The organism is Paenarthrobacter sp. Y-19 (genome assembly GCF_029223985.1).
Classification (GTDB): Bacteria; Actinomycetota; Actinomycetes; order Actinomycetales; family Micrococcaceae; genus Arthrobacter; species Arthrobacter nicotinovorans.
The window spans coordinates 2335983-2451325 of record NZ_CP119414.1; the positions used below are offsets into that span (position 1 = coordinate 2335983).

The window sequence follows — 115343 nt, forward strand, 5'->3', positions numbered from 1 at the left end:
AACGAGCCTGTTACGCAGTCCCTGAGGTCCCATTCGCTGGCATGGCTTGAAGACCATGACGCCGGAATCCGCGTCCCCGTGACGGAAATCGCGCTGGAGCCCTCCCCCAATGGCCAAGCCAACGCACCACTGCAGGTGTACCGGACGGCAGGCCCGGGCAGCGATCCCGTCGTGGGCCTGGAACCGTTCCGGGCCGCATGGATCGAGTCCCGCGGCGACACTGAGGCCTATTCCGGCCGCGAACGGAACCTGCTCGACGACGGCAAGTCGGCTGTTCGCCGCGGGGCCGCCTCAGCCGAGTGGAAGGGCGCGCAACCGGTGCCACGCCGCGCCGCCGAGGGTAAGACCGTCACCCAGATGCACTACGCACGGCAAGGCCTGGTGACGCCTGAGATGCGCTTCGTGGCGCTGCGCGAGAATTGCGATGTCGAACTGGTCCGCAGCGAGGTCGCCGCCGGCCGCGCGATCATTCCCAACAACATCAACCACCCCGAATCCGAGCCCATGATTATCGGCAAGGCCTTCCTGGTGAAGATCAACGCCAACATCGGCAATTCGGCCGTCACCAGTTCAATTGCCGAAGAAGTGGACAAGCTTCAGTGGGCTACGCAGTGGGGCGCGGACACCGTCATGGACTTGTCAACCGGCGACGACATCCACACCACCCGCGAGTGGCTGATCCGCAACTCCCCTGTTCCGATCGGCACCGTTCCCATCTACCAGGCGCTGGAAAAGGTCAATGGAGAAGCCAACAAGCTCACGTGGGAAATCTTCCGTGACACAGTGATCGAACAGTGCGAGCAAGGCGTGGACTACATGACGATCCATGCCGGTGTACTGCTCAGGTACGTACCGCTGACCGCCAACCGCGTGACAGGCATAGTTTCCCGTGGCGGGTCCATCATGGCGGGGTGGTGCCTGGCCCACCACCAGGAGAACTTCCTGTACACGCACTTCGACGAGTTGTGCGAAATTTTTGCCAAGTACGACGTCGCGTTTTCCCTCGGCGACGGCCTGCGTCCCGGCGCTACCGCTGACGCCAACGACGCCGCACAATTCGCGGAACTGGACACCCTGGCCGAACTCACACAGCGCGCCTGGGAATTCGACGTGCAGGTGATGGTGGAAGGTCCCGGGCATATCCCGTTCCACCTGGTCCGCGAAAATGTGGAACGGCAGCAGGAACTCTGCAAAGGGGCACCGTTCTACACCCTGGGTCCGCTGGTAACCGACGTCGCCCCCGGCTACGACCACATCACCTCAGCCATCGGTGCCACGGAGATCGCCCGCTACGGTACGGCCATGCTCTGCTACGTCACGCCTAAGGAACACCTGGGCCTACCCAACAAAGACGATGTCAAAACAGGGGTGATCACGTATAAGATCGCGGCGCATGCGGCGGACCTTGCCAAGGAGCACCCCGGCGCACATGAGCGCGACGACGCACTTTCCAAGGCGCGCTTCGAGTTCCGGTGGAGGGACCAGTTTGCCCTGTCCCTCGATCCTGTGACGGCCGAGTCGTTCCACGATGAAACGCTGCCGGCCGAACCCGCCAAAACGGCGCACTTCTGCTCAATGTGCGGACCCAAGTTCTGTTCCATGCGCATCAGCCAGGACATCCGCGACGAATACGGTTCAGCAGAATCCCAAGCGGCGATCGCAGGAATGTACAGCGGGATGCGGGAAAAAAGTGCGGAGTTCCTCGCCTCCGGTGGAAAGGTCTACCTGCCGGAGCTCCAGGTGGCCTCCGCACGGACGCCGGAGCCGATCGATGGGACCACGCAGTCAGGAAGCCTGAACTGACCTGGCCCGTCCCACCTCTGCGACGAACGAGCGGATGATGTGATCGCCGTCGGGTGAGTCCTGGGGCCGGTGCCCGCCTGCTGCCACACGGCGGAGGGCACCGGTCTCCTGGAGGTACGCGGCGATTTCCTCGTACAGCGGCTCCCAACCACCCGTAAGAACCAGGGTGGGAACACCAGGAACAATGTGCAGTGGAGCTTCCCACGGCGGAGCTTGGAGCCGGAGCCTGCGGGCAGAACGCCGGGCCTCGGGAGAGTCGAGCCCTCCCGTTTCGGCGGAAAACGCGCGGAGGAAATACTCACGCTGGTAATCGGCGTCGTTGAGCTGGCCCCGCACCTCAAACAGCGGTTCCATCAGCGCCCGATATGAAGCGGTAGCGGCAAGCTCAGCAGTCAGGGACAAACAGGCGGGCTCCACCAAGGAAAGCGAATGCACAAGATCAGGGCGCTCAACGGCCGCCAACATGGCGGAGATCGCGCCTTGCTCGTGCGCTACGACGTGGCCGCCCCCTGAATCAGCCAAGGCACCAATCACGATGGCGACGTCGGCAGCGACGTTGGATTCCGCCGGGTCCGCGACCGGATCAAAACCGTGCCTCCGGAGAAAAAGTGCATCATAGCCAAGCGCCATGCCGTGCTGCTTCGGCCAGGCCGCAGCACCAAAACTGCCCAGGCCGTGAAGGAAGACTACGCGCTGCTTATGCATTGGTTCAGCCTATTCGACGGCTCTGACATCCCGGCTCCGACGCGGGGCCGGGATGTCGGCACGGTTATTTACCGAGGAACTTGTCGAAACCCTTGGGAAGGTTGAGCGAGGACGGGTCGAAGTCCGCTGCGCCCTGGCCGAAGGCCGCGCCTGTGGGAGCCGCCGAGGCCGCATTGGCCCGCTTGGCTTCTGCGTCACGCAGTTCCTGGGCAGCCTTGGCCGGGTTGCCCGACCGCGCCTTCTTCTTGGGCGCGTTCTTCCCGTTCTTGCGTCCTCCACCGGGACCACCGAGGCCGGGCATTCCGGGCATGCCCGGCATGCCGCCGCCCTGGGCCAGCTTCTTCATCATCTTCTGGGCCTGGGCGAAACGCTCCAGCAGGCCGTTGACCTCGGAAACATGGACACCTGAACCCTTGGCGATACGGGCGCGGCGTGAGCCGTTGATGATCTTGGGAGCCACACGCTCGTGCGGGGTCATGGAACGGACGATCGCTTCGACGCGGTCGATCTCTTTTTCGTCGAAGTTCTCAAGCTGCTGGCGGATGTTCTGCGCACCCGGCATCATCATGAGCATCTTCTTCATGGAGCCCATGTTGCGGATCTGCTGCATCTGGGCCAGGAAGTCGTCAAGGGTGAAGTCTTCCTGGTCGGCGAATTTCTTCGCCATCCGGGCTGCTTCGTCCTTGTCCCACGCCTTCTCAGCCTGTTCGATCAGGGTAAGTACGTCACCCATGTCCAGGATGCGGGAAGCCATCCGGTCCGGGTGGAAGAGTTCGAAATCGTCAAGGCCTTCGCCCGTTGACGCGAACATGACTGGCTTACCGGTGACCGACGCAACGGAAAGTGCGGCACCACCGCGGGCGTCGCCGTCGAGCTTCGAAAGCACGATGCCGGTGAAGTTGACGCCTTCATCGAACGCCATCGCCGTGTTGACGGCGTCCTGGCCGATCATGGAGTCGATGACAAAAAGGACTTCGTTGGGAATGATCGCCTGGCGGATGCGACGGGCCTGGTCCATCATCTCGGCGTCCACGCCGAGGCGGCCGGCGGTGTCCACGATCACGACGTCGTGAAGCTTCTGGCGGGCTTCCTCGACGCCGGCCTTGGCTACGGCAACCGGGTCACCGGCGGGGTGCTCAAGTTCGGAGGTGGCACCCGGGTGCGGGGCGAACACCGGGACACCGGCGCGCTGGCCAACTACCTGGAGCTGGGTCACTGCATTAGGGCGCTGAAGGTCGCACGCCACCAGCATGGGGCTGTGGCCCTGGGCCTTGAGCCACTTGGAAAGCTTGCCTGCGAGGGTGGTCTTACCGGCACCCTGAAGGCCGGCCAGCATGATGATGGTGGGGCCGGTTTTGGCCAGACGGATGCGGCGCGTCTCGCCGCCGAGGATCTCTTTGAGTTCCTCATTGACGATCTTGACGATCTGCTGGCTCGGGTTCAGCGCTCCCGAAACCTCGGCACCCAGGGCGCGTTCACGGATGCGGCCTGTGAACTCGCGGACCACGGACACGGCGACGTCCGCGTCCAGGAGGGCACGGCGGATCTCCCGGACGGTGGCATCGACGTCAGCCTCGGTGAGGCGGCCCTTGCCACGGAGGTTCTTGAAGGTTGCTGTCAACCGGTCAGAGAGTGAATTGAACACGCGCCGCGCACTTCTTTCGATGGTCTACGAATGGTGGCCGGTCCGGCGTTAACCACGGGACTCGACTATCTAGGGTACCAAGTCACGCTGGCAAGGTGGCATGCTGGCACAGTGACCAGTAAAACAACTGTAAAAACGTTGCTCATCCTCGGCGCGTCCGGGGACCTGACAGGCAGGCTGCTCCTGCCCGGACTAGCCGGACTCCTGGCTGCCGGCCGTGCCCCCGGACTGAGGCTGGTGGGCGCCGGTTCGGACCCGTGGTCACCGGATCAATGGCAGGAACGGGTCAAGGGCGCCTTCGAGGCGGCGTCGGAGTCCGCCGATACTGCCGGACGCGCGGCTTTGGCCGCAGTTGCCGAAAGTACCGAATACCACCAGGTGGATGTGACAGCGGATGGCCCCTTGGCCGAACTGCTGGCGCAGCTGGAGGGGCCGGTCGCCGTGTACTTTGCACTGCCTCCGCACGTCAGCCAGAAGGCCTGCGAAATACTGCGGCGTGAGCAGGTGCCGGACGGCACGCGCCTGGTGATGGAGAAGCCCTTCGGCTCGGGCACTGAATCAGCGCGTGAATTGAACAAGACCCTGGCGGCCCTGGTGCCCGAGGACCACATCCACCGCGTGGACCACTTCCTGGGCAAGGCGACAGTCCTGAATATCCTGGGCCTACGCTTCGCCAACAGATTCCTGGAACCCGTCTGGAACCGTGAGCACGTCGAAAAGGTGGAAATCGTCTTCGACGAAGACCTGGCCCTCGAAGAACGGGCGCGTTACTACGACGCTGCCGGCGCCCTGCGTGACATGATCCAAAGCCATCTCCTGCACATCATGGCTTTCCTGGCCATCGATGCCCCGGCCACCATCGAAGAACGCGATCTCCGTGACGCTGTGGCAACCGTGCTGCGCGCCAGCAGCATCAAAGCCCCCTTCGAGGCCTCCACACGGCGGGCCAGGTACACCGCCGGAACCCTCGGCGAACGTACAGTCCCCGACTACGCCGCTGAACAAGGCGTGGATCCCGGCCGAAACACCGAAACCCTGGCCGAAGTCCAGGTGGACATTGATAACTGGCGGTGGAAGGGCGTCCCGTTCATCCTCCGGTCCGGAAAAGCCATGGGAGAACGCCGGAAGGAAGCTGTCATCACCTTCCGGCCGGTTCCCCAGCTGCCGGTGGGCTTTACGGGGGTGGACTCCCCCAACCAACTACGGATTGGTTTCGGGCCGGACACCTTGGAGCTCCATGTCGATGTCAACGGGCCCGGAAACATCTTCACGCTGGACCGCGCGACCCTCATGGCAGAACTGAGCGCAGCGGGAATGCTGCCCTACGGTGAAGTCCTGGAAGGAATCCTCACCGGCGATCCCCTGCTGTCCGTCCGCGGCGACACCGCCGAAGACTGCTGGCGGATCATCGAGCCGGTCCTGCAGGCCTGGGCGGACGGCGAGGTGCCGCTGGAAGAATACGACGCCGGGAGCACCGGCCCCGCAGCGTGGCCCACCGCCGTCGAGGACTAAAGCCAGCTGCAACGCACAGCGGGCCGGGTACCTTGACTGGTACCCGGCCCGCTTGTTGCATGTCCTGGACTGTATTCCGTCCGGGCTTTGCAGCTGTGTCCTAGATTGCGGCCGCGCCCCGTTCGCCGGTGCGAACCCGGACGGCTTCGTAAACGTCCACCGTCCACACCTTGCCGTCACCGGCACGACCGGTGTTCGAGCTTGCGATGAGGACATCGAGGATGTCGTCCGCCTGTTCGTCGGTCGCGAGAACCTCGATCCGGATCTTGGGCAGCAGGTCCACGTTGTACTCAGCTCCGCGGTATACCTCGGTATAGCCGCGCTGCCGGCCATAACCACTGGCCGCGCTGACCGTCAGGCCCTGGACTCCGTAGGCTTCGAGGCCTTCACGGACCGCTTCAAGCTTTTCGGGACGAACGATCGCTGTGATGAGCTTCATGCCTGGACACTCTCCTTGCCCTCTGCGGGTGCCTTGGTTGCGGTGCTTTCCGACTTGCCGGTCATGGCCTCGTGCAGCGGCTGGAAGCTGCCACCGTGGCCGTTGACGCCGAACTCGTAGGCCGTCTCAGCGTGAAGGCTGAGATCGACGCCGACGCTCTCCTGTTCGGTGGAGACCCGGAAGCCCATGGTCTTGTGGATGGCGAAGGCGATGATGGCGGTCATGATGGCCGAGAAGACAATGGCTACACCGGCTGCTGCGAGCTGTGCCCACAGTTGGGTGAAACCGCCACCGTAGAACAGGCCGCCGGCCGTGACGCCTTCGCTCGGAGTCGCGATGAAGCCGATTGCCACGGTACCGATGATGCCGGACACCAAGTGCACGCCGACCACATCAAGGGAGTCATCGAAGCCCCAGCGGAACTTCAGGCCTACGGCAAGGGCGGAGGCAACACCGGCAACCACACCGAGGCCGAGGGCACCTACGGGGCTCACGTTTGCACATGCCGGAGTGATGGCAACCAGGCCGGCAACCACACCGGATGCTGCGCCGAGCGAGGTCGGGTGGCCATCGCGGATCCGTTCGGTGACGAGCCAACCAATCATGGCAGCGGCAGGAGCGGCGAGGGTGTTGATCCAGATCAGGCCGGCCTGCTCAGCCGAGGCTGCTGCACCGCCGTTGAAGCCGAACCAGCCGAACCACAGGATTGCCGCACCCAGCATGACGAACGGGATGTTGTGCGGGCGGTGGTTCGGATCCTTGCCGAAGCCCCGACGGTTGCCAATGATGAGGACGAGAACAAGCGCAGCAACACCGGCATTGATGTGCACCACTGTGCCGCCGGCGAAGTCGATGGCCGGGCCAAGAGCCTTTCCGATCTCGCCTTCAGGACCAAACAGTCCTCCACCCCACACCATGTAGGCCAAGGGGGCGTAGACGAGCGTGACCCAGACGGGCACGAAGAGGCTCCAGGCGCCAAACTTGGCGCGGTCCGCAATCGCACCACTGATGAGGGCCACCGTGATGATGGCGAAGGTTGCAGCGTAGCCGACCTTGATCAGACCGTCGGGTGTACTGATACCTTCGAGGCCGAAGGTGGCGAACGGGTTTCCGACGATTTCCAGGAATCCTTCGCCGGAGCTCATTGACGAGCCCCACAGCACCCATACAACACCGACGATACCGATGGAGATGAAGCTCATCATCATCATGTTCAGGGCTGCTTTGGCGCGTGTCATGCCGCCGTAGAAAAATGCCAGACCAGGTGTCATGAACAGCACAAGCGCCGCCGCCACCATGACCCATACGTGACCTGCGGTAAGTTCCATGGTGCACGTTCCTCTCTTGCTAGATCTGCGGTTCAACCGCTGTCCTGACGCCTTTTGCGTCCTGCTTAAGAGTTTTGTGCCGCCGTGTTTCACCTGCGCTGGATTTATATTGCGGGCCGGTTACAACAACCTCCCCAACGTAAATGGTGCATATCTCCGATGTTACGGATATGTTTCAGGCGTCAGACTTCACAGGAATTGCCCAGCTCAACCCCGTCGCAGCGCAGAAGTGCCAAAAACCCACCAGAAGGACCAGCCCCGAATGACCCAGTCGTCCCGATCCACCAAAGTTCCAAGGATCCGGCAGGAAAAGGCGCCCTTGCCTCGGGACATCAAGGTGATGTTGGCTGCCGCCTTCCTGATCGCCTTGGGATTCGGGCTGGTCGCTCCCGTTCTGCCGCAATTCGCCACGACCTTCGACGTTGGTGCCACCGCGGCTGCCGTGATCGTGAGCATCTTCGCTTTCATGCGGCTGGTCTTCGCACCGGCGGGCGGGGCCTTAATCGGACGGTTCGGGGAACGGAACGTGTACGTCTCCGGCCTTTTGATCGTTGCCGTTTCCACTGCGGCCTGCGCGTTTGCCCAGGACTACTGGCAGCTGCTGATCTTCCGCGGACTCGGCGGGGCCGGCTCGGTGATGTTTACCGTTGCGGCCATGGGTCTGCTCATCCGGCTCGCACCGCCGGAACGGCGTGGCAGGGTATCCGGCGCCTATGCTTCGGCGTTCCTGATTGGCAGCGTCCTAGGGCCGGTGGTGGGTGGCTTGCTGGCAGGTTTCGGGCTGAGGGTTCCCTTCCTGGCCTATGCCGGAGCGCTCCTTGTTGCTGCCCTGGTGGTCCGGACAATGCTCCGAGGTGACGGCAATGCCGCCCAGGAGGCGGGACCGGCACCCGCAATGGCTTTGAAAGAGGCGCTGTCCGACTCCGCCTACCGCGCCGCGGTTTTTTCCACCTTCGGCAACGGCTGGGTGACGTTCGGCGTCCGCATGGCTACCATTCCGCTCTTTGCTGTGGCCGTCCTGGATTCACGTCCGGAAACCGCTGCGTGGGCACTGGCCGTGTTCGCCGTCGGAAATGCCCTTGCCCTGACGTTCTCCGGCCGCCTGGCAGATGCCTGGGGACGAAAACGCCTGCTGATCCCGGGCCTGGTCATCACTGGACTGGCCACAGGGCTCATCGGCCTCACCACGGATCTGGCTGCCTTCTTCATCGCCTCCGCCATAGCAGGCTTCGGCTCCGGCTTGCTGGGGCCGGCGCAGCAGGCCGCCGTCGCCGATGTCATTGGAAGGGGACGCTCGGGCGGCAAGGTGCTTGCCGTCTTCCAGATGGCTGCCGATACTGGCGCAATCATCGGCCCGGTGGTTGCCGGCCTGATCGCCGACCGCTTGGGCTATGGCTGGGCGTTCGGCCTGACGGGTGCGGTGCTGTTGCTCACCGCGGCAGCGTGGCTGCCCGCAAGGGAACCCCTTACACCCAGGAACTGACCGGCGGCCGAGGTTGCCCGGTTTCGAGTCAACCACTGCTGCCGGCCAGTCCAGTGGGAGTTCTGTTTGGCTGGAGCTCTTCAGCTATTTCGCTGTTTAGTTGAGCAGTGCGTCAACGAAACTTTCCGCTTCGAAGGGTGCAAGGTCGTCCGGGCCTTCACCCAGGCCGATCAGCTTCACCGGAACGCCGAGGGACTTCTGGATGGCGACAACGATGCCGCCCTTGGCCGTGCCGTCGAGCTTGGTCAGCACGATGCCGGTGATGTTGACCACTTCAGCAAAAACCCGTGCCTGGTTGAGTCCGTTCTGGCCGGTAGTGGCGTCCAGTACCAGCAGGACCTCGTCCACCTCCGCCAGCTTCTCGATGACCCGCTTCACCTTGCCCAGCTCATCCATGAGGCCGGTCTTGTTTTGCAGGCGTCCTGCCGTGTCCACCATGACAACATCGACCTCCTGGTCGATGCCTGCCTTCACGGCCTCGTAGGCAACCGAGGCAGGGTCCGCGCCGTCGATGTCGGACTTGACCGTGGGCACACCCACGCGCTGTCCCCACGTGGCCAACTGCTCAGCCGCGGCGGCACGGAAGGTGTCAGCAGCACCGAGCAGCACGTCCTTGTCTTCGGCCACCAGGACACGCGCCAGCTTGCCCACGGTGGTGGTCTTGCCGACGCCGTTCACACCGACAACAAGCACGACGGCGGGACGGTCGCCTTTGCGTTCGACGTTCAGTGAACGGTCCATCCCGGGATCAACCAGCTTGATGAGCTCTTCCCTGAGCATCGCCTTGACGTCTTCGGGGCTGCGGGTGCCCAGGACTTTGACACGCTCACGCAATGCATCAACCAACTGCATGGTGGGCTCGGTGCCGAGATCGGCCAGGAGAAGGGTTTCCTCCACCTCATCCCAGACGTTCTCATCGATCTTGTCGCCGGACAGCAAGGCCAGCAGGCCCTTGCCGAGGATGTTGTTGGACTTGACCAGGCGGGCGCGCAGGCGGGTCAGGCGCCCTTCGACCGGCGCCGGGGTGTCGATGGCGATGGTTTCGAGCCCTGCGGCGTCGTCCGAAACATCCGTGCCTTCGACTGTTCCGTCAAAGGTCGGGGCCGGTGCCTTAGCCGCATCCGGGCGGTCCTCCACAAGGGTTCCGCCGCCTGCTGCCGACGACTGCAAAGGATCGTTCGCATCTCGCGTTCCGGGGTATTTTGCGCCCGATTTGCGGGCCTTCATCAATACCGGCACGAGTCCGCCGACCACTACGAGCGCAGCGAGAATGGACAGAATTATGGGTAGGAAATCGTTCACTCCCCTACCTTCTCATAAAGCTAAGCCCCGGCACCGAGCCTCTGGCTGATGACGGTTGACACGCCATCACCGCGCATCGTCACACCGTAGAGGGCATCGGCCACTTCCATGGTGCGCTTTTGGTGGGTGATCACGATGAGCTGGCTGGACTCCCGCAATTCTTCAAAGATGGTGATGAGCCGGCCCAGGTTGGTGTCATCCAGCGCCGCTTCGACTTCGTCCATGACATAGAACGGTGAAGGCCTCGCCTTGAAGATGGCAACCAGCAGTGCGACAGCAGTCAGGGAGCGCTCACCACCTGAAAGCAGTGAAAGCCTCTTGATCTTCTTCCCGGCGGGACGGGCCTCTACCTCGATGCCCGTGGTCAACATGTCATCCGGATCAGTAAGAACCAGCTTTCCCTCGCCACCGGGGAAGAGCCTGGCAAAGACGTGGTCGAACTGGGCTGAGGTGTCCGCGAAAGCTTCCGTGAAGACCTGCTGGACGCGTTTGTCCACCTCTTTGATGATGTCCAGCAGGTCTTTCCGGCTGGACTTGAGATCTTCCAACTGCGAGCTCAGGAACTGGTGCCGCTCCTCCAGGGCTGCAAACTCCTCGAGCGCCAGCGGGTTCACTTTGCCCAGGGCTGCCAGCTCGCGCTCGGCCTTCTTCAGCCGCTTCTCCTGCTCCGCCCGGACAAAGGGAACACCTTCCACCACAGGTTCGCCGTTTTCGTCGACGGGGGCCCGCAGTTCGGCCCATTTGTCCGTGGTGGATCCGGCGGGAAGCGGAACCGGCCGGTCCGGGCCGTAGTCGGCAATGAGCTGCTCAGCGGAAAGTCCCAGTTCCTCGATGGCCCGGCTTTCCAAGGCCTCGATCCGCAGCCGCTGTTGTGTCCGTGCCATCTCATCCCGATGCACCGAATCGGTCAGTTCGGCAAGCTCGCGTGCCAGGGCCTCGTTGCCCGAGCGGACGTCCGAAAGCTCTTTTTCAAGGAGTTCGCGTTTCTGCTCGGCCTGGTCCCGTTCATCGGCAGCCACCTCCACCGAGACGTCCACGTAGCGCAGAGTCTGTTCGACCGCCGAAACAACAGCGGCAGCACGCTGGGCCTGTGCCCTGCGACGCTGGGCCCGTCGTGCAGCCTCCTCACGCGCACGGCGTTCGGTGGCTGCAGCCCGCTCCAGGGAGGCAGCCCGGTTGCTGACCGCGCCCAGTTGCTCTTCGGCAGTGCGAAGCGCCAGCCTGGCTTCCGTCTCCAGGGCGCGGGCCGTCCTCGCCTCAGCGGCAAGTTCATCCCGCTGGTCGGTGGAGGGTTCTTCGTCAGGGACTTCCTGGGCGGCAGCAAGGCGCTCGGCAGCAACTTCCAGATCCAGCTGCGCCTCCGCAATATTTGCTTCAGCCTTGGCCATGGAGGCCGCCAGACGATCACTTTCGCCCACTGCGCTGCGCAGAACAGAATTCAGGTGGCCCAGGCGTTCGGCGACAGCAGCAAGCCGCGCGTCGGATTCATGCAGTCTTTCCAGTGCTGCATCGGCACGGTCCTGCGCTTCGGCGCGGCGGGCCTGGGCCCCGGCGAGGGCGAAACGGCCACGCTCCAGCCGGGCGGTGACCTCATGAAGGCGGGCATCGGCGTCGTCCACTGCGGCCTGGACTTCAAGAAGCGATGGTGCGGTGGCTGAGCCGCCAAGGACAGTCACGGCGGTAAAAACGTCACCGTCGGTGGTGACTGCCTTCACTTCAGGGTGGTCCGCGACCAGCGCCGCCGCCGTGCGGAGGTCATCGACCACGACGGTATTGGCCAGGAGTCCGAGGGCACCGTGGCCCGCCGGGTCGGCTATTTTTACGACGTCGACAGCCCGGCGGCATCCCGCAGGCAGTTCGACGGCGGTCCGGGCGTCGTCTTCTTCGGCGAAACCGCCGGCCAAGAGCAACGCCGCACGACCGGCGTCGTCCTTCTTCAACAGACCCAAGGCCGCAACGGCAGCGTCGGCACCGGCAACCACCAGGGCATCCGAGGCGCTGCCCAGGGCCGCGGCAATGGCGGCCTCGCAGCCGGGCTCGATGCTGATCAAACCCGCCAGCGGACCGAGTACTCCTTCGGTCGTCAGCAGGTGCCCGGAGCCATCTTTGCGGTTGAGTCCGAGCTGAAGTGCATCCCGCCGGGCCGTCAGGGCGTCCCGCTCACGGACTGCCTCCCGCTCGGAAGCCTTGAGTTCTTCAATTTCAGCAAGTACTCCGTCCAGCGCCGCGCTTGCTTCCTCGTATTCGGCATCCAGGCTTTCCTCGCCGTCCTCGACGCCGGCTACTTGCGCTTCAAGGGCGGCGAACTCGCTTTGCGCCTTTCTACGCCGCTCATCTCCGGCCCCCAGCGACTCCCGCAACCTGCCGCGCTCGGCCTCGGCTGCCTCTGCCCGGGACCGTGCGGCAGCAAGCTGGCCGGCGAGACGGGCAAGCCCCTCGCGGCGGTCGGCTGCAGCTCGCAACATGACTGTGAGGCGTTTGTCTTCGGCGGCTGCGAGTGCTTCGGCTGCGTCCTTGGCGACGGTGGCTTCAAGCAGTGCGGCCTGTTTTGCCAGGATGTCGTGTTCCAGGGCTGCTTGTTCCTCGCGGACCCTGGCGGCCTGGCGCTCGAGGTGTTCCGGATCGCGCCCCGATTCGGGTGCGGTTTCGGAGGAGCCCAGCAGGCGCCGCCGTTCAGCGGCCAGCGAACCCAGCGAACGCAGACGCTCCCTGCCGGCGGAGAGCTGGTACCAGGTATCGCGGGCGGCGTTGAGGCGGGGGGTTGCTTCTGCGGCGTGCTGTTCCAGCTCTGCTTGCCGTCGCCGTCCCACGCCCAGCCCGGCTTCGACTACCTGGCGGCGTTGCTTGAGCGCGGCTTCGTCGGCGACGTCCTGTTCCAGGGTGGTTGTCAGTTGTACGAGGTCGTCGGCAAGGAGACGGGCGCGGGCGTCGCGTACGTCGAACTGGACGGTTTGGGCGCGGCGGGCGATTTCGGCCTGTTTCCCCAAGGGGGTCAGTTGCCGACGGATTTCGGCGGTGAGGTCACTGAGCCGTGACAGGTTGGCCTGCATGGCCTCCAGCTTGCGCACTGTTTTTTCTTTGCGCCGCCGGTGCTTGAGGATGCCTGCGGCTTCTTCGATGAAGCCCCGGCGGTCCTCGGGCGTAGCGTGCAGGACGCGGTCCAGTTGGCCTTGGCCAACAATCACGTGCATTTCCCGGCCGAGACCGGAATCCGAGAGGAGTTCCTGGATGTCCAGCAGCCGGCACGGCGCACCGTTGATGGCGTATTCGGAACCACCGGTGCGAAAGAGGGTGCGGGAAATGGTTACTTCGCTGTACTCGATGGGAAGCGCGTTGTCCGCGTTGTCGATGGTCAACGACACATGTGCCCTGCCAAGTGGCGGGCGGCCCGAGGTTCCGGCGAAGATGACGTCTTCCATTTTTCCGCCGCGCAGTGTTTTTGCGCCCTGCTCGCCCATGACCCAGGCCAGCGCGTCCACCACGTTGGATTTGCCGGATCCATTGGGACCGACGACGGCAGTGACGCCGGGCTCGAAGTCGAACGTCGTGGCCGACGCAAACGACTTGAATCCGCGGACGGTCAAACTTTTCAAATGCAAGGCGCTTCGGTTCTCCTGGGTGGCCCGGGTGTTTGTGTCCCACTAAATCTACTGCCGTTTACGTGAAATCCGCGGATCTGCAGCGGGAAAGCCTTGCGGCAGGGATGCCGCACCCCTACACTCCTGCCAAGGGTTACTTGGTGGATTCGTTCCGGTGATCCGGCCTCGGCTTGAACTTCTGTTCGGCTTTGGCTGGATCCGGTCCCGTAGTAGGAACGCCTGTCCACAAGGCACCGTGGTTTTCCATAACTGAAGATCTTGGTTTGACCCTGGCTGGGGAGCGGCAAGCAGGGGCTGCGTGAAGACGCAGACCCGTCGTAGCAATTGGCGTACCACTCCAGGAGTTCTCATGCCCGGTCCTTCAGCAACCCCACCTCAGCGGGCCCTCAAGGGGCTGCTCTTCACTTTGGTGCTGGCAATGGTGGCAGCGTTGCTGCCCCTGACCGCCCCCGCGGCTGTGGCGGCAGGCCCCTGCGACCCCATAGTGAACGCTGTGGCGTGTGAGAATTCCAAACCGGGCAGCCCGCCCTCGGAATGGGACATTGATGGGGCCGGGGATGACACAATCCAGGGTTTCTCCACCGAGATCAGCGTCAATGCCGGACAAGCCATCCGCTTCAAGATCGACACGAAGGCCCCCAGCTACACCATCGCGATCTACCGCACGGGCTGGTATGGAGGCAACGGTGCACGGAAGATTGCCGACGTCACTCCATCGGTCCTGCGTCAGACGCAGCCCGCATGCAGGAACGATCTGACGACCGAACTCTATGACTGCGGTACCTGGGCTGTTTCGGCCACCTGGCAGGTACCTGCGACCGCGGTCTCAGGGGTCTATATCGCCCTTCTCACACGACCGGATACGGGCGGCCAGAGCCACATCACCTTCATCGTCAGGAACGACGGAAACCGTTCATCGATCGTTTTCCAAACAGCGGACCAGACCTGGCAGGCCTACAACACGTATGGCGGCGCCGACTTCTACCAGGGGGCCGTCAACGGGCGCGCCTACAAAGTGAGCTACAACCGCCCCGTGAACACCCGGGGCGGCATCGGAGGCCGGGACTTCTACTTCGCCAACGAATATCCGATGGTGCGGTTCCTGGAACAAAACGGCTATGACGTCAGCTACGTCAGCGGCCTTGACGTTGACCGCAATGGTGCGGAGCTGCTGAACCACAAGGTATTTCTTTCCGTCGGCCACGACGAATACTGGTCCGGCCCCCAAAGGGCCAACGTTACTGCGGCCCGCGACGCGGGCGTCAACCTCCAGTTCCTTTCGGGCAATGAAATGTACTGGCGTACGCGGTTCGAGCCCTCCTCCGTGGACGGCGCCGCGGGCCGCACCTTGACCTGCTACAAGGAGACGTGGAGCAACGGAAAGATCGACCCCACCAGCCAATGGACCGGAACATGGCGGGATCCGCGCTACGCATCCCAGGCCAATGGCGGTGGTCTGCCCGAAAACGGATTGACGGGCACGCTGTATATGTCCAACTACACCGACCTTCCAGTGACGGTGTCAGCCGCTGAAGGAAAGTCGCGGTTGTGGCGCAATACCTCACTGGCTTCCCTGCCCGCAGGTTCCACTGCTGCCTTGGCGCCGCACACAGTGGGCTATGAATCCGACGAGGACCTCGATAACGGTTTCCGGCCGTCAGGTCTGATCCAGCTGTCCACAACAGTCGGCAGCGTCAGCGAGTACCTCCAGGATTACGGAAATACGGTCAAGCCCGGCACAACCACGCATCACATCACCCTTTACCGGGCGGCCAGCGGGGCTCTTGTCTTCTCGGCCGGCAGCGTCCAGTGGACCTGGGGCCTGGATCAGGAGCACGACGGCGACGGCGCCGCTGCCGATATGCGCATGCGGCAGGCTCAAGTGAACCTGTTTGCGGACATGGGCGTTCAGCCGGCAACCCGCGCGGCCGGGCTTGTTGCTGCGAGCGCGAGCTCGGATCTGACCGGCCCCACGGCGACCATCACCGCTCCAGCCAACGGCGCGACCATCGCGCACGGAAGCAGCGTGACGGTCACCGGAACTGCCACGGACACCGGCGGTGTTGTGGCCGGCGTCGAGGTTTCCACCGACGGCGGTACTACCTGGCACCCGGCCCAGGGCAAGGCTTCCTGGACCTACACCTACATCCAGAAGGGCCTGGACACCGCCGCGATCCAGGTTCGGGCCGTGGATGACAGCGCCAACATCGGAGCCGTGGCTACGAGGAACCTTGGCCTCACCGGACCCTACAGCGTCTTTGGCCAAACTGTCCCTGCCATCACCGACTCCGGAGACGGCGGAGCCTACGAAATGGGCCTGCGCTTCACGCCCTCAGTGAATGGCTTCGTGACGGGGGTCCGGTTCTACAAGAGCTCGGCCAATACCGGAACCCACACGGGTTCGTTGTGGAGCTCCACCGGCACCCGCCTGGCTACCGCCACTTTTGCCAATGAAACCGCCTCGGGCTGGCAGAGCGTGCTGTTCAGCCAGCCGGTAGCAGTTTCCGCGGGCCAAAAGTACACGGTCTCGTACTGGGCACCCAGGGGGCACTATGCCACCAAGGACTACCAGTGGGCGAGCTTTGGATTCAATGATCCGCCGTTGAAGGTTACCGGTGGTTTCGGGGCGGAGCCTGCGGGCGTCTACAACACCTCGCAAGGCTTCCCGACCACCAGTTTCAACGGTGGCAACTACTTCGTTGATGCAGTTTTCAGCACCGTGGATACTTCGCCGCTGACGGTGTCCGGGCAGTCCCCCATTCCGTCATCGTCCAGCGTCCCCGTGACCACCAAGGTCAGCGCCTCCTTCTCCAAGCCAGTGACCCCAGCCAGCGTCCAGCTGGTCCTGAAGTCTTCTGCCGGAACGGTAACGGGCACCACGAGCTATGACGCGACCACGCGCAAGGCAACGTTCACTCCGGCATCCCAGCTGGCCTTCAGCACCGTGTACACGGCAACGTTGTCAGGCACCGACACCACGGGAGGCCAGGTCACCTCGGGCGGCACGTGGACCTTCACCACCGCTGCCACGGCGTCCGTGCCGGGATCGTGCCCGTGCAGCCTCTATGACGACTCCGTCACTCCCGGCATCGCGGAAATCCAGGACGGAGTCCCGCTGACCCTGGGAGTACGGTTCACCAGTGTCTCCGCCGGTCAGGTGACCGGGGTCCGCTTCTACAAGTCAGCCGGCAACACCGGCACCCATACAGGCGCGCTCTACACAGCGGGCGGGCAGCAGCTGGCAACGGTCACCTTTGCCAATGAGAGCAGTTCCGGGTGGCAGACGGCCATGTTCAGCCAGCCGGTCCAAATGGCTGCCAATACCGAGTACATAGCTAGCTACAAGTCAACCACGGGCGCATATTCGGCAACCGCCAACGGCTTTGGGGCCGGACTGAGCGTTGGACCGTTGCGGACTGTGTCGGACGCCGGGGCCTACAGCTACAGCGGGGACTTCCCTGCTTCGAGGTCCTCCACCAGTTACCTGGTGGACGTAGTGGTGGTGGTCTCGGCGCCTCCGTTCACCGTTGGTGGCCACTCCCCCATTCCGAACGCCTCGAGCGTTCCGCTCAACACAACGGTCAGCGCGGTTCTTTCGGAAGCAGCCGTGTCCTCAAGCGTCGCTCTGTCACTCAAGACGGCCGCAGGTGCCGCCGTTGCCGGGACCACTGTCTATGACAGCAACACCCGCAAGGTGACCTTCACGCCCTCGGCACCTTTGGCGGCGGCTACTTCCTACACGGCCACGGTGACTGCTACGGCCGTTTCCGGACAACCAATGTCATCCGGTGGGACGTGGCAGTTCACCACAGTACAGGCCGCGGGCACACCCGGTTCGTGCCCGTGCACCCTGTACGAGGACACGGTGACGCCAACGACCCTCGAAGTAGATGATGGCGTGCCCTTGACCTTGGGTGTCCGCTTCACCAGCGACACTGCGGGCCAGGTGACCGGTGTGCGCTTCTACAAGTCGGCCGGCAACACCGGGACCCACACCGGATACCTCTACACGGTGGGCGGCCAGGTCCTGGCGACCGTGACGTTCACGAACGAATCCAGCACCGGCTGGCAGACTGCTACGTTCAGCCAGCCCGTGAACATCCAGGCAGACACCGAGTATGTAGCTGCCTACAAGACGCCCACAGGCAAGTACTCCTACACCTCCGGTGGCTTCGGTGAAGGCTTCACGAGGGGACCGCTGAAGACCCAGCCGGATTCGGGGGCGTACTCCTACACCAGTGACTTCCCGAGTACGGCGTCCACGGCCAGCTACCTGGTGGACCTGGTCTTCACCGTAGCCGCACCTCCCCTGTCCATCAGTGCCCAGGTGCCCGCTCCAGGAGCCGCCGCCATTCCCACGGACGTGAAACCATCCATCACGTTCTCCACCGCCATCAATCCGGGCGCCACGTTCACTTTGACCGCGAACGGATCCTCTGTCGCAGGAACGGCAGCACTCTCAGCTGACGCCCGCACCATCACGTTCACGCCGACGGCCGCCCTTCCCGCCAACACCCAGATATCCGCCAACGTCTCGGGCGTGGCCACCCCGCAGGGGCAATCCCTGCCCCCGACCACCTGGCAGTTCACCACGGCGGCGGCAGCGGTCCAGCAATCGACGATCTTCGGTTCGTTGCTTCCCCAGGTTGCAGCCAACTCCGACCCGCTTTCGGTGGAGCTCGGAACTGCCTTCACGGTGTCCCAGGCGGGGAACGTCACAGGGATCCGCTTCTACAAGGGAACCGGGAACACAGGCACCCATGTTGGTTCGCTGTGGAACGCCGCAGGCACCAGGCTGGCACAGGTGACCTTCACCAACGAAACGGCCACCGGCTGGCAAACCGCCACCTTGGCAACCCCGGTTGCCTTGTCTACCGGACAGACCTATGTGGTCTCCTACCGGGCGCCAAACGGCCGCTACTCCTCAACGCAGGGATTCTTTAACCAGACATGGACGAGCGGAGTGTTCACGGCCTCGGGCCCCAACAACGGACGCTACCGGTACGGCTCAGGCGGCGTGATGCCCACCAGTTCCTGGAACGCCACGAACTACTTCGTGGATGTGGTGTACTCCACCGCAGCTCCAGCCCAGCAGCAGGCGGCGCCGTCACCATCACCTACTGCCACGCCGACAGCAACCCCAACAGCAACAGCGACAGCGACCCCGACCCCGTCACCGACAGCGAGCCCGTCACCGAGTCCGTCACCCAGCCCGACCCAGACTGGACTCGTCTGCGGCTTGCTCGGGATCTGCTGAAGCAACAACGTCAGCGAACGACGCTGGGCGACCAACCATGGGCAATGAACATGCTTGGTTGGGCGCCCGGTTCCGTTTCCAGCTTCCAGATGTTGCTGTCCCCGTCCGTTGTCTCGTCCGGCAAGCCATAGAGAAGGCTCCGGTCATCGAGCCACTCGATTTGGTCATCCACACTGCGCTTTTCGGCAAGGACGGTCTCGCGTCCGCTGGCGAGGTCAAGAACCGCGATGTTCCAGTGCGCTGCCAGCGCGCCGCCGTCGTTCTTCTTGTACGCGATCCGGGTCCCGTCCGGGGAAATCGAAGGACACTCCACGTTGTCATGGACAGCCGTCAAAGTCCTTGCTGACAGGCTCCCCCGCACCAGCCAGATGCGTCCGGAGGCGGCCGCAGTGGCATAGAAAACATCCGCCTGGTCCGGTGCGAAGGTCACCCCCCAGATGTTGCGGTCGGTAGCCTGCAACCGTTCGCCGTTGACCAGCAGGGCGAAGTCCTCGAGGTTGCCGGTGGAACCGCCTGGGAGGCTGATTTCGGTGGCGGTGGAAAATCCTGCTGTCGCATAGGAGTGGCCGGTGACGAACACCGTAGTGGCAATATTGGAGCCGTCGGGGCTGATCCGGGTCCGGCTGGGGATCCCGGGAAGCGGCCAGGCCCGTTGCTGCTCCCAGTTACGGTTGAACACCTCGGCTTCAAAAGAGGTCACCAGCCCCCGGTTGGTGCGCAAACACACCACCTGCTCCGGCGAGCCGTAGACCCGGTCGCATTCCTGGCCGCTCACGGCCCGGCTACCTCCGGGATCCGACAACGGAACAGTTGCGGCGTTCCCGTACCCCTGCCCTGACGCGGTGTTCCGGAACAGCACGAACGGAGCACCGGGGAGCTGTCCGCCGGCTGAGGTCCCCACGGACGAGGCCGCCGTCCGGCTTTCCTCGAAGCGTTGGTAGGCCCCCACCGCGTAGACGCCCGCTGCGACAAGGACCAGTACAGTGACCACCAGGAGGACACCCCACCGCACCTTCCCCGTGGGGGCGCCGCCGGAGGCGCGATCCCTCATGCTTCGTCGCTCACGTCGGCCGGGACATCACGCTTGGCACCACGGAGGATGAAAACCACAGCCACAACGGCACAGGCCAAAAGCGCCCCTGCCAAGAGCATCGCGGCGGAAGCGCCAACGGCGTACCACAGCACACCGAAACCGGCCGAGGCCAGCATGCGGGTCAGAGCCACCACAGTCTGCGCGGAGGCGATTCCCGTGGCGAGTTTTCCCGACGGCGTCAGCTGGCTGGCCAGCGCGGCCAAGACGCCGTCAGTGCCTGCGTAAAAGGCACCCAGCAGGACCAAACAGCCCAGCGTCGCCCAAAGCCCGCCGAAAGGAGCCGCGGCCAACGAATACGTAGCAAGCAGCGCAACGTGCCCGGCGACGAACACCGGGATCTTCCCCACGCGGTCTGCCAGCCGTCCCAGCGGAATGGCCAAAGCAAGAAACACCACGTTGGTGCCCACAAAAAGCAGGGGAAACCACTGGACCGCGAACGAATCCCTGTCCTGCAGGACCAGGTAGATGAAACCGTCGCCAATCGTGACCAGGCCCAAGAGCCCTGCCGCGATCAGCAGCTTGCCCAAACCCGGTTCCTTCAAATGGCTCCAGGAAAATGCGAAAAGCCTGCGGTCCTGCCGTGCCCCGGCTCCCTTCAGGGCCTTGGCCTGAATGTCGGGCACCACCAGGGCAAGGACGGCGACACCGATCACCGCGAAGGCCAGGGACACCACGAACACGGTGCTGAACCCGTTGGGAATCATCAACAGCACAAAGAAGGCGATCAACGGACCCGCTGCCGCGCCGATGTTGTCCAGCATCCGGTGCACGCCGAACGATCTCGCCAGATGCTGCGGCTGCGCCGAGACTGAAATCAGCGCATCACGCGGAGCGGTCCTGATGCCTTTGCCGATGCGGTCACCGGTAACAATGGCCGCAATCGCCCAAAAACCCCCGGCGAAAAGGAAACCGATCCTGGCGAGCATGGACAAGCCATAGCCCGCCAAAGCTATCCGTTTGGGGTGGCCGCTGCGGTCGGCGGCCCAACCTGCGGCGATCCTGACGATGGCGCTGGCACCTTGGTTGATGCCGTCGATGACACCGAAAGCGATGGTGGACAGGCCCAGGAAACCTGTCACGTACAGGGGCAGGACGGCCGACACCGACTCCGAGGACACATCGGTGACCATACTGACAATGCCCAGCCACAGGATCACCGGGGACAAGCGGAACGGCACCTCGCTGGATAGTGCCGTCCCCATGCCCTGCGGTTTATCCCGCTTACCGCCGCTGCGGTCCGAAAGGGAAATATACATGGGTGCCCTAATCTGCCGCCGTGTGCAGGCTGCCCAGAAGCTGGAAGCGCGAGCTGCCTGTCCCTGTGGTTGATACCGAAACGGTCACCGTATCCGCGCCCCTCACGAACCGTGCAGCCATGGCACCGTCAGCGGCTGGAGCGTCTTCGGACCAGAATCCATGCGATACCAAGGAATCTCGGAAGGAACCCAGCACCTCTGCCTGGGGCTTGTCGATGATGCCATCAGCTGCGACCTGGAGCGTGTTGCCCGAGGTCGACACGGAGGTTGAACCGATGGTCGAGCCCGCTGGCAAGGTGAGGATCCCTGCGGGCCAGCCGTCCACCATTTCACCGGCTGCGGTACCAGGCTCCGGCAAGGCTCCGGTGATCAGTGGAGCGGGAGCAGTTGGCGCGGGCAGCCCTGTCGGTGTTGCCGTCACAGGGGGAAGGACTTCCAGTGGCTGGCCGGCGGACGGTGACGAACCGCCGTCGTCACCGTTTTCAGTACCTCCGCTTGCTGAAGCATCCGACGGCGAACTGCCGGAGCCGGGTGCCTCGGCGCCTTGCGACGTGGTTCCCGCCGAAGCTGTTGACCCGGGGACAGTCGAGCCCGGGCGTGGCGACGACGAGGACGTCGTCTGCGCCGAAGGGGCCGGCTTCACCGCCAGTTGGTCAAAGAGTATTGCGACGGCGGCGATCAGCACGGCAAGGCATATGCCTGCGATGACCAGCCGCCGCGCCATCATGGCATGACCGGAAGAACAGCCCCGCCCGGCCGCGGATTTACGGCGTGGGACTCAGGGGCGGCGGGTAGAAGTGACGCCACCTGCGACGAGGTGGCGTTCGGCCGTGCGATGGCGATGTACCGCACCAAGCGTTTCATGGGGACAGTCTGCCATTCACGCCACGATTCCGGAACAGTTTTGGCGCTACCAGCGCCCATTCCGTGGGCGGGGCTGGCAAACCGGGCAGGTGTAGGAGGAACGGTTCATGAATTGTTCCCGTTTGATGACACTCTGAAGCCCCTTCCCGGCACAACGCAGGCAGTATTCACCGGCCCGCCCGTAGGCGTTGAGGGAGCGCGCGAAGTAGCCGGAATCGCCGTTGACGTTAACGTAGAGGGAGTCGAAGCTGGTCCCGCCGGCGGCCAAGGCGGCGTCCATGACATCCTTAACGGCCGAGATGAGCCGCTCGGCGTCTGCCCGTCGCAAGGTATCGGTGGGCCGTGCGTAGTGGAGCTGCGCCTTCCACAGGGCCTCGTCGGCGTAGATGTTGCCGATACCGGAGATGACTCCCTGGTCCAGCAGGGCACGCTTCAGGCCCGTCTTCCGCTTCTTGACGTTCCGGTAGAACGCGTCGAATGAGAACCACGGATCCAACGGATCCCTTGCTATGTGCGAGGCTTCCTCGGCGATCTCCGGCAGCGGCGTCTCGCCCAGGCCTCCGGGCCCGGAGTCCGGGGTGGGCACAAGGGAGGTCACGAAGAGTCCGCCGAAGATCCTCTGGTCCACGAACCTGAGTTGTTCCGGCATGCCCTCCACCGGGCTCAGCGAGATCCTGACCTTGAGGTGTTTTTCGTCCGGCACGTCCGGATCCTGCATGAGAAGTTGTCCGCTCATTCCCAGATGGGCCATAAGCGCGACCTTGGGCAGGGTCGCGACCTCGGGAAGGGTCCCGTCACCGGTGGCGGACACACCGTCCATGGAGAGAGGCATCCACAGGAACTTTCCCCGCCGCACGACGTCAAGCACCGTGGCGTGTTCCAGATTCCCCACGAAGTCTTCGGTCCCAAGGGTGTGGCGCCTGATGGAGCGCGGGTCCAGCACCTCGACGGCTGTGATGGTCCGGCCCCTGACCCATCGGGCAAGGCCACGGCGCACCACTTCTACTTCGGGAAGCTCAGGCATGGATCAAGCGGACGCCGGACCAGTCGGGGTCGTGTCCAGGGCAGTCAGGGCACGCCAGGCATCGGCGGCCGCTTCCTGCTCTGCTTCCTTCTTGGAGTGACCGGAACCGCGTCCGTAGGGTGTTCCGCCAATGTTCAGTACGGCTTCGAAAGTCCGCGCGTGATCCGGTCCGGAGCCTTCCACCGCATAGTGGATGGCGCCCAATTGCCGGCTGGCGGTGAGCTCCTGGATGCTGGTCTTCCAGTCCGTGCCGGCGCCCAGGGCACCTGCGTCCTTCAGGAGGGGTCCCACGAGCCGCATGACCAGCTGGCGTGCGGTTTCGATGTCGTTTGACAGATAAGTGGCACCGATCAGCGCCTCCATGGTGTCAGCCAGGATGGAGGCTTTGTTCTTGCCGTCAGTAAGCTTTTCGCCTTGGCCGAGGTAGATGAACTCGCCGACGCCGATCTCACGGCCGATTCCGGCCAGAGCGCGCGTACTGACGACGGCGGAGCGGCGCTTGGCAAGCTCGCCTTCAGGCAGCGTGGGGTTCTCACGGTAAAGGGAATCGGTCACGGAGAAACCCAGGATGGAGTCGCCGAGGAACTCAAGGCGCTCGTTGGTGGGGATCCCGCCGTTCTCATACGCGTATGAGCGATGTGTGAGAGCAAGACGAAGCGTCTCGGTGTCAATGGAGACACCGAGACGCTTCAGAAGCTCTTCAGTTGAAGACATCCTTAGTCAGCCTCTACGGCAGATTAGGCGTCTGCGACCTTGCGGCCCTTGTATTCAAGGAACAGCGCGGTGCCGGCAGAGTCAGTAACGACCTTTGCCTGGTGCGGCAGGCTGTAGGTAACCTGACCGTTTTCGATGGTCTTGACCAAGTTGGGGGCAGTTGCCTTCCACTGGGCACGGCGGGCGCGTGTATTTGCGCGAGACATTTTCCGCTTGGGAACAGCCACGGCTATCTCATTTCTCTCTTAGACGAACACTTACTAATCGGTTTGCCGGTCAGTCTTAGCCAGATCAGCTAGGGCAGCCCAGCGAGGGTCAATGACCTCGTGGTGGTGCCCCGGCTCGTCTTCCAGGCGCGCTCCACATTCGGAGCACAGACCCTGGCAGTCTTCCCGGCACACCGGCTGGAACGGCAGCATAGTGACAACTGCGTCCCGCAACACCGGCTCAAGATCGATCAGATCGTACTCGACTCGACGTTGCTCTTCATCGTCTTCTTCGGCCGAAAGCTCAGCACCTTCGTAGAAGAAAAGTTCTTGCACATTGACCTCAAGGTCATACGCAAGGGGATCCAGGCATCGCCCACACTCGCCGGTTACTTCGACGATCGCGGATCCGGATACCAGAATTCCTTCGTGTACGGCCTCAAGACGAAGATCCAGCTCGATATCCGAGCCTTCCTTTACGCCAATGAGCGCCACACCAAGGTCACTTGGCGCAGGTACATGCTCGTTGAGTGTCCGCATGGTCCCTGGACTGCGTCCAAGGTCCTTGACTACCAGCGCCAAGGGCGAACTTGCATCTCGCTTAATGAGAACTCCTGTAGAACATATGACCGACGTACCATCTTAGCCTGATCACGCTTGAGGACTCAAACCGGCACCGGGCGCGCACAGAAGCACGCTGGTTTCAGCTTGGGGAACTCTGCGTGAGGGCGCAGGTACCCGACAAGCCTACCCCTTGCGGGGCGCTTCAGTGGGCGGCTCGCCTGCAAGGAGCCGCTTCAACACAGATTTGGGGACGTAATCAGAGATGTCCCCGCCCAGGACATTGACTTCCTTGATCAGGGTGGAGGACAGGTGGACGTAGTGCGCTTCGGCGGGCAGGAAGACGGTTTCGACGCCGGTCAACTGGCGGTTCATCGTGGCCATCGGCAACTCGTAGTCGAAGTCCGAGGACGAGCGCAGGCCTTTGACGATCGCCGAAACGCCCCTGTGGCGGCAATACTCGGCCAGCAGGCCTTCACCCATGGGCTCCACGATGATTCCGCGCAGGGAAGCCAACGTTTCGCGTGCCATCTCCATCCGGTCTTCGAGGCTGAACCGGTACTTTTTGGCGTAATTGGTGGACACGGCAACGATGACTTCATCGAACAGGCCGGCGGCCCGGGCAATGACTTCGAGATGTCCATTGTGGATGGGGTCAAAGGATCCAGGGCATACCGCGCGTCTCATGAGACGAACCTACCCCATGGCTTCGCCGGGATACCATGGCTGCCATGGCATCAGCAGGCAGCAGCGCTCCCCTTATTGGAACTTCAGCCGACGCTCCGGCACCTTGGAAACGGGCCGCTATGGGAGCCAACCTGCTCTCACCTGCCGGGGACCTGGGAGTCACCATCTTCGAAGAAATGACCACACTGGCTGTGTCCACCGGAGCCATCAACCTCGGTCAGGGCTTTCCCGACGAGGACGGCCCCGTAGAGATCAAGGACGCAGCGCAGGCCGCCATTGCGGCAGGAGCGAACCAGTATGCGCCAGGCAAGGGGGTTGCCGCATTGCGGGAGGCCGTCTCGGCCCACCAGCAACGGTTTTACGGCCTGGACCCGGATCCCGACAATGAAGTCCTTGTCACTACGGGAGCAACCGAGGCCATCGCAGCGGCGCTGCTTGCCTTCGTCCAACCCGGCGACGAGGTCCTGACCTTCGAGCCTTTCTACGACTCGTACGGTGCCATCATCGGGATGTCCGGCGCCAAGCATGTCACCGCTCCCCTGCTGGCCCCTGATTTCCTGCCGGACCTCGAAACGTTGGAAGAAGCCTTCAGCAGCAGAACCAAAATTGTCCTCCTGAACAACCCGCACAACCCCACGGGTGCCGTATTTCCGCAGAGCGTCCTCGCCAGGATCGTGGAATTGGCCGTCAAATACGGCGCCATCATCCTCAGCGACGAAGTGTATGAGCATCTCACCTTCGGAGTGCCGCACATCCCGGTGACCACCTTGCCCGGCGCCGCCGAACGAACCATCACCATCTCCTCCGCCGGCAAGACGTTTTCCTTCACCGGATGGAAGATCGGCTGGCTCACCGGACCGGCACACCTGGTGGCAGCTGTACGCACCGTGAAGCAATTCCTGACCTACAGCTCCGGCACGCCATTCCAGGGCGCCATCGCGGTCGGACTGGGCCTTCCCGACGCGTTTTACCAGGGCATTGCCGATACCCTCCGGCAAAAGCGCGACATCCTCGCCGAAGGCCTCCGCGCCGCAGGCTTCGGCGTTTTCAACCCCAGCGGCACGTATTTCATCAACGTCGATACCGCGCCGCTGGGCATCAGGGATTCCGTTGATCTCGCCAGGCGCCTGCCCGGACTCGTCGGAGTGGCTGCCATCCCTGTTCCGGTCTTCTGTCATCCGGAAGGCGCCGAACGCACCCGCAGCCTACTGCGTTTTGCCTTCTGCAAGAAGATCGACGTCCTGGAAGAAGCTGCCGGGCGCCTGGCTACGCTCAAGGAACGCCTGTGAATTCCCGGGATTCCGGCCATGCCGCCCGCTTCCTCCGCACCAGCGGCCAGCACGCCACGATCGATACAGACCCCCTCGTGGAGGGCAGCTTCATCCTGAGCATCGGCGGAGCCGAACAGTCACACGTGAACCTGGCGGCGCCCGGTGAGATCTTCTATGAATACCTCCGCAGGATCGGGCACGTGGTGGACCTGGCCGCAGAACCTGGCCGCCCCATCCGGGCCCTTCATCTGGGCGCCGGAGCACTTACACTGGCCCGCTACATCCAGGCCACCCGACCGGGCTCCGAACAGTACGCCGTTGAACTGGAACGTGAACTCCTGGACTTTGTCCTCCAGAAACTGCCGATGCCCGACGGTACAAGGCTGACCTCCCATATCGGCGACGCGCGCGACGCATTGGCGCAGCTTCCCGCCGAGGCGGGGTTCGACGTCGTCATCCTTGACATCTTTTCCGGGCCCGAGGCCCCTTCCCATATCGCCTGCCGGGAATTCTATGAAGAGGCAGCAGCCCGGCTGGCTCCCGATGGCGTCCTCATCGTCAATGTGGGCGACGAGCCGGCGCTCACGCTTGTCCGCAGCCAGGTCTCAGCGCTGCGCAAGGCCATGCCGGATGTTGCTGCGTTCGCGGAGGCCGGCATGTTTGAAGGCCGCTATCCGGGCAACATAATTTTGGTCGGCACACGTACGCCATGGCCCGCGGAATGGACAGCTGAACTATTGGCCCGCGGCCCCCACCCGGCTGCCGTCCTGACGGGCGTGGACCTGGACCGGATCACAGGCTAAACGGAACCAGTGCTCACGCCGGTTCAGCGAACCACAGCTTGGTCTCCCCGTACTTTTTGTCGGCGAAACACTCCAAGGCATCCGGCCACGACGGTTCGGGGCTGCGGGAACTGCGCTCCACCACCACAACGGCGGCATCGTCCAGGTGCAGTGCCAGCTTTTCGAGCACCGCAGCCAGCGCCGGTTCGTCCAGGGGGTAGGGCGGGTCAAGGAAGACCAGGTCCCACACCAAAGCATCGCCTGCACGCTCCAGGAACGATTCCACCTTGGAACGGTGGACGGAAACCTTCTTGGACCCCAGGGTCTGGTTGACCAGGTCCGCGTTCCGTTGGCAGACGTCGCTTGCCTTGGCATCGAACTCCACCAGGTCCACGCTGCGCGCGCCCCGGCTGGCGCTCTCGACGCCCAGCGAACCCGAGCCCGCGTAGAGATCCAGGACCCGCGCGCCGTCGATCACCGCCAACGATTCCAGACGCGAAAACAGGGCCTCCTTGACGCGGTCCGTCGTGGGTCTGGTGGCATTGCCGGGGACGCTTGCCAGAGGGTTTCCGCCGGCAACTCCGGCGATGATGCGGCTCACAGGCATACTCCTTGCGGGCCTTTGCCGGGGCTTCTAACCGCGTTCAAGGAACGCCTCCTTCTCAGGGTTCAGGTACTGATCTATCGCGGCGGCAAGCGCGGGCTGGTCCGCCAACGCGGGATCGTCCGCCACCAGGGACTGGGCGTCGGCCCTTGCACGGGCAATGATGTCCTCGTGCTCAAGGACCCGGAGCAGCTTCAAAGTGGAGCGTCCGCCGGACTGTGAAGCCCCCAGGATGTCACCTTCACGGCGCAGCTTGAGGTCCTCCTGCGACAATTCAAAACCGTCGGTAGTGGACGCAACCGCCTCCAGGCGGCGCCGGCTCGGATGCCCGGGCTCCAGGGTGGTCACCAGCAGGCACGTGCCCGGAAGCCCGCCGCGCCCCACACGTCCCCGCAATTGGTGGAGCTGGGAAATGCCGAAACGGTCAGCATCAAGGATCACCATCAACGTGGCATTGTGGACATCCACGCCCACTTCGATGACAGTGGTGGAAACCAGGACCTTGGTCTCATTGGACGCAAAAGACGCCATGGTTTCAGACTTCATTTGCGGATCCTGCCGTCCGTGCAGGGGTGCCACTGGAACACCAGCCAGGGACGGCTCCTGCAGGAGGCCCTCGACGACGGCAGTCACCGACGCGAGCTCCCTCGCCCCGCCCTCGTCCTGGAGTTCCGCTTCGCTCGGTTCCGATTCGCCGGGACTGAAGTCGCCGTCGTCGTCCGATCCGATCTTGGGGCACACCACATAGACCTGGTGTCCCGCGTCGACTTCCTCGCGCGACCGCTTCCAGATGCGGTCAGCCCAACCCGGGTTTTCCGAGAGCCCCACCACATGCGTGGAGATAGGGGCTCGTCCGGCGGGAAGCTCGTCGAGGATGGAGGTCTCAAGGTCACCGAACACAGTCATGGCGACGGTACGCGGAATGGGAGTTGCGGTCATCACCAGCAAGTGGGGAGGACGTTGTGCTTTTGCCCGGAGGGCATCGCGCTGCTCCACCCCGAAGCGGTGCTGCTCATCGACCACAATCAGGCCGAGATCCTGGAAACTCGTCTTGTCACTCAGCAGGGCATGCGTGCCGATGACGATCCCGGCATTCCCGGACGCCGCATCAAGCATTGCCTGCTTTCGTGCCGCGGTGGGCATGGAACCGGTCAGCAAGGTTACCTGGACGGCTTGCTGCCCGGAGTCTCCGCCGAGCATGCCTGCCCCGCCAAAGATATGGTCGCGGGCAAGTGGGCCCAGGGTCCGGCGGATTGAATCGAAATGCTGGGCGGCAAGGACCTCGGTGGGTGCGAGGAGCGCGGCCTGGCCTCCGGCATCCACGACTTGGAGCATGGCGCGCAGGGCAACGATTGTTTTGCCGGAACCCACTTCGCCTTGCAGGAGCCGGTTCATGGGCGTATCCCGACCCAGCTCCTCGGCCAGGGTCTTTCCGACGGCGGACTGGCCGGCGGTCAGCGTGAACGGGAGGTTCCGGTCGAAGGTGCTGAGGAGGCCCCCGGGCAGCGGTCGCCTGGCTGTGGCTTCCTCGGCCGCAAGCTGGGCGCGCCTCCTCGCCAAGGCAGTCTGCAGGACCAAAGCTTCCTGGTATCGGAATCGTTCCTGCGCCCGTTGCCAGTCCTTGGGGGTCTCCGGCGAGTGGATCAGCCGATACGCCTCAGCGACGCTCAGCAAACCGTCCCTCCCGGCAAGATGCGCCGGGATCGGGTCCTCCAGCCCGTCAAGGTCCATGGTCTGCAGGAGCGCAGTGATCACTTTGTGAATGGACCAACTGGTCAGTTTGGCTGTCGCCGGGTACACCGGAATAGGCATGGCGGCCAGCTTCGCAGGGTCCACGGAGCCTTCGGCTTCAGGGTCCTCGTCGAGCAACAGGAAGTCGGGGTTGGTCAGGCCAAGAGCCCCACCGTAGCGTGTCACCTTCCCCGAAAACATGGCCCGGCGACCGGCCAGCAGCTCCGCCTTGGCGCGGAACCCGTTGAAGAAACTCACCTTCAGGGTCCCCGCGACACCGCTTCCGCCGGCTTCATCGGTGACGACGACATCTGTGATGGAACCACGGCGGGCGCGCATCTGGCGGGTGCTGTTGGACAGGACGCGGGCGATGAGCGTGACTTCCTCGTCCAACGGCAGGTTGCTGATGGGCGTCAGCTCTCCGCGGCTCAGGTAACGCCGCGGGAAGTAGTTCAGCAGGGCACCGGTTGATTTGAGGCCCAGGTGTTTATCGATAACTGCCGCGGACCGCTTACCGATCCTGCGTTCGAGGGGCAGTTCCAGTTCAGTAATCATGCCGTGGCTGGCCTGAATCATGCCGGGGCAGGGCAAGCTGGCTGACGGCGATATCGCTCGGTTCCCCGAGCGAACGGATCAGTTCCACGGCCGGAGCGGGATCCGGAACGTGGACGTGGACACGCCAACGGTAACTGGCCTCCATCGGCGATTCCTCGTCATCGTCGTCGTCGTTCCGGGCACCCCCGACCTGGCTCATGATGACGGAGTCGCCCATCTCATCCAGCCTTTGCCGCAGGATGGCAGCGTTGAGCGGGGAAAGGCTGATGGTGCACATGACCTCCACGCCGTCATCTGCCGGCATGTGCTCATGGATGTGTGGATCCTGCAGCTTGTAGCCGTGCAGGTTGTCCAGCATTTCGTCCTGCAGTTCCTCGCCGAGCACTGCGGAACGAAGACAGTCCAATACCAGGAGCATGCCCACGCCGCCGGCGTCGACCACGTGCGCTTCCTGCAACTGGGCGAGCTCATCCTCGGTGCGAAGAACGGCTTGGTAGGCAGCTTCCACCACGGCATCGAGCGACAACCCCAGCGCATGGTTGCTGTCGTCGCCGTCCTGCTCTGCGTCGACCCGCTGTGCGGCATGGGCGGCGGCTTCCAGGACTGAAAGCATGGTTCCGGCCACGGGCTCGCTGAGCGCGGACCAGGCACGTATCTGGGCCCTGTTAAGTGCGGTAGCCAGGAGCGGGGCACTAAGGCGTGTTTTGCCTGCCAAAGGTTCAGCGGCCGCGCACAGGAAGACCGCGAACAACGTTCCCGAATTCCCCCGCGCTTGCTCCATGGCTGCCTGGCCGGCCATTGACAGAACCGCGCCAACATCGTGGCCTGATTCTGACGCCGCAACGGCAGGTTCATCCAAGGCAGAAACGGCAGCACGGACTGTCAGATACAGGTTTGTGCCCGTGTCGCCGTCGGCGACGGGAAAGATGTTGATCGCATTAAGGCGGTCGCTGTGGTTTCCGAGGACCACCTCCGCCTTGCCGAGCCAACGTTTCATGGCGTGCGCATTCGCGGCGATCTTAGTCTGCAAAGTGATCCCATCCAACGGTGTCAGCAGCATGCCCGGCAATCCGGACGCCGCTGCCTGGCGGCTCGACAACGGCTTGAACTGAGCCTATCGCAGTGAAGCCCTGCGGCAGCTGAATACCGGCTGGGAACGTGGCCAGCAAGCCGTGGTCTTCTCCCCCGCCAAGGACCCATGCCATGGCGTCGGCACCCAGCAAGGCAGCTGCCGGTTCCAGCACGGCGGCATACTTTTTCAACGCGATGGGATCGAAGTCCAGCACGGCACCACTGGCGGTGGCCAGCCGGGCGCCGTCGCGCAACAGACCGTCGGAGATGTCCAGCATTGCAGTGGCGCCGGCCCTCGCTGCAAGCGGTCCTGCTGCCAGCGGCGGAAGAGGCCTGCACTGGTTCCCCACGAAACCCCGCAGCTCCTCGTCAAGCTTCTCAAGCGGGACATCGCTTTCAAGCAGCGCCCAGCCTGCGGCTGCCCGGCCGAGCGTGCCGGCAACCGCCGCCACATCCCCTGGCCGGGCGCCAGAGCGCAGCACCGGCGCCATTCCGGCAAGAGTTCCGACGACGGCGACCGTCACGGCGAGTTCGCGGCCCCGGCCGAGGTCCCCTCCGGCAACAGAGCAGTCCGGTGCCCCCAGCTCGACGATGGCTGCAGTGAGGCCGTCCGCAAAAGCCTCCACCCAATCGACGGGAGTGGACGGCGGCATGGTCAGGCTCACCACCAGCGAGGTGGCAGTGCCTCCCATGGCATTGATGTCACTGAGGTTCTGCGCCGCGGCCTTCCAGCCGACGTCGTAGCCGCTGGTCCTGTAGCCGTTGTTCCACTGCAGCCTGAAGTCCTGGTCCTGCGTTTGGGTATCTATGGAAATCAGGGTGCGGCCGTCCGGGGCCGCTACGAGGGCTGCATCATCACCGGGTCCCAGCAGGACGCCGGGGCTGCTGTTCAGCCGGGGAAAGATCCGGGCGAGGAGCTCGGACTCCGAAAGGTCTTGGACGGTCACTTGTTCTGCGGGCACGGTTCTACGCTATCGCGATCCACCGACACAATAATGACGGGCTGCCCCTGCGGCGGCTTCGCGGGAATGTGACCCACGCTACCCACGTCGGGCAGGCAGTCCATGCGGGATAGGCTGGAAGGATGCATCGAAAGACCCTCCACAGGACTGCCATGGCCATTTCCCTGGCCTCTGCATCCGTGCTCGCTTTGTCGGCCTGTTCACCTGCCGTTGACGTCACTGCTGCCGCGGACGCCGCCAACCCTGCCTGCGCCCCCATGATGGTGGCCCTGCCCGACAAGATCGGCGATGCTGCCCTCCGCAAGACCAACAGCCAGGCGACGGCAGCATGGGGCGATCCGTCCCAGATCATCCTGCGCTGTGGTGTGAATGTCCCCGGACCCACGACGGACCGCTGTGTCAGCGTCAATAACATCGATTGGGTCATCAAGGAGGGCGACCCCGTGTACACGCTGACCACATTCGGCCGCGAGCCCGCCACGGAAATCCTGGTCGACCCGGTCAAACTGGAGGCTGCCAACATCAGCTCCGCAACTGTCCTGACCGAGCTCGCCGCCGCCGTCGGAAAAATCAAGGCCAGCGGCAAGTGCGTAGGCCAGGAAGACCTGCAGAACCTGCCGACAGGCAAATAGCGGCGATGCTTGGGCGCCGCCTGCCGAGGCAGGCAGTGCCCAAGCATCGTGAGCTTAGCGCAGGCCCGTCTTCCGGGTCAGCGCCAAGTGGATCAGTTCATCGATCAATTCGGCGTAGGACAGTCCGGAGGCTGCCCACATCTGCGGGTACATGCTCTTGGGAGTGAAGCCAGGCATGGTGTTGATCTCGTTGATGATCAGCTCGCCGGACGGGGTGTAGAAGAAGTCCACACGGCTGAGGCCTTCCGCGCCTACGGCGTCGAAAGCGACGGCGGCCAGTTCCCTGACGCGGGCAATGGCTTCGTCGGGCATGTCGGCCGGGCAGCTGAGTGCGGCGGCCCCGTCCTCCACATACTTGGCAGCGAAGTCGTAGAAATCGTGTTCCCCGGCCGCCACGGCAATTTCACCGGGCATTGACGTGCGGGGAGCGTCGGTGCCGCGTCCTTGCAGGACGGCACACTCGATTTCGCGTCCCACGATCCCGGCTTCGATAACGAGCTTCAGGTCATGGCGGCGGGCTTCCTCGACGGCGGCATCCAGGCCGTCCAGGGAGTCAACCTTCGAAATTCCCATGGAAGAACCCGCACGGGCGGGCTTGACGAACACCGGGAAACCAAGCTTGTCCACGCGTTTGCGCACGGCCTCGGCGTCGGTCACCCATTCGCGGTCCGTCACAGCTACGTAGGGACCCACCTTCAGCCCGGCGGCTTCGAAGACAACCTTCATGAAGTGCTTGTCCATGCCCACTGCGGAGGCCAGGACGCCTGCGCCTACGTAGCGCGTGTCGGACAACTCCAAGAGGCCCTGGATTGTTCCGTCCTCACCCCACGGGCCATGCAGCAATGGGAACACGACGTCAACGGAGCCCAGCTCCCGGGGGACGGCGTTGGGCTCTGTGACGATCAATTGGTGCTCACCGCCGACTTCGGCCAACGTCACAGTCTGCCCTGACGCTGCCACCTCGGGAAGCGACCTGGAGCTCAAGGACCACTGGCTGGTATCTCCCGAAGCCAAAACCCACTGGCCCGACTTCGCGATGCCGATAGGGATGACCTCGTACTTGTTGGTGTCGATGGCTCCCATGACGCCAGCTGCCGTGACGCAGCTGACAGCGTGTTCGCTTGAGCGGCCCCCAAAGAGGATCGCCACGCGGGGTTTCTCCTTCACGGGTGTGGGTTCTTCAGTCACCATCAGTAGTCGCCTTCGGACTTCAGTGCCCGGGCCAGCAAGCGCGGCCCCAGGTCATCAACGGACATTCTGCCTTCAAGCACGGCCACTACGGCTGCGGTGATGGGCATTTCTACATTCAGTTTCCCCGCCAGTTCATGCACGGCGGGGCCGGACTTGATGCCTTCAGCGGTCTGGGTCATCTGTTCGGCCACCTGCACCAGGCTGAGGCCTTCACCCAGCAGGCGGCCGGCAGTGTGATTCCGGGAGAGCGCAGACGAGCACGTGGCCACGAGGTCTCCGAGTCCGGCAAGTCCGGCCATGGTGTGGGCTTCGCCGCCCAGGGCAAGAGCCAGCCGGGACGTTTCCGCGAGTCCGCGGGTTATCACTGACGCCTTGGTGTTGTCGCCCATTTGCCGGCCCTCGCAGATTCCGACCGCCAGGGCAATCACGTTCTTGACGATGCCGCCGATCTCGACGCCCACCACGTCCGTGCTGGTGTAGGGGCGGAAGTAGGGCGCGGTGCAGCACAGGGCTATAGCAGCCGCCGTATCGGCGTCGCTGCACGCAACAACGGAGGCAGTCGGTTGTTCCCTGGCAATTTCCATGGCCAGGTTGGGTCCGGAAACCACAGCGACGCGGCTCTCCGAAAGACCAAGTTCCTGCGCAATGACTTCGCTCATGCGGGCGTCCGTGCCCAGTTCCAGGCCCTTCATGAGGGAAACAACCACGGCGTCGGACGACAACAGCGGTTTCCAGTCACCCAACTGCGGCCTCAACGACTGTGCAGGTACAGCGAGCACCACGAGGGTGGCATCCTTCAGCACCTCCGCCACATCCGTGGACGCCGTGATGGTGGCCGGGAGGTCAATGTCCTTCAGGTACTGCTCGTTGCGGTGAAGTGTATTGATCTGCTCCACTACTTCGGCGCGGCGCCCCCAGATGCGGATGCTGCGCTCGACACCGGCCGCAATGGCTGCGTCAGCCAGGATCTTCGCGAACGTGGTGCCCCAGGACCCTGCACCCAGAACGGCCACAGTGCCGGGAACGAAACCGGCGCTTTCGATCACGGTCACTTGCCGGCCTCCGGATCCTGGGTCTCGGAGGGTGCCCCCTCAACGAAACGGCCATGCTTGCTTTGTTTGTGGAGCGCGGGGTCCCAGCGTTCAGCCGGCGCTTTTTCGCCACGAAGCGTCTCCAGGAGGGCTGTGATGGCGTCCATGATCACGTCCGTGGCCTCGGTGAGCGTGGCCCGGTCGAGTGGCCGGTCGGCGAAGGAGCTCAAGTCCACAGGTTCACCCACCAGCACGCGGACGGTCTTCCGGGGAAAGACATGGAAGCGCTTGGCGTACCGGGGGAAGACCTCCTGTGCGCCCCAATGGGCCATGGGTACTACCGGTGCTCCTGTTTGCAGGGCAAGGCGGGCCGCCCCGGTGTGGCCCTTCATCGGCCACAGGTCGGGATCCCTGGTCAGGGTCCCCTCGGGATAGATGATGATGGCGCCACCGGCGTCCACCACCTCCTTGGCCAGTTGCAGCGAGCGGTTCGCACCCGCCGTCGAGCGTTCAACCGGGATCTGTTTCGTGGCCCGCAGCAGGCTGCCCAGTACGGGCACCTTGAAGAGCCCCGCTTTTGCCAGGAAGTGGGGTGGCCGCTTCTGGTTGTACACCAGGTGCCCCACAACAATGGGATCAATCTCGGTGCAGTGGTTGGGCACGGCGATGAAACCGCCCGCGGGAAGTTTCCCGATGCCTTCCCACTTCTTTGCCATCAACATATTCATCGCCGGACGGGCAAGGCCCGCCAGCAATATGAACATGGCACGGCTCGTGGCCGATTCCTTCAAAGGATCCCCCGCTACTTGATGGTGGTGATGTCGAAATCGGCGCCCAGGGCGGCCAGCTTTTCGGTAAAGCGCTCGTAACCGCGGTTGATGATATCGATCCCGGTGACCTTGGAGGTTCCTGTTGCTGCCAGCGCTGCAATGAGGTGGCTGAAGCCGCCGCGAAGGTCCGGGATGTCAATGTCGGTGCCCCTCAGGGGCGTGGGGCCGGAGATCACCGCGGAGTGGAGGAAGTTCCGCTGGCCGAAGCGGCAGGGCACGCTGCCAAGGCATTCGCGGTGCACCTGGATGTTTGCTCCCATGCGGGCCAAAGCCTCGGTGAAACCAAAACGGTTCTCGTAAACGGTCTCATGGACAATTGACACGCCATCGGCCTGGGTCAGCGCGACCACCAGCGGTTGCTGCCAGTCGGTCATGAAGCCCGGGTGCACGTCCGTCTCCAGGACAAGCGGGCTGAGCTTTCCACCCTGGTGGTAGAAACGGATGCCGTCGTCGCCGATGTCCATTCCGCCGCCCACTTTTCGGTAGGTGTTCAGGAACGTCATCATGTCCCGCTGGGAAGCACCTTCAACGAAGATATCGCCGCGGGTTACCAACGCAGCCGAGGCCCAGGAAGCGGACTCGTTGCGGTCAGGGAGTGCACGGTGGTTGTACCCGCGCAGGTCCTTGACGCCCTCGATGCGGATGGTCCGGTCAGTCTGGACGCTGATGATGGCGCCCATCTTCTGGAGGACAGCGATGAGGTCAATGATCTCCGGCTCGGTTGCCGCACCAATAAGCTCCGTGATGCCTTCGGCCCTCGTTGCACTGAGCAGAACCTGCTCCGTAGCCCCCACGGACGGGTAGGGCAAGGAAATCTTGGCGCCGTGCAGGCCGTGGGGGGCCGAAATGTGGATGCCGCCGGGGCGCTTTTCCACCACGGCACCAAACTGGCGAAGGACATTCAGGTGGTAATCAATGGGCCGGTCACCGATCTTGCAACCACCGAGATCCGGGATGAAGGCCTCACCGATCGCATGGATCAGCGGTCCGCACAGCAAAATGGGGATCCTTGAATCGCCGGCGTGTGCGTCGATTGCAGTGCTGGAGGCCGTCTTGGCGTCCTTCGGATCCAGGGTGAGGTCACCCGACTCCGGATCTTTGACGACAGTCACACCATGCAGCTTCAGAAGGCTGGTGACGACCTCGACGTCCTTGATTTCCGGCACGTTCCTCAGCACCGATGGCTCGCTGCCCAGCAACGCGGCCACCATCGCCTTGGGCACCAGGTTCTTGGCACCGCGAACGGTCACTCGTCCAGTTAACGGGACCCCACCGCGGATTGTCAGAACACTACTCATCTATACCGGTTTCCTCACGACTACTCGCCCCCCAAACTTACAAAGGCTCCAGCTAAGCATAGAAGCTCACGTAACCGAACCGAAATGGACCCGCCCCGCGCCGTACGGATCCGGCCCAGGCCGAACTCCCGCAAAAAAGGACCGCCGGACCCTCACAAGGGGGTCCGGCGGTCCTCTGCCAGCGGAAATTCCGATGAAGAGTCAGCGGCTAACGGGCATCGACTTTTGCCGGGATCGTCCGGGGTTTGAACGACGGCCGGGTGGCTTCGTATGCGGTGATGTCTTCTTCGTGCTGGAGGGTCAGGCCGATGTCATCCAGGCCTTCCAGCAGGCGCCAGCGGGTGTAGTCGTCAATGTCGAACGGCGCCACCACATTGCCGCACTCGACCGTCTTGCTGACCAGGTCCACCTTCACCTCGGTACCGGGAGCGTTCTCCAGGACCTTCCAGATCAGTTCAATGTCGTCCTGCGCAAGCTGTGCTGCGAGGAGTCCTTGCTTGCCGGAGTTGCCGCGGAAGATATCGGCGAAACGGGACGAGAGGACCGCTTTGAAGCCGTAGTCCTTCAAGGCCCAAACGGCGTGTTCACGTGATGAGCCGGTACCGAAGTCCGGGCCTGCCACCAGCACGGAACCGGCGTTGAACGGGGCCTGGTTCAGGATGAAGGACTCGTCCTTGCGCCACGCGGCGAACAGGGCGTCCTCGAACCCGGTACGGGTGATTCGCTTGAGGTACACGGCGGGGATGATCTGGTCGGTGTCCACGTTGCTCTGGCGCAGCGGGACCCCGATGCCGGTGTGGGTTGTGAAAGCTTCCATGGGATCCTCCTAGACTGCGATTCCGGTCAAAGTGCCTGTGGCGGCGGACTCAAGGTCCGACGGCGAGCTCAGCGTGCCGCGGACGGCGGTCGCTGCAGCCACCACGGGCGAGACCAGGTGTGTGCGGCCGCCCTTGCCTTGGCGGCCCTCGAAGTTGCGGTTGGACGTTGAGGCGCAACGCTCCCCCGGTTCCAGCTGGTCCGGGTTCATGCCCAGGCACATGGAGCAGCCGGCAAAGCGCCATTCGGCACCGAAGTCCTTGAAGACCTTGTCCAGGCCCTCGGCCTCGGCCTCCAGGCGGACGCGCGCCGATCCGGGAACCACCAGCATCCGTACCTTCGGATCCTTCTCCCGGCCCCGGATGATATCCGCTGCGGCGCGCAGGTCCTCGATGCGGGAATTCGTGCAGGACCCCAGGAACACGGTGTCCACGCGGATGTCCTTCATGGGCGTTCCGGCTTCCAGGCCCATGTACTGCAAGGCACGCTCAGCGGCAGCCTTGGCGTTCTCGTCACCGAAGTCTTCGGGAGACGGAACCTTGGCCGAGAGGGAAACACCTTGCCCCGGGTTGGTACCCCAGGTCACGAACGGCTCAAGCGTGTCAGCGTCCAGGTCCACCTCGACGTCGAAGGTCGCGTCGGCGTCGGTGTGCAGCGTGTTCCAGTACTCGACGGCGGCATCCCAGTCCGCGCCTTCCGGCGCGTGGGGGCGGCCCTGCATGTAGTCGTACGTGGTCTGGTCCGGCGCGACCATGCCGGCACGTGCGCCGGCCTCGATGGACATGTTGCAGATGGTCATGCGGGCGTCCATGGACAGGGCACGGATAGCCGAACCACGGTATTCCAGGACGTAGCCCTGGCCACCGCCGGTACCGATCTTGGCGATGACTGCGAGGATGATGTCCTTGGCAGTGACGCCCGGACGCAAGGTGCCCTCGACGTTGATGGCCATGGTCTTGAACGGCTTCAAGGACAGTGTCTGGGTGGCCATGACGTGCTCCACTTCCGACGTGCCGATACCCATGGCCAGTGCACCGAAGGCGCCATGGGTGGAGGTGTGCGAGTCGCCGCAGACCACGGTCATGCCGGGCTGGGTCAGGCCCAGCTGCGGACCCACGACGTGGACGATGCCTTGTTCCTTGTCACCCAGTGAGTGCAGCCGCACACCGAATTCCTTGCAGTTGGCGCGCAGGGTTTCGATCTGGGTGCGGCTGGTGAGGTCGGCGATCGGTTTGTCGATGTCCAGCGTGGGAGTGTTGTGGTCCTCCGTGGCGATGGTCAGGTCCACTCGGCGCAGCTTTCGGCCGGCCAGGCGCAGGCCCTCGAATGCCTGCGGGGATGTTACTTCGTGAACCAGGTGAAGGTCGATGAAGAGAAGATCGGGCTGGGCATTGGCTCCTTCGCCTTCACCCTTGCGCACAACGTGCGCGTCCCAGACTTTCTCGGCCAGTGTCTTTCCCACGGCCTTGCTCCCTTCACTGCGGTCGGATGGTTTACATCCACTGAACTGTTCTTCATCCACTGAACCAGCACGCTTGCGAAATAGGCCAGTGAAACAACTTGCATCTCAGATATTGAGACGGCAATATCATTACATGGACAATTCTAGTGGAGTCGGTGTCATTGATAAAGCGGCCCAAGTACTCGATGCCCTCGAGGCCGGGCCAACGACACTTGCCCAGCTTGTAGCAGCCACCGGGCTCGCCCGCCCCACGGTTCACCGGCTCGCCCTGGCACTGGTTCACCACAGGCTCGTCAGCCGCGACATCCAAGGGCGCTTTGTCCTGGGCAGCAGGCTCGTTGAGCTTGCTTCCGCCGCCGGCGAAGACCGGTTGATTGCTTCGGCCGGCCCGGTCCTCATCCAGCTTCGCGACGCCACGGGCGAAAGCGCACAGATCTTCCGCCGCCAAGGTGACTGGCGCGTATGCGTGGCTTCGGCAGAACGTCCCATCGGCCTGCGCGACACCATTCCCGTAGGCACGCAGCTGTCCATGAAGGCCGGTTCCGCAGCACAGGTTCTGCTGGCCTGGGAAGACCATGACCGGCTCCTTGAGGGACTGCAGAACGCCCGCTTCACGCCCACCGTCCTGGCAGGAGTACGACGCCGGGGCTGGGGTCAGAGCCTCGGCGAACGCGAGCCCGGAGTCGCCTCGGTTTCCGCGCCGGTGCGCGGACCCTCCGGCAGGGTCATCGCCGCAGTGTCCATCTCGGGTCCGATAGAACGGCTCACCCGCCAGCCCGGACGCCTGCACGCCGAAGTCGTGTGCAATGCCGCACGGGTCCTGACTGAGGCGCTGCGGAAGAACAACGACTAGCCATGGAAAGCTACGCAGTATTCCTGCGCGGAATCAATGTGGGCGGCATCAACATCAAGATGGCCGACCTCAAGGCAGCGCTCCAGGACTGCCCGTTCACCAAGGTCAAGACCCTGTTGGCAAGTGGGAATGTGGTGCTGCAAAGCGACCTCAGCGCCAAGGACGTCAAGGCCCGGTTCGAACAGTGCCTGCGGGACTCCTTCGGCTACGACGCCTGGGTGGTTGTCCTGACAGCGCAGAGGGTCGCCGAATTTGTGGACGCCTGCCCGTACCCCGCGGATGACAAGTCGACGCACAGCTACATCACCTTGGCCTCGGACACCGCGATGCTTGACGAGCTCTTTGCAGCAGCCGAAGAACTGGGGGGCGTGACGCAAGTGCGCCTGGGCCCTGAAGCCTCCGCCTGGTTGGCACCTGCAGGCGGCACCCTGGACAGCCCGTTCAGCAAGCTCTCCGCCAAGCCACGCTACAAGGCAAGCACCACCACCCGGAACCTCCGTACGCTGGTCAAAGTCAGGGACGCCGCGGCCGCTCTCTAGCCGGGCGCATCTTAGTCCGGGCGCATCTTGGGCCGGGCGAATCCTAATCCGGGCGCGCGGCTTTCAGTGCAGCGCTGAAGGCTTTCAACCGCGTGATTTCCACTCCCACGGGCTCCACGATCCTTTGCTCCGCCACCACGGCCACGGCCGCTTTCAGACGCTTCGCCGCGCCGGCTGCCCTGATGCGTGCCGCCCAGCCGCCCAGAATGCGGCCGGTAATGGCCAACAGCACTCCCAACGCCACTCCCCCGGCCACCATCAACGTGGGCCACGGCCACCCCTCCGTGCGCGGAACCTCAGGCACGGGCATCTGGAAGTAGCCCAAGACTGCCAGGACTCCGAGCCAGCCCAGCCCGCCGACCGCCAAGAGGAGGGCCAACCATTGCAGGGTGTTGAACAACAACCACCAGAGGGGACGTTTAGCCGTTTTCAGGTCCGCTCCGGCAATGGCCTGGTCCAAGGCATCGGGCAATTGGTCCCGGCCATCCCTCGCTGCCCCGCGAATGGCTGCCCGCCAAGGACCCGGAGCGCCGGCCGAGGCCTCATCGGCGAACTCCCGGACGGCGGCATCCGTGCGGGCACGCTCAGGGGCACCGGCCGGAGGCAAGGACGTGCGGCTCAATTCGGGCCTGGTGTCGCTCCGCCCCAGATTCAGCCTCCGCAGGGGATCGGGACGGAACCGCAACAACCACCGTGTGACCGGCCACCCCGTCCTGCGCGCCGACTCCCTTTGGAACGAACGCTGGACCGCGTCCACCACCACAGGGACGTTCGCCGCCGTCGCCAGTTCCGATGCAAGGCGGGCCCGTGCGTTTGCCTTGATCCCGCGTGCTTCACCGTCGCCCGACGCTTTCGACAACCCGGCAGCAGCCTTGGCGACGTCGGCTGCCAAGCGCTGCGTGGTCGCTGCCCGCTGGACCACGACGTTCCTGATGGCCCCGCGGACGGCGGAGACGCCGTCGCCCGTCAGCGCCGACGCGCCCAGCACGCGGACGGTCTCCAGGCCGTCGCGTGCGAGGATCCCTTCCAAGGAGTCCAGAACCGCGGCGGCGTCCGGTGCGACCAGTTTGTCGATCTGGTTCAGGACAACCAAGGTGACGGCGCCGTGGGTAGCCATGGGCCGGAGGAAGTCGTTGTGCACCGCGGCATCGGCGTACTTCTGCGGGTCCATCACCCACACCAGGACATCCACCATGCCAACCATCCGTTGGACAATCTCCCGGTTCTCCACCCGGGTGGAATCGAAGTCCGGCAGGTCCAGGAGCACCAGCCCGCTGTCCTCGTCGGCAAAGCCGGTAACCGGCGGAAGTACATGACGGTCCTTCACGTCCAACCAATCAAGCAGGGGTCCGCTGCCGTCCTCACCCCAGATACCCGCCAAAGGCTCGGAGGTGGTGGGCCGCCGCGCAGCCGCGGTGGCCAGTTCGCTGCCGGAAACTGCGTTGAACAGGGATGACTTGCCGCTCCCGGTGGCTCCGAAAAAGCCCACCACGGTATGTCCTGCCGACAACGAGCGCCGGGAAGTTGCCCGCTCCAGAACGTCGTAGACGGACTGCAGTTCCTGATCGGGAAGAACGCCTTCGGCCAGCTCGCGTGCGGTATTGAGGGCCTCGAGCCTGCGCTGCAATGCGGACGACTCACGGACCAGACTGTGGCGGCTCATGCAGTCCCTGCCAGCCGGCGGAGGGCCTTGGCGTGCAGAGCGAGATCAGGACCCGAGACCGGCTGAACGGTCTCGAGCCTGGTGAGGAAACGGAGCCGTTCTTCATCCAGCAGGCGCTGGCACTGCGTGTGCAGGTCCTGCCTGGCCTGCTGGGCAAGGCGACGGACAGCATCCTCGCCGAATACCGCTTCGAGCAGCTTCTGCCCAACCACCGCTGTGCCGCCCGCGATCCCGATTTCCAGACCACTCAGGCCAGCCGTCATGGAGAAGACCACCACCATGAGCGCAGCACCAAGCCCGTTGACCCCGAAGGACAGCCACCTGGCCTGGGTCCGCTTCCCCTGTCCTTGGGTCCGGATCATCTCCATCAGGCCTTCCTGCCAAGTACGGATTGCCGCGGCCGCCTTGGCATCGAAGCCTTCGCTGGTTCCGGAGAGGTCGTCGTGGCCCAGTAGTTGGCGGCCCGCCGGGTCCGCCCGCCAGCGCCTGTCAACGTTTTCAGCAGCAGTGGCCGCTTCATCGAGGATCACTGCCTGCAGCCCTGTTTCGATCGCCGTCTCCACCTTTACAGCCGGTGCCGGTTCGCCTCGGAAAAAGGCGCCCATGCGGTCCCTCATCCGGCCGATGTTCTGCTCCAGGGCCCGAAAGAACTCCCCCGTTCCCACGAAATCCTGCCAACGGGCCAATACTTCTCCGCGGAGGAGTGCCCCATCCTTGGTGGCCTCCAGGATGCGGGTCAGTGCATGCTCGTATTCATCGGAGCACGAGCCCTCCAGGTCACGGGCTGCAGCGTCCTGTGTGGCCGCTGCCACGGCTATGTTGTCCAGGCGAAGACTCACGGCCTTGACGGCACCGTTGAGTGTCCGTCGGGCAACCTCGGCACGGCCGGCGGCATTGGCGGCCAAGGCACCGAGCCACAGGCGCAAAGGGTCCACCGCTCCCGCCGGCAACATTCCCAGCCCGTCCAACGCGCTTTCGGGCACGACAAAGAGTTTCGCCTCCCCAAGTCCCTGCCGGTCCAGCATCGCCTGCAGGTCGGTCCGGACTTCGTCCTCAGCTGCCGGCGGCACACGGTCCAGGACCACGGCCACGGTGATGTCCCGCGAAGCCGCATCAAGGAGCAGACGCCATGGAACGGCGTCGGCGTAGCGGTTGGCGGTGGTGACGAAGATCCAAAGGTCGGCCGCGGCGAGCAGTTGCCCCGCGAGTCTGCGGTTGTCCTCGGAAATGGAGTCGACATCCGGGGCATCCAACAGGGCAATGCCCTGCGCCACAGCAGGGTGCCCCAGCAATACCAGCGAGGTGATCGCCTGGGCGTCGGGGGCCGCGCCGGCCTGGTTCGCCGGGACGGGGACTGACGAGACCGTTCCCCGGATCCGCTGCAAGTTCGGAAGGATCCTCTGTCCTTCGAACCATTCCGCATCGTTGGGGTGGTGCAGAAGGATCGGTTGGCGCGTTGTAGGCCTGATCGCTCCCGAGCGGGTCACCGGAAACCCCACCAGGGCATTGACCAACGTCGACTTTCCGGCCCCGGTTGAACCGCCGACGACGGCCAGCAGCGGCGCGTCCAGGCTGCGGTAGCGGGGAATGATGTAATCATCGAGCTGCGCCAGGGACTCCCGTATCCATTGGCGGGCCTCCTGCACTTCGGGCACCGCCAAAGGAAGGGTGGTGGCCGCAAGTCCGGCGCGTGCAGCTTCCAGGGTTTCGACGGCGGCTGCCGCACTCGGAGGCACAGGGCTGCTCCGGGCTGCCGGCGGGTCTGCGTGTTCGGTCACAGCATCATCATGCCAGCCCCGTCCCGTTCACGAGCGCCGGGCAGGCTCAATGGGCAAAAAGAAATCCCCCGGAACACATGTTCCGGGGGATTCATTGTGACCCCAGCGGGATTCGAACCCGCGTTACCGCCGTGAGAGGGCGGCGTACTAGGCCGCTATACGATGGGGCCTTGCACTTTTTTGTCACCGTTTCCGGCGATCAAGCTGAATGAGTATTTCATACTTTCAGCTTCGCTCCAAATCGCTTTCGCGGATCGGAGGTTCCGAATTTTCCGCGTATTTACGCGGAATTTCAGAGCTGGGATACCAGGACTCGAACCTAGAATGACGGTACCAGAAACCGTAGTGTTGCCAATTACACCATATCCCAAAGTGACTTTCGGACCGGAGTTCCCTGCCTTGGTTTCCCTCAGCTTTTCCCTCCGTGCCCCTCAGCACGAGTAATGACTCTACCGGAGTCTCGCCACCTGCACAAATCGGCGGGCCGTTACCTGCATCACACGGAAAACTCAGGCGGCCGTCGGGGTCTTGGCCAGCAATTGCGCGAGGGAATCCACCTGGCGCCCGGTGAACTCTTCCACCACTTCGCCGGTCCTGTTGAGCCAGACTCCCACCAGCCCTGCTGCGTCGGCACCATCGGCATCAAGCAGCCGGTTGTCGCCTACGTAGAGTGTCTCCCCCGGTTCCGTGCCGAGAAGGCGCACGCCCTCAAGGTAGATTGCCGGGTCAGGTTTGGCGACACCCACAGTGTCCGTCCCCACCAGGATCCCGATCCGCGACAGGCCGGCGCCGTCCAACTTGGCACGCTGGTAATCGTGCACGTTGTTGCTGACAGCCCCATAAGGGATCCCGGCAGTATCGAGCGCGTCCAGCACGCCTTCAACATCAGAGAAGGCGCGAACGTACGCTGTCTGGCGTTGGTGATACTCGGCCACCCACGCTTGCGCGTCCTCGCCGTCGTCGAGTTCCACGCCAAAGTGACCCAGGGCGGCCCTGCCCCGCAGCAGCCGCTGCTCATTGAAGGTCAGCTCACCGGCAAGGTACCGGTCGTAGAAATGCGTTGTTTCGTGCGTGAAGATCCGGCCGAACTTCACCCACCCGGCCTGGTCAAGGCCGGGCAGGAGATGTTCGCTGACGTCACGCAAAGCTGTCGTCATGGCGTATTCCAGGTCCACCAGAGTGTCGTCAATGTCGAACAAGACACCGCGGATAGCGCCGAAAGCAGTTGCAATCGCCATGACAGGTGCCTCTCCTAGCCGCGGAAAGCGCGAACGCGGGCCAACGAGGAATCCTTGCCCAGGATCACCATCGACTCGAACAGCGGCGGGGAAATACGACGACCGGAGATGGCCGTGCGGACAGGTCCGAACGCAGCCCTGGGCTTGATGCCCAGGTCCTCCACCAAAGCCTGCTTGAGCGCGGTCTGGATGTTCTCCGCCGTCCACTCTTCGATGGGTTCCAGAGCGGCGAGGGCCGCGTCCAGAACTTCCTCCAGGTTGGCAGGGAGGCCCTTGCGGGCGTCGTCCGCAATGTCGATGGCGTCGTCGGCCTTGAACAGGAAGGCAAGCATCTCCGGAGCCTCGCCCAGCAGGGTGATGCGTTCCTGGACCAGCGGGGCTGCCTCGGCGAGGATCTCTTCCTGGCGCGGAGTAAGGATCTCCCCCACGAAACCGGCTGAACGAAGGTACGGAACCAAGCGCTCTTCGAAGTCCGCGGGGGCAAGCATCCGGACGTGCGTGCCGTTGATGGCTTCGGCTTTCTTGATGTCGAAGCGCGCAGGGTTGCCAAGGACATCGTGGATGTCGAAGTTGGCCACCAGCTGCTCCACCGTGAAGATGTCTTCGTCAGCGCTCAAGGACCAGCCAAGAAGGGACAGGTAGTTCAGCAGGCCCTCAGGAATGAAGCCGCGTTCGCGGTGGAGGAACAGGCTCGACTCGGGGTCGCGCTTGGACAGCTTCTTGTTCCCCTGGCCCATGACGTAGGGCAGGTGGCCGAACTCCGGCATGTACTCGGCGACACCGATGGCGTACAGCGCCCGGTACAAGGCGATCTGCCGCGGGGTGGAGCTCAGCAGGTCCTCGCCACGCAGGACGTGGGTGATTCCCATGAGCGCGTCGTCCACCGGGTTCACCAATGTGTACAGCGGGGCACCATTGGCGCGGACCACTGCGAAGTCCGGGACGGAACCGGCTTTGAACGTGATCTCGCCGCGAACCAGGTCGTTGAACGTCAGGTCCTCGTCCGGCATGCGGAGGCGCAGGACGGCTTCCCTGCCCTCGGCCTTGAACTGCGCGAGCTGCTCTTCCGTGAGGTGGCGGTCGAATCCGTCATAGCCCAGCTTGGGATCGCGTCCGGCGGCCCGGTGGCGGGCTTCGATCTCATCCGGGGTGGAGTACGACTCGTAGACGTGTCCGCCGGCCTTGAGCTTGGCGATGACGTCCTGGTAAATGTCGCCGCGCTGCGACTGGCGGTAGGGTTCGTGCGGGCCGCCGACCTCCACACCTTCATCCCAGTTGATGCCGAGCCACTTGAGCGCATCCAGCAGCTGGTGGTAGCTCTCTTCGCTGTCGCGGGCAGAGTCGGTGTCCTCGATCCGGAAGATCAGCTTGCCGCCGGTGTGGCGCGCGTAAGCCCAGTTGAACAAGGCCGTGCGGATCAGGCCAACGTGCGGGGTGCCTGTGGGTGACGGGCAGAAACGGACTCGGACCGGAGTCTCGGCGTTGACGGCAGGAATGGCGCTGGAAGCAGCGGTGGACGCAGAAGCAGTAGTCATAGTAGTTCCAACTTTACCGCTTGCCACTGCTTCGGTTTCCCGGGCGAAGACGCACGACGGCGGTGCTTGCCTTTCGTACGAAAGGCAAGCACCGCCGTCGTGGTTTTGCTCAGTCCGCTCGCCTAGCGGCGAACGACGGGGTTGGAGAGACGTCCGATGCCTTCGATCTCGACGTCAAAACGGTCGCCTTCGCTGACGAGACCGACACCTGCCGGGGTACCGGTCATGATGACGTCGCCAGGAAGAAGCGTGAACGCGTGGGAAACGATCGATACGAGCTCACGAACGCCACGGATCATTTGGTTGGTGCTGCCGTCCTGCCGGAGCTCACCATTGAGGCGCCCCTGGATGGAGAGGTCCTCATGATCCAGTTCGGTTTCGATCCACGGTCCCAGCGGCGCGGAGGTATCGAAGCCCTTGGCGCGGGCCCACTGGAGGTCCGTTTTCTGGACATCGCGGGCAGTGAGGTCGTTGCCGCAGGTGTAGCCGAAGATGACGTCATCCGCGCGGTCCTCGGGAACGTCCTTGCAGATGCGGCCAATGACGACGCACAACTCAGCCTCGAACGAGACCTCCTCGGAGAACTCGGGGAGGATGATGGGATCGTTCGGGCCGATCACCGAGGTGTTCGGCTTGAGGAAAAGCAGCGGCTGCTGCGGCACTTCATTGCCGAGTTCCGCAGCGTGTTCTGCGAAGTTCCTGCCCACGCCAATGACCTTGCTGCGGGGAATGATGGGGGCAAGGAGCCGCACGTCCTCCAGCTTGTGCTTCACGTGGGTACGTTCAACGCCGTTGAAGAAAGGGTCGCCGTTGATGACAGTGATTTCCTCACTGCCGGGCTCGCCTTCGACAACGCCGTAAAGGGGATCAGAATCAACTACAAACCGGGCGATACGCATGGGCCCAAGCCTACCGTCACGGCTTAGCTTCGAAGGTATTCCAGCTGCGCGGCCACAGAGGTCTCAGCGGCCCACCTGACGGAGGGGTCGACGTCGGCGTACACCACGTCCGTAACCTGGGCGATCGTTGCGTCCTGGCCCACCTGTTCCAGGGCTGCCCTGATCTGCGCAAGACGCTGCAGCCGATGTTCACGGTACTCGCGGCACTTCCCGTCCAATGCTGGAAGAACAGGGCCGTGGGCGGGGAGCAGTGTTGCCCCGCCGAGGGCCTCAAGCTTATCCAAGCTGGCAAGGTAGTCCCCCAGCCGGCCATCCGGGTAGTCCAACACAGTGGTGCCCCGGCCCAGGATGGTGTCGCCCGTAAGGACCGATCCTCGGGGACCGTCGTCGGGGAGATGGAAACACGCCGAATCCGAGGTATGGCCGGGCGTTGCCAGCACACGGATTTCCACTCCCCCCGCGTTGATGACCTCACCGTCCCGGAGAGGCTCGCCGCCATGGCAGTATTCCGGGGACATCGCCCGCACCGGAGCGCCCGTCAGCTCATGAAAACGCGCGGATGCCTCAGTGTGGTCGGCGTGGCGATGGGTTATCAGGATCAACTCCACCCGGCCGGCTGCTGCCAGTTCGGCCAAGTGTTGTTCATCCTGGGGGCCCGGGTCCACAACGGCTGATGTGCCCGAACCAGGAGCGCCGATGACGTATGAGTTGGTGCCGTCCAAACTCATCGGGCCGGGGTTGGGCGCAAGCCGGAAGCGCGTCAATGCGCTGCTGCGCTGCAAGGAGCCGCCCATGGGCGCGTGGTCTGGAGTCGCCTTTGGTTCAGAAGTCACAGTCCCATCTTGGCATCCTCCTGACCCTCCCTCACATCCCACCCCCTTCAACCAAACCCTCCCTCACACCCCACCCCCTTCAACCAAACCCTCCCTCACACCCCACCCCTTCAACCAAACCCTCCCTCACACCCCACCCCTTCAACCAAACCCTCCCTCACACCCCACCCCCTTCAACCCACCCCTCCCTCACACCCCACCCCCTTCAACCCCAACCCTCCCTCAGCCGCACAAGAGGGAAGGCCCAGACGTCGGCACCCAGCCTGGGTGCCGACGTCGGGCCTCGCGACTTACCGACAAGCGGGCAGCATCAGACTCCCGGTGATTCGGTCAAACCCAGATCAGACCCAGCTCAAACACGCGGAACGTGAAGAAGCGACCAGCTCAAACACGCGGAACGTGAAGAAGCGACCCGCTCAAACACGCGGAACGTGAGCAAGCGTCGGGAGGAAACACGTGGGATGTGAGGAAGCGTCGGGAGGAAGCACGCGGAACGTGAGGAAGCGTCGGAAGGAAGCAGCCGGGATGGATGTGAGCAAGCGTCGATGGGAAGCATGCGGAACGTGAGGAAGCGTCGGAAGGAAACACGCGGGATGTGAAGAAGCGACCAGCTCAAACACGTGGGATGTGAGGAAGCGTCGGGAGGAAACACGCGGGATGTGAGGAAGCGTCGGAAGGAAGCACGCGGGATGTGAGGAAGCGTCGGGAGGAAGCACGCGGGATGTGAGCAGGCGTCCGGGAAGCAGAACGGCGGCCCTGCCGCTTGTAAACCAAGGGCAGGACCGCCGTCGTGCGTTTCAGTTGTCCCAGGAAATCCTGAGGATCAGACCAGCCGGGTCAGCCAGCCGTGCGTGTCCTCTACAGTTCCGGTCTGGATTCCGAGGAGCTTCCCGCGAATGGCCATGGTGGTTTCCCCGGCCTTTGCGTCCTCGGCGCCGATGGACTCAGTCGCATCCTTGAGGACACCGATCGGAGTGATCACCGCGGCTGTACCGCAGGCAAAAACTTCGGTGATCTCGCCGGATGCTACTCCATCGCGCCACTCGTCCAGGGTGATCTTCCGCTCGGTGACCTCGCGGCCCATGTCCCGGGCGACCTGGATGACGGACATGCGCGTGACGCCCTCAAGGATGGTGCCGCTCAGCGCGGGAGTCACCAGTGAACCGTCCTTCATGACGAAGAAGACGTTCATGCCGCCGAGTTCTTCCACGGCGTCGTCATTGAAGTGGTCCAGGAACAGGACCTGCTTGCAGCCGTTCGCTTCGGCTTCCTGCTGTGCGATCAGGGACGCGGCGTAGTTGCCACCGCACTTGGCGGCACCGGTTCCACCGCGGCCGGCGCGGGCGTACTCGCGGGAGATCCAGATGGAGACCGGCTTGAGCTCGCCGCCGAAGTAGTTGCCGGCGGGAGATGCGATGACGCGGAAGGACACCTCGCGTGCAGCCCTGACGCCGAGGAAGGCCTCGGTGGCGATCATGAAAGGACGCAGGTAGAGTGCTTCGCCGTCTCCGGACGGAACCCACTGCTGGTCCGCCTGTACGAGTTCGCGGATGGCACCCAGGAAGTACTCTTCAGGCAGCTCGGGAAGAGCCAGGCGGCGGGCGGACTTGTTCAGTCGTGCCGCGTTGGCTTCGGGCCGGAAGGTCCATACGGAACCATCGGCGTGGCGGTAAGCCTTCAGGCCCTCAAAGATTTCCTGGCCGTAGTGCAGGACAGCAGCCGAGGGGTCCAGGGAGATGGGGCCGTAGGGCTCGATCCGGGCATTCTGCCAACCGCCATTGCCATCGGCGTCAACTTTGTAGTCGACGACGGCGGTGTGGTCGGTGAAGTAGTCGCCAAATCCCGGGTTCGCCAGGATGGCTGCACGCTCCTCAGCAGATTTCGGGTTTTCCGAGAGCTGCTGGCTGAATTCGACGCCATGGGCAGTCTGAGTCATGTTTCCTCCACAGTCAGCTACCTGGCATGGCGAACCGGGCCCCCAAAGGGTGTGGTTCAGCGATGGACCAGGGAAGCAGATAAATAATTCAAGACAAGCTTACGCCTGAGTAATGGGCCTAAAGTGCGGCCGCAATGGCGTCGCCAATGGCAGCTGTGCTGCGCGGCTTTCCATCGCGGTTCTCGACGTCGGCAATAACTGCCGCTTCGATCTTGCGGGCCGCCGTGGTGTAGCCAAGGTGGTCCAGAAGGAGCACTGCGGAGAGGATGGCCGCGGTTGGATCGGCTTTCTGCTGGCCGGCGATGTCCGGAGCTGAGCCATGTACGGGTTCGAACATGGACGGCGCCGTGCGGTCCATGTTGATGTTCCCCGATGCCGCCAGGCCGATACCGCCGGTGACGGCAGCAGCGAGGTCGGTGAGGATGTCGCCGAAGAGGTTGTCGGTGACGATCACATCGAAGCGCGAAGGTTCAGTCACCATGAAAATGGTGGCCGCGTCGATGTGCAGGTAATCGTGGGTGACGTCGGGGAATTCCTGTGCCACGGCCTCGACAGTCCGCTTCCACAGGTGTCCGGCGAAGACCAGGACGTTGTGCTTGTGGACGAGCGTAACGTGCTTGCGCGGACGCTCGCTGGCCCGGCGGAAGGCATCGCGGACTACGCGCTCCACACCATGGGCGGTGTTGAGGGAAACCTCTGTGGCGACTTCGTGGGGGGTGCCCCCGCGCAAAGTCCCGCCGTTGCCCACGTAGGGCCCTTCGGTTCCTTCACGGACGACAATGAAATCAATCGTCCCGGGGTTCGCCAAGGGGCTGCCGACCGTTCCATAGAGCCGCGACGGACGCAGGTTCACAAAGTGGTCAAGGCTGAAGCGCAACTTCAGGAGCATTTCGCGTTCGATGATTCCGGAGGGAATTCGGGTATCGCCGGGCGCTGCGCCCACGGCACCGAAGAGGATGGCATCACGCGTGCGGAGATCTTCAAGAACCTCGTCAGGCAGGGTCTCGCCCGTCTCAAGCCAGTGCTGGGCACCGAGCTTGTAGTGGGTCTGCTCAAGAGCCACGCCTTCGGCGGCTACGGCTTTTTCGAGAACCTTGACGGCTTCGGCGATGACCTCAGGGCCAATGCCGTCGCCGGGGATGACAGCGAGGTTGATGGACGATGCACTCATACGTCTATCTAGCCAAGCAATCCACATGCTGGTCAAAATCGTCTCACTCCTCGAACATTCGGCAGTGAACGGGCTCAGACCCTGGCATGATGCCCAGCCCCGGCCCAGCACATAGAGTCTTACCGTGGATAGAAGGCACGCAGTATACGAATGGTTCCGCATCAACCGTTTTGCAGTTGATCTGACAGCAACGTGCATCCTGATCCTGCTCTTCGGCCCCGTGTACCTCCTTGCTGACCGCCCCTGGCTGTTCCTGCTCTCCTGCAGCCTGCTGTTGCCCCTCGCCTGGCGACGCACCCGCCCGGCGGTTGCGGCCGGCGTCGTCATTCTGGTGTGCCTCATCCAGTGGGCGGTGGGTGCCGAGCCGGTGGCCGGCCAGATAGCTGTCCCGTTGGTCATCTACGCGACCGCAGCGTACGGTCCGGCCTGGGCGAGCCGCACCGTGCTGGTGGCCGGCCTGGTCGGCGGCGTGATGCTCACATCGCGGGAATACTCCACGGGTGTGGAGTCGGGCATCATGGGCCTCACCATCGGCGCCCTGTACACAGTGCTGATCTGGATGCTTGTCCTCGTGAGCTGGACCCTCGGTGACCTCACCCGAGTCCGCAGGCTCCAGCTGCAAGCCCTCGAGGACCGCACCCGCCGAATGGAAGTAGAGCAGTTGCAGGAGCGGAAACTGGCCGCCGCCGACGAACGCTCCCACATTGCCCGGGAGATGCACGACATCGTGGCGCACTCGCTGTCCGTGATCATCACGCAGGCGGACGGGGCACGGTACGCTGCTGCAGCCAAACCGGAACTTGCCACCGAGGCACTGGCCACCATCGCCGCCACGGGACGGGACTCGCTGGGCGAAATGCGGAGGCTCCTGGGCATCCTGCGCTCGGACGAGGACTCCCCCACACGCCCGCAACCCCGGCTCTCGGATCTGGACGAACTGCTCCTGGGCTTCCGGGCGGCGTCCCTCCAGGTGGGCTTCGAGCAGGTGGGCACCCCGCGGAGGTCCCTTCCTGCCGGAGCCGAACTCACCGCCTACCGCATCATCCAGGAATCCCTCACGAACGTCATGAAGCACGCCGGCCCCAAGGCCACCGCGAATGTGACGCTGACCTGGCAAGGCCGCGGCCTCCAACTGGACATCGTCGACGACGGCCGGGGCGCCGCTGCCGATCCGCCGGCGGCAGGCGGCGGAAACGGGCTGCGCGGAATGGGAGAGCGGGTCTCGCTCTACGATGGTTCATTGACGGCCGGCCCCGTACAAGGCGGCGGTTTTCGTGTGTCCGCTTTCATTCCCTATTCGGAGGCCTGAGCAATGCCTGAACTCCCCGCACCCATCCGGGTCGCACTCGTCGATGACCAGCAACTGGTCCGTTCGGGCCTTGGCATGCTCATCAATTCCCAGCCGGACCTCGACGTGGTCGCCGAAGCAGGCAACGGCATCGAGGCCCTTCAAGCGCTCAGCGCCACCGCCGCGGACGTGGTCCTTATGGATGTCCGCATGCCCGGGATGGACGGCATTGAAGCCACCCGCCGCATCCTGGAGCAGGCAGCATCGCAACCCCGGGGTTCGCAACGCGCAGAGGTCAAGATCGTCGTCCTCACAACCTTCGACCTCGATGAATATGCGCTGGCCGCCATCCAGGCCGGCGCCAGCGGGTTCCTCTTGAAGGATGCGCCGCCGGAAGAACTCCTCGAAGCCATCCGCACCGTGTACCGGGGGGACGCGGTCATCGCGCCCTCCACCACCCGCCGCTTGCTGGACCACGTGGCACCCCTGCTCAGGACCCAGACGCCCGAGCAGAGCGAGCACGCGGCCGCCGTCGAGTCCCTCACGAACCGCGAGCGCGAGGTCTTCCAGCTCATTGCGCAGGGACAGTCCAATCCCGAGATCGCAGCTGGGCTGTTCCTTTCGGAAGCTACGGTGAAGACCCATGTGGGGCACATCCTGGCCAAGCTGGGAGCCCGGGACCGGGTGCAGGTAGTGGTCATCGCCTACGAGACCGGGGTTGTGTCTCCGGGGACCTAGGCTCAGACCACGGTATGAGCATGGCCCGGCGGTAATGGGCCCACAGCCCGATCCCGCAGGCAGGGGCCGGACCATAGCGTGGAACCATGACGACTTTCACGCCTCTCCCCCATCCCCACGGAACCGGTCGCCCCGAAGGATCGGACGCCGCCCAGGCGCGTCCCGCCGTCGAGGCTTTCAAACTGACCAAGAGCTACGGCCGCGCCGATACCAGCGTGACGGCCTTGAACGAAGTCTCGGTGAGCTTCGACGCCGGGAAGTTCACGGCCATCATGGGCCCGTCGGGCTCCGGCAAATCAACGCTTATGCACTGCCTGGCGGGGCTCGATACAGCCGATTCCGGCAGCATCGTCCTGGGCGGAACAGAGCTCACCGGACTCAATGACCGGCAGCTCACGGCGCTTCGCCGCGAGCGGATCGGTTTCGTTTTCCAGGCCTTCAATCTGGTGCCCACCTTGACGGCCGAGCAGAACATCACGCTTCCGCTCGCCTTGGCAGGTACAACGGCCGACGCCGGGTGGCTGGAAAGCGTTGTTGGCACCCTTGGGTTGAAGGACAGGTTGAAGCACCGTCCCCATGAGCTGTCCGGCGGCCAGCAGCAGCGTGTGGCAGTAGCCCGGGCACTGCTGACGCGGCCCGACGTCGTGTTCGGCGACGAGCCTACCGGCAACCTGGACTCCAAGGCGGGCGGCGAGGTCCTTGCCCTGCTGCGCCGGAGCAGCCAGGAGATGGGCCAGACCATCATCATGGTCACCCATGATCCTGTGGCGGCCAGCTACGCGGACCGGGTGGTGTTGATGAGCGACGGCGGCCTGGTGGGCGAGATCCACCAGCCCACGGCGGACTCCGTCCTGACGGCCCTCGGCAAGCTGGGGGCCTGAGGCATGTTGCGTGTTGCCCTTTCGCAGTTGACGACGCATTTCCGGCGGTTCATTGCCATCGGACTTGCCGTCATGTTGTCCGTGATGTTCCTGTCCTCAACGCTCATGGTCGGCGCCAGTACCAATGCCTCCCTGGGCGCAAGCATCGGGGAGGCTTACCGCAACGCAGATCTCGTTGCCACGTCCAAGAACGGCGAGCCCTTCACCCAGGCTGCCGTGGATGCTGCGGCGTCCGCCCCGGCCGTGGAGGCCAGTTACGCCGAGCGGTCCACCTACGTGACGTTCCAGGCCGGCGGTGGCGAGCAGTACGGGCGCCTGCGGAACCTGGCACCAGCGTCCCTGGAAGGTGCTGTGATCAGTTCCGGGTCCATGCCCGCCAACACCTTGGAGGCAGCGATCGACGTCAAGACCGCCGGGCACCTTGGCCTGGCGGTTGGCAGCACGCTGGTGTTGCAGGGCGGTGGTCCGGTCAAGAATGCGAAGGTCACCATTTCAGGCCTGCTCCAGGCCACCAACGACCCCTTCTCCTCTTCAGCGGCGCAGCTTGTTGCCTCCGAGTCCGTCCTTAATGCGGTGCAGGACGCGGGCGCTGGTTTCTCCGGGCTGCAGTTCGCCCTCAAACCCGGTGAGGATGTTTCATCGGCCAAGGAGTACATCGCCCACCGGATGGAAGCCGCAGGAGCGGTGGAGCCGGTGCTTGAGACCGCGCAGGAGAAGGTGACCTCGACGGTGGCGATGCTGAGCGCTGGTCAGGACCAGCTGACGATCGTCCTCCTTGCCTTCGCCGGCATTGCCATCCTGGTCTCAACGTTGGTGGTGGCGAATACGTTCTCCGTGCTGGTGGCCCAGCGGACCAGGGAGCTCGCGCTCCTGCGTTGCCTAGGCGCCGGGCGGGGACAGATCCGTGGCTCGGTGATGCTTGAAGCCCTTGTTGTCGGCTTCATCTCCTCGGTGCTGGGCGTCCTCGCTGCGATTGGCCTGATGACCGCCCTGATTGCCTGGGCCAGGTCCCAGCCTGAGCAGGCATTCGCCACGTTGGCCGTGCCGCCGTCGGCCATCATTGCCGGTTTGGTGGCCGGAACGCTGCTGACCGTGGTGGCGGCGCTGGTCCCGGCGAAGGCGGCCACCGCCGTCGCCCCTCTTGCAGCGCTGCGGCCGGCCGATGACGCCTCCGTCCGGAACCGTCGCGGCAAGGTCAGGCTTTTCGTGGGCCTGGCAGCTTTGCTTGGTGGCGCGGCGCTGCTGGTGTACGGCAGCATCAATGTGGTGCTTGGCGTGGCGTTGCTGGGCGGCGCCGCGTCCTTTGTGGGCATCCTGCTGTGCTCCACGCTGTTCATACCCACGGTGGTTGCCCTTGCCGGCCGTCTGGCGGCACCGGCTGGTGTTCCAGGCAAGCTCGCAGCGGTGAATGCCACCCGCAACCCGGCACGTACCTCGGCAACGGCGGCGGCGCTGTTGATCGGCGTCACGTTGGTCTCCCTCATGATGACCGGCGCAGCAACGTCCCGCCAGGCGTTCAACGACACCTTGGCGGAGAACTATCCGGTGGATCTTTCCGCGCAGACAGCGACGGAAGGCAGCGGTTCCGGCGACCCCGCACAGGCTGTCTCCCGGATCAAGGGGCTCGATGGCGTCAGCTCTGCGGTCCTGCTTCAGCCGGTAGGCGCCATCCAGGACGACGCCTCCGGCGGAACCACCGTTTACGGCCTGTCCGCAGCCGATGCCGCTTCTGTCCTGCGGGACAACCATCTCAAGCCAAGCCCCGGCACTGTCTACCTGCCGGAAGACTCGCCGGGAGGACCAGCTACGTTGTCGACGGCGGGCGGCCAGGTCACCCTCGACGCCAAGGTCCTGCGTACCCGCCACGTCCCGGCGTTCGTGGAGTCCTCGAGCGTCGTCTCCGGTCCCCTGGCCGGGGTACCGGGCATGGTGTGGGTGAAACTGGACGATTCCGTATCCGGGGACCGGGTCCAGGCCCTGCAGAAGGAGATAGCTAAGGCACTGGGTGTCCATGAACGGACCGTCAGTGGTGCCGCGATCGAGCGGGTCACCTTCAACAGCATCATCGATGTCCTTCTCCTGGTGGTGACAGGGCTCCTCGGGGTTGCGGTGGTGATCGCCTTGATCGGTGTCGCCAACACCTTGTCCCTCTCAGTCCTGGAACGGACCCGGGAGAACTCGCTGCTGCGTGCCCTGGGCCTGACGACGGGCCAGCTGCGCGGGATGTTGGCGATCGAGGCAGTGCTCGTCGCCGGCGTCGCCGCCATCATGGGTGCAGGTATGGGGATCGTGTACGGCTGGCTTGGCGCGCAGGCCACCCTGGGCGGCGTGGCCACCGTGATACCGACGGTGCCATGGCTTCAGTTGACGGCGGTCTTCGCTGTCGCGGTGGTGGCCGGTCTCCTGGCGTCAGTGATACCTGCCCGCCGGGCGGCCCGGCTGTCGCCGGTCGAAGGACTGGCCACGGCGTAGTCGCTCCAGCTCATTGCACGTGAACGGGAAACGCTCCCGCACTTTCCCCGGTTGTACCGGGGGAAAGTGCGGGAGCGTTTCCTATTTAAGGCTGGTAGCTGATCGAGGGTTTATGCCTCGGCCGGCTCCTCGTAACGCGGGAACACCGGCGCAGGCGCAGGCAGCTCGGTGCCCGCCGCCAGCGGCGCCGCGATGGCGGCAAAGAGGCGCGCCTCGCCTTCGGGCTGGCCGAGGACATCAAGGAGCTTCGCGGACGACGTCGGCATGACCGGTTGGGCGAGGATCGCCACGATCCGGACGACCTCCAACGTGACGTACAGGACCGTGTTCATGCGCTCGACGTCCGTCTTGCGCAGTACCCACGGAGCCTGTTCGGCGAAGTAGGCGTTTGTATCGCCCAAAACAGTCCAGATGGCTTCGAGCGCCCGGCTGAACTCCTGCTTTTCGAAGGCACTCCGGGCAGTCTCCAGCAACGCACCGGCCTGCTCCAGGAGCGCTTCGTCCTCGGACGTGAACGCACCGGGCTGCGGAACCTTGCCGTCGCAGTTCTTCGCCACCATGGACAAGGAACGCTGGGCAAGGTTGCCGAAGTTGTTGGCAAGGTCCGCGTTCATGCGGCCGACGATGGCCTCGTGGTTGTAGTTGCCGTCAGCGCCGAACGGAACCTCACGGAGGAAGAAGTACCGGCACTGGTCCAGGCCGTACTGCGCCACGAAGTCCTGGGGAGCAACAACATTGCCGAGGGACTTGGACATCTTCACACCGTTGTTGGTGAGGAAGCCGTGGATCATGACGCGCTCGGGCAGTTCCAGTCCGGCGCTCATCAGGAACGCAGGCCAGTAGATAGCGTGGAAGCGCGAAATGTCCTTGCCGATCACGTGTACATCGGCCGGCCAGAACTTCCTGAAGGACTCGGACTCCACGTCGGGGTAACCCACGCCGGTCAGGTAGTTCGTCAGGGCGTCGACCCACACGTACATGACGTGCTTTTCGTCACCCGGGACCGGAACGCCCCAGTCAAAGGTTGTGCGGCTGATGGACAGGTCCTCGAGCCCACGCTTTACGAAGCTGATGACCTCGTTGAAACGTGACTGTGGAGCACCGAATTCAGGGCGGGCTTCGTACAGCTCCAGGAGCTTTTCCTGGTAGTTGGAAAGCCGGAAGAAGTAGCTTTCCTCGGCAGTCCAGGTAACCAGGGTGTCGGTTTCCTTGGAATAGCGGAGACCGTCCTCCTTCACCACGGTGTCGTCCTCAACGTAATACGCTTCGTCGCGGACCGAGTACCAGCCTTCGTACTTGGAAAGGTAGATGTCGCCGTTGGCTTCCATCTTCTTCCAGATGGCCTGCGAGGCCGTGTAGTGGTCCGCGTCCGTGGTGCGGATGAAACGGTCGTACGAGATGCCCAGGTCCAGGCTCATCTGCTTGAAGGCGGCAGAGTTGCGGTCCGCGAGCTGCTTGGCCGTGAGGCCTTCCTTCTCCGCGGACTGCTGCATCTTGAGGCCGTGCTCGTCCGTTCCGGTCATGAAGAAAACTTCATGGCCGTCAAGGCGCTTGAAGCGCGCCATGGCATCGGTCGCAATGACCTCATAGGCGTGGCCGATGTGCGGCACGCCATTGGGGTAGCTGATTGCGGTGGTGATGTAGAACGGGGATTTCTCTGGAGACGTCACTCTAAGAAGTTACCTTTTTTTCGGATGAAATAGCTTAGTTAAGTTCGGTCAGCGTATCGCTGAGACGAACCAGCTCGTGGTCGTGCGATGCAACCAGCACCGCGATGCCGTCGCTGGTGGTGTCCTTCAGGATGCCAATGATGCGGTTGGCGGCGGCCCGGTCAAGGCTTGCCGTCGGTTCGTCGACCACCAGAACGCGGGTGCCAAGGATCAGGGCCCGGGCGATCGCCACGCGCTGGCGCTCACCGCCGGAGAGCTGGGCCGGGCGGTGGCGCATTCGGCGCCCAAGGCCCACGAGGTCCAGGAGGTCCTTCGCCATCTCCGTGCGCTGTTCGACTTCGCCGTCCGGGACAGCGGGCAGCAACACGTTCTCCAAGGCGCTCATGCCATCGATCAGGGCACCGCCCTGGTCCACGTAGCCGATCAGTGCACGGCGGCGGTCCGCGATTTCGTCGTCGCCCATGGCGTCCAGCGGCTGGCCCTCCCAGAAGACCTTGCCCGACGTCGGCAGCGTCAGTCCGGCGCTGACCGTGAGGATACTGGTTTTGCCGGAGCCGCTTCGGCCCGCGACACAGTGCATCTCACCGGCGTGGAGGGTCAGGTTGAAGTCGTCGACGACGTCGACTTCCTCAGCACCGCCCTTGTCACCGCCGTAGTGGATGGTGACCCTGCTCAGCTCCAGCGGGGTTGCGTGGTCAGCGGCCCTCACGATGGTGTTGGCCCTGGTCTGCAGCGACTCTTCCGTGGATTCCGGGGTGGCCGTCAGCTCGGGGTTGAGGTTGTCAGTCATTTGACTACTTTCGTTGCAATGGGAATCCAGCAAATTACGGCCAGCAGACCGGCGAGCCCGGCCCACAGGGCTGCGTAGGGGGCCAGGAGCAAACCAAGCCCCAGGGCACCGAGGACACCCAAGGGAAGTGCCACTGTGCCGACAAGTGCGTTTTCGAAGAACCGGACCTGGCCCAGCATGTCCGGGTTCCAGCCCATGGCCCGCAAGGTACCAAGGTATTCCCGCTTGGCATGGAGCTCGAACCTGCCGGTGACCAAGGTCAGCAAGAGACCGACCACGACTCCGAAGACAGCGAGGATCACGCTTGGCAAAGCGATGCTGGCCGCGGCCAGGCCACTGAGGGCGCTGGCACCTGCCGCGCGGGGGATGTCGATCAACAGCGCGATCAGTGCACCCACTGCGGCGCCAAACACGCCCACGGCGACAGCGAGGGAGATGGAGTTGAACCGGTTTGTGGTCAGCTGCCTGTTGGCGAACGTCAGGGGTGAGTCAACGGTGACCAGTCGCTCGTCGTGCTGGGGTTCCTGGTCTATCACCACACGGTGACGCAGCTGCTGAGCCGCCAGGAGGGCTGCGGCACTGTAGATGACCAGCATGGTCACCGACACAATGACGGTGGCAATATTCCAGCTCAGGAGGCTGAGGATGACGCCTGCAGCAGCCAGTGCCGCAGCGCCTACAGCGAACTCTTCCAGCACCCAGGAGCGGATGCGCTTCTGGGTCCAGCCCATGGCGCGCAGGATGCCGGCCTCGCTTCTGCGCTGGCGGATATAGCTGACAGTGGACGCTCCCGTGAGGAGCGTGGCACCGAGCAACGTCAGGAACAGCAGCGTGATGTTGGTTCCGGTCAGGGAGCCGGAGACGGCGTCAGCCGCATTCTGCCGGACCCATGACTGCTGGACGGTGCCCAGCGGAGACTCCTTGCCGGCGTCGTCCTTGCTGTATCCGGGTACGAAGATGTTGGCGTCTTCGCGGGCGGAGCCGGCCACGACGGTGGCTTCCAGACCGAGTTCACGGATTTGTGCTGCCAGCTTCTCGACCTCGGGCTGGGCGGTCTTCCAGTTGCCGGTGGCGGATGCACGGACCCGCACTGCGTCAATGACGTTGGCGTTGGAGTCGTAACCGCGGGCAGCCGCAAGACCGTAGTAATCGGTGATGGCGCCCGCGGACTGGCTGACGAGGCCCGTCGCGCTGAGTGAGGGCTTGAGTTCCTTGCCCTCGACGTCTTTGCCTTCTGCGTCCTTGGTCAGGCTCATGGGCGTGGGGTCGTATCCGCCCAAGGGGAGCTTGTTGACATCGCCGGCCGCAGCCTGGACCGCGGCGGGGTCAAAGGTGCCGTAGACCATGGGCAGGGGTGCCGCAGGCTTCTTGCCTGTCTCAAGGTCTTCCCGGTAAGAGCGCTCGTCCACGGGCTTGCGCTGGGTCTGGTCCACGGCAGCGCCGAAGGAGGACTTCTCGGGCAGGCGGTTGACGGTTACCCAGTCCCCCGGCGTCGCGCTCTTGTCGGAGGCACCATTGGCAGCTTCGTCGCCGTCCTTGTACTGCGGGGCGGCAGCGAAAGCAGTGCTCCAAGTAGCGGGGTTGTAGAGTCCCTGGCTGAAGGCAGCGGTGCTGCCCAGCAACTGGCTGTGGTCAGTGGAACCGGGCCATTCAAGGGCGAAAGGGGACTTCGAAACGAAGGGCAGGTAGTCCTTGTCCAAGGACTTGGTGACAGTTCCTACGTCCTTGACCACTTTCCCGCTGGCGTCCAGTTCCTCGATCTTCACCGAGTACTTCAGGTCCAGGGACGTGCCCGTCCGCACGATCAACGGAATGGCCTTCGAATCAGCGGTCAGGAGTCCGTCACGCTTTGCCTGCTGGTACTGCGTCATGAGCGGCGCCCAGTACTTGAGCTTCACGCCGAGGAAGTCGGGTCCTTCTTCCAACTGGTCCATGGTGAGGCCCGTGGTGAAAAGGCTTTCGAAGTGGCGGCCGATGGCGCCGGCGTCGCGTGCGTCTGCAGGCGGTGCCTTCTCCAGCGGTGCCAGGAAGTCGCCTGCGGAACCCAGCAGTGCCCTTTCAGAGGCGGGATCGACGGCGACGACGGACTCGGTCACCTCGGGTGCCATGGGAAGCGCTACCGAGAGATTGAAGAGGTTGTGCTCGGAGCCGAGTGCGGGTGCCGGGAACTTGATGCCGGTCTCGCCATCGGGGCCGGCGATCCGGACGTTGCTTCCGCCTGCTGCCTGCTCCTGCACCAGGCGGCCCTTGCCCAAGGTGCCCTCGGCGCTGGTCTTGAAGAGTGTTTGCTCCTTGACGCCGTCAGAGCTCGTGGCGGACGCGGTCAAGCGGTACTTCTTGGGAGAATCAGAAAACACCGACTCCGCGGCGGGCCACTTGCTGGCATCCATGGCAGAGGGGTCCCCTGCCGTCACGGCTCCGGCGAGTCCTGCGTTGTACCCCAGGTAGTCCATCGCGTTCAGGCGCGGAGCTTCAAGGTTCTGGGACACCCGCGAGACAAGGCTGATGGGGGCTGCCACGGCGGTCTGGCCCATGCCCCGGATTTTCTCCAACTGGTCGAAGCTGATTCCGCCCTGGCCGTTGGCGATTTCCGGCTGGATCAGGGAACCACCGTCGTCCTTTTGTGACTGGTCAGGCTTGGCCTGGACCAGGATGTCGTAGAGTCCCCGCGAGTTCTCGTCCACTGTCCGGTTCAGAGCCGCCTGCGACTGGCTCTGAACGAGGACGGACAAGCACATTGCGACGATCAAAATGGCCGCGGTCAGCAGCAGCACACGGCTTCTGATGAACCTTTGGACGGCGTTCATTGGGCTCCCTGAGACCTTGATTGCGGGCGCGCACACATTGTCCGGTAATCCTGAAAAAACACAGCGGAATACCGGGCTGGGTGTGCTGAAAGTTGTGGCCGGCCTGCTGCCGGGTCCGAATCCCGGACCCAGCCATTGTAAGCAGACCGGCCACTTCTGCGTGCCAAAGGTGTGTCGCCGGCACGCGGACTTCAGCTGATGTGGATCAGTCCTAGTCCTCCAGGTCCACTTCGCGTACCATGTCTGCGCCAATGCCGGCCTTGATGGCTTCGAGCACCTGCTGCGGAACTGAGCTGTCGATGGTCAGGAGGGCCAGAACCTGGCCGCCTTCAGTCTGGCGGGCAACCTGCATGCCACCGATGTTGATGTTGTTCATGCCGAGGATGTGGCCGATGGTGCCGATGACACCGGGGCGGTCGGCATAGGCCACCACCACGAGGTGCTCGCTGATGGGGATTTCGACGTCGTAGCCGTTGACGCCTACCAGCTTCTCGACCTGCTTGGGACCGGTCAGGGTGCCGGCCACCGAGATCTGCGAACCGTCACTGAGGGCACCGCGGATGGTCAGGACGTTGCGGTAGTCCTCAGCCTCCGGCGTGGTGATGAGCCGGGTGTTGATGCCGCGCTGCTCGGCGATGACCGGTGCGTTGACGTAGGAAACCTGCTCCGTGACAACATCGGCGAACACACCCTTCAGGGCTGCCAGCTCAAGAACCTTGACGTCCAGGGCAGCGATCTCACCGGCAACTTCGACGTCGATCTGCGTCAGCGAAGCGTGGGTGAGCGCAGTGAAGATCCGGCCCAGCTTTTCGATCAGCGGGATGCCCGGACGGACATCGGAGGCAATAACGCCACCGGCAACATTCACGGCATCCGGCACGAGCTCACCGGCGAGGGCCAGGCGGACGGACTTGGCGACTGAAACGCCGGCCTTCTCCTGGGCTTCGTCGGTGGATGCGCCGAGGTGCGGGGTGACTACGACGTTGTCGAGTTCGAAGAACGGCAGGTCGGTGCTGGGCTCCTTGACGAAAACGTCCACGCCGGCGCCTGCGATCTGGCCTTCCTTCAATGCGAAGTAAAGCGCTTCTTCGTCAATCAGGCCGCCGCGGGCAACGTTGATGACATAAGCGGATTCCTTCATCTTGCGGAAGGCGTCGGCGCCGAGCATGCCTACCGTTTCCGGTGTCTTGGGCATGTGGATGGTGATGAAGTCAGCGTTCTCCAGAAGTTCATCCAGCGTGACCAGCTTGACGCCCAACTGCGCCGCCCGGGCAGAGGTGATGTAGGGGTCATAGGCAAGGATTTCGGTTTCGAAGCCCTGGAGCCGTGCTGCCACCAAGGCGCCGATGCGGCCCAGGCCGATGATGCCGATCTTCTTCTCGAAGAGTTCGATGCCGGTGTACTTGGAACGCTTCCATTCGCCGTTCTTCAGCGCCGCGCTGGCCTGCGGAATGTGGCGGGCGAGGCTGAGGATGTGACCCACGGTGAGCTCCGCGGCCGAGACGATGTTGGACGTCGGCGCATTGACCACCATGACGCCGGCCTGCGTCGCGGACTTGATGTCCACGTTGTCCAGTCCTACTCCTGCACGGGCGATGACCTTGAGGTTCTTCGCTGCGGCAATTGCCTCGGCGTCCACCTGGGTGGCAGAGCGGACCAGGATGGCATCGACGTCGGCGATGGCAGACAGCAGCTGGGAACGGTCGGCACCGTCGGTCTGGCGGATTTCAAAATCCGGGCCCAATGCCTCGACTGTTGCGGGCGAAAGTTCCTCAGCGAGGAGGACTACGGGTTTGCTGGCTGACACGGGGTGGCACCTTACTTTGGACAACTTGGGACAGAACTGGACAAGGAGCGGATGCATGGCCCGGGGCACGGCGCCGGGACCAGCCCAGAATATCGAATCCGGGCCGTGTTTCCGGTGCCGGCGAGGGATGTTACGGCCGGACCGGAAGCGATGTGAAGAAGTTCACAGCACCACCGGGAGTGCAATTCGGTGGAGAAACGGTGCTGGAAACGGCGACGCCCGCCCGGCTGAAACTCGCCGGACGGGCGTCGCTGCTTAATGCTGGTGCAGTGCTGCTGCCACGAGGGGCAATCAGCGGGCTGCGGAACCTTCGACGTAGTCGGCGTCCTGCTGCTGCCAGGAGAACAGTGAACGCAGCTCGCGACCAACTTCTTCGATCGGGTGCTTCTCGGCCTTGGCGCGGAGTTCCTTGAACTCGGTTGCGCCGTTGTCCTGGTCGTCGATGAAGCGCTTTGCGAAAGCACCGTTCTGGATGTCCGCGAGGACAGCCTTCATGTTTTCCTTCACCTCGGGGGTGATGACGCGGGGACCGGAGACGTAGTCACCGTACTCGGCGGTGTCGGAAACGCTCCAACGCTGCTTGGCGATGCCGCCCTCCCACATGAGGTCAACAATGAGCTTGAGCTCGTGGAGAACCTCGAAGTAGGCGATCTGCGGCTGGTAGCCGGCTTCGGTGAGGGTTTCGAAGCCGTACTGGACGAGCTGGGAAACGCCACCGCAGAGAACAGCCTGCTCGCCGAAGAGATCGGTTTCGGTCTCTTCGGTGAAGGTGGTCTTGATGACGCCTGCGCGGGTGCCGCCGATTGCCTTGGCGTAGGACTTGGCCAGGTCCCAAGCGGAACCGGAAGCGTCCTGCTCGACGGCGATGATGTCCGGGATGCCACGGCCGGCTTCGAATTCGCGACGCACAGTGTGCCCCGGTGCCTTCGGGGCGATCAGGATGACGTCAACGCCGGCCGGTGCTTCGATGTAGCCGAAGCGGATGTTGAAGCCGTGGGCGAACGCAAGTGCCTTGCCCTCGGTCAGCTTGTCCTTGATGGAGTCGTTGTAGATTGCGCGCTGGTGCTGGTCCGGCGCCAGGATCATGATGACGTCGGCCCATTCGGCGGCGTCGGCTACGTTCTTGACCGTGAAACCTGCGTCTTCGGCCTTGGCGGTCGACTTCGAGCCGTCCTTGAGTGCAATGACAACCTCGACGCCGGAATCGCGCAGGTTCAGTGCGTGGGCGTGGCCCTGGGAGCCGTAGCCAACGATGGCTACCTTGCGGCCCTGGATGATCGACAGGTCTGCGTCGTCGTCGTAGAACATTTCAGTCACTTGCGTAACTCCTCTTGAGTGGTTTTTCGTAGATATTGATGTGGTGCTGCGGTTCTGGACGCAACGCTCGGCGGGACGGGCCAACGAAATCCACTGACCCATCGCGCCTGGTTTTACGCGGAGCGTAGCGCCCTGTCACTCATGGAGCGGGATCCCCGTCCAACGGCCAAGGTGCCGGACTGCACGATTTCACGGATGCCGAACGGCTCGAGCACTGACAAAAGTGCTGCGAGCTTCTCGGGGGTACCGGTTGCCTCGATCACCAACGAGTCTGTGGACACGTCGACGACAGCGGCACGGAACAGGTCTGCAGCCTGGGTAACCTGCAGACGTGTCGCGGCATCCGCACGTACCTTGACCAGGATGTGGTCACGCTGTACGGAAGATTCGGAAGTCAGCTCCACAATCTTGATCACGTTGACCAGTTTGTTGAGCTGCTTGGTGACTTGCTCGATGAGATCGCCGTCGGCATCGACGACGACCGTCATGCGGGACATCCCGGGAACCTCGGTGGGGCCCACAGCAAGTGAATTGATGTTGAACGCGCGCCGGGCGAAGAGGCTGGCCACGCGGGTCAGCACGCCGGGCTTGTCTTCGACCAGAACGGACAATGTGTGACGGCTCATGTCTAGTCCTCCTCTTCCCATTCCGGGGTCATGTTGCGGGCAACCTGGATCTGGTCATTGCTGACGCCCGAAGGCACCATCGGCCACACCATCGAGTTGGGGCTCACAACGAAGTCGATGACCACCGGGCGGTCATTGATCTCAAGCGCCTTCTGGATGGTGGCGTCGATGTCCTCGTCACGCTCACAACGCAAGGCTGCACAGCCATAGGCATCCGCCAGCTTGACGAAGTCCGGAATCCGGACGGTGTCGTGGCCGGTGTTCAAATCGGTGTTCGAGTAGCGGCCCTCGTAGAACAGGGTCTGCCATTGGCGGACCATACCCAGCGAGGAGTTGTTGATGATGGCCACCTTGATGGGGATGTTGTTGATGGCGCAGGTAGCCAGTTCCTGGTTGGTCATCTGGAAGCAGCCGTCTCCATCAATGGCCCAGACCACGCGGTCCGGCTCGCCGACCTTGGCACCCATCGCCGCGGGAACCGAGTAGCCCATGGTGCCGGCACCACCGGAGTTCAGCCAGGCATGCGGGCGCTCGTACTTGATGAACTGGGCGGCCCACATCTGGTGCTGGCCAACGCCTGCAACGTATATGCCTTCCGGACCCGTGAGTTCACCAATGCGCTTGATGACGCGCTGCGGGGCGGACAGTCCGTCTTCGGGCTCCGTCCAACCGAGCGGGTAGGTCTCGCGCAGGTTGCCCAGGAAGGCCCACCATGCATCGAGGTCCGGAGCACCGCTCTGCTCGAACTGGGTCTTCACAGCCTCCGTGAGTTCCGGAATGATTTCCTTGACCGAACCCACGATCGGGACATCGGCCGTACGGTTCTTGGAGATTTCCGCGGGGTCGATGTCGGCGTGAATGACCTTTGCAAAGGGTGCGAAGGTCTTCAGGACACCTGTCACGCGGTCATCGAAGCGGGCACCCAGGGTGATCAACAGATCTGCCTGCTGGAGGGCGGTGACCGCGGAGACCGAACCGTGCATGCCGGGCATGCCGACGTGTTGCGGGTGGGAGTCCGGGAACGCTCCGCGGGCCATGAGGGTGGTGACCACGGGAGCGCCGGTAGCCAGAGCGAGTTCCATCAGTTCTGCAGATGCGTGGCCCTTGACCACGCCGCCGCCCACGTAGAGAACAGGCTTGCTGGATGCTGCGATCAGCTTGGCCGCTTCGCGGACCTGCTTGTTGTGCCCGCGGACCACGGGACGGTACCCGGGCAGATCCACTTTCGGTGGCCACGAGAACGTCATCTGGCCGACCTGGGCATCCTTGGCGATGTCCACCAGGACCGGACCGGGCCGGCCGGTGGATGCCAGGTGGAAGGCTTCGGCCATGACGTGCGGAATGTCGTTGGGGTCGGTCACCAGGAATGAGTGCTTGGTGATAGGCATCGTGATTCCCACGATGTCCGCTTCCTGGAAGGCATCGGTGCCGATGACTCCACTGGCGACCTGGCCGGTGATGGCCACCATCGGCACGGAGTCCATGTGGGCATCCATGATGGCGGTAACGAGGTTGGTGGCACCGGGTCCCGAGGTGGCGATGCAAACGCCAACCCGTCCGGTAACCATGGCGTAGCCTTGCGCGGCGTGGCCGGCTCCCTGTTCGTGACGGACCAGGATGTGATTCATGCTGGAGGCCATCAAGGGGTCATAGGTGGGCAGGATCGCGCCACCGGGCAAACCAAAAATATCGTCCACGCCGAGTTCTTCGAGCGAACGGACAATTGCTTGCGAGCCGGTCATCACCGTCGGGGGTACAACGGTGTTCGGCCCAAGTACAGGAGAGAGAGGTGCAGCAGAATCGACGACGACGGACTCCGCCGATCGGTCGACCTTTTCCGGAGCTTTGTGGGCTCCAGCGGACTTTGCAGCCATCAGCGAGGGGCTGATCGGCGATCCTTTGCTCATCGGACTCTTCCTTAGTGGATCTTCAATGGGTGGGTCTTGGGAATAAAAAAACCCCTCAGCCTTGCGGCTCTTCGAGGGGTTTGCGCGTGACGGTTCGTTACCAGTCGGGCTAAGCCACGCGCTTGGTAAGGACGACGACGCCGACGGTAACGAATGTGATCATGCGTTCAGTGTTCCCTCAAAGTGAGATACGTGTCAATTGACCACTATCGTATCTCACTATTTGGACAGCGATGTCCGCCTGCCGGACTCCGCCCCATTGCCGGAGCGGAGTCCAAGACAGGAAATTATCCGCAGTAAGCTCCCGTGGAAGCACTGTGGACCAGTTTTGCGTACTTTGCCAGCACACCCTTGGTGAACTTGGCGGGCAGCGGCTGCCAGCCCTCCTTGCGGGCTTCGAGCTCCGCATCATCAACCAGGAGGTCGAACGAACGGGCAGCGATGTCGACACGGATGCGGTCGCCGTCCTGCACAAAGGCGATCGGACCGCCGTCGACGGCTTCCGGCGCAACGTGGCCGATGCACAAGCCGGTGGTGCCGCCCGAGAAGCGGCCATCAGTCAGCAGCAGCACGTCCTTGCCCAACCCCGCGCCCTTGATGGCGCCGGTAATGGCAAGCATTTCGCGCATGCCCGGGCCGCCCTTGGGGCCCTCGTAGCGAATGACCACAACGTCGCCCTTGTGGATCTCGCCATTATCCAAGGCCGTCAGGGCGCCCTGCTCGCGCTCGAACACACGGGCGGTTCCCTCGAAGACGTCGGCATCGAAGCCGGCGCTCTTGACCACAGCGCCCTCCGGCGCCATGGATCCGTGGAGGATGGTGATGCCGCCGGTCTTGTGGATCGGGTTGTCCAGCGCGCGGAGGATCTTGCCATCCAGATCCGGCGGGTTGATGGAGGCGAGGTTCTCGGCGAGGGTCTTGCCGGTGACGGTGAGGCAGTCGCCGTGCAGCAGCCCGGCGTCGAGCAGCGCCTTCATGATGACCGGCACGCCGCCGATCTTGTCGACGTCGGTCATGACGTAACGCCCAAAGGGCTTCAAGTCGCCGAGGTGCGGAATCTTGTCCCCGATGCGGTTGAAGTCATCCAGCGTCAGTTCGACCTCTGCCTCACGGGCGATCGCCAGCAAGTGCAGCACGGCGTTGGTGGAACCGCCGAACGCCATGGTCACGGCGATGGCATTTTCGAAGGCCTTCTTGGTCATGATGTCGCGCGCGGTGATGCCCAGGCGCAGCAGGTTGACCACCGCTTCGCCGGACTTGCGCGCAAAGTCATCACGACGGCGGTCTGCCGACGGCGGTGCCGCCGAGCCCGGGAGGGACATGCCAAGGGCTTCGCCGATGCACGCCATGGTGTTGGCCGTGTACATGCCGCCACAGGCGCCCTCGCCGGGACAGATGGCCTTTTCGATGCGGGTGAGGTCCTCCATGCTCATCTTCCCGGCGGCGCAGGCACCCACCGCTTCGAAAGCGTCGATGAGGGTGACTTCCTTCTCCGAACCGTCTTCGAGCTTGACCCAGCCCGGCATGATCGAACCGGCGTAGAGGAACACCGAAGCGAGGTCCAGGCGGGCGGCCGCCATGAGCATCCCCGGGAGGGACTTGTCGCAACCGGCCAGCAAGACCGAACCATCAATGCGCTCGGCCTGCATCACGGTCTCCACGGAGTCGGCAATGACTTCGCGGGAGACGAGCGAGAAGTGCATGCCTTCATGGCCCATGGAAATGCCGTCCGATACGGAGATCGTGCCGAACTGCATCGGGAAGCCACCGCCGGCATGGACGCCTTCCTTGGCGCCCTGCGCGAGCCGGTTAAGGGAGAGGTTGCAGGGGGTAATTTCGTTCCACGAGCTCGCGACACCAATCTGGGGTTTGGCAAAGTCGTCATCGCCCATGCCGACGGCGCGGAACATGCCACGGGCGGGAGCGGCATGAATGCCATCGGTGACGACCCGGCTGCGGGGTTTGATGTCCGGCGTGTTGTCTGTAGCAATGTTGGTGTCGGTCATGGTCCAAAGTCTATGTGCACCTGGTGGCGCCAGCGCTTCTTCCCCGCCGGGTTAAGCCCGAACCGGCAATTATTGCGGAAACCCGGCACATGTGGAGTTGCGCCGGCGGCTCAGGTGTCGCCCGCCTGGCGGGCGATCCCGGCAGCCTCAGCCTGGAGCATCTCCAGCACGCCTGCAATCGTGGCCCGTGCGGCCACTTCCTGCCGCGACAGGGCGACGATGCTTCTGCTCGCCTTTACTCCCGTGAGCGGACGGAGGACCAATCCCTTCCGTGCACTGGCGCGGGCCGTATAGCGGGGAAGGAGGCAGATTCCGTGGCCTGCCCCCACCAGTGCTTCAAGGACCCTCAGGTCCGGATACCGCTGGCCGCGCGTGGCGTGCTTGCCTGCATGGACTTCGATTTGCCGAAGGACCGCGTCAAAGGGGAATCCCTCAGGAACGCCGATCCAGGGGTGGTCCACCACGTCCTCCGGAGTCAACCGCGCTTTGGACGCCAGCGGGTGCCCGGCAGGCATGGCAACGTCGAGTGCTTCCTCCAGCAGCGGGACTACCGCTAGTCCCGGCCGGGCAAAGACCTCGGGCCCATCCACGCTGTGCGCCAGCACGATGTCATAGTCGGCCACCAAAGGAGCAAAATGTGCCGTTCCCGGATCCTCGAAATGGGCATCGAAGCCCAGTCCCTCCACAGCGGCTACACGATGCAGCATTCCCGGCAGCAGCATTTCCGCCGCACTTGGAAAGAATGCCGCTGAAACATTGGTCTGCCAGCCTTTCCGGTAGCTGTCGACGGTGGACTCAGCGCGGGCCATGGCTGTAGCTATTTCGGCGGCTGCAGCAGCCATGGCGTGTCCGGCCTCAGTCAGCTGCACTCCCCTGCCGGCCTTTTCCACCAGGGTCACGCCCAATTCGGCCTGCAGTGTCTTCAACTGCTGGGAAACGGCGGAAGCAGTGACATTCATGGCATCTGCGGTGGCGCCCACGCTTTGGCGATCAGCCAGCTCCCGCAGAATCTGCAGCCTTTTGAAGTCCATGCAGCCAGACTAGGCGACGGGCAGGAATTCCTTCCAAAGAATTTGCCGCCCGACCTTCCTCAGTAATCTGATCAATTCCGGGGACCGGCCGGCCAAAAGCTGGACAGCCCAATAGCAGGCACGTAACGTCTGAAATACCACGTACTGCACCCCTGTGAGCAGAAGGGCACCCGCCATGGATTGGTTAATTTGGGTCATTGTCATTGTTTTGGTCGTCGCGATTCTTTGGTGGCTCATGAGCCGCAACAAAACCTCGAATACCACCGCTAGCCCGGCTCCCGCAGCAATGGAGTCCACCAATACCGGAACCGTACCGGATCCGGGTGCGGTGACTGCGGGAGTCGCCGGACTGGCCGGCGTAACCAACCTTGGCAAAGCAGCTGCCGAGGGCAGCGGACCAACCGCTGACGAGCCGCTCAGGGAAGAAGAACGCGCAGACGAAGAACGCGCAGACGAACCACGCCCCGACGAAACAGCAGTTGAACCTCACGGCGAGACAAGTGAACCTGCCGTTGGTGAGGCCGGCGTTCGCCCCGGGGCCTCCGATGAATCCGCCGACGTGCAAACCGACGGGCAAACCGACGTGCAGAAGGCCGCAACACCCGGTCTGACGGTCGAGGAACCGGTCATTGCAGCCCCGGTTGTCGAAGAGCCGGTGGTGGACGAACCGGTAGTGGATACCGACGCCAGGTTGCACACTGCCGACGCCGGCGACGTTGACGACTGGCAGGAGGCGCCCGCCGTCGAGGTCACCGCTGACGACGTCGCCAGGGCCGATGACGCAGCCGACAAAGCCGAGTGGGAATCATCGTGGACTGACGCTGCAGGCGCACCGGTCCATCACGAGGAGTACACTGCTCCGCACTCCCCCACACTCCCCGGTGCCGAGACCGCAGCCGGCGAAGACACCGTTGAAGACACCACAGCTGAAGAAGCCACGACTGAAGGCTCTGCGATCGAGGAAACCGGCCCGTCCGGACACCTTGCCGCGGAGGAGCCCTACGGAACCGGTTCGTCCAGCACGCAGCGCGAAGGCCATCCCGTCAAGGCAATTGCGGCGACCATGACGTATCACGATGAGGACGCCGCCGACTACAACGACGTCGAAGCGGACGTTTGGTTCGAATCCGCAGCCCATGCTGAGGCAGCCGGATTCCGTCCGCCCCGGCGCAGCAGGCACTGATCCGGCCATCCGCGGAATCCGTCGCTTCAGGAGCAGCACACAGGCATGGGACACCAAGGCGCAGGAAAAGGCTTCACGGGAGGACAACGGCTTGTGGCGGCCGGCCATGCGTTTGTGTTGGCAGTGGCACTTTCAGCCTGCACCGGAGGCACCTCCTCGCCCGGCACCGCGGCCACCCCGAATCCGGCCGGCTCCGGATCGAGCCGGACGGGGCAGGCCGCACCGCCGGCCCCTGAGGTCCTGCAAAAGCTCGACGTCGGGCTCCAGCTGCCATGGTCCGTCGTCTTCCTGCCGGACGGCACCGCCGTAGTGTCCGAACGGGATTCGGCGCGGCTCGTGGGGATCAAGGACGGCCGCGCGACCCCGATAGCCGAGGTACCCGGCGTCGTTCCCGGCGGCGAAGGCGGATTGCTGGGACTTGCCGTGTCGCCGTCTTTTGTCTCCGACCGGTGGCTCTATGCCTATCTGACGTCGGCAACTGACAACCGGATTGTCCGGATGCAACTCAAGGAGGATGCCGACGGGCCCTCGGGGCTCGGCACACCGGAGGTCATCTTCCCTGGAATCCCGAAGGCATCGACCCACAACGGAGGACGTATTCGTTTCGGTCCGGACGGAATGCTCTATGTCGGCACCGGGGACTCCCAGCGCAGGGAGCAACCGCAGGACACGGATGCCCTGGGTGGCAAGATCCTCCGCCTGACCCCGGAGGGGCGCCCCGCGCCGGGTAATCCTTTCGGTGACAATCCTGTGTACAGCTATGGGCACCGGAACGTCCAAGGCCTGGCCTGGGACGCCGAAGGTAGGCTGTGGGCAAGCGAGTTCGGCCCTGACGTGGACGACGAACTGAATCTCATCCTCCCTGGCGGCAATTACGGCTGGCCTCTGGTGACGGGGGCGCCGGGCCGAAGCGGCCTGACCGATGCGAAGGTCGTCTGGCCCTCGACGTCCGAGGCGTCGCCGAGCGGGCTGGAAATAATCAACGGCGTGGCTTACACCGGCGCCCTTCGCGGCCAGCGGCTCTGGGCCGTTCCCCTCGATGGCCCAACGGCAGGAACCCCTGTGGCTTATTTCACAGGCGGGTACGGCCGCTTGCGTGACGTAGCCCGCGCACGGAACGGCGATCTATGGGTGCTCAGCAACAACAAAAACCCCGACTTCGCGCTGATTTTGCGGAGCCAACCATGATGCGCGGCAAGTGCCCCGGCTCGATTTCGCACTTCGGGCCAAGTCGTGTAGAGTTACTTGTCGTTGCGGAGATCGCCGGGGAAGGAAACGCCCCACGGATGATCGAAATCAACAGCTGCACCTCTAGCTCAACTGGCAGAGCAATTGACTCTTAATCAATGGGTTCCGGGTTCGAGTCCCGGGGGGTGCACCACTGAAAGACCCTGGAGTGAATTCACTCCAGGGTCTTTTGTTTTTCCTCAGGAATGCCATCCCGCGCCGTGCGCAGCTTCACTTTGAGCGTGGTTTTGAATCCGCGAATTGTGGTGTAGAGTTATTTGTCGTTGCGGAGGTCCGCAAGGAATGCGAATTCCCTCGAAGACCGAAACAATAGCTGCACCTCTAGCTCAACTGGCAGAGCAATTGACTCTTAATCAATGGGTTCCGGGTTCGAGTCCCGGGGGGTGCACCAAGACAAAAGGCTCCGGATCGTTCACACGATCCGGAGCCTTTACTTTTTTGACTGGCAGGAATTGCCGGCAGGGAAAGGCCCTTGCCGGTTTTGAATCAGGCCTGCGGCACGTCGCTTTCGACTTCCTGGGATTCCTGCTCGGGAGCGGGCAAGCCCGCAAGCCCCCGGACAACAATCCGGAGTTCCTCACGCAGCCTCGCTGTATCCACAGCGACAGGCGACAACACTTCCTGCTCCAGCTTCACAGCTTCCGCAAGGGCTGCGCTACCGGCCTCCGTCAGGGTGACCACGTGGCTTCTGCGGTCCGAGTCGCTGCGTTGGCGTGTAACGTGCCCGTGCAGCTCGAGCCTGGCAAGGGTGGTCCCCATGGTCTGGGCTTTGACCCTCGCAACTTCAGCCAAAGCCGCCTGGGTAATTGCACCCTTGGCTGCAAGTACTTGCATGGCAATGACCCCGGCGTGGGTAAGGCCGATGGACTTCAATTTTTCGTTCCACGAGATTTCCACCAGGCGTGCAGCTGTCGAAAGCAGTCGGGTAGTGGGCCATCTCTCCATATCTGGCATGCCGACAGTATATGCGCGCAAGAGCCGGGGACGTGGCTTCTGCGGTCTAAACTGGGAAATCGCGACCAAAAGCAAGGAGCATATTTTGGCTGAACGACTTATCCCCGGCGACGTTGCACCGGACTTCACCCTGCAGGACGCCTCGGGCGAAAACGTCAGTTTGTCCGACTTCCGGGGCCGAAAAACCATCGTCTACTTCTACCCGGCCGCCTCTACTCCCGGATGCACCAAAGAGGCTTGTGACTTCAGAGACACTCTGGGTTCCCTGCAAGCGGCCGGCTACGAAGTTGTTGGAGTCTCCCCCGATTCCGTGGACGCCATCGCCAAATTTGCGGCGGAAGAGCAACTCACCTTCCCGCTGCTGTCCGACCAGGAGCACACCGTCGCCGACGCCTACGGGGCATGGGGCGAAAAGAAAAACTACGGCAGGACCTACCAGGGGCTGATCCGCTCCACCATCGTGGTTGACCCCGATGGCAAGGTTTCCCTGGCCCAGTACAACGTCCGCGCCACGGGCCACGTAGCCAAGCTGCGCCGGGACCTCAAGCTGGACGGGTAACGGGTACACTGGAGGCCGTATATGGCATCGGGCGCCCGAAGGGGGCCTGAATGCCGGCCAGCGCGAGTGGTGAAATTGGCAGACACGCAGGATTTAGGTTCCTGTGCCTTCGGGCGTGGGGGTTCAAGTCCCCCCTTGCGCACAAGAGTCAAGAAGGACCGTGGCCATGGGCACACGGAGCACCCCCGGTTGCAGAGCCGGGGGTTTTTCCTCAAGCAGCGGGGACAGCTACCTGAATAAGCGCTGGGAAGTGCGTTCGGGACGTTCAACTAGACTGGAATGTGGTCTGGCCTAAGCCGGCCGTGGCATTTCAACCGGCTTGAGGGGACAAGAGTGGCAAGCAGCAAAATGCGGAGCCTGACCGTGCAGTTGCTCAAGGTGGGCTCTGTTTTTGCAGTACTGGGGCTGGCGGCATGTACAGGAACGCCTGGCCCCGCGCCGTCGTCGTCTACCGGAAGCTCAGCCCCGGCCGAGCCGGCGGCCACCTTCAACTTCGGCACGGCGTCGATGCCCTTGGGCCTTGACCCTGCCATGACGGCCGATTCCGAGTCCTACCGTGTAACGCGCCAGGTCCTTGAGGGACTGGTTGGTGTTGACGGATCAACCGGAGACACCACTCCCCTGCTGGCCACGGAGTGGAAAGACAGCAACAACGGTCTGACCTACGACTTCACCCTCCGCTCCAAAGTCACCTTCCACGACGGAACACCTTTCGACGCAACCGCAGTGTGTGCCAACTTCAACCGCTGGTTCAGCTTCCCTGCCGATCTCCGGAAGCAGGCACCGGGAATCTCATTCCAGGGCGTTTTCAAGGCCTATTCGGACGAGCCCGTCTTCTCCATCTTCAAGGACTGCAAGGTGGTCTCACCCACTGACGTCCAAATCAACCTGACCAGGCCCTTCACCGGGTTCCTGCAGGCACTGACGCTTCCGGCCTTCGCCATTTCTTCCCCCGCCGCCCTGGAAGCGCAGCGCGCCAACGTTCTTGACCAGACCCGGAACGGCCAGGCAGTTTCTGCCTACGCGAGCCACCCCGTGGGGACCGGTCCCTACCAATTTGGAACCTGGGACGAGAACAAGATCACCCTCCAAAGCTACAAAGGCTATTGGGGCAACAGGGGCCAGATAGCCACCATCAATTTCATCCCTTACGACCGCGCCGAGACACGGCAACAGGCTCTTCTGGATGGCAAAATCGACGCCTACGACCTCGTGACGCCGGCAACCTTCGACCAACTCGTCAAGAAGGGTGTCCAGATCATCCAACGGGACCCGTTCTCCGTGATGTACCTGGGCATCAACCAGGCAGTGGCACCCCTGGACAAGCTGGAGGTCCGCCAAGCCATTGAAATGGCCGTGGACAAAGAATCCCTGATCCGCAAGTTCTTCATCGACAACACTGCCCAGGCGTCCCAGTTCGTGCCGCCAAAGCTCAGCGGCTTCAACAACAACGCCCCTTCGCTGGGATACAACCCTGAGAAGGCCAAACAGCTTCTCGAGAAGGCCGGCTACAAGGGTGAGGAACTGAAGTTCTACTATCCGTTGAATGCCACGCGGGCCTACATGCCCACTCCCGAGAAGATCTACGCCGAAATCAGCCGTCAGCTGGTTGCCGTTGGCCTCAACATCAAACCGGTTCCCATTGACTGGGAAAACGGCTACCTCCAAAAGGTCCAGTCCGCCGGGGACCGTGGGCTGCACCTGCTCGGATGGAACGGCTCGTATGCCGATGCCGACAACTTCCTGGGGCCCCTCTTCGGCGAAAGCCGGGCGGAGTTCGGCTACACGGACTCGGAGGTCTTCCACAAGATCGAAAGGGCACGCGCCATGCCTGAGGGCGATGACCGCAATGCCCAGTACCAGGCCATCAATGCCGAGATTGCCGCGTCCGTGCCGGCAGTCCCGATCGCCTTCCCCATCTCGGCACTGGCGTTGTCCAACAAGGTGGAAAGCTACCCCGCTTCACCGGTCCTCAACGAAGTTTTCACGAACGTCCGCTTAAAGCCTTGACGATTCCCCACAATTTCAGTATCGGGTCTGCACGGGGATATTCTGTGACAGCCAGTGCCGCCGCTAACGGAGATTGATCGTGACCTTCATTTCCAAGACTCAACATGCCGACGTCGTCCTTATTGGCGGCGGAATCATGAGTGCCACCCTCGGTGCGTTCATCAAGCAACTTGAACCCACCTGGACCATCTCCCTGTTCGAACGACTCGACGAAGCGGGGCTCGAGAGCTCTGGACCGTGGAACAACGCCGGCACCGGACACGCTGCCCTGTGTGAGCTTAACTACTCACCGGCAGCCAAGGACGGTTCCGTGGATCCTTCCAAGGCCCTCCACATCAACGAGCAGTTCCAGCTCTCACGCCAGTTCTGGTCCCACTTGGTGGACAGCAAGGTGATCGGATCGCCCAAGGGCTTCATCAACACCGTTCCGCACATGAGCTTCGTCATTGGCGAGGACCACGCGAAATTCCTCAAGACCCGCTACGAGGCCCTCAAGCCCAACACGCTGTTCCGCAGCATGGAGTACACCGAGGACCAGGACCAAATCGCCAAGTGGGCACCCCTGATCGTCAAGGGCCGTGACCGCAAGCAGCGTGTCGCCGCCACCCGCGCAGCGGAAGGCACCGACGTCGATTTCGGCGCCCTGACCCGCGAGCTGACCGGTTACCTGCAGGGCAGCGGGGCCGAGGTCAACTACGGCCACGACGTCACCAACATCAACCGCGCAGCAGGCGGCGGCTGGGATCTGTCCATCAAGCATGCCAAGTCCGGCGAGCACGGCCGTATCCACGCCAACTTTGTCTTCGTTGGCGCCGGCGGCGGTGCGCTCCACCTGCTGCAGGCCTCGGGCATCCCGGAAAGCAAGGGCTACGGCGGATTCCCCGTATCGGGACAGTTCTTCCGCTGCACCGATGATGCCATCACCTCCCAGCACAGTGCCAAGGTCTACGGCCAGGCCTCGGTCGGCGCTCCCCCGATGTCCGTACCCCACCTGGACACCCGCTTTGTGGACGGAAAGCGTTCCCTCCTGTTCGGTCCTTACGCCGGCTTCTCCACCAACTTCCTGAAGACTTCCAGCTACCTTGACCTTCCCCTGTCCATCCGCCCGGGGAACATCATCCCCATGCTGGCAGTGGCCAAGGACAACATGGATCTCACGGCCTACCTCATCAAGGAGGTTGCCAAGCGGCACGAAGCCAAGGTGGAATCGCTGCGCGAGTACTACCCCGAGGCCGTCGGCAGCAACTGGGAACTGATCACTGCCGGCCAGCGTGTACAGATCATCAAGAAGCATCCCCAGAAGGGTGGTGTCCTGCAGTTCGGCACCGAGGTCATCGCCTCCCGCGACGGCTCCATCGGCGCCCTCCTCGGTGCATCGCCTGGAGCGTCCACGGCTGTGCCGATCATGATCGAACTCCTGCAGAAGTCCTTCCCCAAGAACTTCAAGGGATGGCAGTCCAAGCTCAAGGACATGATGCCGGGCTACGGCGTCAAGCTCAATGAGAACCCGGACCTTGCCGCCGAACTGGAGGCCAGCACAGCCAGGTCCCTGCAATTGGAAGTGGCCAACGCCGTCCAGGGCTAGGCCACACCCCGGGGCTGCGGCCGGTTCCCGTCAGACGAATCGTTTCGTAGACCACAGGAGTCGATGCAATGTTCCGCCTGGCCAAGCTTTCCCTGGGCAACCGGGCCCTGATCGCGCTGATCACCGTCTTTGCGGCGGTGTTCGGCGTGATCACCATGGGGTCGCTGAAGCAGGAACTCATCCCGTCCATCGAGTTCCCTCAGATCACAGTTGTCACCTCCATGCCAGGCGCTTCGCCGGAGGTGGTGGACAAGCAGCTGAGCCAGCCCCTTGAAACTGCGCTGAACAGCGTCGAAGGACTTGAATCAACCTCGTCCACCTCACGCAACGGCGTCTCGCAGATCACCATGGTGTTCACCTATGGCTCCAATCTCGATCGCGCACGCAACCAGATCGACCGGGCCATTTCCAACGCCAAGCGAGTGCTGCCCGCCAACGTGGAGCCCCAGTCCATCGCGGGCAACATCAGCGACTTCCCGATCGTCTACCTGGCCGTTTCGTCCGACAAACCGCTGAGTGAACTCAACGCGGACCTGCTCAGGCTCAGCGTGCCCCGCCTCCAGAAGATCGACGGCGTCCGGGGCGCCGACGTGACTGGCGGCGCCAGCCAGCACATCCTGATCCAGCCCCGCCAGGCCGATCTCGCCTCAACGGGAGCCTCGGTCCAATCCATCAGCAGCGCGCTGAAGAACAACGGGACCCTGGTTCCCGTCGGCACCATCGAGGACCAGGGCAAAACGCTCTCCCTTCAACTCGGCAGTCCTGTGGACTCCCTGGACGTCATCAAGGGACTTCCGCTGGCAGGAACCAGCAAAGCCACCACCATCGGTGCTGTAGCAGATGTCAGCATCGAAGACGACGCCGCCACATCAATTACGCGAACCAACGGCAAGCCGACGTTGGCCCTGTCCGTCACGAAGAAGCCCGAGGGCGACACTGTGGCGCTCTCCCATGCTGTCCGTGACGCCATCGGGACGATGGAAGAGGAACTGGGGAACAACGCCACCTTCACTCCTGTTTTTGACCAGGCCCCGTTCATTGAGAAATCCATCAAGGACCTCACCACTGAAGGGCTCCTGGGCCTTGGCTTTGCCGTGGCGGTCATCCTGGTGTTCCTGATGTCCGTCCGCTCGACCTTGGTCACGGCAGTGTCCATTCCGCTGTCCCTGCTGATAACTTTCATTGGCATCTCTGCCACCGGGTACTCACTGAACATCCTCACGCTGGGCGCCCTCACCATTGCCATCGGGCGTGTGGTGGATGACTCAATCGTGGTGATCGAGAACATCAAACGGCACTTGAGCTACGGCGAACACAAGCTCGCGGCCATCCTGACATCGATCCGCGAGGTGGCGGGGGCCATTACGGCGTCGACGCTGACGACGGTTGCAGTGTTCCTTCCGATCGCGTTCGTGGGCGATCTCGCCGGTGAGTTGTTCCGCCCCTTCGCGCTGACCGTGACCATAGCTTTGTTGTCCTCGCTCCTGGTTTCCCTGACCATCGTCCCCGTACTGGCTTACTGGTTCCTGTCGTCGCCCAGGAAGGGCGCCGAGGCCGCTAACTCCGATACGGAAGGCTCCGGTAAGGAAACGGCGGAGAAAGCACGTGAAGCCGAGCAGAGGAGCCGGCTCCAGCGCGGCTACCTTCCGATCCTGACAAAGACCCAGAAGCACCCTGTCATGACCTTGTCCGCCGCAGCCCTGATCCTGGTGGCGACCATCGCCGTGTCACCGTTGCTGGCCACGGACCTGCTGGGCCGCTCCGGGGAGAACAGCATGACGGTCCGGCAGGTCCTGCCGGCCGGCACCAGCCTGCAGGCAACCAGTGAAGAGGCCACGAAGGTTGAGGATGCCCTCAAGGGCATCGAGGGCATCAAGGATGTGCAGGTAACCTCCGGCAACGCCCAGACCGGCTTCGCTGCCCTGACATCGACGGGTTCATCGAACTCGACGTTCACGATCGTCACCGACGAGAAAGTCAACCAGGGCAAGCTCCAGGAGGAAGTCCGGAACAAGCTGGCCGGGGCGGCAGGCAAGATCACCGTTGGCTCCCAGCAAGGCGGATTCGGGACGTCCTCCACAGTGGATATCACCATCAAGGCTGCCAACTCCGCTGACCTGAAGACGGCCAGTGATGCCATGGTCAAGGCCATGGAGGGTGTTCCCGGCAGCACGGAAGTCTCAACCAACCTGGCATCCACCCAGTCCGTGGTCCAGGTCCGGGTTGACCGTGCCAAGGCAGTAGCTGCGGGTTTGACCGAGGAACAAGTGGGTGCGTTCCTCGCCTCCACGGTCAGCCCCATCCCTGCCGGCACAGTCCGGATCGACACGGATGACTACCCGGTCCAGATCGGCCAAGGGACCCGGTTCAACAGTCTTGCCGCCGTTCGGGCGCTCCAGCTCCCCACGGCCCGCGGAGGCGTCGCGCTCGAGACCATCGCCGCCGTCGAACAAGTGGACACGCCGGTATCCATCACCAGCAGCAACGGCCAGCGGACCGCGCGGGTGACCGTTACGCCGTCGGGATCCAACCTCGGCAGCGTCAGCACCGCCGTGCAGGAGCGGCTCGCCAAGGTAGAGCTGCCCGCCGGAGTCACCGCCACCATCGGCGGCGCCACCACCCAGCAGGCGGAGTCTTTCCGCCAACTGGGCCTGGCGCTTCTGGCGGCGATTGCCATTGTCTACGTGATCATGGTGGCGGCATTCAAGTCACTCATCCAGCCCCTGATCCTGCTGGTCTCCGTGCCGTTCGCGGCCACAGGCGCCATCGGCCTTCTGTTGCTGACAGGTGTGCCGTTGGGCCTGCCGTCACTGATCGGCATGCTGATGTTGGTGGGCATCGTGGTGACCAACGCGATTGTCCTGATCGACCTCATCAATCAATATCGCAAACCGCATGACGGCCGCCCCGGCATGAACGTCGCTGACGCCATCACCCATGGTGCCCGGCAACGTCTCCGCCCCATCCTGATGACGGCGCTGGCAACTGTTTTCGCTTTGACTCCGATGGCGCTGGGCCTGACAGGCGGTGGGGGCTTTATCTCGCAACCTTTGGCCATCGTCGTCATTGGCGGTCTTGTCTCTTCAACGGCCCTGACCCTGGTGCTGGTCCCTGTCCTGTACAAACTGGTGGAAGGACGCAGGGAGAAGAAGCAATTGCTGCGGGAGCTGCAGGAAAAGCCAACTCCGGCACCCGGAAGCAACAGCCAGGGAAGCAATGGCCAGGGCGGCAGTGGTGCAGACGAGTTCCAGGACTGGACCACGGGCATGATCCCCCGGGTCAAGGGCCGCCGCGCGGCCCACAATCCCGGGGAGTAGCTCCCCGACAATCACCCAAGCAGGGCCGGGAACAATTCCCGGCCCTGTCCTGTTACAGGCACTGATACATGCAAATGCATCTAGTTTGAGGTACACTGTTTACAGAGCCCGGGACCACGGGCAGGGAGAAAGGCACATCATGCAGATCGGCGTATTCAGCGTCAGCGACATCACGACTGACCCCACAACGGGCCGCACGCCCACCGAAAACGAGCGCATCAAGGCGTCCGTTGCCATCGCTAAGAAGGTCGAAGAAATCGGCATGGATGTCTACGCCCTGGGCGAGCACCACAACCGCCCGTTCTTCTCCTCCTCCCCCACCACCACGCTGGCTTACATCGCTGCCCAGACAGAGCGCATCACGCTGTCCACTGCGACCACACTGATCACCACCAACGACCCCGTGAAGATCGCAGAAGACTTCGCCATGCTGCAGCACCTCTCCGATGGCCGCGTGGACCTGGTGCTCGGTCGCGGCAATACGGCGCCCGTGTACCCCTGGTTCGGCAAGAACATCCAGGACGGCATCGAACTCGCGATCGAGAACTATAGCCTGCTCCGCAAGCTCTGGGATGAGGACACTGTCAACTGGTCCGGCAAGTTCCGTACCCCGCTGCAGAACTTCACTTCGACGCCGCGGCCGCTCGACGACGTCGCTCCCTTCGTCTGGCACGGCTCCATCCGCACTCCCCAGATCGCGGAGGTTGCTGCTTACTACGGCGATGGCTTCTTCGCCAACAACATCTTCTGGCCGAAGGAGCACTACCAGCAGTTGATCGGCCTTTACCGTGAGCGCTACGAGCACTACGGCCACGGCAAGGCAGACCAGGCGATCGTTGGCCTCGGCGGCCAGTTCTTCATGAGGAAGAACTCCCAGGACGCCGTCAAGGAATTCCGTCCGTACTTCGACAACGCCCCGGTTTACGGACACGGCCCGTCGCTGGAGGACTTCACGTCGCAAACGCCCCTGACCGTCGGCAGCCCGCAGGAAGTCATTGAGAAGACCCTGACCTTCCGTGAAGCCTTTGGCGACTACCAGCGCCAGTTGTTCCTGATCGACCACGCCGGCCTTCCCCTGAAGACCGTCTTGGAGCAACTGGACCTCTTTGGCGAGGAAGTCCTGCCGGTCCTGCGCAAGGAGTACGCCGCAATGAAGCCCGCACACGTGCCGGATGCGCCCACCCACGCCTCCCGCGTGGCAGCCGCCCTGGAAGCCAAGGTCACCGAATCGGCTACCGCCGGTGCAGCGGGCCAGGACGCCTGATGTCCGCCCCCTCGGGGTCCTCTGCCGTCCGCCTCGCCGCCGAAACCTGGGAGTCCTTGTTCCGCTCCCAGGTGGCGGTGATGCGGAAGCTGCAGTCCGGACCGGCCTTCAAGACCCTGCCCGTGAAGGAATACGACGTCCTGTTCACGCTCTCGCGCTGCCCGTCAGGCCAACTGCGCCTGAACGAGATCAACGACAAAGTGCTGCTGAGCCAGTCCAGCTTGAGCCGCTTGGTGGACCGCTTGGAGAAGCGCGGACTCGTGGAGCGGACCACCGCCCCCGACGACGGCCGCGGGGTCCTGCTGGCCCTCACCGAAGCGGGACGCGAACTTCAAAAAACCATCGGGCGCGAACACGTGCGCGACATCGCAACCCTGGTGGCGCCCGCTCTCACGGCCGATGAACAGCGCGAACTCTTGCGGTTGACCGAGAAGCTCCGCGCCTCAGTGGCCGGACACTAGCGCAGGCTGACGAGCTCCCGGTGGTTCTCCACCGGGAGCTCTCCGTTAATGGAAGCGCTGACCTTCAGGGTCCTCAGCGAGAGACTTCCACCCACCGTGGAAAGAAATGCAGTGTCCGAGGAGTCACGCCCGGCGGTGATGCGGAGCATGGATTCACGCGGTGCCAAGCCAGTGGGATCAATGATCCGCCAGGCCCCGTCAACATAGGCTTCGGCCACCGCATGGAAATCCATGGGGCTCAGGCCGGGGGCATAGACGGCAGCAAGGCGCGCAGGCACATCTTTGGAGCGCAACAAAGCAATGGCGAGGTGGGCAAAGTCCCTGCACACACCCTTGCGGTGCAGCAGGGTTTCCACGGCTCCGTCCGTCCCCCGCGACGAGCCACTGACGTAGCGGAGCTCTCCGTGGACCCAGTCACGAACTGCGTGGAGCAGTTCGGCACCCTGCAGGGCGCCGAACTCGGCATAGGAGGTGGGCAGCAGCCTGTCCGACTCCGCGTAACGGCTTGGCCTGACATACCGGATGAGCTCCATGGGAGTGGACGTATCGGGAACGGCATAGCCGTGGACACTTGCCCGGTAGTCCACCGTTACTTCGCTGGGCTCGGCGAACTCAAGATAGTGAAACCGTCCACCATGGTGGTCGCTGAGTTCGGCTACAGGAAGTTCCTCGCCCGCAACAGTGACCGACAGGTTCTCGGTCACCAGGTCATAGCCTGGGTTGTTGGCCACGGCAATGGCCATGGCCACTTTGGTGTTGGCCGCGGTCTTGAAAACGAGCGTGGCAGCAACGTTGCGTTCCATTGATCTCCGGACTGGGTTGCGGCGCGCGGCCCCCAACGCCGCCGAGTGTGTGGATCAGCCAACCCCAGGACTACGGATTGACCTTCAGAGACAGTAGCATCCGCTGGACGTTGGCGAATTCAGAATCGTGGGCCACGTATTTAGCGGCCAGGTCCAGCGTATCGAAAGACTTCACGGGTGCCACTTTTTCCTCGGCAGCGAAGGCATGCAGGGCAAGGACATCCCCGAACGAGAAGTCGCCTTTTCCTGCCGGTCCCTGTACGCGGTTGACGAGCTCGCACGCCTGGCCGTCAACGCCGGCCACCATGTTGGTAATCCCATAGGAACCGAAGAACCTATACCCCTGGATGACGCGGAAGACCATCCGCGGATCAATGGTGTCCGGCCCGTCGGAGTGCGGTACGTCAACGGGCGTGCTGCTGATCACCACGTAGGGCTTCCCCTGCCCGGCAGGGCAGGCAGCCGGAGCGGACGGAGGCAACCCTGTTTGGAGGGTGGCTATGTATTTCCCTGCGCCATCTTTGACTTCCACCTTGACGGCGCCAGCCAACGAGCCGGCCGCAGGTTCTGCGGATTGCGCGATCCAGTCCTTCGGAAGCTCGAAACTGACGCTCTTGGCGGCATCCGTATAGGTTTTCCAGGACAGGGCCGTGGGCGCCGGATCCGGACCCGCGGTCGGTGACCCGGAAGGAGCGTCCGTTCCGCTCGAGCCGGCCGGAGATGTCGCTTGGCTGGCCTCAGTGGTGGGGGTCGTCGTCGAGCCTTCAGGCGCCCCGGTCCCCGATTCGGAACTGTTCGGCCGCGATGTCGCCGTAGAGGTGACCTGTGGGCCCTTGTTTTCGGATGAGCATGCCGCTGTGCCCACCACCATGGAACCCGCAAGCGCCACGGCGGCTAGTTTGAGCGGAATGCCGCCCGGATTCCTCGTGCCAGTCATGAGCACAGCCTAGCGGCGGGGGTGCCGCGACACGCACAGGTCTAGGCTGAGGGTATGGCCCCTACTCAGCACGACGAATCCGAGGACACTATCCCCACGATGTCCGCAGTAGACATAGCTGACTGGCGTCTGAAGACCTTCGCCCTCTATGACAAGGTCCGGCAACTCGCAGCGACCAATCCCTTCGACGCACACGTGTACTGGCGCCAGGAGCGGGACCTGATGTTTGCCACGCATCCTGCCTCTGCCCTCACGCCGGAGATGAAGGCATCGTTTTCCGGATTGCAGACCGCCGGGTACGACCCCGCCTACCGGTTCCATACCGTGCTCCAGCCGGAAGGCCAGGGACAGGAAATGAATGTCCAGACCGGGACTGACGGAGTGGTGCCATTCACCCGGATCGGCACGTTTGAACTGCCCGGACTTGGCTCCTTGGCTGTTTGGCGGCTCCGGAGCTACGGTGGCGGGATCTTCGTGCCGTTCCGTGATGCGACCGCCGGCAATCAGGGTGGCAGCTACGGTGCCGGCAGGTACCTTCTGGACACCATCAAAGGTTCATTCCACGGGACGAGGGGAACGGGCGCCGGGCAGGAGTTCACCCTCGATTTCAACTTCGCCTACAACCCCTCATGCGCCTACAACGAGGCCTGGGCGTGCCCGCTCGCAGGCCCGGCCAACAGGTTGCCTGCGGAGGTGCCGGTCGGCGAACTGTACGCAGGCTAGCCGAACAACCCACCTGGTCCAAGGGCTGCGAGCGCCGCAATGGCGGCGACTATGGTCAGCGGTGCCACCAGCAGGCCCATCACCGCGTAGCCCTGCCATTTCACGTGTACGTTCATCCGCATCAGCCTGTCGTGCCACAGCAGTGTTGCCAAGGACGCCCAGGGGGCAATCAACGGACCTGCGTTGACGCCCACCAGCAACGCCGCCATCCTTTCCGGGGTTCCTGCCAGCGGTTCGGCCAGAAGGTAGGCCGGCAGGTTGTTGACGACGTTTGAGCCGAGGGCACCGGTCATGGCGAGCCGTAGGAGTTCGATGAAGCCACTGCCCTGGCCCGCCACTTCACCGAGTATTGCTGATGCGCCCAGGTACTGGGTGGCCTCGACAACCAGGAACAGGCCACAGGTGAACAGGAGCAGCGACCAGGGAATCAGCGTGATCTTCAGGACCGCGGGTCGCCGAAGAACGAACAGGACTGCCAGGACCGCCGCTGCGAGGGATGCCGGAATCCAGATGGCAGCTCCTGACACCAGCGCCGGCAGCAGCAGCACCAGGACCACCGCGCTGCCCACCAGCAGAAGGCGGTCGGGGGCCTTGGCCGTGGAAGCGACCGTCGGGCGGGATTCATCCAGGCCATAGCTCTTGCGCAGTTCGCGCCGGAAAACGAGGGCGATGAAGGCCAGTGGCACCAGGATGGCGGCAAGCGAGGGCGCCCACATGAGCTGGGCGAATTGGGCCGGGGTGATCCCACCCAGGTTGTGCTGCGCCAGGAGGTTGGTGAGGTTCGAGATGGGCAGCAGCAGGCTGGCTGTGTTGGCCAGCCACACAGTTGTCAGCGCGAAAGGCAGGACAGGCAGTCCTGCCTGCCGGGCCACGGTGACCACGACGGGAGTGAGGAGGACCGCCGTCGTATCCAGGGACAGGAAGATTGTGCTCAAGGTGGCGAACAGCGCCAGCAGCAACCACAGCAGGACGCTGCGTCCCCTCCCCCATCTGCGCAAATGCCGGGCGACCCATTGGAAGGTGCCGGCTTCACTGACGAGTTCGGTTACCACGGTCATGGCGACGACAAATGCCAGGATCGGAGCTACCCGGTCCACGAGGACCGCTACCTCGTGCCACGGCAGGACCCCCGTGGCCACGGTTACCCCGCCCGCTACAAGCAGAATCAACCCGATAATCGCCAGACGCATGAGAGGGATTCTAAGCCCCGCGCCTGTGGGGTTCCCTCCACGGCACGGCAAATGACGACGGCGTCGGGCGCCTCAAGTGCGGCATCACCGACGGAGGACGTAGGATGTCATCATGACTTCAGCCCCCGCGCGTCGAATCGCCCGCGTCCGCCCCCTCGATCCGGCTTCACCGGACGAGCACTTCTTTGTAGCAAACGACGCCCCGGATTTCGCGTCCGCGGAGGGGAAAATATGGTCCGTCATCGACTCCCCGTTTCCGTCATCCCGGGCCAATGCGCCCAGCCCTTCGCGCGGGGGCTGGGAAAAGGGTTCGGAAGTCACTGAAGACGCCTTCACGTTCCTTGCGCCGTCCGTGCCGGTCAACGTCTTCGGCATGGCCCACAACACCGGACAACCCGGCCGCGACCTGCCTCCCCAGGCCTTCCACAAGGCGGCCTCGAGCGTGATTGGCCCGGGCGAAGCCATCCAGCTCAGCACATCCGTCGGCCATGTGGATCCCGAAGCGGAGCTGACCATTGTGGTCGGCCGCGAAGCACGGAACCTGACCCTGGAAACCGCCCGGTCCGCAGTCCTGGGCTTCACCATCGGCAACGATGTTTCAGCCCGGGACCTGCAAAAGAGCGATGAACTGTGGATCAGCGCCAAGAGCCAGGACACTTTCACCCCGGCCGGCCCGTGGATAGTGACCACGGTAGACTACCCGCGCCTGGGCATCGGGATCATTCACAACGGAACCGCCTTGAAGCCGGCCAGCACCGCCGATCTTGGCTGGAACGTCGAGGAGATCCTCGTCTACCTCACCTCGTTCATGACTCTCCAGCCCGGCGATCTGGTCCTCACCGGCTTCCCGGCCGAGAGCGCACGCATCCACCCCGGCGACACCGTGGTGTGCAGCATCGAAGGAATCGGAGAGCTCAGCAACCCCGTGACCGGCGCCTCCTGGGAGGAACTGCCGGCATAGTGTGTCAGGCTTAACCCCATGGAGACAGCTGCGGACGCCACAGGGCTACTGCCGTCTCCCCCTCACAAACCACCCCGGAAAAGGCATCGCGGCGTACTGAGATACCCCGTCGTGAGGCAGCTGCTGCGCTTCACGGGCGTCGGGATTATCTGCACGGGAAGCTCGCTGGCCATCTACGCGTTGCTGCGTCCACTCATCGACCCGCAACTGGCCAATGCCGTGGCGTTGATCCTGACCTCACTCATGAACACGGCGCTTAACCGCCGCCTGACGTTCAAGATCACTGGCAGTAAAAAGCGTGCGCGGGACCACCTAAGCGGCGTGCTCGTGATAGGCATCGCGTTGCTGATCACAGGTGGCAGCTTGGGAGTCCTGCATCTTTTCAAGCCGGAAGCCAGCGTCGCCGAGGAACTCTGGACCACTACCTTGTCCGGGTTCGTGGCCACCGCCGTCCGTTTCACCTTGCTGCGTCACTGGATTTTCCGCCGGGCCCGGCACGTCTAACACGGCACGTCTAACACGGCACCTCCAGCACGGCGCGTCCGGCACCGAACACCCGGCGTCGAGTACCCGGCGCAGCGCCCGGCGTCAGCCGGCTTGCGGGGCCGCGAGGTTCCTGACACGCGCGACGGCGGTTTCCACCGCCCCGGCGGCCGTCTCCAGTTCTTTGTCGGTGATGGCGGAAGTGAAGCTGAAGCGAACCGCCGTCTGGGCGGTTTCCGGAGCGATGCCCAAGGCCACCAAAACCGGCGACGGCGCATCTGATCCAGCAGCACACGCCGAACCGCTGGAGCACACGACTCCCAGGCGTTCGAGTTCCAGCAGGACCGATTCGCCGCTGGTTCCCGGGAAGCAGAAGGACGCGACCGACGGCAAGCGCCGGCTCCGATGTCCTGTCAGCATGGCGTCAGGAACGGTGTCCAAAACCCGCTGAATGAAGGTCTCACGCAATTGCGCAACGCGGTCGGCCTGTTCCTGCTGTTCGGCATGGGAGAGCGCCAAGGCCGTGGATAAAGCGATGGCTCCGGCCACGTTCTCCGTTCCCGAACGTTTGCCCCGCTCCTGCCCGCCTCCGTGCATGAGGGGTTCCAAGCGCAGCCGGCCTTTGACGAACAAGGCTCCGGAACCCTTCGGCGCCCCCAATTTATGCGCTGAAATGCTCATGGCATCAACGCCGAGCTCCTTCACATCCAGCGGACACCACCCCGCAGCCTGTACGGCGTCCGTGTGGAAGGGACTACCGGCATCGTGGGCAACCTCTGCCAGGTCGGCGATAGGTTGCACGGTTCCGATTTCATTGTTCGCGTACATGATGCTCACCAGGGCGGTCCCCGGCTGAAGGACGCTGCGCAGCGCGTCCACAGTGACAACACCGTCGCTGTCTACCGGCACGACATCCACCACAAAACCGTGGACCCGTTCCAGGTAGCGCGCCGATTCCTCCACCGCCGGATGTTCGACGGCGCTGATCACCACCCGCTTCAATGCAGGGTCAGCCTCCCGCCGCGCCAATGCGATGCCTTTGACGGCAAGGTTGTCCGCTTCGGTGCCACCCGAGGTGAACGTGACCTCGCCGGGGCGGCAGTTGAACACTTTCGCGACGCCGGACCGTGCCGCCGCGAGCGCCGCCGCTGCCGATTCACCCAGCGTGTGGTGGCTTGAGGGGTTGCCGAACTCGCCGCTGAGATAGGGCCACATGGCCTCCAGCACTTCGCGGCGGACCGGCGTGGTGGCAGCGGCGTCGAGGAAGATCATGACCGGAGCCGGCTTTCAGTTCCGGCCCGTGGTGAGTTCGATGTCGAGGCCAAGGTCCAGGGCGTTCACGCTGTGGGTCAGGCCGCCGATGGAGATGACATCCACTCCTGCTGCGGCGATGCCGGTGACGGTGTCCAGGTTTACGTTGCCGCTGGCTTCCACGATGGCCCGGCCATCAACCTGCTTGACGCCGGCACGCAGCTCCTCCAGGGAGAAATTGTCCAGCATGATGGTGTCCACGCCCGCTGCCAGCACTGGTTCGATCTGCTCTGCGCTGTCCACTTCGACTTCGAAGTGGGTGGTGTGGCCAAGCTGGGCTTTGGCAGCGATCAGCAGCTCAGTCAGTTTGCCGGCGTCGCCGCCGGTCATGACGGCGAGGTGGTTGTCCTTGGCGAGCACGGCGTCGGAGAGGCTGTAACGGTGGTTCGCTCCCCCGCCGCAGCGGACGGCGTAGCGCTCCAGCACCCGCAGCCCGGGGGTGGTCTTGCGGGTATCGGTGATCCGGGCCCGTGTCCCTTCCACCAGCCGGACGAACTCTGCGGTTTTGGTGGCGATCGCGCTCATGCGCTGCACCAGGTTCAGGCCCACCCGCTCGGCCAGCAGGACCGAGCGTGCACTGCCGCTGACGCGTGCAAGGTGGGTTCCGGCGTCGAAAGCTTCACCATCGGCGAGGAGCAACTCCACTTCGGTGGTCGGATCAACTGTCTTCATGGCGTCGCGGAACACGGTCCCGCCGCTGAACACGCCGGGGACCCTGGCGTTGAGGACCGCCACGGCCTGCGCCTCAGCCGGAATAAGCAGCTGGGACGTGATGTCCCCGCTGGGCGCATCCTCCGCGAAGGCCCGTTCCAAAATATCCCGCACGGGGGCTGCGGGGAGGGTCAGGTTAGTCATGGACGAGGCTCACTTTCCGGCTCATGGTGTAACGCTTGTCAAAATCGTCGACGGCGGCTGGTGCCTTCACGCTGTCGCTGCGGTAATGCGCCCCCAGTGACTCCCGTCGTTCCCGGGCAGCCCTCACGAGCAGCTGGGCGGCCAGCAGAAGGTTGGCGTCCTCGTGTACGCGGACATCCAGGGACTCCGGAACGCTCAAGGGACCGGCAGCCTCTTCCCATTCCCCCAAGACCTCTGCGGCCTCAGCCAGCAACTCCCCGCTCCGGAGCACGCCAGCCTTGGCGGTCATCAGCCGCCGAAGGGCCTGCCGCGAGAACGCGCTGGCTCCCGCTGGCGCGGCGGTTTCGCTGAAGGTTCCGCTGCGATTGTCGCCTGCCGGGGTCCCGGCAGCGTGCGCAAAAGCGAGGCCGCCCGCGGCCGAGTCAGCACGCAGAGGGGCTCCGTCAGACGACTCACCGGACGACCCAAGGAACCCTTCAACAGCCCTGCGCCCGAACACCAGTCCTTCAAGCAGGGAGTTACTGGCCAGCCGGTTTGCCCCCTGCACACCGGTGCACGCGACTTCACCGGCAGCCAGCAGCCCGGGAACCGAAGTCCGGCCGTGGAGGTCCGTTACCACCCCACCCATCCAGTAGTGCGCCGCCGGTGCCACGGGAACCAGGTCCTTGGTCCAGTCGAGGCCGGCCTGGCGGGTGTGCCGACTCAGGGTCGGGAAGCGCTTTTCCAGGAACCCTGCACCGCGCGACTCTTCAATGACGGTGGCGTCGAGGAACACGTGCCCGTTGGGGTCGCCCAACGCGTCAAGGTGCAGGGCGATGCTGCGCGAGACCACATCGCGCGGCGCCAGCTCCGCGTCCGAATGGTAGTCCGGCATGAAGCGATAGCCGTTGGCGTCAAGAAGAATGGCGCCTTCGCCGCGGACTGCCTCGGAGATCAGCAGGGGGTGTGCATCGCCGTCTGCTTCTTGGGGGGCTCCACCGGGCACCATGCAGGTGGGGTGGAACTGGAAGAACTCGAGGTCAGCCAGTGCAGCTCCTGCCCGCCACGCGAGTGCCAGGCCGTCGGCTGTGGCCACGGAGGGGTTGGTGGTTTGGGCGAACAGCTGCCCGGCGCCTCCCGTGGCAAGAAGAACGGCGTCGCCGCGGAGGCTCTGCCCACGTCCCTCGTGGAGGAAGTTGACGCCTGCCACCTGGCCTGCTTGGTGGATCAGGTCCGTGACCTGGGCATGCCCGATCACCTGGATCCTGCCCTGTGCCTGGAAGTCCAGGACGGTCCTGATCAGGGCCGAGGCTACTCCTGCACCGGTGGCGTCGCCGCCCGCGTGGAGGATCCGTGGCGCCGAATGCGCTGCCTCGAGTCCAAGTGCGGGGTCGCCGTCGTCGTCAAGATCGAACCGCACACCGAACCGCCCGAGCCCTGCGATGTCCCGCCGCGCTTCGGTGCAAAGCACCCGAACGGCTTCTTCGTTGCAATGACCGGCGCCGGCCCGCAAAGTGTCGGCGATGTGGGCAGCTACGGTGTCACCGGGAGCGGGTTCCTCCAGCACGGCGGAGATCCCTCCCTGCGCATAGTAGGTGTTGCTGTCCGCGAGCGCGCCTTTGGTCAGCAGCACCACTTCCGCACCGGCCTCTGCGGCAAGCAAGGCAGAGTACAGGCCGGCGATGCCGCTTCCGACGACGATCAACCGCCCATGTGCGGTCTTTCCAGCCAGGCTCTCTGTAGTCATGTGGGGCTCGATTCGGCTAGGTCTGATGTGCCGGGTCGGCTATGCGGGCTTCGCGGCCAGCATGCGTTCCAGGGCAATCTTCGCGTTGTCCTGTACGGCGTCGTCCACAGTGATGCGGTTGACGATGCGGCCCTCGACAAGTTCCTCAAGCACCCAGGCCAGGTAGCCGGGGTGGATGCGGTACATGGTGGAGCACGGGCAGATCACGGGGTCCAGGCAGAAGATGGTGTGCTGCGGGTTTTCCGCAGCCAAGCGGTTCACCATGTTGATCTCTGTACCGATGGCGAACGTGGTGGGTTCGGTGGCGGCGGCAATCGCCTTCTTGATGAAGTCGGTGGAGCCGGCAGAATCGGCGGCGTCAACAACTTCCATGGGGCATTCGGGGTGCACGATGACGTTGACGCCCGGGAAGTCCTGGCGGGCTTTTTCGATCTGGCCCACGTTGAAGCGCTTGTGCACCGAGCAGAAGCCATGCCAGAGAATCACCCGGGAGTCCAGGAGCGTTTGCTCGTCATTGCCGCCCAGTTCCTTGCGTGGATTCCACATCGGCATCTGTTCCAGCGGGACGCCCAGTGCCTTGGCGGTGTTGCGGCCCAGGTGCTGATCCGGGAAGAACAGGACACGCTGGCCACGCTCGAAGGCCCATTCCAGGACCACCTTGGCATTGGAGGAGGTGCAGACGATGCCGCCGTTGCGACCACAGAAGGCCTTCAGCGCTGCTGAGGAGTTCATGTAGGTAACGGGGATGACGGGAACCCTGCCCTGTTCGTCCACCCCGGTGCCGAAAATCTCTTCGAGCTGTTCCCAGCATTCCTCAACGGAGTCTTCGTCCGCCATGTCAGCCATGGAGCAGCCCGCGGCGAGATTGGGCAGGATCACCGCTTGCTCGGGGGTGGAAAGGATGTCGGCGGTTTCGGCCATGAAGTGCACGCCGCAGAAGATGATCGCCTCGGCGTCGGGTTTGGTAAGGGCCGCATTGGCCAGCTGGAAGGAGTCGCCCACAAAATCGGCGTACTGGATGACTTCGTCACGCTGGTAGAAGTGCCCCAGGATGACGGCCCGGTCCCCGAGCGTCGCTTTGGCGGCGCGGATGCGGGCATCCAGTTCGGCATCGGTGGCCTTCTTGTACTCTTCCGGAAGCTGGCCTTGTCGCGGCGTCGCCTTGGGTGCGACGTCGCTGCTGGAGGCGCCCGGGCCGTAGGCGGGCTCGCCGGAGAGGGCTTCGGCAAGGTCGTATTCCCAGGGACCCCTGGCCAGGGCCGGGCTGCACGTGGACCCTGCGCGGGAGAGGCCCTTTTCGGCTTCTTCGCGGGTGATCAGCTGGACGGCAGTGTTGACGCTGCTCATGGTGTACTCCTGTTATCTGGCCCGAGGCCGGGCGTGCCGGTGAAGCGGTAGAGGCGTGGTGGGCGGTGTTTTCCGCCTTGGAGGTATTCACCGGTTTCTTCGATTTCCGGTGTGGCCTTGATGTGTCTGCGGAAGTTCGCGGGATCGAGTTGCCGGTCCAGCACCGCCTCGTAGACTTCGCGGACCTGGGCCAGGGTGAAGTACTCCCCCAGCAGGTGGTAGGCAATGGACCCGTAGGCCATCTTGTTGCGCAGCCGCCACAGCGCGTAGTCCACGATTGCGTTGTGATCGAAGGCGAGTTCGCCCAGCCGGTCTGCGCGGAACCACCGGACGTTCTCGGATTCGTCAGCCAGCGCAGCCTCGGTGGGTTGCACCAATGCCCAGTAGACGATCGACACCACACGTTGCGTGGGCGAGCGGTGAAGTCCCCCGAAGGCATAGAGCTGCTCGAGGTAGTGCGGCGTCAGGCCGGTGGTTTCGCGAAGGTTCCGTGATGCCGCGTCCTGCAGCGATTCGTCATGGGCAAGGGGACCGCCCGGGAGGGCCCACATGTCCTTATAGGGTTCTCGGATCCTGCGGACCAACGGCAGCCACAGCGTAGGACGGCCGGATGTTTCGCTGGGACGGAGGGCGAAAATCACCGTGGAAATAGCCAACGACGGCGGTGCGAGCCGCCTCTCGGCGACGTTTGCTGAGCTGGGGTTCACGGCGTTCACCTCGCTTCGTCGCCGTCCGGTCCAGGAACCGGAGCTTTAGTTAAAGTCATGTTGACTAGAACTAATGGTACGACTCTGCGCCCGGTCCGCAAAATGCTTTACGTCACACTGCCTTCGCCGCCGCCTCCATCAGCGGCAAGGTGCGGCCTTGGATATGGCTGTTGAGCACTATCACGGAGGAACAGCGGACCACGGATTTGGTGGCAATCATGGCATCGAGCACGCGCTGCATGTCCGGATTGGACCGGGCGGCGATCCGCACCATGAGGTCGGAGTTCCCCGTAACCGTGTGGACCTCGATGATCTCGGGAATGGCGCTGAGGCTCTCAATGATGGCGTCGTGGCCGATCTCCTGGGTGATGGTGACCGAACAGAACGCCACCACCGGGAAGCCGAAGTTGGCAGGATCGGGCTGCGGGACCCAGGAACCAATGACCCCGTTTTCAATCATCCGGTCAATCCGGGACTGCACCGTCGCCCGGGCAACCTTCAGTACCCGCGAGGCCTCCAGCACGGAAGATCGCGGTGAATCAGTGAAGAAACGTACAATTCTTGCATCAAGCGCATCGACCAGCATCAAAGTTCCTGTCCCCGGGGTTCTCTACTCATCACATCGCCTAAGCAAAAAGTGATGTATCTTACAAACTGCGAGAATTATTCCACGGCTCTTGCTGCGTCGTCGACGCCGCGCCTGCCCGGCCCAAGAGGCCGGCACGCCACACCCCGTATGAAATCCATAGAAGGTAGACACGTATGACAACGAAGTCCATCGCGGCTCCTGCCCCAACATCCGGCCTCGGCCATTCACTCAAGCCCCGCCAGCTCACCATGATGGGCTTGGGCAGCGCGATCGGCGCAGGCCTCTTCCTGGGCTCCGGCGCCGGCGTGCAGGCCGCCGGCCCGGCGGTCCTCATCTCCTACCTCGTAGCGGGAACACTGATCATCCTCGTCATGTGGGCCCTGGGTGAGATGGCGGCGGCGAACCCCAACAGCGGCGCCTTCTCCGTTTACGCCGAAAAAGCCATGGGCAAGACCGCCGGCGGAACCATCGGCTGGCTGTGGTGGTTGCAGCTGGTGGTGGTGATTGCGGCAGAAGCACTGGGTGCCGCCGGACTGCTCTTCTCGGTCTGGCCGGTGATCCCGGTCTGGGTCCTGGCACTGGTCTTCATGGTGGTGTTCACGGGCATCAACCTGGTGGGCGTCCGGAACTTCGGGGAGTTCGAATTCTGGTTCGCCATCCTGAAGGTGGCGGCCATCGTGATCTTCCTGCTCATCGGCGCCGCGCTGCTGTTCGGCTGGCTGCCCAACGCCACCTCACCAGGGCTCTCCGCCTCCGGCGACTTTGCGCCGAACGGCATCGGCGGCATCGCCGCGGCCTTGTTCGTGGTGATCTTCGCCTTCGGTGGCACCGAGATCGTCAGCGTCGCCGCGGCTGAAACAGAAAATCCCGCCCACAGCGTCGGCAAGGCCATCCGCACGGTGGTCTGGCGCATCCTGGTCTTCTACATCGGCTCCGTTTTCGTCATTGCCGCCATTCTTCCTGTGGGCTCGGAGGGCCTGAAGTCCCCCTTCGCCGGAGTACTCGACATCGCAGGAATTCCCGGTGCGGGAACGGCCATCACCCTGGTTGCCGTGGTAGCGCTGCTCTCCGCCTTGAACGCCAACCTTTACGGCGCATCCAGGATGATCTTCTCCCTGTCCGAGCGTGGCGAAGCGCCCCGCCTCCTGTCGAAGCTGAGCACCGCCAAGGTGCCCGTGGCCGCCGTCGGAATCTCGGTAGCCTTCGGCTTCATTGCCACCATCCTGGAGCTGCTCTTTCCGGAGAAGATCCTGCCTGCCCTGCTGAACCTCGTAGGGTCCACCTGCCTGGTTGTCTGGGGTACCGCGCTGGTGTCCCAATTCATCCTGCGGCGCCGGGCAGACCGCCAGGGCGCAGAATTGCCCCTTCGCATGAAGGGCTTCCCCTACCTCACCATCCTGGGCCTGGTCTTGCTGGGCCTGATCTTCGTGGTGGGTTTCGCCAACCCTGAGAGCGCGGGCCAGCTGGTCGGCACCTTGATCCTCATCCTGGTCATTGCCGCCGGCTGCTTCCTCAACGCCAAGGCAAAAGCAGGAAAGCCAGACCACCAGGCCAGGTAATCTACTGCTAGCAAGATTCCGGAAGCCCTGCACAGTTTGTACTGCGCAGGGCTTCTTTGCTTATTCAACTTGTACAAAGTGTTGTGTCACCACTGAGCTTATTGCGAAAGAGCTTATGCGGTGACTAGGGTCACAACCATGACGACTCAACCAGCGCTTGCGGCCGTCGATGACGACGCCGCCCCGCTCTCCAACCATCAACTCCGCGAGCTGTACACGCTGATGGCAGCGGTCCGGCACCTGGACACTTCAGCCGTAGCCTGGCAACGCCAGGGCATCATCCCCGGGTACGCGCCTGAGCTTGGGCAGGAAGCAGCCCAGGTGGGCAGCGGTTACGCCGTGGACCTGAACCGGGACTTCGTCTTCCCCACCTACCGGGAGATGGGCGTGGCCCGGGCCATGGGCCTGGACATGGTGGGTTACATGTCCACCCACAAGGCCACGTGGCACGGCGGAATGTACAACCCCCTGGAATCCAGGTTCGCACCTATCCAGGCCGTGGTGGCGGGCTCGGTCCTGCATGCCGTGGGATGGGCCCACGGCCAGACCCTTGCCGCCGCTGACGGCGAAACCGGGGTAGCCATGACGTACTTCGGTGATGGCGCCTCATCCCAGGGCGACGTCCACGAAGCCATGAACTTCGCCGCTGTCATGAAGGCACCTGTGGTGTTCTTCATCCAGAACAACGGCTGGGCAATCTCCGTGCCCACCGAACGCCAGGTGGCCGGCGGATCCGTCGCAGCAAGGGCGGCCGGATACGGCATACCTGCACTGCAGGTCGATGGCAACGACGTCGTCGCCGTCTACGAAGCCACCCGCTCCGCCTTCGCCCACTGCCGCCGCGGCAACGGACCCGTGGTGATCGAAGCCATGACCTATCGCCGCGGGCCGCACTCCACCGCCGACGATCCCGGCCGTTACCGGACCCTGGAAGAAGAGCGACTCGACGCCGGAGAGGACCCGCTGGAGCGGTTCAAGCAAAGGTTGCTGGCCGACGGCGTTGCAGACGAAGCCTTCTTTGCCGACGCTCAACGCAGGGCAGAGGAAGAAGCAGAAGCCATCCGGACCGGAATCCAGGACCTGGGTCCCCGCCCGGGCGCTGAAATGTTCAGCCTCGTCTTCCAGGAGCCAACTCCGGCCCTTCAATCCCAAGCCAGCGCGTGGCGCGAGGAGTCAGAACATGTCTGAGACGATCACCGAAATGCCCTCCGCCGCCGCTGAAACGGCCGGCATTGAACAACTGTCCATGCAGCAGGCGCTCAACCGCGCACTCGATGAGGTCCTGGCCGAAAACCCCAAAGCTGTCATCTTCGGCGAAGACTGCGGCCGGCTCGGTGGCGTGTTCCGCATCACCGACGGCCTCCAAGCCAAGCACGGCGAGGACCGCGTGTTCGACACGCCCTTGGCCGAGTCCGGAATCCTGGGCATGTCCGTGGGCCTGGCCATGGCCGGTTTCCACCCGATTCCCGAGGTCCAGTTCGATGGCTTCGCCTATCCGGCCATCAACCAGATCGTCTGCCAGATCGCCCGGATGAACTACCGCAGCCGCGGCACGTTGCCCATGCCCATCACCCTGCGCGTGCCCAGCTTCGGCGGTATCCGCGCACCCGAGCACCACGGCGAAAGCCTCGAGGCATTGTTCGCGCACGTACCGGGACTCAAGGTGGTTTCCCCTTCAAACCCGCACGACGCCTACCATCTGCTCAAGTACGCTGCCACGCGGCCGGACCCGGTCATCTTCATGGAGCCGAAGTCCCGCTACTGGCAGAAGGGCCCGGTGGATGTCACCTCCGCTGCCGCTGTCCCTGCCACAGCAGCGCACGACGGCGGCTCACCCGACGGCGGCAGCCTCACCGGCGCCCGCGTGGCCAGGGAAGGCCGCCACCTCACATTGGTGGCGTGGGGTGCCATGGTAGCCCGGTGCCTCCAGGTGGCCGAGCTCGCGGCCGAGGACGGCATAGACATTGAAGTCCTTGACCTGCGCTGGCTCAAGCCCATTGATGCCGAAGCCTTGGCGAGGTCCGTTGGGAAGACGCGGCGCGCCGTCGTCGTCCATGAAGCGCCGCTGACCTCGGGCCTCGGCGCCGAAGTCGCCCAACTCATTACGCAAAGTTGTTTCGCAACGCTGAAGGCACCGGTGGAGCGTGTGACCGGCTTCGACGTCCCGTACCCCTCCGGCGACCTGGAGGACGAATACATCCCCAACATCGACCGCATCCTCTTTGGGATCCAACGCGTACTGGAGTACCGCCGTGGCTGAAATTTCCTTCCCGCTTCCGGACCTCGGCGAGGGCCTCATCGAGGCAACCGTGCTCGACTGGCTGGTTGAACCCGGCCAGCAAGTGGAACGCAACCAGCCGATCGTGGAACTCGAAACCAGCAAGTCCGCGCTCGAATTGCCCAGCCCCCAGGCGGGTAAAGTGGTGCGTATTCACGGGGCGCCCGGTGAGATCATCAACGTTGGCGCACCGCTGATCGTGTTCGAGGTTCCGGACGACACCGCCGGAATCGTGGGCACTGTTCCGAAGGACGAAGCACCCAAGCGCAGGGTCCGCCTGAGCGCCGTACTCGATGAGGACTGACATGATGACTGGCAGGCACACCGTGGAACAGCAGCGGCACACAGTGGAAGGTACCGACCCTGGGCTGTTCGTCGAGGTTCATGAGCCGGCTTCCGACGCCGGGCTGCGCCCCGTCCTGCTGATCCATGGCTTCTCTTCCTCCAGCAAACTGAACTGGGCCGACAGCGGCTGGATCACCACGCTCCAGGACGCCGGGCGCCGGGTCATCACCGTGGACCTGCCCGGCCATGGCCGAAGCCACTCCCCCGAGGACCTGGACTCCTACACCCCCAGCCGGATCCGTGCGGATCTCCTGCAGATAGTGACCGACGCCGGTGCACGCCCCTTGCGCGACGGCGACCCTTCCACGGGACTTGATGTCATTGGTTATTCGCTCGGATCACGGCTGGCGTGGGAGTTTGGTGCCACGCAGCCCGATCTGGTCCATAGGATCGTCCTGGGCGGCCCAAGCTCAGCAGATCCGCTGGCAGCGTTCGACCTTGTGGCTGCTCAAAAGCACCTCGCTGACGGCACGCCCATAGAGGACCAGTCCACCGCGGGGCTCTTGAAGATGGCCCAGATGCTGCCCAGCAACAATTTGTTTGCCATGTTGTCGCTCATCGAGGCCATCAAGGGCGAACCTTTCGATCCTGCCGAGGCGGCCCCGCACATGCCACTGCTGCTGGTGGCCGGCGAGAAGGACGAAAGGGCTGCGACCATGCCGGAGCTTGCCTCCATTGCGGGCAAGCATGGCGGCATGGTGGAGACCTTGGTCATTCCCGGGCGCACGCACACCAATGTGATCACAAGCCGGGCCTTCAAGGACGCTGCCGTCGAATTCCTGGGCGTCTAAACCTCCCGACGCGGTACGGCTGGTCTAGCGGGCCAGCCGTTCCGCGTTGAGGCTCATGCGCTCCAGGACGCTCAATGCCATGGCGTATTCATCGATGCCGATGCCCATCGAAAGATCCTGACGCGCATCTTCCACCAGCTGCTGCGCCTCGTGGTACTTCTCCCGTCCCCGCTCGCTCAGCGCCAAACGGTCATCGATCATCGTGATCATTCCCCGGCCCACCAAAGCTGCCAGTTCCCGCTCGCGCAACCGGATGTCACCGCCCCACAGTGGCTGCAGTGCCTCCTCAAGCTGGTCCGGAAGCATGGAGTGCTCGGCCAGGGTGGCAAGAGTCTGCCACTGGCGGCGCGTGAGCTTGATCCGCGCCAAGGTGCGGTCCAACTGGACTTCCAGCGCAGCGTCCAGCCTTTTGATCCAATATCCGATGGGCTTGTTCACCAGCCCATGCTTTCAGTGGAGGCCGCGCCGGGCAAGGTGTGGACGGTAGGCTTGGAAGGGCAACAAATGACGTGGAAGTGGAGCAGATGGGCATGCGTTTCAAGGACCGCGCGGAAGCCGGTCGACGCCTGGCTGAAGGACTCCCGCAGCTGAGGGAGCGACCGGACACCATCATCCTCGGGCTCGCCCGGGGTGGTATTCCGGTAGCCGCTGCAGCAGCTGGGGAACTCTACCTGCCCTTTGGCGCCCTCCTGGTGCGAAAACTGGGAATTCCCGGCCGGGACGAAACTGCGTTCGGGGCTTTGGCGTTGTCACAGGGCGAGGTGCTCCGGATCGTCAACAAACCCTTGAGGGATCTCATTCTTGCCCGCGGCATCTCCCAGTCGGCCTTGGATAGCGTCGAAGCCCGGGAACGTTCGGAGCTGCTGCGCCGGGCCAAGGAATACCCGGGCACGGACCGCGACCTGCGCGGGAAGACTGTTGTCCTGGTGGACGACGGACTTGCCACCGGCGCCACCATGCGGGCCGCGGTGGAAGCCGTCCGGTCGGCAGGAGCGGGCACCGTAGTGGTGGCCGTCCCGGTTGCATCGCTTGAAGCGTCGGCATCGCTCGCCCGGGTCTGCGATGTTGTCATTGCCCTGCACACGCCAGGTAAATTCCATGCTGTCGGCGCTTTCTACGGTCACTTCGAACAGCTTTCCGACGCCGATGTGGTGCGCCAGCTGGAAGGCGCGGGCGTCGCCGGGCGTCCGTAGCCGGCGTCGGACCCGGTAGCGGAGACAGGGTCCCGGCAATGACAAAAAGCGGGTGCGGTCCATGTGGACCGCACCCGCTTTTGTCGTGTCGATGTCAGTGGTGGACGCTGTACCCCAGCGGACGTCCCCGGGTTTCCTTGGCGAGGATCACGCCAACGGCGGAGATGATGCAGAGGCCCATGATGTAGAGGCCAACCGAACCGGACCACTTGGTGGCATCCAGGAGCGCCTGGGCAATCAGCGGCGCGAAAGCTCCACCGAGGATGGCACCAAGGGCATAGCCGATGGAGATGCCCGAGTAGCGCACCTGGGCCGGGAACATTTCTGCGTACATGGCCGACATCGGACCGTAGGACAGGCCCAGGCCGATCGTCAGTACGAACAGCGCAGTCCCATAGAGCAGGATGTCCTTGGTGTCGATGAGGGCGAACATCGGAATCATCCAGGCAAAGACCAGGCCATAGCCGATCAAGAACGTCTTCACGCGGCCGATCTTGTCCGAGAGCCAACCGCCCACCATGGTGAAGATGAGCCAGCCGAAGGAAGCGATGGTGGTGGCCAGGAGAACCTGTGGCAGCGTCATCTTCAGGGCCTTGGTGGCGTAGGAGATGAAGAACGCAATCAGCAGGTAGCCTGCTGCGTTGTTGGCGATGAAGATCAGCGCAGCGAGGACAACTTCCTTCTTGTTCCTGCGGAAGAGTTCACCCAGGGGAGCTTTGCTTTCAGCCTTTCGCTGGGCAAGTTCCTTGAAGACGGGGCTCTCGCCGACCGCGCGGCGGATCAGGTAACCCACCACGATCAGAACAACGGACAGCAGGAAGGGCACACGCCAGCCCCAGGCAGAGAAGGCCTCCTTGGACATTCCCGACTGCAGGAAGAAGAGCAAACCGGTAGCCAGGATCATTCCGATGGGCACACCGATCTGCGGGTAGGCACCGAAGAGTCCACGCTTCTTGATCGGTGCGTGCTCCACGGCCATGAGGGCAGCACCGCCCCATTCACCGCCGGCGGAGAAGCCCTGGACGACCCGCAGGAAGATGAGCAGCACAGGTGCCCAAAGCCCGATCGTTTCGTAGGTGGGCAGGACACCGATCAGCGCGGTGGCAGCTCCCATCATGACCAGCGTCATGACGAGTACGGCCTTGCGACCCATCTTGTCGCCAAGGTGCCCTGCGACGAAGGCTCCGAGAGGACGGAACAGGAAGCTGATTCCGATGGTGGCAAAGGACAAAAGCTGGGCCACTCCCGGGTTGGACTTCTCCAAGGGAGAGAGGAACAAAGGCGCCAGCAGCGTCGCAGTGAGCTGGGCGAAGATGAAGAAGTCGTACCACTCGATGGTGGTGCCCACCAGGGTTCCGGCCAGGACGCGGCGCTCTTCGCGCTTGCTGCTTGGGCCTGACGGCGAGTCGACAGTGGAAGTTGCGGTCATTGAAACTCCAGGGATGTGTGACAGAGCGATGCGAGACGTGCATTAACCGACAGAACGGTCAGTTAGGAAACAATACTACAGCTTGTGACCCAAAGCACAGCCCCCACGCCGCGCCGCCAACATAGGATGGTTCGCATGAATCCAAGCAGCGGCGTCAAGGGCCAGCCGGAAGCCGGGACACAGGTCCCGCCGTCCCAAACGCTCTCCCGTGGAATCAGGGCACTGGAGATCCTCGCCGCCGCCGATCGGCCGCTCACCATTGGAGAACTCACAGAAGCACTGGGCGTGCACCGCTCCGTGGCCTACCGGATACTCAGGACCCTGGAAGACCATTCCCTGCTGGTTCGCGACGACTCCGGACGCGTCCAGCCCGGCCCCGGCCTTTCGGTCCTGGCCAGCGGCGTCTCACGGAACCTGCAAACCGCTGCCCTCCCCGAACTCACACAACTGGCAAACACCCTCCATATGACGGCTTTCATCGCCGTTTGGGACCACCAGGAATGTGTCACCCTTGTCACCGTCGAACCACGGCACACAGGTGCGGCGCTCGCCCAGCACCCGGGCAGCCGTCATCCCGTCAGCACAGGTGCCCCCGGTATTGCCATCCAATCCACCATGACCGAGGAACGCTGGCAGCAGGTAGGCGCGGGCAACCCCTACCGGCCCGAGGCCCACGAAGCCCGACGCGTCGGCTACGCCACCAGCCACGACGAAGTCGTTGCCGGACTGTCTTCCATTGCTGCCCCCATCAAGGTTCCGGGCGGACGGCCGGCGGCGATCGCCGTCGTCTATATCCGCCTGGACCAGGACGCCGACGCCGTTGGAAAGGCCTTGGCAGCCAGTGCTGCACGCATCGAAAGCCAACTGGCCTGAACCTTTCCTTCCAGGTCAAGCGGCGTGCCCCACAGCACAAGACTCCAAGGCCAGGGCACCGAATACTCGAAGAAGGACCGGACACGCCGTCCGCTCCTTCTTTCGAGCACGAGAAGGAATCCATGAGCCTGAATCTTCTTGACACCTCCAACTGGCTGCCGCTGGACGGACTGGCCCCCGGCTTCGACGCCAACAAGGCCCCCGCCGTACAGGACCTGGCCGGGCAACAATTCTCCGTCCGCGGCGACGGCGGACCCATGACCTTCAGCTTCGACGACGAAGAAGTGCAATGGGCTGCCGCCGGCCACGCAGGAACAGCCGCCTACGAAGCCTTCGTTGTAGCCGAGGAGCTGTATTACTGCCAATGGCAGAGCGTCCTGGAACCGGAACTCGCCGTATCCCTGGTCCTTGATCTTGCGCGGGGCCGGGCGCTCTACATCGGCGCCGCGCTCGGCAGGGCCACCGCCTCCAGTGTCGCCGTGCACCACGACTTCCGCCCTGGAACACTGGACGGTTATTCCGCCACGGGCGAGGCCATCTCGGAAAGCACGGCACTCATCGGCCGGCGCGTCGAATGGGTCTACAGCGAATCACACGCCTACGAACACATCTACCTCAGCCCCACCTGGTACACCTGGCAATGCCTCGCCGGTCCGGAGCGCGGATTGGCAGACACCGACTCCAACACCGTTCTCCAGGTCCGCCCCGGAATCTTCGTCTTCACCTGGCGGGAGAAAGTCATCCCGTGCGGCTCGGTCACAGTGGCCGACCACCGCGATCCCCGGGCCATCCGCTCCCACGGCAGCCTCTTCGGCTGGAACGAGGAAGGCACGGAACCCGTACATTTCACGTTCGGCGCACACGGCCGCTTGATCAGCATCACCCACCACACCCCGGAACTGAATCCGGCCATAGCGGGCTAGTACGGCAGGGTGGAACAAAGGAAGCCCCGGCACGGAGAACGTGCCGGGGCTTCCTTTGCGGGCCTCAGAGGATCAGTCCTCCGAGCCATGCCCGATCCGGGCGTACAGCGCAGGCTGAGAGCGCCGCAGGCGCAGGCCCCACACCACGCCCACGACTCCTGGAAGCAGGACCAACAGCGGCAGGACGAACGTGGCAGCCGTCGACTCCGTCTGTCCCAGCAAGACGTTGAAGTTGGCCAAGATGAGCACGAAAACCACTGCGAGCAATACGAAGCCCAGTGCCGGCGCAACGACCCTGACCCACAGGCTCGCGCCGTGCTGCTGCCGGCGGAAGAAGCCGATCACGGCAACCGACACCACGGTCATCAGCAGCACCAGCCCCATGGCCCCGCTGTTGGTCAGCCACGTGAACATGGTCAGCACGGGGTACAGTTCGCCGAGTTCGGAACCGGATCCTGCGATGGCGAACGCCAGGGTCACGACGACGGCGATCACCGTCTGCGCCAGCGAACCGGCGTACGGCGCCCCGCTGCCGGCCCGGACCTTGGCCAGCGCCGAAGGCAGGACGCGCTCGCGGCCGAGGGAGAAGAAGTACCGCGCTACGGCGTTGTGGAAGCTGACAAGTGCTGCGAAGAGGCTGGTGACGAAGAGGAGCTGGGCGATGTCGCTGAGCAGCACGCCTCCGTTGGCACCCAGGAACGCAAAGATCATGTCCGGACCATTCTCTGTGGCCGTCGCAATGACGGCGGAGGGGCCGGCCCCCATGGTCATGGCCCAGGCCGATACCGCGTAGAAGACGGCGATGATTCCCACAGCTGCGAACGTTGCCCTCGCAACAGTACGCGGGGATCCTTTGACTCCTCACCGTAGATGGCGGCGGATTCGAAGCCCATGAACGCCGCAATGCCGAAAGACAGGACGGCTCCGATCCCGGGCACAAACAGCGTCTCCGGGCTGAAGGTGGCAGCGCTGACACCTTCCGGGGCCACGGCGAGGCTGATGACGTCGTAAACGATGACCACCAGGAATTCGAGGGCCACCAGGACGCCGAGTACCTTGGCGGAGAGGTCAACCCTGTTGACACCCAGCCAGCCGACGATGGCGATGCAGACCAGAACCGGAATCCACCATGGGACACTGATGCCCAGCCGCGCGGACAGCAGCGAAGAAACCGTGAAGCCGAACAGTCCGTAGATGCCTACCTGCATCAGGTTGTAGGCCATGAGGGCAACCAGTGACGCGCCCACGCCCGCAGGCCGCGAAATGCCTTGTGCTATGTAGGCGTAGAAGGCGCCGGCGTTGGTGACATAGCGGCTCATGGCCGCATAGCCCACCGCGAAGAGCGCCAGGATTCCGCCCAGGACCAGGAAGGACAATGGAACACCCGTCACGCCGGTCACCGCGAACGTTGTGGTCACTCCGCCTGCGAGGACGGTCAGCGGCGCAGAGGCCGCGATAATCATGAAGGTCACTGCCGGTACGCCAAGCCGTCTCTTGCTTTCGACCGTTCGGACGGTCGTGCCCATAACGGGGTTATCCACGCTCATAGTGTGCTCCTGCCTCGGCGCCGCGGGAGATGTGCGCGGCACGATGTCTGTCATTCCGCAATCTTCCACCGCACGGCGGGTGCGTGACTTGTCTCACACGGCAAGGAGCTTGTCGCTGCACGCAAGCACGTTCGCGCCCGGGCGCCGGTGTAGAATCGTGGGCAAGCTCACATCCGCGCCACCGGCGTTCTTGCCTCCTGGCAGCGGCACCACGGGCCATTGAAAGGGAACTTGATGACCGTCGCGGCTGATACGGGCCCCGCAACCGTGGAAACCATCGTGGCGGAGTCGTTCCAGGAGTGGAGCAGGGCAATCTCCGCTTCCTTCGTACCCCTGCTGGCCCAGGGGCCACGCAATTCGACATTCCACGGAACCATGCGCGCCCGCGTCCTGGGACAGATCTCGGTGGTGGAAATCACCGCCGGACCCCACACCGTACTGCGCACCCCGGAGCTGATTGCCAAGTCCACGGGCCGCTTCTTCAAGCTCAGCATCCAGCTCAGTGGATCGGGTCGCCTGGTTCAGGACGATCGCGAAGCCGTCTTGCGCCCGGGGGACCTCTCCATCTACGACACCTCCCGCCCCTATCAACTAACGTTCGACGACGACTTCCGCACTTTGGTGCTCATGTTTCCGCATGTCCTGCTGGACTTGCCGGCCGAGGCCATGGGCCACGTCACTGCGTTGCGGATACCCGGCGACGAAGGCCTGGGTGAACTGATCAGCCCGTTCCTGGTGAAACTGGCCGACAACCTCGATGCCCTCTCCGGCACCAACGGGCTCCGGCTGGTCCACAACGCACTGGATCTGGTGACCACCTTGTTCAACGGCGAACTCGATCAACTGATCGAAACCGGCCGGGACCCACACCTGCTGCTCCTGGGGCGTATCCACGACTACATTGAAGCCAACCTCGGAGATCCCGGGCTCTCCCCCGGAACCATAGCGGCGGCCCACTACATCTCCACCTGGCACCTCCACGATCTTTTCCAGGAAATCGGAACCACGGTGGCTGCCTCCATCCGGCAACGGCGGCTGGAGAGATGCCGGCGTGACCTGCGGGATCCGGTGCTGGCCGAACGGCCCGTTACCGCCATTGCGGCCCGCTGGGGGTTCACCGACGCAGCCCACTTCAGCCGGATCTTCCGGGCAGCTTTCGGGAACTCCCCCACCGGCTACCGCAACAGCCACTAACGGTTCCCTGCACCGGAACCCGGGGGACGCCGTCGGGCCGGTGTTTCGGGCGGTTGACTACGCTGCCGCCGTCGGGGCTGTCCCTTCATCCGTCAAAGCGGCCATCTCCTCCAGCATGGTTCGCAGCAGGCGGTCCTCCAACTCAGCGAAAGCGGGATCGCCGGCGCGGTTGGTCAACTCACCGGGATCGGTGCGGTGATCGTACAGTTCGGCAAGGTCAGTGCCGAAGTACCTGGTCAACCTCCCCTCAGGCGTGATGACCGTCCGCATGCGGACCGGTCCCGGCAAACCCGGCAAACCGAACGGCTGCTCCTCCTCCACCAACAGCGCGTCCCGGTGCTGCTCAGTAGCCCCTTCCAACAAAGGCACCAGCGAGCGTCCCTGGATTCCGCGGTAACCCCGGGATCCAGTGAGCTCCAGCAGCGTGGGTGCCACATCCGCGCTGGAAACCAGCGCTTCCGTCCGGCCCGGCGGCCTTCCGGGGATGTGCAGCACCAACGGGACATTCGTGACGGCGCGGTAGTGGACGAAGTGCTTAAGCATCAGGCCGTGGTCGCCGAACAGGTCACCGTGGTCGCTGGTGAACACCACGATGGTGTCCTCCGCCAGCCCCTGCCTGTCCAGCTCATCGAGTATCCGGCCAATGTGCTCATCCATCATGGTGATCAGGCCGTACTGTGCGGCTGCCGCGTTCCTGTACTGCTCCTCCGTCGCGGCCCACGTCATGGTGGGGTCCGGATTCGGCTCTCCTCGGTGTTCAATCATGTCCCGCACGTGCGCCGGCGATGCTTCGTGGTCCTGGTCAAAGCCGAGCGGCAGTGGCATGGCCGCCGGATCATAGAGCCCGGAGTAGCCGGCCGGCGGGGAGAACGGGTGGTGGGGGTCGGGAAAGGACACGAACATGAAGAAAGGCTGATCCTGGCCCGCGGCATCCTTCAGGTGCTCTATCGCTTTCTCGCTCACGTAGCTGGTGGGGTGCACCTCCGCTGGAATGGCCGTTTGGTACACCTGGTCCCACCCGCCATATCTGTTGGACGAGTTGGCGGGACCACCCAAAGTCTCCGGGTCGACGCCCCGTTCCCTGGCCCAATGCACGTAGTGGCCACCAGGCCGGTCGCCGTGTCCAATGACCAGGTCTACGTGCTGGTAGCCGTAGTAGTCCGACGGCAGCGCAATGAACCGCTCATCGTGCGCTTCGCGGTTTTCCCACTGGTCCCACCCGGCAGGGAAAGCATGACGGCGGGCGTCCCCGGCCGCCGCGTCCAAAAGCATGGGGTCGGTGGCCCGGATTTCCTCGGCCTGGTGGGGTTCAAATTCCCAGCCCATGTTCTGGTGGTGCAGTTTTCCCACTCCCACCGTGCGGTAGCCGCCGGCAGCCAAGGATCCCGGAACCGTCTGCGTCAGGGGATCCAACGTGATGCCGTTGCACCGGGTTCCATGCGCCGACGGCCACCGCCCGGTCATCAGGCTGGCACGGTTGGGCATGCACGTAGGATTGGCCACTGTCGCATTCCCGAAGACGATGCTCCTGGCCGCGAGCGCATCCAGGTGTGGGGTCTTGACAGTGCCGTTGCCGCCGAAGCCCAGGTGGTCTGCCCGGAGCTGGTCGGCGATGATGAACAGGACGTTGGGCCGGCGGTTGCCGCTGGCGCCTTGCCCCGTCATGCAGGCCTCTTGATGAGTGAGAGCACCTCTGTGCGCTGCCGGGCGAATTCCGGCAGCGAGCGCGTGGTGATCTGGTCGCGGGGAGCGGGCAGGTCCACGTCCACCACCTTGAGCACGCGCGCGGGCCGTGACCCCAGGACCACCACCCGGTCCGCAAGGTAGACCGCTTCGTCGATGTCGTGCGTTACCACCAGGATGGTCATGTTGAAATCCCGCCGGATCTTCAGGCACAGGTCCTCCAGGTCGAACCGCGTCTGCGCATCCACTGACGCGAAAGGTTCGTCCATGATCAGGATCTCGGGCCGGTAGGCCAACGCCCGGGCGATCGCGACGCGTTGCTGCATGCCGCCGGACAGCTGCCAGGGATACTGGTTGTCGGCGTGGGAGAGGCCGACGGCGGCGAGCGCACTGTCGCAGCGCTCCTTCAGTTCCGCTGCGGACAACTTGAGATGCCGCAGGGGAAGGACCAGGTTCTTCCTGACCGTGAGCCATGGCATCAGCGACCGGTTGTAGTCCTGGAAGACCAAGGCCATTTCCGGAGGCGGGCCGCTGATGGTCCGCCCATCGATGGCGGCCCTTCCGCTGGTCGCCGGCTGGAGTCCGGCCAGGCATTTGAGGAGGGTCGTCTTGCCGACGCCGGATGGACCCACGATGCAGACAACCTCGCCGGCATCCACCGTGAAGGTCAGGTCTTCGATGACCGTGCGTGCTTTTCCTCCGCTGCCATAGGTCTTGGCGAGGTGCGCCACGTCCAACCGGGGCGTGGCGGCGCTTACTCGTGTTTCTGGTTGCTGTGCCATGGTGGACTTTCTGTTTCGGGTGGGAAGAGTCGGGGCCGGACGGTTGCTCATGATGCACGCGCCAGGCGGCGGGATCCGATGTACCAGGACAGGACCCTGCGACGAAGGAGGCTGAACAGGATGTTGACCAGGAAGCCGATGACGCCAAGGAGCAGGATTCCCGCCCACATGTCCGCCGTCATGAAACTCTGTTGGGCCAGCAAAGTCATGGCTCCGATCCCTTGGGAACTGCCCAGCATCTCGCTGGCGATCATCACGATGAACGCCACCTGCAGGCTCACCTGCAGCCCGGAGAAGATCTGCGGGGTCGCCGCCGGCAAGAGCACTTTCAGCACACGTTCCTTGCGGGTCAGGCGGTAGACCCTGGAGACGTCCAAGAGGTCGTTGCTGACGCTGCGGATGCCGTCCACCGTGGCAATCATGGTGGGAAACAGCGCCGCCAGGGCGATGCTGGTGACGCGCATCTGGGTGCCGAAGCCTATGAGCGAGATGAAGATCGGCACCAGCGCTACCGGGGGTATTCCTCGGAGGAAGTGGATCAACGGGTCAAGCATCCACCGGACAGGAGCAACCAGGGCCGTGATGAACCCCAGTGCGATCCCGGCCGCAGCAGCGATGACGAAACCGAGGAACAGGTTTCCCAGGCTGAGCAGGACGTCGGACTGGAAGTGTTCAAAGAGCCACAATTCCTGGAAACGGACAAGGATGGTTTGCAGCGGGGGGAAGAAAGGATCTGTGGAGTCCGCGGAAAGGAACCACCACGCCACCAACAGAAGCACAGGGGCGGCGACGCCGATCACCCAGTTACGCATTGTGATTCTCATCGCGGCACCACTTCCCGGTAGGACTCGTGCCAGTGCAGGACCCGGCGCTCAGCCAGGCGCGTGGCACCTTGGAACAGGAGGCCCAGGACTCCGAGGACAATCACCAAACCGTAGAGTCCGGCGTAGTCACCCGCGGCCTGGGCCTGGTAGATGTTTTGGCCGAGGCCCGGGCCGCCGCCGAGGAGTCCGGCCACCACGGTAACTACCAAGGCTGCGGGAGCTGCCACGCGCATCGCTGTTCCTATGTAAGGCATGGCGCTGGGAAGCACCACACGGGCCAGGATTTCGCCCTCTCCCATGCCATAGGAACGGGCGGTGTCGCGTGCCACGGGGTCGGTGCCCTGAACGCCATCCACGGTCTGCATGACGATGGGAAGCAAACAACCGAATACTACGAGGAACAGCGACATCTCTGCTGTTGGGCCGAGGACCAGCACCGCAAGGGGCAGGATGACGATCGGTGGGACCGGCTTGAGGAACTCCAAGACGGCCAAGGTGGCGTACTTGACGGACTCGAAACTGCCGACGAGCAGCCCTATGGCTACGCCGGCCACGGCAGACAGCGCCAGAGCGAGCAATGCGATGCCGATCGTGGCCCCCAGTGAGGACCAGAACGTTCCTGTTCCCAGGATGGTCGCAAGGGTCGCGAACACTGTCGTGGCCGGCGGCAGGGCAGTTCCTGCAACCTTGGCCTCTGCGAGAAGCTGCCAGATGACCAGGGCCCCCGCGACGCCCACGATGCTGAAGGCGTAGGGGCGTACGGACGCTTTCATGATGAATCTCCCATGGCGTTCTCCTGCCTACTTGCCGAAGATGAGGTCGGCCGGCAGTTTCACCGGCGCATTCAGGAAGCCGAGGTCGGCGAGATTGTTGTTGGCCCGCTCAATGTCTTCCACACGGACCTCATCGGGCCAGTAGTTGACGGCCCCGGACTTGACCACGTCAAGCGGGGTCTTGGTGATCTCCGCACTGAGCTGCTGCGCTTCATCGATGTGGCCGTTGGCGTAGGCGTTCGCCTTGTAGATGGCGGCTTTGAACCCTGCCAAGGCCTTTTCCTTGGACTTCACCGTGTTAGCCCCGGAGACCCACAGGCCAATTGCTCCCTGCTCAAAGAACTCGACCCCGGGGGACGCCAGCAGGCGGTTCCCCTCTGACACCGCTTTGGAGGTAAACGGAGCGACCAGGGACGCCGCGTCCACGCGTCCGGAATTCAACGACTGCAGGGCCGATGACGGGTCCAGGACCATCCAGTTCACTTTGGCGGGATCTCCCCCGTCATCCTTGACCAGTTTGCTGACCGTCACCTCCAGCTGCGCTTTCCTTGCCGGAACGCTGACGTTCTTTCCCTCGAGGTCCTTCGGGCGGGTGATGGATGAATCCTTCCGGACGAGGAGGCCAGTATCGTCCACGCGGTTGAGGTCGCTGGATTTTCCTGCCCCGTCCTTGTATCCGTCAGCTGCCGCAACGATCTTGAGCGGCACGTTCTGGCTCAAGGCATTCAGGAGCGGAATGGAAGGCGTATAGCTGAGGTCAATCTGACCGCTCTGGGCGGCTGCAATTCCCGCGGGAGGGTTGGCGATGACAGAGATCTCGACGTTGAGGCCCTGTTCCTTGAAGTAGCCCTTGTCGGCCGCGAGGCGGATGCCGGCGTCGGACCCTATGCCGATGGTTCCCACTTTAAGGGTGGTGGTCCCATCGGCGGCCGGGACGGCAGCCGGGCCGGAGCCGCCGCCACAGGCTGCAAGTGCCATGGACAGTGCAGCGGCCACGGCCAAAGGAATAATGCGTCGCATGTGTTGCTCCTTGAATGACGAATGGTTTAAACGGAAGAAAATGGTTCTAGCTGGTGGACGGGTGGACTTCACGGCCACCGCTGAGAGTGAGCCGGATGTCTGTGTCGAGGAGTTTCTCGATCTCCTCATCGGCCGGCCACGGGGTGGATAACAGGCACAGATCTGCTGTCCTGCCGGGTAGCAGGGAGCCCTTGGAGTGCTCCGCGTGATCCTGCCAGGCAGCCTCGAGGGTCATGGCAGCCAGCGCTTGCTGACCGGTGATCCGCTCGGGGTCACCCGGTGCACCAGGGGTGGAGCGGGTGGCACGCCGGACGGCGGCCACCACTGTGCGCCGCCAATCCGGACTGGTCACAGGTGCGTCGGAAGCAATATTGAAACGTACGCCCGCCTCCACTGCTGAACGCAGGGGCTGGTGGCGGGAGAAGCGGTCCTCGCCGAGGACCTGGCGCATGATGTCCCCGGCTTCCTGGCGGATCAGGGGGTTGGTGCTGTATCCGATGCCCCGGGAAGCCATGGCCTGCAGGGTGGTTGTGTCGCTGAAGGCTCCGTGAATGATGTAGTGGCGGTTGTGGTGATTCCCGGCGGACGCGGGACTCCCGCCGGGAGAAGTGGCTTCGATGATCGCCTGCACAGCTGCGGCGGTGGCCGCATCTCCCGTGGCGTGGACACCGGCCTGCAGTCCGGCATCGTTGATGAGTTGCAGAATCCGGTTGAGTTCAGCCACCCGTTCGCCATCGCTGGCACCCTGGATCACCAGGCTGCCGTGCGTACAGGCCGTGCCATAGGGCTCGCTCATCCAGGCGGTGCCGCTGCGTGGGATCCCGTCCGCGAAGACTTTGACGCCCGCTATCCTCAATTGCTCCGGATCGATGCCGCGGTTCCTGCAGCTTTCTGCCAGCCCGCTTCGCAGGCCTTCCTCAACGGCCCGGGCATTGGCTCCCCCGGTTCCGGCGAAGAGCATGAGGACATTGATCCGCAGCGTCAGTTCGCCTGACAAGGCGAGGTCGCCCAGCAACCCGAGCGCCGCCGTCGAACCTGCTCCGTCCATGAGCCCGGCGCTGGCCGGCCCCAATCCAGGCTCCGTGAGGGAGGTGATGCCCAGCGAGTGCAGATACTCCTGGAAGCGAAGCAGCGCCGGGCGGAGCGTTGCGGCCGGAACGGGTGGCATGGCACGGGAGATGAGTTCCATGGCACCGTCCTGGAACAGGCCGGAAGGGGCACCGTCCCCTCCCCTGACGATCACGCCGCCGTGGATATCAGGGGTCGTGGCGCTGATGCGGGCGCGCTTGAGCGCTTCCCGGTTGGCCAGGAGCTGGTGGCCGGTGGCGTCGAACGCCACGAGGGGCGCGTCAGAGCGGCAATCCAACAGGCCCTTGGCCGGTCCAAGTATCGACTCGTCCCAGCCGTGGGCGCGGATCCAGCCATCGGGGCCCACCGGTGCTGCCGTCAGCACATCGACGACGGCTGCCCAGTCCGGGGCGATGTCCGGGTCCAGCCGCACATAGCCGAAGGCGGCCATCGCCGCCGAGACGAAGTGCAAATGGGCATCATTGATGCCGGGAATAACAGCCCCTCCTGCGGCGTCAACAACCCGCGTTTCCGGGCCAATCAGCCGGCTCACATCGTTTTGGCCGAGCCCTGCGACGCAGCCGTCCTTGACGGCGATGGCATCAGTCATGCGGCGTGGTTGCGCCGGGTCCATGGTGTGGACAGAGGCATTCGTGATCACCAGATCAGCGAAATCCTGCATCGATTCTCCTCAGGTCACCGCATCCGAATGTGATGCAGACAACGTTCCTGAAAGAAGTATGTCGCTTGACTGGGTCACTTGACTAGGTTTTGACGTAAAATTTCTTACAGAGGACTTTTCCGCCGCCACGGCACGGCCACGAGGCCGTCACGGCGGAGAGCGCCTACGATCGATGAGACCGCTGGGTTGGTGGATCCGATCACGGGTGGAAAGAAGCATGAGGAAGGTAACGGATGGCAAGGGTTCCCGCCGAAGAAAGGCGCCTGCAGTTCGTCGAGGCGGCAGCCAGGGTGATCGCACAGGATGGGTTGGCATCGGCTACGACACGTCGCATCGCCAGCGAGGCCGACGCCCCCCTCGCGGCATTGCACTACTGTTTCCGCAGCAAGGACGAACTCCTCGAAGAGGTCTATAACTTCCTCAGCAGGGACTACGCCAAGGCACTGGACCCCGTCCCCGACCCCGGCATGGGCCTGCGCCACATGGTGGGCGCCCACGCCCGGCGCATCTGGAGCCGCATGCTGGAAAACCCCCACGAACAAGTCACCACGTTCGAACTGCTGCTCCGACGCTTCCGGGTGGAAGCCGACGACCAGCCACAGGCATTGCTCATGAACCGCTCCATGTACGACGGGTGGGTGGGCTCAACGCTGGAGTTGTTCCGCGG

General features: G+C 63.7%; 93 protein-coding genes, 5 tRNA genes and 1 pseudogene (2 of these 99 cut by a window edge). 37 read left to right on the top strand and 62 right to left on the bottom strand.

Annotated elements, in window-relative coordinates; genetic code table 11:
* On the top strand, positions 1 to 1803 hold the 3' portion of the coding sequence (gene thiC, locus PYR64_RS11020) for a phosphomethylpyrimidine synthase ThiC (protein WP_275775202.1). Its footprint begins 57 nt before the window's first position; only the last 1803 of its 1860 coding nucleotides appear in the window; its start codon lies beyond the left edge, outside the window; the stop codon is at positions 1801 to 1803.
* Here the strand turns inward: thiC and PYR64_RS11025 are convergent.
* Together PYR64_RS11025 and ffh are read right to left on the bottom strand one after the other, a co-directional pair.
* Entirely contained in the window at positions 1786 to 2508 is a 723-nt protein-coding gene (locus PYR64_RS11025) for an alpha/beta hydrolase (protein WP_275775203.1), read from the bottom strand. The genes thiC and PYR64_RS11025 overlap by 18 nt on opposite strands.
* Before the next feature lie 64 nt (positions 2509 to 2572).
* Positions 2573 to 4153 (bottom strand): signal recognition particle protein, encoded by a 1581-nt coding sequence (gene ffh / locus PYR64_RS11030; RefSeq protein ID WP_018776214.1) that lies wholly within the window; start codon positions 4151 to 4153, stop codon positions 2573 to 2575.
* A gap of 111 nt (positions 4154 to 4264) precedes the next feature.
* Between ffh and PYR64_RS11035 the strand changes: the two genes are divergently transcribed.
* The gene (locus PYR64_RS11035; protein ID WP_275775204.1) at positions 4265 to 5665 is read left to right on the top strand and encodes a glucose-6-phosphate dehydrogenase; all 1401 of its coding nucleotides are present in this window, start codon (positions 4265 to 4267) and stop codon (positions 5663 to 5665) included.
* Positions 5666 to 5765: 100 nt separating this feature from the next.
* Here the strand turns inward: PYR64_RS11035 and PYR64_RS11040 are convergent, their stop codons facing one another.
* Together PYR64_RS11040 and PYR64_RS11045 are read right to left on the bottom strand one after the other, a co-directional pair.
* Entirely contained in the window at positions 5766 to 6104 is a 339-nt protein-coding gene (locus PYR64_RS11040) for a P-II family nitrogen regulator (protein ID WP_017199639.1), read from the bottom strand.
* A complete protein-coding gene (locus PYR64_RS11045; protein WP_064723400.1) occupies positions 6101 to 7432 on the bottom strand; it encodes an ammonium transporter in 1332 nt (443 codons plus the stop codon). The genes PYR64_RS11040 and PYR64_RS11045 overlap by 4 nt, the downstream gene beginning before the upstream one ends.
* Before the next feature lie 262 nt (positions 7433 to 7694).
* On the opposite strand from PYR64_RS11045, the gene PYR64_RS11050 reads away from it, so the two are divergent.
* A complete protein-coding gene (locus PYR64_RS11050; RefSeq protein ID WP_275775208.1) occupies positions 7695 to 8915 on the top strand; it encodes an MFS transporter in 1221 nt (406 codons plus the stop codon).
* Between the two features lie 96 nt (positions 8916 to 9011).
* Here PYR64_RS11050 and ftsY read toward each other — a convergent pair whose 3' ends face one another.
* Together ftsY and smc are read right to left on the bottom strand one after the other, a co-directional pair.
* Complete coding sequence (gene ftsY, locus PYR64_RS11055) at positions 9012 to 10217, bottom strand: signal recognition particle-docking protein FtsY (protein WP_275775210.1); 1206 nt, start codon at positions 10215 to 10217, stop codon at positions 9012 to 9014.
* Between the two features lie 20 nt (positions 10218 to 10237).
* Positions 10238 to 13816, bottom strand: coding sequence for a chromosome segregation protein SMC (smc, locus tag PYR64_RS11060; RefSeq protein ID WP_275775212.1), 3579 nt, complete (start codon positions 13814 to 13816; stop codon positions 10238 to 10240).
* Positions 13817 to 14165: 349 nt separating this feature from the next.
* Here smc and PYR64_RS11065 point away from each other — a divergent pair, with 349 nt between their 5' ends.
* Positions 14166 to 19073: a DUF4082 domain-containing protein gene (locus tag PYR64_RS11065; RefSeq protein WP_275775214.1), complete on the top strand. Its 4908-nt coding sequence runs from the start codon at positions 14166 to 14168 to the stop codon at positions 19071 to 19073.
* Between the two features lie 10 nt (positions 19074 to 19083).
* Here the strand turns inward: PYR64_RS11065 and PYR64_RS11070 are convergent, their stop codons facing one another.
* The 8 genes from PYR64_RS11070 to coaD all read right to left on the bottom strand — a co-directional run bounded on the left by PYR64_RS11070 (position 19084) and on the right by coaD (position 25478).
* On the bottom strand, positions 19084 to 20124 hold the full coding sequence (locus PYR64_RS11070; RefSeq protein WP_275775215.1) for a hypothetical protein: 1041 nt from the start codon (positions 20122 to 20124) through the stop codon (positions 19084 to 19086).
* Positions 20121 to 21368 (bottom strand): MFS transporter, encoded by a 1248-nt coding sequence (locus tag PYR64_RS11075; RefSeq protein ID WP_275775218.1) that lies wholly within the window; start codon positions 21366 to 21368, stop codon positions 20121 to 20123. The genes PYR64_RS11070 and PYR64_RS11075 overlap by 4 nt, the downstream gene beginning before the upstream one ends.
* A 61-nt stretch (positions 21369 to 21429) precedes the next feature.
* On the bottom strand, positions 21430 to 22149 hold the full coding sequence (locus tag PYR64_RS11080; RefSeq protein ID WP_275775220.1) for a hypothetical protein: 720 nt from the start codon (positions 22147 to 22149) through the stop codon (positions 21430 to 21432).
* Between the two features lie 183 nt (positions 22150 to 22332).
* On the bottom strand, positions 22333 to 23310 hold the full coding sequence (mutM, locus tag PYR64_RS11085; protein ID WP_189076811.1) for a bifunctional DNA-formamidopyrimidine glycosylase/DNA-(apurinic or apyrimidinic site) lyase: 978 nt from the start codon (positions 23308 to 23310) through the stop codon (positions 22333 to 22335).
* 3 nt (positions 23311 to 23313) lie between these two features.
* On the bottom strand, positions 23314 to 24024 hold the full coding sequence (rnc, locus tag PYR64_RS11090) for a ribonuclease III (RefSeq protein WP_018776226.1): 711 nt from the start codon (positions 24022 to 24024) through the stop codon (positions 23314 to 23316).
* 23 nt (positions 24025 to 24047) lie between these two features.
* Positions 24048 to 24251 carry a 50S ribosomal protein L32 gene (rpmF, locus tag PYR64_RS11095; protein WP_011775139.1) on the bottom strand — a complete coding sequence of 68 codons (204 nt, stop codon included), beginning with the start codon at positions 24249 to 24251 and terminating at the stop codon, positions 24048 to 24050.
* A 33-nt stretch (positions 24252 to 24284) separates the two neighbouring features.
* Complete coding sequence (locus tag PYR64_RS11100) at positions 24285 to 24812, bottom strand: YceD family protein (RefSeq protein WP_079582429.1); 528 nt, start codon at positions 24810 to 24812, stop codon at positions 24285 to 24287.
* A 165-nt stretch (positions 24813 to 24977) separates the two neighbouring features.
* Complete coding sequence (gene coaD / locus PYR64_RS11105) at positions 24978 to 25478, bottom strand: pantetheine-phosphate adenylyltransferase (protein WP_018776228.1); 501 nt, start codon at positions 25476 to 25478, stop codon at positions 24978 to 24980.
* Between the two features lie 35 nt (positions 25479 to 25513).
* On the opposite strand from coaD, the gene PYR64_RS11110 reads away from it, so the two are divergent.
* Positions 25514 to 26767, top strand: coding sequence for an aminotransferase class I/II-fold pyridoxal phosphate-dependent enzyme (locus PYR64_RS11110; RefSeq protein WP_275775227.1), 1254 nt, complete (start codon positions 25514 to 25516; stop codon positions 26765 to 26767).
* Complete coding sequence (locus PYR64_RS11115; protein ID WP_179128447.1) at positions 26764 to 27552, top strand: fused MFS/spermidine synthase; 789 nt, start codon at positions 26764 to 26766, stop codon at positions 27550 to 27552. Before PYR64_RS11110 ends, PYR64_RS11115 begins: the two co-directional genes overlap by 4 nt.
* A 13-nt stretch (positions 27553 to 27565) precedes the next feature.
* Here PYR64_RS11115 and rsmD read toward each other — a convergent pair whose 3' ends face one another.
* Genes rsmD through thiL form a run of 4 tightly spaced genes read right to left on the bottom strand, consistent with a single transcriptional unit; the run spans position 27566 to position 32454 of the window.
* Complete coding sequence (gene rsmD / locus PYR64_RS11120; protein ID WP_181423252.1) at positions 27566 to 28132, bottom strand: 16S rRNA (guanine(966)-N(2))-methyltransferase RsmD; 567 nt, start codon at positions 28130 to 28132, stop codon at positions 27566 to 27568.
* Between the two features lie 33 nt (positions 28133 to 28165).
* A complete protein-coding gene (locus PYR64_RS11125) occupies positions 28166 to 30421 on the bottom strand; it encodes an ATP-dependent DNA helicase RecG (protein ID WP_193591125.1) in 2256 nt (751 codons plus the stop codon).
* A complete protein-coding gene (locus PYR64_RS11130; protein ID WP_275775229.1) occupies positions 30411 to 31418 on the bottom strand; it encodes a DAK2 domain-containing protein in 1008 nt (335 codons plus the stop codon). Before PYR64_RS11130 ends, PYR64_RS11125 begins: the two co-directional genes overlap by 11 nt.
* Positions 31419 to 31440: 22 nt before the next feature.
* Positions 31441 to 32454, bottom strand: coding sequence for a thiamine-phosphate kinase (thiL, locus tag PYR64_RS11135; RefSeq protein ID WP_020608502.1), 1014 nt, complete (start codon positions 32452 to 32454; stop codon positions 31441 to 31443).
* 122 nt (positions 32455 to 32576) lie between these two features.
* On the opposite strand from thiL, the gene PYR64_RS11140 reads away from it, so the two are divergent.
* Positions 32577 to 33086: a DUF3515 family protein gene (locus PYR64_RS11140; protein ID WP_026266905.1), complete on the top strand. Its 510-nt coding sequence runs from the start codon at positions 32577 to 32579 to the stop codon at positions 33084 to 33086.
* Positions 33087 to 33140: 54 nt separating this feature from the next.
* Here PYR64_RS11140 and PYR64_RS11145 read toward each other — a convergent pair whose 3' ends face one another.
* The 6 genes from PYR64_RS11145 to leuC all read right to left on the bottom strand — a co-directional run bounded on the left by PYR64_RS11145 (position 33141) and on the right by leuC (position 39714).
* The gene (locus tag PYR64_RS11145; RefSeq protein WP_275775232.1) at positions 33141 to 34277 is read right to left on the bottom strand and encodes a D-alanine--D-alanine ligase family protein; all 1137 of its coding nucleotides are present in this window, start codon (positions 34275 to 34277) and stop codon (positions 33141 to 33143) included.
* Positions 34277 to 35329 (bottom strand): NAD(P)H-dependent glycerol-3-phosphate dehydrogenase, encoded by a 1053-nt coding sequence (locus tag PYR64_RS11150; protein WP_052247230.1) that lies wholly within the window; start codon positions 35327 to 35329, stop codon positions 34277 to 34279. The genes PYR64_RS11145 and PYR64_RS11150 overlap by 1 nt, the downstream gene beginning before the upstream one ends.
* Positions 35326 to 36099: a lysophospholipid acyltransferase family protein gene (locus tag PYR64_RS11155; protein ID WP_026266907.1), complete on the bottom strand. Its 774-nt coding sequence runs from the start codon at positions 36097 to 36099 to the stop codon at positions 35326 to 35328. The genes PYR64_RS11150 and PYR64_RS11155 overlap by 4 nt, the downstream gene beginning before the upstream one ends.
* Positions 36100 to 36110: 11 nt before the next feature.
* Positions 36111 to 37436: a UDP-N-acetylglucosamine 1-carboxyvinyltransferase gene (gene murA, locus PYR64_RS11160; protein WP_026266908.1), complete on the bottom strand. Its 1326-nt coding sequence runs from the start codon at positions 37434 to 37436 to the stop codon at positions 36111 to 36113.
* Between the two features lie 208 nt (positions 37437 to 37644).
* Positions 37645 to 38253 carry a 3-isopropylmalate dehydratase small subunit gene (leuD, locus tag PYR64_RS11165; protein ID WP_018776240.1) on the bottom strand — a complete coding sequence of 203 codons (609 nt, stop codon included), beginning with the start codon at positions 38251 to 38253 and terminating at the stop codon, positions 37645 to 37647.
* Positions 38254 to 38262: 9 nt separating this feature from the next.
* Positions 38263 to 39714: a 3-isopropylmalate dehydratase large subunit gene (gene leuC / locus PYR64_RS11170; protein WP_018776241.1), complete on the bottom strand. Its 1452-nt coding sequence runs from the start codon at positions 39712 to 39714 to the stop codon at positions 38263 to 38265.
* Positions 39715 to 39847: 133 nt separating this feature from the next.
* Between leuC and PYR64_RS11175 the strand changes: the two genes are divergently transcribed.
* On the top strand, positions 39848 to 40567 hold the full coding sequence (locus PYR64_RS11175) for an IclR family transcriptional regulator (RefSeq protein WP_014922101.1): 720 nt from the start codon (positions 39848 to 39850) through the stop codon (positions 40565 to 40567).
* 2 nt (positions 40568 to 40569) lie between these two features.
* Positions 40570 to 41106: a DUF1697 domain-containing protein gene (locus PYR64_RS11180; protein ID WP_275775239.1), complete on the top strand. Its 537-nt coding sequence runs from the start codon at positions 40570 to 40572 to the stop codon at positions 41104 to 41106.
* Positions 41107 to 41149: 43 nt separating this feature from the next.
* Here PYR64_RS11180 and PYR64_RS11185 read toward each other — a convergent pair whose 3' ends face one another.
* The 10 genes from PYR64_RS11185 to PYR64_RS11230 form a co-directional block, all read right to left on the bottom strand.
* Positions 41150 to 42769: a GTPase gene (locus PYR64_RS11185; protein WP_275775241.1), complete on the bottom strand. Its 1620-nt coding sequence runs from the start codon at positions 42767 to 42769 to the stop codon at positions 41150 to 41152.
* Entirely contained in the window at positions 42766 to 44547 is a 1782-nt protein-coding gene (locus PYR64_RS11190; RefSeq protein WP_275775243.1) for a dynamin family protein, read from the bottom strand. The genes PYR64_RS11185 and PYR64_RS11190 overlap by 4 nt, the downstream gene beginning before the upstream one ends.
* A gap of 97 nt (positions 44548 to 44644) precedes the next feature.
* A tRNA-Glu gene (locus PYR64_RS11195) sits at positions 44645 to 44717 on the bottom strand.
* Positions 44718 to 44845: 128 nt separating this feature from the next.
* A tRNA-Gln gene (locus PYR64_RS11200) sits at positions 44846 to 44917 on the bottom strand.
* A gap of 139 nt (positions 44918 to 45056) precedes the next feature.
* Positions 45057 to 45785, bottom strand: coding sequence for an HAD family hydrolase (locus tag PYR64_RS11205; protein WP_275775245.1), 729 nt, complete (start codon positions 45783 to 45785; stop codon positions 45057 to 45059).
* A gap of 14 nt (positions 45786 to 45799) precedes the next feature.
* Complete coding sequence (gene gltX, locus PYR64_RS11210) at positions 45800 to 47320, bottom strand: glutamate--tRNA ligase (RefSeq protein WP_275775247.1); 1521 nt, start codon at positions 47318 to 47320, stop codon at positions 45800 to 45802.
* A gap of 122 nt (positions 47321 to 47442) precedes the next feature.
* On the bottom strand, positions 47443 to 48219 hold the full coding sequence (locus tag PYR64_RS11215) for a fumarylacetoacetate hydrolase family protein (RefSeq protein ID WP_018776247.1): 777 nt from the start codon (positions 48217 to 48219) through the stop codon (positions 47443 to 47445).
* 23 nt (positions 48220 to 48242) lie between these two features.
* Positions 48243 to 49013, bottom strand: a complete 771-nt coding sequence (locus PYR64_RS11220) for an MBL fold metallo-hydrolase (protein WP_275779937.1) — start codon at positions 49011 to 49013, stop codon at positions 48243 to 48245.
* An 862-nt stretch (positions 49014 to 49875) separates the two neighbouring features.
* Positions 49876 to 50988 (bottom strand): branched-chain amino acid aminotransferase, encoded by a 1113-nt coding sequence (locus tag PYR64_RS11225; protein ID WP_018776249.1) that lies wholly within the window; start codon positions 50986 to 50988, stop codon positions 49876 to 49878.
* A gap of 118 nt (positions 50989 to 51106) precedes the next feature.
* Complete coding sequence (locus PYR64_RS11230; RefSeq protein ID WP_018776250.1) at positions 51107 to 52159, bottom strand: 3-isopropylmalate dehydrogenase; 1053 nt, start codon at positions 52157 to 52159, stop codon at positions 51107 to 51109.
* A gap of 124 nt (positions 52160 to 52283) precedes the next feature.
* Here PYR64_RS11230 and PYR64_RS11235 point away from each other — a divergent pair, with 124 nt between their 5' ends.
* The 4 genes from PYR64_RS11235 (at position 52284) to PYR64_RS11250 (ending at position 57538) form a co-directional block, all read left to right on the top strand.
* Positions 52284 to 53468 (top strand): histidine kinase, encoded by a 1185-nt coding sequence (locus tag PYR64_RS11235; RefSeq protein WP_018776251.1) that lies wholly within the window; start codon positions 52284 to 52286, stop codon positions 53466 to 53468.
* 3 nt (positions 53469 to 53471) lie between these two features.
* A complete protein-coding gene (locus tag PYR64_RS11240) occupies positions 53472 to 54185 on the top strand; it encodes a response regulator transcription factor (protein WP_018776252.1) in 714 nt (237 codons plus the stop codon).
* Positions 54186 to 54271: 86 nt separating this feature from the next.
* Positions 54272 to 55066: an ABC transporter ATP-binding protein gene (locus tag PYR64_RS11245; protein ID WP_275775254.1), complete on the top strand. Its 795-nt coding sequence runs from the start codon at positions 54272 to 54274 to the stop codon at positions 55064 to 55066.
* A 3-nt stretch (positions 55067 to 55069) separates the two neighbouring features.
* Entirely contained in the window at positions 55070 to 57538 is a 2469-nt protein-coding gene (locus PYR64_RS11250) for an FtsX-like permease family protein (protein ID WP_275775255.1), read from the top strand.
* A 110-nt stretch (positions 57539 to 57648) separates the two neighbouring features.
* Here PYR64_RS11250 and metG read toward each other — a convergent pair whose 3' ends face one another.
* The 9 genes from metG to PYR64_RS11295 form a co-directional block, all read right to left on the bottom strand.
* Positions 57649 to 59208 carry a methionine--tRNA ligase gene (metG, locus tag PYR64_RS11255; protein WP_275775257.1) on the bottom strand — a complete coding sequence of 520 codons (1560 nt, stop codon included), beginning with the start codon at positions 59206 to 59208 and terminating at the stop codon, positions 57649 to 57651.
* Between the two features lie 34 nt (positions 59209 to 59242).
* Positions 59243 to 59998: an ATP-binding cassette domain-containing protein gene (locus PYR64_RS11260; protein ID WP_018776256.1), complete on the bottom strand. Its 756-nt coding sequence runs from the start codon at positions 59996 to 59998 to the stop codon at positions 59243 to 59245.
* Positions 59995 to 62805, bottom strand: a complete 2811-nt coding sequence (locus tag PYR64_RS11265) for an FtsX-like permease family protein (protein WP_018776257.1) — start codon at positions 62803 to 62805, stop codon at positions 59995 to 59997. The genes PYR64_RS11260 and PYR64_RS11265 overlap by 4 nt, the downstream gene beginning before the upstream one ends.
* A 211-nt stretch (positions 62806 to 63016) precedes the next feature.
* Positions 63017 to 64612, bottom strand: coding sequence for a phosphoglycerate dehydrogenase (gene serA / locus PYR64_RS11270; protein WP_275775259.1), 1596 nt, complete (start codon positions 64610 to 64612; stop codon positions 63017 to 63019).
* Positions 64613 to 64903: 291 nt separating this feature from the next.
* Positions 64904 to 65929 carry a ketol-acid reductoisomerase gene (ilvC, locus tag PYR64_RS11275; RefSeq protein ID WP_018776259.1) on the bottom strand — a complete coding sequence of 342 codons (1026 nt, stop codon included), beginning with the start codon at positions 65927 to 65929 and terminating at the stop codon, positions 64904 to 64906.
* Positions 65930 to 66042: 113 nt separating this feature from the next.
* Positions 66043 to 66555, bottom strand: coding sequence for an acetolactate synthase small subunit (ilvN, locus tag PYR64_RS11280; RefSeq protein ID WP_011775174.1), 513 nt, complete (start codon positions 66553 to 66555; stop codon positions 66043 to 66045).
* Positions 66556 to 66557: 2 nt separating this feature from the next.
* Positions 66558 to 68462 carry an acetolactate synthase large subunit gene (locus PYR64_RS11285; protein ID WP_018776260.1) on the bottom strand — a complete coding sequence of 635 codons (1905 nt, stop codon included), beginning with the start codon at positions 68460 to 68462 and terminating at the stop codon, positions 66558 to 66560.
* A 287-nt stretch (positions 68463 to 68749) separates the two neighbouring features.
* Positions 68750 to 70468: a dihydroxy-acid dehydratase gene (gene ilvD, locus PYR64_RS11290; RefSeq protein ID WP_018776261.1), complete on the bottom strand. Its 1719-nt coding sequence runs from the start codon at positions 70466 to 70468 to the stop codon at positions 68750 to 68752.
* A 110-nt stretch (positions 70469 to 70578) separates the two neighbouring features.
* Positions 70579 to 71499, bottom strand: coding sequence for a LysR family transcriptional regulator (locus PYR64_RS11295; RefSeq protein WP_055972224.1), 921 nt, complete (start codon positions 71497 to 71499; stop codon positions 70579 to 70581).
* A gap of 175 nt (positions 71500 to 71674) precedes the next feature.
* Between PYR64_RS11295 and PYR64_RS11300 the strand changes: the two genes are divergently transcribed.
* The 4 genes from PYR64_RS11300 (at position 71675) to PYR64_RS11315 (ending at position 74321) form a co-directional block, all read left to right on the top strand.
* Positions 71675 to 72682 carry a hypothetical protein gene (locus PYR64_RS11300; protein ID WP_275775267.1) on the top strand — a complete coding sequence of 336 codons (1008 nt, stop codon included), beginning with the start codon at positions 71675 to 71677 and terminating at the stop codon, positions 72680 to 72682.
* A 45-nt stretch (positions 72683 to 72727) separates the two neighbouring features.
* Positions 72728 to 73870 carry a PQQ-dependent sugar dehydrogenase gene (locus PYR64_RS11305; protein ID WP_275775269.1) on the top strand — a complete coding sequence of 381 codons (1143 nt, stop codon included), beginning with the start codon at positions 72728 to 72730 and terminating at the stop codon, positions 73868 to 73870.
* Positions 73871 to 73987: 117 nt separating this feature from the next.
* Positions 73988 to 74063: transfer RNA gene (locus PYR64_RS11310), tRNA-Lys, on the top strand.
* A gap of 182 nt (positions 74064 to 74245) precedes the next feature.
* Positions 74246 to 74321, top strand: a tRNA-Lys gene (locus PYR64_RS11315).
* 95 nt (positions 74322 to 74416) lie between these two features.
* On the opposite strand, the gene PYR64_RS11320 is transcribed toward PYR64_RS11315, so the two are convergent.
* The gene (locus PYR64_RS11320) at positions 74417 to 74884 is read right to left on the bottom strand and encodes a MarR family transcriptional regulator (RefSeq protein WP_026266909.1); all 468 of its coding nucleotides are present in this window, start codon (positions 74882 to 74884) and stop codon (positions 74417 to 74419) included.
* Between the two features lie 85 nt (positions 74885 to 74969).
* Here PYR64_RS11320 and bcp point away from each other — a divergent pair, with 85 nt between their 5' ends.
* From bcp to PYR64_RS11355, 7 genes are all read left to right on the top strand, one after another.
* Positions 74970 to 75443 carry a thioredoxin-dependent thiol peroxidase gene (bcp, locus tag PYR64_RS11325; protein ID WP_018776266.1) on the top strand — a complete coding sequence of 158 codons (474 nt, stop codon included), beginning with the start codon at positions 74970 to 74972 and terminating at the stop codon, positions 75441 to 75443.
* A gap of 60 nt (positions 75444 to 75503) precedes the next feature.
* Positions 75504 to 75585 (top strand) — tRNA-Leu (locus PYR64_RS11330).
* A 206-nt stretch (positions 75586 to 75791) separates the two neighbouring features.
* Complete coding sequence (locus PYR64_RS11335) at positions 75792 to 77453, top strand: ABC transporter substrate-binding protein (RefSeq protein WP_189076844.1); 1662 nt, start codon at positions 75792 to 75794, stop codon at positions 77451 to 77453.
* 79 nt (positions 77454 to 77532) lie between these two features.
* Entirely contained in the window at positions 77533 to 79038 is a 1506-nt protein-coding gene (locus tag PYR64_RS11340) for a malate:quinone oxidoreductase (RefSeq protein WP_018776268.1), read from the top strand.
* A 68-nt stretch (positions 79039 to 79106) separates the two neighbouring features.
* The gene (locus PYR64_RS11345) at positions 79107 to 82355 is read left to right on the top strand and encodes an efflux RND transporter permease subunit (RefSeq protein WP_275775274.1); all 3249 of its coding nucleotides are present in this window, start codon (positions 79107 to 79109) and stop codon (positions 82353 to 82355) included.
* A gap of 139 nt (positions 82356 to 82494) precedes the next feature.
* Positions 82495 to 83619 carry an LLM class flavin-dependent oxidoreductase gene (locus PYR64_RS11350; RefSeq protein WP_018776270.1) on the top strand — a complete coding sequence of 375 codons (1125 nt, stop codon included), beginning with the start codon at positions 82495 to 82497 and terminating at the stop codon, positions 83617 to 83619.
* A complete protein-coding gene (locus PYR64_RS11355; RefSeq protein ID WP_055972205.1) occupies positions 83619 to 84080 on the top strand; it encodes a MarR family winged helix-turn-helix transcriptional regulator in 462 nt (153 codons plus the stop codon). Before PYR64_RS11350 ends, PYR64_RS11355 begins: the two co-directional genes overlap by 1 nt.
* Here PYR64_RS11355 and PYR64_RS11360 read toward each other — a convergent pair.
* The gene (locus PYR64_RS11360) at positions 84077 to 84883 is read right to left on the bottom strand and encodes a transglutaminase family protein (protein ID WP_275775279.1); all 807 of its coding nucleotides are present in this window, start codon (positions 84881 to 84883) and stop codon (positions 84077 to 84079) included. The genes PYR64_RS11355 and PYR64_RS11360 overlap by 4 nt on opposite strands.
* Before the next feature lie 70 nt (positions 84884 to 84953).
* Positions 84954 to 85820: a hypothetical protein gene (locus PYR64_RS11365; RefSeq protein WP_064721766.1), complete on the bottom strand. Its 867-nt coding sequence runs from the start codon at positions 85818 to 85820 to the stop codon at positions 84954 to 84956.
* 54 nt (positions 85821 to 85874) lie between these two features.
* On the opposite strand from PYR64_RS11365, the gene PYR64_RS11370 reads away from it, so the two are divergent.
* A complete protein-coding gene (locus PYR64_RS11370) occupies positions 85875 to 86543 on the top strand; it encodes a DUF1684 domain-containing protein (RefSeq protein ID WP_275775283.1) in 669 nt (222 codons plus the stop codon).
* Here the strand turns inward: PYR64_RS11370 and PYR64_RS11375 are convergent.
* Complete coding sequence (locus PYR64_RS11375) at positions 86540 to 87733, bottom strand: SLC13 family permease (RefSeq protein ID WP_275775285.1); 1194 nt, start codon at positions 87731 to 87733, stop codon at positions 86540 to 86542. The genes PYR64_RS11370 and PYR64_RS11375 overlap by 4 nt on opposite strands.
* 112 nt (positions 87734 to 87845) lie before the next feature.
* Here PYR64_RS11375 and PYR64_RS11380 point away from each other — a divergent pair, with 112 nt between their 5' ends.
* Both PYR64_RS11380 and PYR64_RS11385 read left to right on the top strand, forming a co-directional pair.
* Positions 87846 to 88694, top strand: coding sequence for a fumarylacetoacetate hydrolase family protein (locus tag PYR64_RS11380; protein WP_275775287.1), 849 nt, complete (start codon positions 87846 to 87848; stop codon positions 88692 to 88694).
* A gap of 18 nt (positions 88695 to 88712) precedes the next feature.
* Complete coding sequence (locus PYR64_RS11385; RefSeq protein WP_026266912.1) at positions 88713 to 89198, top strand: GtrA family protein; 486 nt, start codon at positions 88713 to 88715, stop codon at positions 89196 to 89198.
* A gap of 84 nt (positions 89199 to 89282) precedes the next feature.
* Here PYR64_RS11385 and PYR64_RS11390 read toward each other — a convergent pair whose 3' ends face one another.
* The 6 genes from PYR64_RS11390 to PYR64_RS11415 all read right to left on the bottom strand — a co-directional run bounded on the left by PYR64_RS11390 (position 89283) and on the right by PYR64_RS11415 (position 95709).
* A complete protein-coding gene (locus PYR64_RS11390) occupies positions 89283 to 90449 on the bottom strand; it encodes a cysteine desulfurase family protein (RefSeq protein ID WP_275775290.1) in 1167 nt (388 codons plus the stop codon).
* A 15-nt stretch (positions 90450 to 90464) separates the two neighbouring features.
* Positions 90465 to 91343, bottom strand: a complete 879-nt coding sequence (gene nadC, locus PYR64_RS11395; RefSeq protein WP_018776279.1) for a carboxylating nicotinate-nucleotide diphosphorylase — start codon at positions 91341 to 91343, stop codon at positions 90465 to 90467.
* Positions 91336 to 93069, bottom strand: a complete 1734-nt coding sequence (locus tag PYR64_RS11400) for an FAD-dependent oxidoreductase (RefSeq protein ID WP_275775292.1) — start codon at positions 93067 to 93069, stop codon at positions 91336 to 91338. Before PYR64_RS11400 ends, nadC begins: the two co-directional genes overlap by 8 nt.
* A 39-nt stretch (positions 93070 to 93108) precedes the next feature.
* Positions 93109 to 94416 (bottom strand): quinolinate synthase NadA, encoded by a 1308-nt coding sequence (nadA, locus tag PYR64_RS11405; RefSeq protein WP_039241988.1) that lies wholly within the window; start codon positions 94414 to 94416, stop codon positions 93109 to 93111.
* On the bottom strand, positions 94413 to 95132 hold the full coding sequence (locus tag PYR64_RS11410) for an NUDIX domain-containing protein (protein ID WP_018776282.1): 720 nt from the start codon (positions 95130 to 95132) through the stop codon (positions 94413 to 94415). Before PYR64_RS11410 ends, nadA begins: the two co-directional genes overlap by 4 nt.
* 103 nt (positions 95133 to 95235) lie before the next feature.
* The gene (locus tag PYR64_RS11415) at positions 95236 to 95709 is read right to left on the bottom strand and encodes an Lrp/AsnC ligand binding domain-containing protein (protein WP_018776283.1); all 474 of its coding nucleotides are present in this window, start codon (positions 95707 to 95709) and stop codon (positions 95236 to 95238) included.
* A 176-nt stretch (positions 95710 to 95885) separates the two neighbouring features.
* Here PYR64_RS11415 and PYR64_RS11420 point away from each other — a divergent pair, with 176 nt between their 5' ends.
* From PYR64_RS11420 to PYR64_RS11440, 5 genes are all read left to right on the top strand, one after another.
* A complete protein-coding gene (locus PYR64_RS11420) occupies positions 95886 to 97271 on the top strand; it encodes an amino acid permease (RefSeq protein ID WP_275775296.1) in 1386 nt (461 codons plus the stop codon).
* Between the two features lie 138 nt (positions 97272 to 97409).
* A complete protein-coding gene (locus PYR64_RS11425) occupies positions 97410 to 98459 on the top strand; it encodes a thiamine pyrophosphate-dependent enzyme (protein ID WP_055972172.1) in 1050 nt (349 codons plus the stop codon).
* Positions 98452 to 99531, top strand: a complete 1080-nt coding sequence (locus PYR64_RS11430; RefSeq protein ID WP_039241994.1) for an alpha-ketoacid dehydrogenase subunit beta — start codon at positions 98452 to 98454, stop codon at positions 99529 to 99531. The genes PYR64_RS11425 and PYR64_RS11430 overlap by 8 nt, the downstream gene beginning before the upstream one ends.
* Positions 99524 to 99853, top strand: coding sequence for a biotin/lipoyl-containing protein (locus PYR64_RS11435; RefSeq protein WP_064721759.1), 330 nt, complete (start codon positions 99524 to 99526; stop codon positions 99851 to 99853). The genes PYR64_RS11430 and PYR64_RS11435 overlap by 8 nt, the downstream gene beginning before the upstream one ends.
* Position 99854: 1 nt before the next feature.
* Positions 99855 to 100685 carry an alpha/beta fold hydrolase gene (locus PYR64_RS11440; protein ID WP_018776288.1) on the top strand — a complete coding sequence of 277 codons (831 nt, stop codon included), beginning with the start codon at positions 99855 to 99857 and terminating at the stop codon, positions 100683 to 100685.
* A gap of 24 nt (positions 100686 to 100709) precedes the next feature.
* On the opposite strand, the gene PYR64_RS11445 is transcribed toward PYR64_RS11440, so the two are convergent.
* The gene (locus tag PYR64_RS11445; RefSeq protein WP_018776289.1) at positions 100710 to 101123 is read right to left on the bottom strand and encodes a MarR family transcriptional regulator; all 414 of its coding nucleotides are present in this window, start codon (positions 101121 to 101123) and stop codon (positions 100710 to 100712) included.
* An 86-nt stretch (positions 101124 to 101209) separates the two neighbouring features.
* Here PYR64_RS11445 and PYR64_RS11450 point away from each other — a divergent pair, with 86 nt between their 5' ends.
* On the top strand, positions 101210 to 101878 hold the full coding sequence (locus tag PYR64_RS11450; protein ID WP_193591174.1) for a phosphoribosyltransferase family protein: 669 nt from the start codon (positions 101210 to 101212) through the stop codon (positions 101876 to 101878).
* Between the two features lie 94 nt (positions 101879 to 101972).
* On the opposite strand, the gene PYR64_RS11455 is transcribed toward PYR64_RS11450, so the two are convergent.
* A complete protein-coding gene (locus PYR64_RS11455; protein WP_275775300.1) occupies positions 101973 to 103307 on the bottom strand; it encodes an MFS transporter in 1335 nt (444 codons plus the stop codon).
* 135 nt (positions 103308 to 103442) lie between these two features.
* On the opposite strand from PYR64_RS11455, the gene PYR64_RS11460 reads away from it, so the two are divergent.
* Positions 103443 to 104180 carry an IclR family transcriptional regulator gene (locus PYR64_RS11460; RefSeq protein ID WP_018776292.1) on the top strand — a complete coding sequence of 246 codons (738 nt, stop codon included), beginning with the start codon at positions 103443 to 103445 and terminating at the stop codon, positions 104178 to 104180.
* Between the two features lie 122 nt (positions 104181 to 104302).
* On the top strand, positions 104303 to 105103 hold the full coding sequence (locus PYR64_RS11465) for a MoaF C-terminal domain-containing protein (RefSeq protein WP_018776293.1): 801 nt from the start codon (positions 104303 to 104305) through the stop codon (positions 105101 to 105103).
* A gap of 72 nt (positions 105104 to 105175) precedes the next feature.
* Here the strand turns inward: PYR64_RS11465 and PYR64_RS11470 are convergent.
* A pseudogene (locus tag PYR64_RS11470) lies at positions 105176 to 106650 on the bottom strand (APC family permease).
* Between the two features lie 234 nt (positions 106651 to 106884).
* Here PYR64_RS11470 and PYR64_RS11475 point away from each other — a divergent pair.
* A complete protein-coding gene (locus PYR64_RS11475) occupies positions 106885 to 107844 on the top strand; it encodes a helix-turn-helix domain-containing protein (RefSeq protein WP_275775304.1) in 960 nt (319 codons plus the stop codon).
* Between the two features lie 57 nt (positions 107845 to 107901).
* Here PYR64_RS11475 and PYR64_RS11480 read toward each other — a convergent pair whose 3' ends face one another.
* Genes PYR64_RS11480 through PYR64_RS11505 form a run of 6 tightly spaced genes read right to left on the bottom strand, consistent with a single transcriptional unit; the run spans position 107902 to position 114676 of the window.
* Positions 107902 to 109509, bottom strand: coding sequence for a sulfatase-like hydrolase/transferase (locus tag PYR64_RS11480; RefSeq protein WP_275775305.1), 1608 nt, complete (start codon positions 109507 to 109509; stop codon positions 107902 to 107904).
* On the bottom strand, positions 109506 to 110360 hold the full coding sequence (locus PYR64_RS11485; protein ID WP_039242007.1) for an ABC transporter ATP-binding protein: 855 nt from the start codon (positions 110358 to 110360) through the stop codon (positions 109506 to 109508). Before PYR64_RS11485 ends, PYR64_RS11480 begins: the two co-directional genes overlap by 4 nt.
* A complete protein-coding gene (locus tag PYR64_RS11490; protein ID WP_039242008.1) occupies positions 110357 to 111133 on the bottom strand; it encodes an ABC transporter permease in 777 nt (258 codons plus the stop codon). The genes PYR64_RS11485 and PYR64_RS11490 overlap by 4 nt, the downstream gene beginning before the upstream one ends.
* Entirely contained in the window at positions 111130 to 111906 is a 777-nt protein-coding gene (locus PYR64_RS11495) for an ABC transporter permease subunit (RefSeq protein ID WP_064721752.1), read from the bottom strand. Before PYR64_RS11495 ends, PYR64_RS11490 begins: the two co-directional genes overlap by 4 nt.
* Positions 111907 to 111933: 27 nt before the next feature.
* Positions 111934 to 112926, bottom strand: coding sequence for an ABC transporter substrate-binding protein (locus PYR64_RS11500; protein ID WP_110503966.1), 993 nt, complete (start codon positions 112924 to 112926; stop codon positions 111934 to 111936).
* A 46-nt stretch (positions 112927 to 112972) separates the two neighbouring features.
* Positions 112973 to 114676, bottom strand: a complete 1704-nt coding sequence (locus PYR64_RS11505) for an amidohydrolase family protein (RefSeq protein WP_275775308.1) — start codon at positions 114674 to 114676, stop codon at positions 112973 to 112975.
* Positions 114677 to 114909: 233 nt separating this feature from the next.
* Between PYR64_RS11505 and PYR64_RS11510 the strand changes: the two genes are divergently transcribed.
* On the top strand, positions 114910 to 115343 hold the 5' portion of the coding sequence (locus PYR64_RS11510) for a TetR family transcriptional regulator (protein WP_018776302.1). Its footprint extends 178 nt past the window's final position; the window shows 434 of its 612 coding nt (coding positions 1-434); the start codon lies at positions 114910 to 114912; its stop codon lies beyond the right edge, outside the window.

What these genes read in the sequence shown, in the direction of transcription:
- PYR64_RS11025 (WP_275775203.1), bottom strand. Translation starts at nt 2,508, where the DNA reads ATGCATAAGCAGCGCGTAGTCTTCCTTCACGGCCTGGGCAGTTTTGGT.
- PYR64_RS11040 (WP_017199639.1), bottom strand. Translation starts at nt 6,104, where the DNA reads ATGAAGCTCATCACAGCGATCGTTCGTCCCGAAAAGCTTGAAGCGGTC.
- PYR64_RS11045 (WP_064723400.1), bottom strand. Translation starts at nt 7,432, where the DNA reads ATGGAACTTACCGCAGGTCACGTATGGGTCATGGTGGCGGCGGCGCTT.
- PYR64_RS11050 (WP_275775208.1), top strand. Translation starts at nt 7,695, where the DNA reads ATGACCCAGTCGTCCCGATCCACCAAAGTTCCAAGGATCCGGCAGGAA.
- PYR64_RS11065 (WP_275775214.1), top strand. Translation starts at nt 14,166, where the DNA reads ATGCCCGGTCCTTCAGCAACCCCACCTCAGCGGGCCCTCAAGGGGCTG.
- PYR64_RS11070 (WP_275775215.1), bottom strand. Translation starts at nt 20,124, where the DNA reads ATGAGGGATCGCGCCTCCGGCGGCGCCCCCACGGGGAAGGTGCGGTGG.
- PYR64_RS11075 (WP_275775218.1), bottom strand. Translation starts at nt 21,368, where the DNA reads ATGGGGACGGCACTATCCAGCGAGGTGCCGTTCCGCTTGTCCCCGGTG.
- PYR64_RS11080 (WP_275775220.1), bottom strand. Translation starts at nt 22,149, where the DNA reads ATGATGGCGCGGCGGCTGGTCATCGCAGGCATATGCCTTGCCGTGCTG.
- mutM (WP_189076811.1), bottom strand. Translation starts at nt 23,310, where the DNA reads ATGCCTGAGCTTCCCGAAGTAGAAGTGGTGCGCCGTGGCCTTGCCCGA.
- rnc (WP_018776226.1), bottom strand. Translation starts at nt 24,024, where the DNA reads ATGTCTTCAACTGAAGAGCTTCTGAAGCGTCTCGGTGTCTCCATTGAC.
- coaD (WP_018776228.1), bottom strand. Translation starts at nt 25,478, where the DNA reads ATGAGACGCGCGGTATGCCCTGGATCCTTTGACCCCATCCACAATGGA.
- PYR64_RS11110 (WP_275775227.1), top strand. Translation starts at nt 25,514, where the DNA reads ATGGCTGCCATGGCATCAGCAGGCAGCAGCGCTCCCCTTATTGGAACT.
- PYR64_RS11125 (WP_193591125.1), bottom strand. Translation starts at nt 30,421, where the DNA reads ATGATTACTGAACTGGAACTGCCCCTCGAACGCAGGATCGGTAAGCGG.
- PYR64_RS11130 (WP_275775229.1), bottom strand. Translation starts at nt 31,418, where the DNA reads ATGAAACGTTGGCTCGGCAAGGCGGAGGTGGTCCTCGGAAACCACAGC.
- PYR64_RS11140 (WP_026266905.1), top strand. Translation starts at nt 32,577, where the DNA reads ATGCATCGAAAGACCCTCCACAGGACTGCCATGGCCATTTCCCTGGCC.
- PYR64_RS11145 (WP_275775232.1), bottom strand. Translation starts at nt 34,277, where the DNA reads ATGGTGACTGAAGAACCCACACCCGTGAAGGAGAAACCCCGCGTGGCG.
- murA (WP_026266908.1), bottom strand. Translation starts at nt 37,436, where the DNA reads ATGAGTAGTGTTCTGACAATCCGCGGTGGGGTCCCGTTAACTGGACGA.
- leuD (WP_018776240.1), bottom strand. Translation starts at nt 38,253, where the DNA reads ATGGAAGCTTTCACAACCCACACCGGCATCGGGGTCCCGCTGCGCCAG.
- PYR64_RS11175 (WP_014922101.1), top strand. Translation starts at nt 39,848, where the DNA reads ATGGACAATTCTAGTGGAGTCGGTGTCATTGATAAAGCGGCCCAAGTA.
- PYR64_RS11180 (WP_275775239.1), top strand. Translation starts at nt 40,570, where the DNA reads ATGGAAAGCTACGCAGTATTCCTGCGCGGAATCAATGTGGGCGGCATC.
- PYR64_RS11185 (WP_275775241.1), bottom strand. Translation starts at nt 42,769, where the DNA reads ATGAGCCGCCACAGTCTGGTCCGTGAGTCGTCCGCATTGCAGCGCAGG.
- PYR64_RS11205 (WP_275775245.1), bottom strand. Translation starts at nt 45,785, where the DNA reads ATGGCGATTGCAACTGCTTTCGGCGCTATCCGCGGTGTCTTGTTCGAC.
- gltX (WP_275775247.1), bottom strand. Translation starts at nt 47,320, where the DNA reads ATGACTACTGCTTCTGCGTCCACCGCTGCTTCCAGCGCCATTCCTGCC.
- PYR64_RS11215 (WP_018776247.1), bottom strand. Translation starts at nt 48,219, where the DNA reads ATGCGTATCGCCCGGTTTGTAGTTGATTCTGATCCCCTTTACGGCGTT.
- PYR64_RS11220 (WP_275779937.1), bottom strand. Translation starts at nt 49,013, where the DNA reads ATGGGCGGCTCCTTGCAGCGCAGCAGCGCATTGACGCGCTTCCGGCTT.
- PYR64_RS11225 (WP_018776249.1), bottom strand. Translation starts at nt 50,988, where the DNA reads ATGACTCAGACTGCCCATGGCGTCGAATTCAGCCAGCAGCTCTCGGAA.
- PYR64_RS11230 (WP_018776250.1), bottom strand. Translation starts at nt 52,159, where the DNA reads ATGAGTGCATCGTCCATCAACCTCGCTGTCATCCCCGGCGACGGCATT.
- PYR64_RS11240 (WP_018776252.1), top strand. Translation starts at nt 53,472, where the DNA reads ATGCCTGAACTCCCCGCACCCATCCGGGTCGCACTCGTCGATGACCAG.
- PYR64_RS11245 (WP_275775254.1), top strand. Translation starts at nt 54,272, where the DNA reads ATGACGACTTTCACGCCTCTCCCCCATCCCCACGGAACCGGTCGCCCC.
- PYR64_RS11250 (WP_275775255.1), top strand. Translation starts at nt 55,070, where the DNA reads ATGTTGCGTGTTGCCCTTTCGCAGTTGACGACGCATTTCCGGCGGTTC.
- PYR64_RS11260 (WP_018776256.1), bottom strand. Translation starts at nt 59,998, where the DNA reads ATGACTGACAACCTCAACCCCGAGCTGACGGCCACCCCGGAATCCACG.
- PYR64_RS11265 (WP_018776257.1), bottom strand. Translation starts at nt 62,805, where the DNA reads ATGAACGCCGTCCAAAGGTTCATCAGAAGCCGTGTGCTGCTGCTGACC.
- ilvN (WP_011775174.1), bottom strand. Translation starts at nt 66,555, where the DNA reads ATGAGCCGTCACACATTGTCCGTTCTGGTCGAAGACAAGCCCGGCGTG.
- PYR64_RS11285 (WP_018776260.1), bottom strand. Translation starts at nt 68,462, where the DNA reads ATGAGCAAAGGATCGCCGATCAGCCCCTCGCTGATGGCTGCAAAGTCC.
- ilvD (WP_018776261.1), bottom strand. Translation starts at nt 70,468, where the DNA reads ATGACCGACACCAACATTGCTACAGACAACACGCCGGACATCAAACCC.
- PYR64_RS11295 (WP_055972224.1), bottom strand. Translation starts at nt 71,499, where the DNA reads ATGGACTTCAAAAGGCTGCAGATTCTGCGGGAGCTGGCTGATCGCCAA.
- PYR64_RS11300 (WP_275775267.1), top strand. Translation starts at nt 71,675, where the DNA reads ATGGATTGGTTAATTTGGGTCATTGTCATTGTTTTGGTCGTCGCGATT.
- PYR64_RS11305 (WP_275775269.1), top strand. Translation starts at nt 72,728, where the DNA reads ATGGGACACCAAGGCGCAGGAAAAGGCTTCACGGGAGGACAACGGCTT.
- PYR64_RS11320 (WP_026266909.1), bottom strand. Translation starts at nt 74,884, where the DNA reads ATGCCAGATATGGAGAGATGGCCCACTACCCGACTGCTTTCGACAGCT.
- PYR64_RS11335 (WP_189076844.1), top strand. Translation starts at nt 75,792, where the DNA reads ATGCGGAGCCTGACCGTGCAGTTGCTCAAGGTGGGCTCTGTTTTTGCA.
- PYR64_RS11345 (WP_275775274.1), top strand. Translation starts at nt 79,107, where the DNA reads ATGTTCCGCCTGGCCAAGCTTTCCCTGGGCAACCGGGCCCTGATCGCG.
- PYR64_RS11350 (WP_018776270.1), top strand. Translation starts at nt 82,495, where the DNA reads ATGCAGATCGGCGTATTCAGCGTCAGCGACATCACGACTGACCCCACA.
- PYR64_RS11355 (WP_055972205.1), top strand. Translation starts at nt 83,619, where the DNA reads ATGTCCGCCCCCTCGGGGTCCTCTGCCGTCCGCCTCGCCGCCGAAACC.
- PYR64_RS11360 (WP_275775279.1), bottom strand. Translation starts at nt 84,883, where the DNA reads ATGGAACGCAACGTTGCTGCCACGCTCGTTTTCAAGACCGCGGCCAAC.
- PYR64_RS11365 (WP_064721766.1), bottom strand. Translation starts at nt 85,820, where the DNA reads ATGACTGGCACGAGGAATCCGGGCGGCATTCCGCTCAAACTAGCCGCC.
- PYR64_RS11370 (WP_275775283.1), top strand. Translation starts at nt 85,875, where the DNA reads ATGGCCCCTACTCAGCACGACGAATCCGAGGACACTATCCCCACGATG.
- PYR64_RS11375 (WP_275775285.1), bottom strand. Translation starts at nt 87,733, where the DNA reads ATGCGTCTGGCGATTATCGGGTTGATTCTGCTTGTAGCGGGCGGGGTA.
- PYR64_RS11380 (WP_275775287.1), top strand. Translation starts at nt 87,846, where the DNA reads ATGACTTCAGCCCCCGCGCGTCGAATCGCCCGCGTCCGCCCCCTCGAT.
- PYR64_RS11385 (WP_026266912.1), top strand. Translation starts at nt 88,713, where the DNA reads ATGGAGACAGCTGCGGACGCCACAGGGCTACTGCCGTCTCCCCCTCAC.
- PYR64_RS11390 (WP_275775290.1), bottom strand. Translation starts at nt 90,449, where the DNA reads ATGATCTTCCTCGACGCCGCTGCCACCACGCCGGTCCGCCGCGAAGTG.
- nadC (WP_018776279.1), bottom strand. Translation starts at nt 91,343, where the DNA reads ATGACTAACCTGACCCTCCCCGCAGCCCCCGTGCGGGATATTTTGGAA.
- PYR64_RS11400 (WP_275775292.1), bottom strand. Translation starts at nt 93,069, where the DNA reads ATGACTACAGAGAGCCTGGCTGGAAAGACCGCACATGGGCGGTTGATC.
- nadA (WP_039241988.1), bottom strand. Translation starts at nt 94,416, where the DNA reads ATGAGCAGCGTCAACACTGCCGTCCAGCTGATCACCCGCGAAGAAGCC.
- PYR64_RS11415 (WP_018776283.1), bottom strand. Translation starts at nt 95,709, where the DNA reads ATGCTGGTCGATGCGCTTGATGCAAGAATTGTACGTTTCTTCACTGAT.
- PYR64_RS11420 (WP_275775296.1), top strand. Translation starts at nt 95,886, where the DNA reads ATGACAACGAAGTCCATCGCGGCTCCTGCCCCAACATCCGGCCTCGGC.
- PYR64_RS11425 (WP_055972172.1), top strand. Translation starts at nt 97,410, where the DNA reads ATGACGACTCAACCAGCGCTTGCGGCCGTCGATGACGACGCCGCCCCG.
- PYR64_RS11430 (WP_039241994.1), top strand. Translation starts at nt 98,452, where the DNA reads ATGTCTGAGACGATCACCGAAATGCCCTCCGCCGCCGCTGAAACGGCC.
- PYR64_RS11440 (WP_018776288.1), top strand. Translation starts at nt 99,855, where the DNA reads ATGATGACTGGCAGGCACACCGTGGAACAGCAGCGGCACACAGTGGAA.
- PYR64_RS11450 (WP_193591174.1), top strand. Translation starts at nt 101,210, where the DNA reads ATGGGCATGCGTTTCAAGGACCGCGCGGAAGCCGGTCGACGCCTGGCT.
- PYR64_RS11455 (WP_275775300.1), bottom strand. Translation starts at nt 103,307, where the DNA reads ATGACCGCAACTTCCACTGTCGACTCGCCGTCAGGCCCAAGCAGCAAG.
- PYR64_RS11460 (WP_018776292.1), top strand. Translation starts at nt 103,443, where the DNA reads ATGAATCCAAGCAGCGGCGTCAAGGGCCAGCCGGAAGCCGGGACACAG.
- PYR64_RS11465 (WP_018776293.1), top strand. Translation starts at nt 104,303, where the DNA reads ATGAGCCTGAATCTTCTTGACACCTCCAACTGGCTGCCGCTGGACGGA.
- PYR64_RS11475 (WP_275775304.1), top strand. Translation starts at nt 106,885, where the DNA reads ATGACCGTCGCGGCTGATACGGGCCCCGCAACCGTGGAAACCATCGTG.
- PYR64_RS11480 (WP_275775305.1), bottom strand. Translation starts at nt 109,509, where the DNA reads ATGACGGGGCAAGGCGCCAGCGGCAACCGCCGGCCCAACGTCCTGTTC.
- PYR64_RS11485 (WP_039242007.1), bottom strand. Translation starts at nt 110,360, where the DNA reads ATGAGCAACCGTCCGGCCCCGACTCTTCCCACCCGAAACAGAAAGTCC.
- PYR64_RS11490 (WP_039242008.1), bottom strand. Translation starts at nt 111,133, where the DNA reads ATGAGAATCACAATGCGTAACTGGGTGATCGGCGTCGCCGCCCCTGTG.
- PYR64_RS11495 (WP_064721752.1), bottom strand. Translation starts at nt 111,906, where the DNA reads ATGAAAGCGTCCGTACGCCCCTACGCCTTCAGCATCGTGGGCGTCGCG.
- PYR64_RS11500 (WP_110503966.1), bottom strand. Translation starts at nt 112,926, where the DNA reads ATGCGACGCATTATTCCTTTGGCCGTGGCCGCTGCACTGTCCATGGCA.
- PYR64_RS11505 (WP_275775308.1), bottom strand. Translation starts at nt 114,676, where the DNA reads ATGCAGGATTTCGCTGATCTGGTGATCACGAATGCCTCTGTCCACACC.